Genomic DNA, 115,098 nt, shown 5'->3' with positions numbered 1-115,098 from the left:
CTGGGCGCGGCTCCGGAAGACGCGGTGGAGCACGCGGCGCGCTGAGACACACCTCCAGGCTGGAGCAGGACGGCTCCAGCCCCTGGAATCCCAGCAGGCTCAGGCCTCGTGGCCGTTGCGCCACGTGAGCCGGTAGGTGACGCCTTCGTCGGTGAAGGCGCGCACCTGCACCTCGGCATGCGGCGCTCCCACGGCGCGCAGTCCCGCGCGTAGCGCGCCTTGCGTGAAGTAGCGGATGGCCCCGGCCTCGTTCATCCACAGGTCCACTTCGGTGGGGGACACGTCGTCCAGGCGTGTCTCCGTGTAGTTGTTCCCGGAGCGGAACATCTGCCGGGCCCGGCTCACGCACCGGCGGGGGCCCAGGAGCTGAATCACACCGAAGGCCGCGCGGCCCAGCACCGTCTCCCGGTAGCCGTCCACCATGCGCTCACCCAGCAGCGCGTAGCCCACGTCGTCGGGCACGTCCGGGTGCAGCTCGCGCGCGGCCACGCGCACGGCGAAGCACCATGTTTCAAAGGCGTAGGCGGGCTGCAGCTTGCGCTCCAGGTCCACGCCCACCTCCCGCAGCCGCTCGCGGAGCACAGGGGTGACGCGGGCACCCAGTCCCCGCACGAAGAGACCCTCCAAGGTGTGCTCGAAGACGAGCTTCTCCGGCATGTTCAGCAGTGTACCCTTCCTCCGCTAGGATGTGCGGCGAGGGGGTAGGAATTCCATGGGTCTGCAACGAGAGCTCGCCATCCTGGCCATGAAAGCCACGCCGCTGCCGGGGAAGAAGAACTTCCTGGCGGAGGCCGGTATCGCCACACCGGTGCCCGCCATCCGCGGGTCGATTGGCGCGGTGGCGCATGAACCCTTCATGGCCTTCGACACCAAGCGGCTGATGGACCTGCTGGTGGCCTTCACCATCGGAGACTTCCCGGAGCGGGCCGGTTGCTCCAACTACTTCAACCCGCACAGCCCCTGGTACAACGTCTTCTACGGTGCCTACGGCATCCGCTCGTACAAGCGGGATGGCAGCCCGTGGGGATTCACCCGCGACGGCCGCCCGGACCTGGACGAGATGCTGGAGATTCCGCGGCTCGACTACAACTTCCTCACGGCCGGAGAGCTGGGCTGCCCCGCCTCGAAGATGTGCTTCGAGGTGCTGGACGTGCGCCAGGGCCGTGAAGGCCCGTGGCACATGGCGGAGGTGAGCTGCATCATCCCCAGCGGACTGCACCGGGTGCAGGACGCGCAGGCGCCGGACCTCACGTACTACGCCGTGTTCGGCGTGCCAGAAGAGGACTACCTCGTGGGCGGCCGGGAGAGCTACGAGCCGGTCCGCATGCGCGGGCGAATGTACTTCCGCCCGGTGGCCGAGCGCCTCACGCTCGTCTGGGGCGGACTCTGCCCGGACACGCCCGACGGACAGCGGCTGATGGGCGCCATCGTGGATGCGATGGCGCCGCTGTACGCGGGGGGATGAACGCCCCCCGCGCCTGTGGACCTCAGGCCGCCTGACCGGGCCTGGGCTCCACCTGGTGCGGCGGCGCGGCGGCATCATCGCGCCGACGGCCGCGCTTGAAGCCCAGGCGCTCCATGCCGGCGAACACCACCGGCACCACCAGCAGCGTGAGGAAGGTGGAGGTGATGACGCCACCAATCACGGAGATGGCCATGGGTGCGCGGAACTCCGAACCCGTGCCCGTGCCCACCGCCGTGGGCACCATGGCGATGGCCATGGCCGCGCTCGTCATCAGGATGGGCCGCAGCCGGCGTGGGCCCGCCTTGAGCAGCGCTTCGTCCACCGTGTCACCTTCCCGCAGGTTCTGAAGCGCGCCGTCGATGAGCAGAATCGCGTTCTTCGTCACCAGGCCCATCAGCAGGATGATGCCAATCATGGCGCCCATGGACAGGTGGAAGCCTGTCACCACCAGTCCCAGCAGCGCGCCCACCAGGGCCAGTGGCAGCGACACCATGATGGTGAGCGGGTGCTTGTAGGACTCGAACTGGCTGGCGAGCACCATGTAGATGAAGATGAAGGCCAGACCGAACGCCGCGCCGAAGGCGTCGTTCTGCTCGTCCAGGTTCTTCATCTGCCCGTCGTAGATGAGCGCGTAGCCCGGTGGCAGCGGCTGGGCCGCCACGCGCGCCTTCAGCTCCCGGGCGATGTCGCCCAGCGCCGCGCCCGGGCCCAACTGCGAGTACACGGCGATTTGCCGCTCGCGGTTCTCATGCTCGATGAGGCTGGGGCCGTTCTTCATCTCCACCCGGGCCACGTCCGTCAGCGGGCGCAGGCCGCTGGGCGTGTACACCTCCAGTTGGCGCACGCGCTCCGGCGTGGCGCGGTCCTTCTCCGACAGGCGCACGCGGATGTCCGTCTCGGTGATGCCCTCGCGCAGCTTCGCCACCACGTCACCGCCAATGGCCAGCCGCAACTGCGTGGCCAGCGCGCCCGCGTGCAGGTCCACGTCGCTGGCGCGCGCGCGGTCGATGAGCACCTGCATCTCCGGCTTGGGCGGGTTGGACTCCACGCGCACGTCGGCGGTGCCCGGCAGCTCGCGGAGGATGCCCGCGACGCGCTCGGCCGCCTCGTTGACGCGCACCAGGTCCGGTCCGGTGATGCGCACCATGATGGGGTAGTAGTCGCCCATGCCCTCCAGGATGGGCGGGTCGCTCAGGTTCACCCGCGTGCCCACCAGCCCTGGCTCCAGCAGGGCGCGCGCGTCCTCCTTCAGCACCTGGATGCCCTTGGTGCGCGCGTCCTTGCCCACCGTCAGCACGCGCATGCGGGACTTGTTCACATCGCCGTCCTTGCCGACGATGGAGTAAACGTCCGTCACCTCCGGAAGCTGGCGCAGCAGCGCCTCCGCGTCGGCGGTGCGGGCCTCCGTCTCCCGGATGCTCGCCGAGTCCGGCAGCGTCAGGTCCACGAAGAACTGCGAGCGGTCCTCCGCGGGCATGAACTCCATGCCCAGGCGGCTGGCGCCTCCGAAGGACACCACCAGCAGCACCAACGTGAGGCCCACCGTCGTCCACTTGTGCGCCAGCACCCAGCGGAGGATGGACTCGTAGACGCGCTCGGTGCCGTCCAGGAAGCGGCGCAGCGCCGCGGCCACCGCGTTCTCCTGGCGGACCTCGCCCGGCACGCGCCGCTTCGCCAGCCGCGCCGACATCATCGGGTCCAGCGTGAAGGAGATGAACAGGGAAATCAGCACCGCCACGGAGATGGTGATGCCGAACTGCCGGAAGAACTGGCCGACGATGCCAGGCATGAAGGCCACCGGCACGAACACCGCCACCAGCGACAGCGTGGTGGCGAGCACCGCCAGGCCCACGTCCTTGGTGCCGTTGGACGCGGCGCTCTCCGGGTCTTCCCCCTTCTCCAGCCGGTGGGTAATCGCCTCGCGAACCACCACCGCGTCGTCGATGAGCAGACCGATGGCCAGCGACAGGCCTAGCAGCGTCATCTGGTTGAGCGTGTAGTCCAGCACGTACATCACGAAGAAGGTGCCCAGCACGGAGGTGGGCAGCGCCAGCGCCGAGATGAAGGTGCCGCGCACGTCCAGCAGGAAGATGAGGATGATGAGCACCGCCATCGCGCCACCGAAGATGAGCGCCACCCAGACCTCGTGCGCGTTCTCCTGGATGATGTCCGACTGGTTGATGAGCAGCGTGGCCTGGAAGCCATGCCCCACCACCGAGCCCATCTGCGCCATCACCTTCCGCACCGCCTCGCTCACCGCGACGGTGTTGGAGCCCGGCTGCTTGACGATTTCCAGGATGACGGCGTCCTGCCCGTTGAGCCGCGCCAGGGTGCGCCGCTCCGCCACGCCGTCCGTCACGCTGGCGATTTCGCCCAGCCGCACCTGCGCGCCCGTCGCGCTGCGCGCCACCGGCAGGTCGCGGATTTCATCCACGTTCTGGAACTGCCCCAGCGAGCGCACCGTCATCTCGGAGGCGCCCAGTTGGAGCCGGCCCGCGGGCAGGTCCAGGTTCTCCGACGCCACGCGCTGGGCGATGCCCAGCGGGGACACGCCCGCCGCGCGCGCCTTGTCCAAATCGATGTCGATTTGCACCTCGCGCGTATCTCCTCCCGTGACGCGCACCTCGGCGGCGCCTTCCAACTGCGCGAGTGCGGGCTTCACGCGGTCGTCGATGAGCCGGCGCAGCTCCTGCGAGGGCAGCTCCGCGGAGACGGCGTAGGTGAGGATGGGCGTGGCCCCCAGGTCCACGCGGCCGATGACGGGCGCGTCCGCGTCCTGAGGCAGGCGGCTGACGATGCCGGCGACCTTGTCGCGCACGTCCTGCACCGCGCGGTCCAGCGGGGCGGTCATCTTGAACTGCACCACCACGATGCCCACGTTCTCCCGGCTGTAGGAGTGAATCTTGTCCACGCCGCTGATGCCAGCGACGGCGTCTTCGATGGGCTTGATGACCTGCGTTTCGATTTCGCCCGGACCCGCCCCTTTGTAGACGGTGTTGATGACCACCACCGGGAAGGACACGTCCGGATAGAGGTCGGTGCCCAGGCGGCCCAGGCCCATGAGGCCGAGCACGACGAGGCACAGCGACAACATCGCGGTGAAGACGGGCCTGCGGATGGAGACGTCGCTGAGCAGCATGGGGAGGGCTCCCTACTTCACGGAGACGCGGGCGCCCTGCGACAGGCCCGGAGTGGGGTGGTCAACGACGGAGTCGAGCGGCGAGGACGCCAGCACCACCACCTCGCCCTGCTCGCGCCGCTCCAACACCCGCACGTCCACGCGGCGCACCTGACCGGACGCCACCACCCAGACATGGTCCCCATTGAGGGCCGACAACGCGGTGCCCGGCAGCACCTGGGCGTCCTGCGCCTGCCCCAGTGAAAGCACGGCCCGCGCCAGCGTGTGCGCCACGAAGCGGCCATCCGCGTTGGGGACGGCCAGCTCCACCGGAATGCGGCGCGTGGCGGGGTCCGCGGAGGGAAGGATGGTGCGCACCACCGCCTCGTCCGAGGACACGCGCGCGCCCACCGACTCCACGCGCACCTTGGCGCCGGGCTCCAGCTGCGAGCGCAGGGCCTCCGACACCGTCGTCTTCAAGAGCAGCGTGTCCAGGCGCTCCAGGTTGAACAGCGGCGTGCCCGGCGCCACCGTCGCGCCCGTCTGCTCCGGTGCGTCGATGATGGTGCCGTCGAAGGGCGCCCGCAGGTCGTGCCGGCGGCGGGACGCGCGCGCCTGGGCCAGCTGCGCCTTGGCGGCCATCCACTGCGCCTGCGCCTGCGCCGCATTGGCGCTGGCGGTGCGGTGGGCCACCTCGCTCACCCCGCCCTGCTGCTGGAGCTTCTCGTTGCGGGCGGCCACGTCGGCGGCCATGGTGGAGGCGGCCTCCGCGGCGGCCACCGCGGCCTCGGCCTGGGCCACCTGTGCGTCGGCGATCTCCGGGTCCAGCTGCGCCAGCACGTCGCCCTTCTTCACCCCCTGCCCCTTCTTCACCCGGACGACCGACAGGCGGCCCCCCACCTCGAAGCCCACCATCAATCCCTGCGCGGGAAACAGCGTCCCCGTCACCGACTCGCTCGGCGCGGCCCGCACCGTCCGCGCGGAGACGACCTTCACCGTGGGCACCACCTCCTGCGCCGGACCCTTGGCGGGCGGCGACGACGAGGCATCCGCCTTCTGGCATGCGGTCAGCGACAGCACGGCGGTGGCCATGCCCGCCGCGGCGAACACGCGGACAGCGGACGGCTTCAGGTTGGGTTTCACGAGCGTTTCCTCGGGGTCTTTCGGGGTTTCTCCGCGGCGGCCCGGGGCCGGCGCGCAACACGCTTGGACGGGGCGGGCAACGCCGGACGGGTGCCCTCCTGGCACAGCCGCTGGAGCGTGTTCGCCCACGCGTTCAGGTCCGGCTTCTCATCCAGCCGCGCCATCTGCGTGGAGAGCAGCAGGAAGGACCCGACGATGATGGAGGCGAAGATTCGCGCGTCCAACTCCGGGTCCATGGCGCCAGCCTCCTGCAGCCGCCGGAAGTCGTGGGAGATGCGCTCCACCTGGGCATCCGTCACGCGCCACAGCAGGGATTCGAACTCCGTGCCCTGGCTGCCGCTGGTGAGGACCAGGGACACGTCCCGGAACTCCCACACCCAGTCCAGGGCCTCCAGGTCGTGCTCTTTCTCCAGTTGGAGGAACCGCAGGTAGCGCTCGCTGCGCTCGATGCGGTCCTGCGCTCCCGGGATGCCGTGCGTCTGGAAGAAGCCCTCCATGCGCGCCATGCGACGCCCGTTCATCTCCATCAGCCCGGACTCGAACGCGCCCACCACCTCCCCGAACAGCGCCTCCTTGGACGGAAAGTGCAGGTAGAAGGCGCCCTTGGACAGCCCGCACGCGGCGGTGATGTCCTCGATGCGCGCGCCCTTCAGCCCCCGGCGAGCGAACTCCCGCCGGGCCGCGGACACCAGCGCACTCCGAGCGTGAGGGTCGGCGGGACGGGCCATGCTGGCCGGATTCCTAACCCGCCGGTCATTAACCACGCAAGGTTTCTGAACACCGGGTCAGTAACCCAGGAGCTGCGACTGTGGGTGCGTTCCGCCGCTCAGGTCCGCGTCAGCGCGGTGCACAGCGGGCACGCCGAGGGCCCGTGGGGGACATCGCGGCGGTGCAGGTCCAGCACGGCGCGGGAGATGTCCGCCAGCTCCCGGCGCACCTCCCGCCGGGCACCCTTTACCCGGGCGATGCGCATGTCGTCGTAGCTCGTGGTCTGATGTCGCATCCACGCGATGACGGCGGCCTCGGCGCGGCGCTCCAGGGGGATGCGCTCCGTGCGGGCCACGGTGCCGCTGCCCACGGGGGTGGCATGGGCCGCGACGAGCACCGCCATGCGCTTGGCGTGCGGCAGCCACGCCGGGGAGAAGGCGAGGAAGCGCAGCACGGCGTTGGCGAAGTCGACCTCGTAGGCCTCCTGCTCGCGGGCGCGGCGCTCGCGTCCTGCGGCCAGCTTCTTCTCGTAGGCGGGGGTGGCGCGCTCGGCCTCGAGGGCGGCGCGGGCGTGGAGGATGTGCGCTTCCGGCGCCCACACGCCCCGGGAGAAGAGCTTGCGGCCCACCTTCTCCGCCACGGTCCAGGAGGGCCCCGCCGCCTTCACGCGGCGGGTGAGCCCGGCGTCACCGGGGGGAAGCAGGGCCCAGCCGTCCGGCACGGTGAGCACGCGGCCATCCGGCGCGCGCACGCGGCGAGGGTCCGAAGTCGGCGCGAAGGTCAGGGATTCAGGCATGGTGAAGTCCGAGGTCGGGGGCGGCCACATAGCATGGGTGCCTCCAACCCTGGTAAATGGCCCCCTCGCGTCGGCGGTTGCCTGGCGCGGGAGGTCCTCAACGCGTGGGAAGTGCCGGCATGTCCCTCCTCAGGCTCACGTTCCTCGGTACATCCGCCGCGCAGCCCACGCTGCACCGGAACCTGTCCGGACTCGCGGTGAAGGCGCACTCGGACCTGCTGCTCTTCGACTGCGGCGAGGGCAGCCAGCGGCAGATGGTGCGCTACGGCACCGGCTTCACCGTGGACGCGGTGTTCTTCACGCATTTCCACGCGGACCACTACCTGGGCATCATCGGCTTCCTGCGCACGCTGGGCATGACGGGGCGCTCCGAGCCCATCCACCTGTACGGCCCGCCCTCCGCGAAGCGCCTGCTCCACCAGGCCGTCCACCTGGGCGTGGAGTCCATGTCCTTCCCAGTGGAGATTCACGAACTGAAGGACGGTGACGTGGTGCCACGCAAGGGCTACGCGGTCCACGCGGTGGGCGTGGACCACCGCATCAACGCCCTGGGCTACGCGCTGGTGGAGGACGACCGGCCCGGGCGCTTCAACCTGGACGTGGCGCGCTCACTGGGCGTGCCAGAGGGCCCCAGCTTCGGAAAGCTCCAGCGGGGCGAGCCGGTGACGCTGGAGGACGGGCGGACGGTGAAGCCGGAGGACGTGCTCGGCGCGCCACGCCCGGGGCGCCGGCTGGTCATCTCCGGGGACACGCGCCCGTGCCCGGCGCTGGTGAAGGCCGCGAAGGACGCGGACCTGCTGGTCCACGAGTCCACCTTCTCCGACGACGAACAGGAGCGGGCCGTGGAGACCCGGCACTCCACCGCGCGGGAAGCGGCGCGTGTGGCGCGCGAGGCGGGAGCACGGCGGCTGGTGCTCACCCACCTCTCCAGCCGGCACGACACCGACCCCTCGAAGCTGCTCACGCAGGCGCGTGAGGAGTACCAGGGGCCGGTGGAGGTGGCCTTCGACGGGTTCACCGTCGAATTGCCACTCCGGGACTGAGGCTACTGAATCTTCTCGGACTCGGCGCGCAGGGCCGACGCGGACTCGGCGTCCACGCGCTGGACCAGCTCCCACTCCAGCGCCTCGTCCCGGGTGATGTTGCCGCCGTCGGCGCGCACGGCGGGCTCGGAGACGTCAGGCGCGCGGCCGGAGGTGTTGGCGGCGCCCGCGGACTGCGTGACGAGCTGCCGGGTGAACTCCACCGAGGACTGGCCCGGGCCCTTCTCGATGCCGCGCACCAGGTAACGCACCTGGGTGGTGCCCAGCGACGACGGGGCACCCTGCATCAACCACTCGGTGGTGGCCTCGAAGCCGCTCTGGCCCGTCTTGAAGGAGTAGCCCTTCTCCTTCAGCAGGGCGAGCGCCTGCGGATACACCTCCGCCACGGGCTTGCGGTAGACGTGGTTGCGCGCCTTCTCCAGCAGGAAGGCTTCGCGGCGGCGGCCGGCGCAACCAGTGGTGGTGAGGGACAGCGCAGCGACCACGAGGAGCGCGGCGGCGCCGCGCGACAGCATCGACAGGTTCATTTCTCAGGACTCCACGGGAGTGTGAGGCGGCTCAACATCCCTCAACCTTCTTCCCACCGCCAAGTCTCCCCGGGGATGGTTTCCCTGGGCAAGCATCCCACCCGCTCCGTCCGTATGGGTGCCCATGCGTCCAGCGCCGCACATCCAGGCCCCCTCCGCCGCCGCCCCCGGCCAGGGGAACGCGCATGATGGGGCCCCCACATGATTCCCATCAGCGACGACAACCCCACCCTCCGCACTCCCGTCGTGACGTACCTGCTGCTCGGCACCATCGGCTTCGTCTGGGTCTTCATCCAGGGCGCGGGCCTGGACGCCTACCGGCTGGCCGCCAGCGTCTGCAACCTGGGCATGGTGCCCGGCGAGCTGACGGGCAAGGCGGCGCTGGGACTCCCCGTTCCCCTGGGAGATGGGCTGGCGTGCGTGGTGGACAACGAGCCCATCAATCTCCTCACCCCCATCACCTCCATGTTCCTGCACGGCGGCTGGGGACACCTGTTGGGCAACTGCCTCTTCTTCTGGGTCTTCGGCAACAACGTCGAGGACAGCATGGGCCGCCTGCGCTTCGTGGTGTTCTACCTGCTGTGCGGACTGGCCGCGGCGGCGGCGCACCTGCTGGTGGACCCGGGCTCGCCGGTGCCCACGGTGGGCGCGTCCGGCGCCATCTCCGGCGTCATGGGCGCGTACCTGCTGCTCTATCCACGGGTGCGGGTGAACATGCTGTTCATCATCGTCATCTTCATCCGCGTCTTCCCCGTGCCCGCGTGGGCGGTGCTGCTGTGGTGGTTCGGCGTGCAGCTCTTCAGCGGCCTGCCCCAGCTCAACACGGTCAGCGCGGAGGCGTCCGGCGGCGTCGCCTTCTGGGCGCACATCGGTGGCTTCGTGGCGGGCATGGCGCTCATCAAGCTGTTCCAGAACACGCGCTACACGAACCAGCGCACGTCGATGCGCCACCGGCTCCATCCCAACCATCCGTGATGGGGCTCTGACTTTTTCCGCATCTGTGAATTGCCAGACTTCGGGAACCACTGCGTATCCAGGCTGCTGGGGCCAGACACCTGAAGGAAGCGCAGATGCGGATGAGCAAGACGAAGCGACAGACGCTGGGGCTGACGATGGGCGCGGTGCTCGCGCTCACGGCCTGCGGTACGGAGCCCATGGAGCCGTCGCAGACGCCCGTGGAGACGGACGCGGTGGAGAGCGTGGACGCGCAGGCGGCGGACGCGAAGCCGGTGGACATCATCGCGCTGGAGAAGCAGCTGCAGGAGACCGGCCTGGCGCCGCCGGCGCAGTGCAATGACCCATCCTGTGAGGGCGGCGGTGGTGGCGGTGAGCCCGACCCCGACTGGCCCTACTACACGCTGTTCTGGCGGGCGAACCTGCTGTCCCTGAAGTGCATCACCACGTCGGACATCGACGGCAACGACGAGGCCTGGCTGGAGGCAGAGGTCACCGGCGACAATCAGTCCGAGGTCATCTGGAACGACGATTACATGACGCCGAACAAGCGGGTGGAGTGGAGCCCCCTGAACTCCTATCCGCCGCCGCTGCAGTTCACGACGCAAACGGTGGGCGCGGGCGGCAAGCTGGTGGCGCTCTGGGACAAGAGCATGCACATCTTCGATGTGCAGGAGCAGATTGGCTGGACCACGCTGCGTGGCCAGACGGGCACCTTCACCTCGATTCTCGAAGGCCACGGCGGCAAGTACGAGCTGACCTACCAGGTGGAGTCCACGGGCTGCTCGCCGCGCTCGCAGCCCTGCCCCACCAACCTGTAACCGTGCAGTGACGTCAACACGCCTGGAGGGGGACGCCCATGCTTGGCCTCCCCTTCCAGGTGCGCCAGAGTGTCGCGCCGGACGCGCCAGGAATTGGCGCGGGCTTCCAGACAGGTGCCAGACATGACGCTACGACGACTCGGTGGTGGACTCCTCGGGGCGGTACTCCTTCTGACAAGCCTTTCGGGCTGCACCCGGCGCGTGCCGCCCGTGGATGACAACCCGGTCCCCGTGCCGGAGCCCACCGCCACCACGACGGTGTACGTGGCCGAGCGCATCCGGACGCTGGACCCGGCGAAGCCCCAGGTGCAGGCGCTCGCGGTGAAGGACGGCAAGGTGCTGGCCACCGGCACCAGGGACGAGGTGCTCGCCGCCGCCGGCAAGGACGCGCGCGTGGTGGACCTGGGCGGCGCCACGGTGGTGCCGGGCCTCACCGACGCGCACGGGCACCTGGCGGGCCTGGGCCGCGGCCTGGTGACGGTGGACCTGCAGGGCGTGGACACCAAGGAGGAGGCCCTGGAGCGGCTTACCTTGGCGCCCTCCTCCGCGTTCCAGGGCGAGTGGCTGCTGGGCCGCGGCTGGGACCAGAACGACTGGCCGGAGAAGACCTTCCCGTCGCGCGCCGACCTGGACAAGCGCTTTCCCTTGCGGCCGGTGGCGCTGAGCCGCGTGGACGGACACGCGCTGTGGGTCAACGGCGAGGCGCTGCGCCGCGCGGGCATCACCCGTGACACGAAGGACCCGGCGGGCGGGCGCATCCTCCGGGGTGAGGGCGGAGAGCCCACCGGCATCCTGGTGGACAACGCCATGGAGCTGGTGGAGTCCGTGCTGCCCCCCGCCACGGACGCGCAGCACGCGGCGCAGTTGACCGCGGCGCTCCAGCGCGGCGCGCAAGTGGGCCTCACCGGTGTCCACGACGCGGGCATGGACCTGCGCACCTTCCGCCTGCTCCAGCGCTGGGACAAGGAAGGCAAGCTGCCGCTGCGCGTCTACGCCATGGCGGATGGACAGACGGGCGACCGGGAGACGTACCTGAAGGACGGCCCCTATGAGGGGCGCATGCTCACGATGCGCGCGGTGAAGCTCACCCTGGATGGCGCGCTGGGCAGCCGGGGCGCGGCGCTGCACCAGGACTACAGCGACGAACCCGGGCACCGCGGCCTGCTGCTGCTGTCCCCCGAGGAGTACGAAGCGCGCGTGCGTGCCTTCATGGCGCGGGGCTTCCAGGTGTGCACGCATGCGATTGGAGACCGGGCCAACACGGTGGTGCTGGACGTGCTCGCGCGCGCGGCCGAGGCCACCGGCACGCTCCAGTCCGGCCGGCACCGCGTGGAGCACGCGCAAATCATGCGCCCCGAGGATATCGAACGGCTGGGCCGCAGCGGCTTCGTCGCAAGCGTGCAGCCCACGCACGCCACGAGCGACATGCCGTGGGCGGAGGCCCGCGTGGGAGCGGAGCGCATCCGCGGGGCCTACGCGTGGCAGCGGCTGAAGGCGTCCGGCGCGGTGCTGGCGCTGGGCAGCGACTTCCCCGTGGAGCGGCCCAACGTGCTGGCGGGCCTGTACGCGGCGCGCACGCGCCAGGACCTCCGGGGCCTGCCGGAAGGCGGCTGGTACGGGGAGCAGCGGCTGAGCGGACAGGAGGCGCTGGAGGGCTTCACCGTGGGCGCGGCGCACGCGTCCTTCGCCGAAGCCCGGCGTGGCCGGCTCCAGCCCGGCATGGACGCGGACTTCGTGGCCCTGTCAGTGGACCCGGTGGACGGGCCCGTCACCGCGCTGCCCGGCGCCGAGGTGCGGCTGACGGTGGTGGCCGGCGTGGAGGTCTACCGCGCCTTCCAGCGCTGAGCGCTCAGGACAGTCGGGGAATCCAGGGCGCAACGTGGCTGTCGCGGGGAATTGGCGTGTACTGCTATTTCCGCCGTGTCGTGGAGTGCTCTAGCATACGGCTTTGCCGCAACCCTCCTGTGAGCCAAGGCCGGCTCACAGGTTGGAGCGGGGGGTATCGCAAGCGTGACAGCCTCATTGTCCGGAGTGAATTACAAGGGCTTCACCGTCCAGAACCTGCTGGCCTACGTGCACGAGCGCTTCGGCGAGGACACCGCGCGTACGGCCGTGGAGTCGCTGCTTCCCGAGCTGCAACCCCACGCGGACCCGCGCACGACGCTGGCGGTGGGCTGGGTGCCGGTGGAGACGTACTTCGGCATCATCCAGCACGTGGTGGACCGGCACTTCGACGGGAAGCCGGAGGGGGCCCACACGGTGGGCTACGAAGTCACCCTGCGAGACATCCACTCCATCTTCAAGATGGTGCTGCGCTTCACCACGCCCAACATGGTGCTGGGGATGGCGCGGCGCATGTGGCGCTCCTACTGCGACCAGGGGGAGCTGCTGCACCAGGAGGAGAACGGCACGGGCATGCTGCTGCTGCGCCAGTTCACCTACCAGACGCCGGTGGCCCTCCATGAGATGGCGGGGGGCTTCAGGGCGTACCTGGAATGCTCCAGCGCCAAGAATCCGCGCGTGGAAATCGTCGCGCCGGACAAGGACGGGACGCTGCGCTGGCGCATCGTCTCCGGGTAGCGAAGGCTGCCCGGTGCGGTCCGGGCAGCCCACCGCGGATTACAGGTCCGCCGTGTAGCTGAGCGCCTGGATGCGGCGGTTGAGCGCCTTCTGCGCCTCCTGCCGCTGCTTCGCCAGCTTCTCCAACTCGCTGGCAATGGCCTCCAGGCGGTCCTCCTGCTCGTTGAGCTTGGACACGAAGCGGTCCGCCAGCTCGCGTTGCGACGCCCCGCTCTTCAGCGACTCGATGTTGGAGCGGATGCGCTCCTGGTCCCGGAAGAGCTGGTTGCGCTCCTCCTGCAGGCGCTGCTCGTCCTTTGCCAGCGCATCCACCTGCTCGCGCTGCGTGACGACCTCCTTCAACGCACCCGCCATCTTCTCGTCAACGAAGCGCTGCGACACGAAGTAGGAGACCTGGTCCAGCCCCATGCTGGAGATGAGGTACTGGCGCTGCCCCCGTGTGCGCTCGGTGACGGTGAGCGAGTCCTGCCCCCCCGCGGCCAGCTCCCGCTTGAAGCGCCAGAAGCCGTCCGTCGTCTCCGCGGGCTCCGGAGCGTCCTTGGCCAGCTCCCAGCCCTGGCGCGGGTGCTCCACGAACAGCACCTGCGCCCGCTGCCCCTTGTTGCGCGACAGGTACGTCGTGCGCCGCACGTGGAAGTACTCCGCCACCAGCATCCCGGAGTTCACCGCCACGCGGAACACCGGCCCGTCCTCCGTGTGGTCCTCAATCGACACCACGCAACCGAGCTCCACCGCGTAGGGTACGAAGCGCCGGTCATTCGGCTTCATCGTGTCGAGCATCGCCTCGCCCACGTAGCGCTCGTCCTCCGACACCGTCACCGGGCCGCCTTCCAGCGTAAGCCCCGTGGTGTTCTTCAGCTCGATGCACGCCATGGGGTTCTTCTCACGCGTGGCCCGGTTGTAGAGGAGCACCCGCTTGCCCTCGAAGGGCTTGTGCAGGATGGGCACCAGCGCGCTCTGGTTGCGGTGCACCGTCACCGGCCGGTCCACGCCGTACTCGAAGAGGTCCCCCACCTCCTTCGTGAGCGTCGTCACCGCGGCGCTCGTCTCCATGGCCTCGCGCCGGCTCGGGCCTCCACGGCCAGGGCCGCCCACCATGGCCTTCTCCGCCCGAGCGCGGCGCGGCGCGGCCATGGGGGCCGCGGCGGGCATGGCGGACATCATCGGCGCGGCCATCTCCTTATCCATCATCATGTCCCCGGCGCTGCCGAAGCTCTCCTCCGGAATCACCGGCGCGGCGGCGGCCTCCGTCGTCACCTCCACCACCGGCCGCTTCATGTACCGGGGGTTGTAGAGGTCATGCACGAAGGACACCGGCAGCCCGGCGATGAGCGACAGCTTCACGTCCACCCAGTCCTCGTCCCCGGTGTTGTCCACCAGCGCCCAGCCCTGGAGCAGCGGCGGCTCGCCCTCATCCAGGAGGATGCGGTAGCTCGTCTTCCACACCGGTGACTCCACCACGTAGCTGACGAACAGCTCGCGCTCGCCCTGGCCCGAGGTGAGGATGGCCATCCGCTTGGAGTCCTTCTTGTACGAGGACAGCACCGTGGCCAGGTAGAACTCCAAATCCTTGCGCACCGCCTCGTCCAGGAACTCCAGCTCGGACACGTCCAGGATGTCGAAGGTCCGCAGCGAGGCGCCTACCAGCAGCGACAGGAACGGGCGCATCAGGGTCGTCTCGCCGGCCGCCACCGCCAGCGAGTCCAGGCCGATGATGGAGCCCTCCACCTGCGCGCCGCCCACGCGCACCCGCACGCGCGCGCCCTTGATCTGCCCCAGCAGCGCCGTGAGGCTGCCATCCTCCGGGATGCGGATGGTGGCCTCCGCCAGGAGCTGCTCCAGCGGCTTCGTGGAGTCGTAGCTCACCGCGGACACCGAGCCGCCCGACAAGTCGAGCACCGTCAGCGACTTCAGCACGTCGTTCATGTCACGCGCCTTGAAGTCCAGGTGGAGCGTGTCGTTGCCACTCACCTTTCCCCGGCGCTCGAAGTAGCCGACGCCATGCTTGTAGAGGACGACACGACGAATGCGCAGGTTCGTGGTCATGGGACGCGGAACTCCAGAAAGTTGAGGGCGGGCCAGCACCCCGGTGTATCAAGGTCGGACAGGGGTGACGCAATGCCCCCCACCGCCGAGGTTGCCCGAATGCGAAAGCCTGTCGCCTCCTCCCTGTCCCGCTCCGCGATGCTGTGCGCGGCCCTGGCCCTTGGCACGAGCTGCAAGAGCGTGGAGCCCCACATCACACCCTCCGAGGGCACCACCGCTCCGCCGGAAGTTTCCACCCAGGAGCCCGTGACGGAGACGAAGTCGGAGACCGAGACGGAGACGCCAACGCGGCGCGGCAACTCGCCCTGGCTGCAGGCTCGCGTGGGCGACCGCGTGGCGTATTCCTTCTCCGCCAACCGCAAGGCCATGGGCCGGCAGCAGCCCGGCACCGTGCCAGAGGCCGCGGTGGCCGGCGTGGTGACGCTGGAGGTCGTGGCGGTGGAGCTGCCCTGGGTCTGGGTGACGCTCTACTTCACCGAGGATGGCGGCGCGCCGTCGCGGCGGCCGATGCTGGCGCGGCCGCTGGTGGTGCCCGTGCGAGCGGATGAGTCGCGTGCGCTGGAGGCCCCCCGCGAGGGTAAACAGAGCACCGAGCAGCTCACCGCCGCGGGCCGCCACTGGGAAGCGAAGCGCTACCTCAACGACAAGCGGGCGTTCGACGGCCCCCTGGAGAACCGCCTCTACGCGGCGACGCCGGGCCCGCTGTACCTCACCAATGGCCTGCTCGACGCGAGCATCACGCTGGCGGGCTTCGCCATGGGCGGCGGCTCACAGCTCACCCTGGTGGAGACGCGCCAGGGACAGGAGGGTGGCACCGGCTTGCCTCCGACGCTCGCCCGCCCTTGGGGGCCGGGCACCTGGTTCGACATGCGGATGGAGACGGAAGGCACCACGTCCGTGCTGCGCACCTGCCAGGCCGCGGAGCGAGGCTTCATCCTGCGCCAGCAGGTGACGCCGCCCACCTCGGGAGCGGCGTGCCCGGACTTCGCCCAGGCGGAAGCCGTGCCACTGGAGGAGGCGGTGCTCGCGCGCATCTGGGAGTCACTGGACGCACGGCAATGGCCCCCTGCCCCCGAGGGCGCCGCCCCGGCGAAGCGCGAAACGCTGACGGTGGGCACGCACCGCGTGCCGGTGCTCCAGTTCGAGACCGCGCAACCCCAGGCGAACAACGTCCGCGTCCAGGCCTACGCCGCCGACCCCTGGGAGGATGCGCTAGCGGGGCTGGCCCACGAGGCCCGCTTCCAGCCGCTGCTCGACCACGTCACGCCCGGTGGTGGCGGCACGCAGCTCACGGCCTGGGGCGTGTGGGTGCCGGGCGTCGCGCCGTAGGCGCCTTGTGTCCAGGCACGCGCGCGCTCGTCGAACAGCGCGCGCGTGCTCCGGATTCCTTTCGCGCCGGCCGCTGACATGGCCCACCCGGTCACGAGGAGGGCCAGCGACGCACGAGGCGCGGGAGCGAGCAGTGACGTGTTCGACATCGCGGCACGGCATCAACTCTTGCGCGCCCCCCGTGAACACATCCCGTGCGACTAGCCAGCGACAGAGACCTTCACGTCGATGTTGCCGCGCGTGGCCTTCGAGTACGGGCACACCTCGTGGGCCGCCGCCATCAGCTTCTGGGCCTCGTCATTGGGGATTCCCGGCAGGATTCCCTGGAGTTCCACCGCGAGCCCGAAGCCGCCGTCCGGCGTCTTGCCGATGGTGACCGTGGCGCGCACGCCCGCGTCGTTGCCCAGGTTCTTCCCCTGCATGCGCGCCACCAGCCGCAGCGCACTCTCGAAGCAGGCGGAGTAACCCGCCGCGAAGAGCTGCTCCGGGTTGGTGACGGCGCCGCCCGCGCCCCCCAGCTCCTTGGGCATGGCCAGGGGCAGGTCCAGGACGCCGTCCTCCGACTTCACGCGGCCGTTGCGGCCACCGTGGGCGGTAGCGGAGGTGCTGTACAGCGGAGAGAGAGCGACGGGAGCCATGGTGTTCTCCTTGAGCATTACTTCGCGGAATCATCGTGGGACTGCGAAAGCACTTCGAAAAGGCGCTGGACGTCGCGGCGCAGGCGGGTCGCTTCCTCCAGCGTCAGCCCCAACTTGCAGGCCATCGCTTCGGGAATGGACATGGCCTTGCGGCGCAGGGTCCTCCCTTCGGACGTCAGGTAGATGCGCACCGAGCGCGCGTCCTCCGCGCTCCGCTCCCGCCGCACCAGGCCCTGGGACTCCATCCGCTTGAGCAGCGGCGTGAGCGTCCCCGAGTCCAGGTACAGCCGCTCCCCCATCCCCTTCACCGTCTCCCCGTCCGTCTCCCACAGCACCAACAACACCAGGTACTGCGGGTACGTCAGGCCCAGCCGTGACAGCAGCGGCGCATACGCCTGCGTCATCGCCCGGGCCGCCGCGTAGAGCGGGAAGCAGATTTGCCGGTCCAGGCTGAGCGGGTCATCCATCGACATGGGAAATAAGTAGGGCGCAATTCAATTGCGCGCAATCAATTCAGACACGAAAAAGCTCCCGGCACCTGGGCACCGGGAGCTCTTCACTGCGTCATCTCAGGACCGGCTCAGCGCCCGGCGACCGTGGTGTCGTCCTCGAGCGTGGCCTTGGCGGCGGCGACGGCGGCCTCGATGTCCAGCTTGCCGCTGGTGCTCACCTTGCCCTTGAGGTCGGAGTCCACCTCGACCGTCTGGACCAGCAGGTCACGCACCTGCGCGGCCGTCAGGTTGGGGTTTTCGGCGAACATCAGCGCCGCGGCGCCCGCCACCGTCGGGGTGGCCATGGAGGTGCCGCTCATCTCCTCCCAGCGGCCGCCCGGGACGGTGCTCAGCACGTCCTCGCCCACCGCGGCCAGCTCCACGACCTTGTCCCCGTAGGAGGAGAAGTCCGCGAGCTTGTCGTTCTTCTTGTCCATGGACGCCACGGTGATGACGTTGGGCAGGTCGATGTTGGCGGGCATGTCCGCCACGTCGTTCAGGTTGCTGCCGTAGCCGTTCGCCGTGGCCGCGACCAGGAGGATGTCCGCGTCAGCCAGCTTCTGCACCGCGTCCGTCCAGCGCTTCACGGAGGCCGCGTCACGGTACTCGTTGCCGAAGCTCGCGTTGACGGCGCGGATGTTCACGCCGTGCTCGGTCTTCATCTTCACCATGTAGTCGACGCCGCGCTCGAAGTTCGTGAGCAGGTCCGCGCCGTTGTACAGGCCGCCCAGGCTCATGATCTTCGCCTTGCCCGCGGCGACGCCGGTGTTGCCCTCGCCGTTGTCCTCGGCGGCGATGATGCCGGCCACGTGCGTGCCGTGGTCCGTGCCGCTGCCGCGCATCACGTCGCCGCTGTTGTAGCCGACGTTGTAGCCGTAGATGTCGTCCTTGACGCCGTTGCCGTCGTTATCGATGCCGTCACCCGCGACCTCGTTCGGGTTGACCCACATCGCGTCATCCAGGTCGGAGTGTTTGAAGTCCACGCCACCGTCGAACACGGCGATGACCGGCGGGCCGGAGAGCTGGGGCTTCGGCTCCTCGATGGGGCCCGTGCCCGTCGTCTGGCCGGCGGCGTCCAGGCTCCAGCTCTTCAGGGTGCCGGTGTCGCGGCGCGCCTTGTCCTCGACGGAGAGCGTCCAGGTGCCCTTGGTGGACTCGCCCTTGAAGGCGGCCAGGTCGAAGCTGCCCTTGATGTCGTCCGCGCTGCCGCCCTTGCGGTTGTGGAGGGTCTCCGTCTTGCCGGAGGGGCTGGTCAGCTTGACGACCAGGTCACCCTTGAAGGTGTGCGCCAGGTCCAGGTTCAGCTTCAGCGAGTCCAGCTTCACGTCCTGGTCGAAGGACACGGTGGACGTCGTCGTCTGGAGGTCGTTCACCTTCGCGTTGGGCGTGGCGGACGCCGTCAGCGTCACGGGCGCGCGGGCCGCGCTCGCCGCGAAGGGACGGACGGCGACGTGGCCGGAGCCGAAGGTGAAGGCCGAGGCCGGCAGCGCCGACGGGGTGCCCTGGGGCAGGCCCGTGGGGCGGTCCACGAAGTTGCCCTTCGGGCGGTCCACGAAGTTGGAGCCCCGCGCGCCACCCGTGGGCGCCGAGTCGAAGCCATCCTTCGCCGTCTGGACCGGCGCCTTCTCCACGGGCCTGGCCGCAGCGGCCGGCTTGGCCGTGTCACCGGCGCGGGTGGACTGCGACACGGGCGACTTCGGCTTGCGAGAGATTTCCATGGTGGGGGAGCTCCGTGGGGGGCAGAAAAAAACGCCGATAAATGATTGTCGCATTGTGTCGGACAAAGTTTCCAGCGATCAGCCCGAGGCGGCGTCAGCGCCTCCCCCCGGCCGGCATGCTACATGCCGCGACGCGGCCCGACGCCCCAGGGACGGAGCCAGGAGAGAGGACGGGAGGTCAGGAATGCCAAGGACGGTCACCGCCACGCGCTACGTGACGCCACTGCGGGAGGGCGGCTCGCTGCCGGCCATCATCGAGGCGGACGACGCGGGGCTCTACGTCGTGAAGTTCCGGGGCGCCGGACAGGGCGCCAAGGCGCTCGTCGCCGAGCTCATCGCCGGAGAGCTGGCCCGGGAGCTGGGCCTGCGGGTGCCGGAGCTCGTCCTGGTGGAGCTGGACCCCGCCCTGGGACGCAACGAGCCGGACTCCGAGATTCGCGAGCTGCTCAAGGCCAGCGCGGGCCTCAACCTGGCGCTGGACTACCTTCCGGCGTCGGTGACGTTCGACCCGGTGGCGGACCCCGCGCCCACCGCGGCGGAGGCGTCCGGCATCGTCGCCTTCGACGCGTACATCACCAACGTGGACCGGACCCCACGCAACCCCAACATGCTGACCTGGCACCGGAAGCTGTGGCTCATCGACCACGGGGCCTCGCTGTACTTCCACCATTCGTGGGACGACTGGGAGGCGCGCAGCCAGGGCCGCTTCGCGCCCATCAAGGACCACGTGCTGCTGCCGTGGGCCACGGCGCTGACGGAGGCCGGCAAGCACCTGGGCGAGCGCATCACCCGGGAGGTGGTGGAGCGCATTGTCGGGTCCATTCCGGAGGCGTGGCTCACGAGCACCGAGTCCCCCTTCCCCACCGCCGAGGCGCACCGCGCCGCCTACGCCACCTGGCTGCTGCGCCGGCTGGAAGCCGTGCCCGCGTTCATCGAGGAGGCGGACCGTGCCCGCGCCCAGCTCGTTTGATTACGCCATCATCCGCGTCGTCCCGCGCGTGGAGCGCGAGGAGTTCATCAACGCGGGCGTCGTCCTCTTCTGCGCCACCCAGCGCTTCCTGGGCGTGCGCGTGGAGCCGGACGAAGCGCGGTTGAAGGCGCTGTGGCCCGACGTGGACGTGGACGTGATTCGCGGCCACCTGGAGAGCTTCCGCCGCGTGTGCGAGGGCGGGAAGGGCTCGGGGCCCATTGGCCAGCTGTCCCAGAAGGAGCGCTGGCACTGGGTGGTGGCGCCGCGCAGCACCATCATCCAGACGGGGCCGGTGCACTCCGGCCTGTGCACCGAGCCCCAGGCGGCGCTGGAGCACCTGCTGGACACGGTGGTGCGAATGAAGCGCGCTACTCCGTCACCCGGCGGCCGGTGAAGCGGACGGCGGAGGCGCAGCCGGAGGCTAGCATGGAGCCGTTGACGGGGTCCCGCTCGACGTGCTCGTTGCGGACCCAGACCGTGCCCTGGATGGCGTCATCCAGGTCCTTGTTGTGGATGGCGATGCGGAAGGCGTGCTCGTTGCCCAGGGCGGACAGCTTGTGCTCCTCATCCAGGCGCGTCTGGATGTGGATGAACTGATAGCCGCCGTCCGCGCCCACCGAGCCCATGAGCACGTCCGGCTCGCCGTCGCCGTTGATGACGTAGGCGTTGTTCGGCGTCTGGAAGTCGATGTCGGGGACCTCGAGGAACATCGAGTCCATCTCCCCGCGGCGAATCGTCCAGCGCTGCTGCGCGTCCAGGCCGACCGCGGGGCCCTGGGCGGGTTCGACCAACTCGCTGCACTCCGTCGGCACCTGGGCAAGCGTCTCCGCGTCCAGCGTCACGTCGTAGGTGTACGTGTCGTCCTCGCCGCATCCCGTGAGCGCCATCACCACGGCGGCCATGGCGCCCCACTGGTCTCCACGCATCGGTCTCCGCTCCTTCCGTCACAGGGCTCGCGCCACGGCGACACGAGCGGAGCAGCCTACTCCTTCACGCGCTTGCCCGTGAAAGGGATGGTCACGACGCATTCCGCCTCATCCCAATCGGCTGCCGGAGGCGCGACCAGATGCTCACTTCTGAACCACAGATGGCCGTGGATGGTGTCGTCCAGGTGCTTGTTCGTGATGACGATGCTGAACGCCTGGTAGGCCCCCCACTCAAACCCGAAGTTCGTCACCTTGGTTTGCACGAACTGAAAACCACCGTCCGCGCCGACTGAGCCGTGGAAGATGTCCGGCTCGTCGTCCGCGTCCACGTTGTACCCAGTGATACCCGGAGCCCGAATGTTGAGATCGGGCATCTCAAGCGTCATCGAATCCATCTCCCCGCGCTGAAGGCGCCACTGTTGCTGGGCCTCGATTCCAGTCGCCGGGCCGTCTCCTTCAAATTGTGCTTTGAGCTGGCCCGAGCACTCGTTCGGGACGTTGCTCAGCGCCGCCGCATCCAGCGACATGTCATACACATACGTGTCGTCCTCGCCGCACCCGATGAGCCCCATCATGGATGCGATTGCCACACCCCACGTGTATCCCCGCATGAACAGCCCTCCTTCGGTTACACCGCTGATGCCCCGTCACGGGTCGCCGGGCGCCCCCCGCGAGCCCGGAACCCTCAGCAGAAAACCACAGGGTGGCTGGAACCCAGCTTCAGTCGTTGCCTGGTGAAGAGCATCTTGGCGCGGTGTCCTCGGCTCCCCGCACGAGCAGTACGGCCGGGCAGGCAGGCCCTAGGAGTGTCAGGTGCCTGACGCCATCCCAAGCCGGAGCGCCTGGCGGTTAGTAGTTTCCTCCCGAGGCCCACTGGAGGGGGCCAGCGCGCTGCCCATGAGCCCATCCCCGCTGCGAATCGTCACCTACAACGTCCGCTACTTCGGCCACATGCTCCGCGGCCTGGCGAGCACCGTGGGCCCCAAGCGGCGCGTCGCCGCGGCGTTGGCGTCGCTGGACCCGCTGCCGGATGTCGTCTGCCTGCAAGAGGTGGAGACGTCCTCGCTGCGCAGCAACATCGCCGACCGGCCCAAGCAGCCGGGCGAGACACAGCTCACCGCCTTCATGGGCCGGATGGTGGAGACGTTCGACAGGCTGGGCCGGGAGATGCCCTACGAGGCCTTCTACTTCCGCGCCCACCACTACAAGCTCCGCGAGGTGTCCCTCTACACCACCGGGCTGGCGGTGCTGGTGAACACGCGCAAGCTGGAGGTGGCCACGCACAACGTGGGCGCCCCCCAGGCCATCACCCACCACCACGTCCAACGGCTCAAGGACCGGAAGCAGAGCCGCATCTGCGCGCACATGCGCCTGCTGCGCCGCGAGGACAGGCACCCCTTCCACATCTTCAACACCCACCTCAGCCTGCCCACGCCCTTCGCCCGTGAGTTCTGGGCCACGCGAGACAAGATGGGCGGCGGCATCAACCAACTCCACGAGGCGCGCAAGCTGACGGAGTTCATGCAAGGGCTCACCGGCGACGAGCCCTACATCGTGTGCGGAGACTTCAACTCGCCGCCCGCGTCGCCCGTGTACCGCTACCTCACCACCGATGGCCGGCTCACCTGCGCGCAGGCCGCCGTGGGACAGATTGACCCGAACGTGTCGCGCGGCTTTCCCACCGCCGGCTTCATGCACATGCGGATGCATCTGGACCACGTGTTCTCCGGCGCGGGCGTGCGCTGGCTCGACACGCAGGAGACGTCGCCTTTCGGGGACCTCCGCAGCCGCTTCCACGGGCTGTCCGACCACATGCCCATCGTCGCGCGCTTCGCCCTGGACAGCGGCAAGACGCTCATCACGCCTCCACCGACGTCGCTGCTGCTGTAGCCACGCGGGCTCACGCCCCTCCGGACAACGCTCGCTCCACCTCTTCCCACGCGTCCAGAATCTCCCGCGTGCGCAGCTCGGCGAGCGCGTGGAACTCCGGCGCCAGGTGCGCCACCTTGTCCGGGTGGTACTGCACCACCAGCGCCCGGAAGGCCTTGCGCGCCTCATCCAGGGGCGTCCCGGGCGCGATGCCCAGCACCGTCCACGGGTCCCTCCTCGGCGGCGCGGGCGGCGGCACGCGCGTACCCCGGGGGGGCGTGGCCTCATCGTCCCAGCCGGCCCGCTCTCGCGTCCCCGTGGCGCGGGCGTGCGCGCCACCGCTCGCGGGCCGTGGGGGTGAGCGGGGCGCGGGCTCCGCGCGGCGACGTCCTGGCCGCTGGGCCGGGTCCGGCGGGGACACTCGAGGGGTGAGCTTGCTCAGGGCTTCTTGCAGGAACCAGAGGTCCTCGAACGGCGTGCCCTGCTTGCGCACCACCGCCGCGGGCCAGCCGTCCCGCAGCAGCAGGTAGCCCGTGGACGCCGCGTAGGCGTCATCCCGGCTGCCGGGGTGGAGCCGGTCGCCCAGGTCCCCCAGCGGGTCTCTCCACATGCCATCCGTGGTGCCCTCGTCGGCCACCAGAACCTGCGACAGCACGTCGCCATGGAGCCGCTCCAGCGTGGCGAAGGGCTCGCGCGACTCCGGAGGACGCATGGCCGCGCCGTGCCGGACCCCTGTCACCAGCAACAACCCACGGGTCGAATCCACCCGGGCGAAGAGCTGCTCACGCACCTGTCTGTCGGAGAAGAAGAGAACCCACTGCACGGTGGTCAGAGACTACCCGGTCGACGCCGTTCCGCGTGTGTTCAGGTGCATGTCATGAACGCCCCAGTGGGGAGGGGCGCGACCCTGGCGTCATCTTCAGGACTTCGTCGATACACGACGCTCCTCGGCCCCCAGGTGCACTCCTCCTCGACGGTGACGCGAGCTTGCGAAAGAGTCCCCGGTGCCCATGCGCTGCTGCCACCGTCACGCCTCCGAGTCCGTCCCCTCCGGCCCCCGCCCCTTCTCCCTTCCTGGCGCCACCGAGCACTACGCCGCCGAGCGGCCGGTCCGCGCCGAGCACGTCCGCATCGAGGTCGACCTCGATTTCGACACCCACCGCATCACCGGCCTGTGCACCACGCGCGTCTCCGCCGTCCGTCCAGTCCACACCCTCACCTTCGACGCGGTGGACCTCGACGTGTCCGACGTCCAGGTAGACGGCCGCGCCGCCCGCTTCTCCAACTCCGGCGCCCACGTCCGCGTGGAGCTGTCCGCGCCGCTCGCCGCCGGGCAGGCCTGTGAGGTGGCCATTCGCTACACGGCCCGGCCTCGCCGCGGCCTCTACTTCTGGGCGCCCGACGCCGCCTATCCGCACCGTCCCCGCCAGGCCTGGACGCAGGGCCAGGACATCGACGCGCGTGCCTGGTTCCCCTGCCTGGACACGCCCGCCCAGAAGGCCACGTCCGAGGTCATCGCCACCTTCCCCGAGGCGATGACGTCCCTGTCCAACGGCACACTGGAAAGCGACCGCGTCCACGACGGCCGCCGCACCCAGCACTACCGGATGGCGCAGCCGCACGCGCCGTACCTCGTCACGCTCGTGGTGGGTGAATTCGAAGAGGCCACCGACACGGCTGGCACGGTGCCCCTGCGCTACCTCTTCCCCAAGGGCCGCAAGGAGGACGCCCTGCGCTGCGTGCGCCGTACCCCGGAGATGGTGCGCGTCTTCCAGGAAGTCACCGGCGAGCCCTACCCCTGGAGCAGCTACGCCCAGGTCTTCGTCACCGAGTTCATCCTGGGCGGCATGGAGAACACCTCCGCCACCAGCCTCACCGACACCGTCCTCCACGACGCGCGCGCCCAACCGGACTACAACGCCGAGCCGCTCATCTCGCACGAGCTGGCCCACCAGTGGTTCGGGGACTTGCTCACCTGCCGTGACTGGCCCCATGGCTGGCTCAACGAGGGCTTCGCCACCTGGTTCGAGATGCTCTGGAAGGAGCGCGCCGACGGGCAAGACGAGGCCGACCAGCACCGGCTGGTGGACCTGGAGGCCTACCTGAGCGAGGCGCGTGAGCGCTACGCCCGCCCCATTGTCGCGCGGCGCTTCCACGCGCCCATGGATGTCTTCGACCGGCACCTCTACGAGAAGGGCGGCCTGGTCCTCCACGAGCTGCGCCGCCGGCTGGGCGATGACCTGTTCTTCAAGGGCCTGCGCCACTACGTCGCGCGACACCGCCACGGCTCCGTGGAGACGGTGGACCTGGCCCGCGCGTTCGAGGACGCCACGGGCCACAACCTGGACGCCTTCTTCGACCAGTACGTCTTCGCGCCCGGCCACCCCGAGCTGAAGGTCGACGTCCGCTACGACGCCGAGGAAGCGCGGCTGCGCCTCCAGGTGCGCCAGACGCAGTCCACGGCGGACGGCGTGCCCCTCTTCCGGCTGCCGCTGGATGTGGCGCTCACCGTGGACGGCCGCGACACCGTCCACCGGCTGGAGGTGACGGACGCGGAGCACGCGTTCCACCTGCCCTGCCCCAGCGCGCCCTCGCAGGTGCGGGTGGACCCTCGGCGCGGGGTGCTCGGCACGCTGACGGTGGACAAGTCCGCGGGCCTTTGGATGGAGGAACTGCGTGCCGCGCCGGAGATGCGCGCCCGCACCGAAGCCGCCGTGGCCCTGGGTCGCGACGGCAGCCCCCGCGCCGTGGACGCGCTGGGCACGGCGCTGGAGGACGCGCGGCTGTTCTGGGGCACTCGCGCCGCGTGCGCGAAGTCCCTGGGCCGCATCCGTACCCCTGATTCCCGCGCGCGCCTCCTGGACGCGCTGTCCACCGAGCATCCCCGCGTGCGCCGCGCCGTGGTGGCTTCGCTGGGCGAGTTCCGCCGCGACGCGGAGGTGACAGCCCGCCTGCGCGCCCTGGTGAACGGCGGTGACACCAGCTACTTCGTGGAGGCGGAGGCCGCCCGCAGCTATGGCCGCGTGCGCGCGCCGGACGCGTTGGGCGTCCTGGAGGCCGTGAGCACCCGGCCCTCGTACCAGGATGTCGTCGCCGTGGGCGCGGTGGATGGGCTCGCCGAGTCTCAAGACCCCGCCGCCTTCTCGGTGGTGCTGGCGCGCACCGCCTATGGCCACGCGGCCCCGCTGCGCCGCGCCGCCACGCTCGCGGTGGCGAAGCTGGCGGAGGTCGCGGGTCGCAAGCGCGAGGCCGTGGACCTGCTCGCGGAGCTGCTCCGCGACCCGCTCTTCCGCGTGCGCATGGGCGTCTTCGAGGCCGCGCGCACGCTGGGGGATTCACGCCTGGTGCCCGCGCTGGAGCAGACGCCACTGCTGGATGCCGTCGCCCGGCGCGCGGCGCGGGAGACGGTGCGCTTCCTGCGCGAAGGTGAACCGCAGGCCCGCGAGGTGGCATCGCTGCGCGAAGAGGTGGACCGCCTCAAGGAGGAGACACGGGCCTTGCGCGAGCGGTTGGAGGGGCTCTCCCTGAAGCCACCCGAACCGCCGCGTCCACCGCGCGGGGGCGCGAAGCCGGCGCGAAAGCAGGTCACGGCGCGCACGAAGACAGCCGCACGCAAGGCCGGTGGCCGGAAACGCAAGGCCACGCGCCGCTAGACAGTGGCCCGCCCGCTCGCCTGCACGTCGAACCTGGCGTCCGCACGCCGACCATCGATGTTGAAGGCGCGGGCTGTGCCTCCAATGCCTACTTGTATGGAAAGGGACACGCCCTCCGCATTTCGCGTCGAGGCGTTTCGAGCTCCCATGTCCCGGGACGCTGGCAACGACGACCAGCGGGTTTCCGAGGAGAGCATGGCCTCAGGCATCGACGAACTCAGCGCGTGGCTGGACGCCGCCGTGGACCCTTTCGTGGCCTGCGACGCCGGTGAGAACGTCTGCTTTCTCAACGCCGCCGCGGAGCGCCTGCTGGGATGGACGCGAGAGGAGCTCATCGGCCAGCCGGCGTCCCGGCTCTTTCCCCAGCGGCTGCACCGCCACGAAGGCGAGAGCCTGCTGCGCCACCTGCTCTCCCGGCGAGCCGCGCTCGGAGGGCGAGCGACCCGGGTGCTCGCGCGTCGCAAGGACGGCGCGGAAATCATGGTGGAGCTGACGGTGGGCGCCTCCGGCAAAGGCCGGGATGAGCGCATCGTCCTCAACTTCCGCCGCCTGCACGAGGTCGTCGACACCCTGGCCGAGCCCGTGGAGCGCACGCTGCACGGACTCGAGTCGGAGAGCGTTCCTGGCGACGCGCTCTTCCGGACCGTCGTGGAGCACGCGCCCATGGGAATCATCTACTTCGACCGGAGCGCCATCGTCATCGCGTGCAACGAGCTGTTCGTGAGCATCATCGGCTCGCCCAAGCGCTTGTTGGTGGGCCTCAACCTCCTGTCGCTCCGGGATGAGGGCATCCTCCACTGCGTCCGGGAGACGCTGGCGGGACATACCTGCGACTACGAAGGCGAGTACCGCGCCATCACCTCAGGCAGGAAGACGCCGGTCCACGTGCGCTTCGCCCCCTGCTTCAACGCGGCCGGACAGGTGGAGGGCGGCATTGGCATCGTCGAGGACATCTCCGAGCGCCGCCGCGCGGAGCGCGAGCGCGAGCGCCTGTACCGTGAAGCCCAGGAGGCCATCCGCGTGCGCGACGACTTCCTGTCCATCGCCTCGCACGAGCTGAAGACCCCCCTCACCCCGCTGAGCCTCCGGCTGGCCACGCTGGAGCGCCGGCTGGCGCGTGGCGAGCTCGTGGAGTCCTCCACCTTGCGTCAGGCGCGCCTGTACCTCTTGCGCATCACCAGCCTCATCAACGACTTGCTGGACTCCTCACGCATCGAGGCGGGACGGCTGGCCCTTCACCGGGAGGCCACCCGGCTGGAAGGGCTGGTGGAGCACGTCCTCCACGAGCTCGAGCCCCAGCGCGGCAACCACACCGTGCGGTTCGACGCGCCCGAGCAGCCCGTGCAGGTGAACGTGGACCCCTTCCGGATGGAGCAGGTGCTCGCCAATCTGGTGGAGAACGCGTTCAAGTACAGCCCGAATGGAGGCACCGTGCGCGTGAGCTTGCGCCAGCGCGGCGGGCTGGCGCTCCTGTCTGTCTCCGACGAAGGCATCGGCATTCCTCCGGACCAGCAGAAGCTGCTCTTCGACCGGTACTTCCGGGCGCGCAACGCCTCCGCCCATTCCTTCGGCGGACTGGGGCTGGGGCTCTACATCAGCCGGGACATCGTCGAGCGCCACGGCGGGCGCATCTGGGTGGAGAGCGAGCCAGGCCATGGCTCCACCTTCCACGTCGCCCTGCCGTTGATGGCCGGCGCTCCCGCGCAGCCGAACGTCGAGGAACCCGGACAGCTCATCCACTGAAACTCCGCCACCCCGCATTCCGCAAAAATGACAGGGGTGGGTGTCTTCCATTGGCCAAGAGGCGGGGGGAAGCGCCTGGATTCGCACGCTTCCGACGCTGGCATGGCGGCTGCTCTATCGAAAGGCGGAGGATGCACTTCGAGGGAGGATGACCATGACGACCGACACGCCTGCTTGGACTCGTGACAATGAAGGCTGGCTCGTCCGCGTGAAGGTGGGCGGACGCATCCAGGAGGTGCGGTGCACCACGGAGAGTCAGGCCCGCTACTTCGCCACCGTGTTGGCGATGAACCCGCCCAAGCCGTCGAAGCTGCGCAACTAGGGTGGCTCAGGGGTTGAGGCGGACGATTTCGGCGTTGAGCACGTTGGCGAAGCCCACCCAGCCCAGGTACGGCACCGCCATCCAGGCCGCGGGGCGGTCCACATCCTTGGTGACGGCGACATACGCCGTCACGCTGGCCAGCAGCGCCAGGTTGTCCGCCAGGGCGCGGCGCGGTTGGTGTCTGCCGAAGAAGAGCCAGGACCAGGCGGCGTTGCATCCCATCTGGATGCCCCACCAAGCCAGGGCCTGGGAGCGGGCCGCGCCCGCGGGCGCCGTCCATACACGCCAACCCGACAGGGCGATGAGGCCATACAGCACCGTCCATACCGGGCCGAAGACCTTCGGTGGCGGCTGGAACGAGGGCTTGCGCAGACGCCGGTACCAGCGCGTGTCCGCCGAGCTGACGCGAGCGCCCAGCGCCGCCGCGCCAAACGTCAGGGCGCCGAAGACGCCCAGCGCCACCACGGACTCCTTGCGCAGCGTGGGGTTCAGCGCCGTGCGCCGCACCGGGTCAGGCACGTTTCGTGTCGTCGGCTCCAGCGTCCAGTCCATCCGCGTCCTCCCTTGGCGGAGCACCCGCCAGTGTCGGGTGGAAGGTGGTACCGGCGCCTCCCTGCCGCCACCCCGGCTGGCGCCGGTGTACAAGGCGGCTTCCCCTCGTTGACGATGAGGCGTCTCATGGCGAGCGCAGAGGAAATCCTGAGCTTCTGGTTCGGGCAGCCACGTGAGCGGTGGTTCCTGCGGGACGAAGCCTTCGATGATGAATGCCGGCGCCGCTTCCTGCCCGCCGTCGAGCGCGCCGCCGAGGGCGAGCTGGACGACTGGCGGGACGAGCCTCGCAGCTGCGTGGCCCTGCTCCTGCTGTTGGACCAGTTCCCGCGCAATCTCTTCCGCGGCACGCCCCAGGCCTTCGCCTCGGACGCGCGGGCGCGCGAGGTGGCCCGGCACGGATTGGCGCGAGGCCTGGACATGGCCCTGCCGCCGCTGTGGCGGTGGTTCATGTACCTGCCCTTCGAGCACAGCGAGTCCGTCAACGACCAGCGGCTGTCAGTGGCCCTCTTCGAGGTGCTCGCGCTGTATCACTCGGACAGCCGGGAAGCGCTCGACTATGCCCGGCAACACCGGGACGTCATCCAGCGCTTCGGCCGCTTCCCGCATCGCAACGTGACGCTGGGACGTCCGACGACTCCGGAGGAATCCGTCTTCCTCCAGGAGCCGGGCTCATCGTTCTGAGCGTCACACCCGCGGCTGCGTGCCCGCGCGCTCTTCGCGGGCGGGCGCCCCGCGCGCCTCCACGCTCACGCCCGCGGCCAGCCAACCACGCACCCAGAGGAGGTGCTGCACCTCCGAATCCAGCGCGAGCTGGAAGCGGTCCGCCAGCGTGTCATGGCCCAGGTCGCGGGCCAGCTCGATGAGCATCTCCCAGCCAGCGTTGTCCGCCAGCTCCGCCACCAGCAGCGCTTCCAATGACTGGCGCAGGTTGGCTCGCGGGTCCGCGATGAGCAGCGGGAGCCCCTGGGACACCACCGCCGCGACGTCCGCGCTGGGCGTCATCGCCGTGGGGTCGGCGCCCAGTGACTTCAGGGCCTCGGTGAGCATGAGGAAGTGGGACAGCTCGTCGTTGTAGATTTTCTCCAGGCCCTCACGCGTGGGCCCACCTTCCCAGCTGCCGTAGACGTCGAACTTGGCGAGCGCGCCCTCGTAGAGCCGGGTGCCGCTGCGCTCGAAGGCCAGCCGCTCTCCCAGCTTGTCGATGAAGACGGTGGGCTTGGAGCCCTTGAGCGCGTCCACCGCCGTCTTCGCCACGCCCTTGAGGCTGACTGGCGGCGGAACGCTGCCCAGGCCTTCGGATTCCCGCGCGTAGATTTGCCGGACCTGGAGGAGGAGCGAGCCGTCTCCCAGGTGGCTGGGCTGATGCTTCTCCGCTTCCTGGGTGATGTCCGCGCTGTCGATGGGCGAGGTGGCCACGCCCGTCCGGTTGCGCCCCATGTCGCTGGTGGTCGTCTTCATGTCAGTGAACCTTCTTTCCCTCGAACGTGGAGCCCATGCGCGGCGTGCGCGCGGCGAGCTCCGTGCCCGGAATCCATTTGTAGCCAGCGGCCACTGTCTCGGACGGGGAGCCGTCGGAGTTGAGCTGGTCGCGCCAGATGTACGAGCGGTGGTCGCGCGGCAGGTCCGCCAGCCGCACGTAGTCCTGTCCGTTGGAGGCCATGTCCTCCTCTTGATTCAGTGTCTTGCGAACGAAGTCGCGGTGTTCCTTGAAGCCGATGGGCTCCGGCAGCGTGCTGGGGAGCACCTCCGCCGCGTCACGCTTCTCCACGTTCTGGAAGATTTCCTTCACGTAGTGGAGCTGTCCCAGCTCGTAGTCCAGGAAGCGCTGCCATATCTCCTTGATGCGCGAGTTCTTCTCGAAGGCCACGCACGAGTAGAAGTTGTAGACCTCGCAGGCCTCGTGCATCAGCCACTTCTCCAGCATGGACTCGTCCGGGTCCAGCAACGACTCGTACATGGAGGTGTGCTGCTCCTCGATGGAGGCAATCTCCGCGTAGAGCTGGCGGGCCACCGGGTCACTGAAGAACGGGCCGACCGTCATGTAGTAGTCGTGCGTCTGGTTCTCCGCCGCGGTGATGCTCATCGCGTGGAGCTTCGTCAGCGGGTGCGCCGTGCGCTTGTTGTAGGGACGGCGCAGGTCATCCAGCGGATGGCGATGCTCCACGGAGGTAGGCCGTCCAGGGATGATGTCCGTGTACGACTGGGTGATGTTGTTGGGGTCCTTCCCCTCCAGCCGGTCGTAGAGCGCGGAATAGCGATACAGGTGGTCGAAGTCCTCGAGCAGACCGAACCGGTACGTCTGGGCCAGGTAGGGGTCGGGCTCGCGCAGGGCCACGCTGGCCGTCACCTCGATGGCGACCTGTTCAAAGCCCAGGGTGGTCTCCAGCGGCGACTGGTCCGCGGGGTTGAGCCAGTTGATGAGCGTCTGTTCGTACTGCTCCACGCGGCGAATCAACGCCAGCGGCTCCCGCAGCTCGCGGTTCATGCGCGCGAAGGCATGCTTGGTCCGCAGTGCGTCCGCCATGATGCCGTTCATGTAGATGACGCACACGCGGGTGAAGGCGTCATCATCCAGCTTGCTGTAGGGGCGCCGCACCAGGTCCTTCCAGGTGAAGACCTGCTTGTCGAGCGGGACGCCTTTTTCTTGGAGGATATCCAGGGCCACGTCTGACTCCTTGAAAGCGAAAATCCGTGCCGAACTGAGTGCAAAGGTCCGGACGGCACCGACATGTGGCAAACGGTCCACGGGTTTCCGGAAGGGTGACGTCAGAGGCGCCAGCGGCCCGCCTGGGTGCCTGCTGGGGCCCCCTCTGAAATCTCGGGTTTCTCCGTGAGTACACGGCCGATACACCCAGCCATGCGAGGTGACTGCCCACGCCCCTGCTGCTGGGGTAGTGTCCACCCCAGCACGCTTCGCAAGAGGGGGACGTGGCAGGCGAGCGCTGGAAGACGGTCCGTTCTCGGTGGCAGAACCACTGGCGGCTGATGCTGGGCGTGGCGGTGCTGGCCACCACGCTGGCCGCCGTCTGCCTTCACTTCGACGCGAGGCTGGGCGGCCTGCTGGAGGAAGCGGAGCGCTCCGCGTACGACACCGTCGTCACGCGCTTCACCGCGCGGCGCGAGGTGTCATCCCAGGTGGTGCTGGTCACCATCGACCAGCCAAGCCTGGAGCGCATCCGCGCCAACGAACAGTACGCGCTCAACTTCGGAAGCTGGCCCTACAGCCGCAACCTCTGGGCGCGCGTGGTGGAACAGCTGGAAGCCGAGGGTGCTCGGGCCATCGTGTTCGACGCCGTCATGGACGAGCGCGGCACGGACGAGTCCATGGACCTGGCCTTCGCGCAGGTGCTCCAGGAGACGTCCATCCCCTTCTACCTGGGGGTCTCCACCCACGCGAACGCGCCGCTGCTGCCCCCCGCTGACTTCAGCGCGGCGGTGGTGGTGGACAGCCCCACTCAGGAGGAGGACACCTTCCCGGAGGAAGCCGGCGCGGAGACGTTCGAGGACGGCGCCCTGGAGGCGGTCCTTCCCTCCGCTTCTCCCGAGCAGCTTGCCCGGGCCATCGCGTTTCCGGTGCGCGCGAACGGCCGGACGCTGCCCGCGCTGGATTACGCGACGTCCTCGGGGGAGCGGCTCCCCAGCCACCCGGTGCCGCCCATTCCCGTGCTGGTGGGCGCGGTGGATGGCTTCGGGCTGGTGGAGCCGGAGTCGGACGCCGACGGCTTCATGCGCCGCACGCGCTTCGTCTATTCGGATGGTCCCAATGCCTTCGCGACGCTGCCGGTGCGCGTGGCCGCGGGCCTTCTGGGCGCCAGCGCCATCGAGTTCTCCGGGCGCACGCTGCGCCTGGGCTCGCGCACCTACGCCGTGGATGCGGATGGCAGCGCTGGCATCGACTTCGGCGGGCAGTTGCATGACCGCTTCACCAGCGTTCCACTCATCTCCGTGCTCGACGCGTGGGTGCACCGGGGCCAGGGCCAACCCACGGGGCTGCCGCCGGACGTCTTCCGCGGCAAGGTGGTCATCATTGGCGGCAACGCGGTGGGCCTCAACGACGTCAAGGCCACGTCCTTCTCGTCGCATGAGCCCGGCGTGGTGAAACAGGCGGCGGTGCTGGACACGCTCCTGGGCAACGGCCGCTTCATCACCCGCGCGCCGCTGGGGGTGAGTCTGGCGCTCGTCTTCGCGGTGGCCTTCGTGTCGGTGGTGCTGCTGATGACGACGCGCTGGACGCCGCTGGAGATTGCGTGGCCGCTGGGGCTCTACGCCGGCATGAGCTGGGTGACGGGCCCCGCCCTTGGACTGACGAACACCTACGTGCTCACCGCCCTGCCCGCGCTGGCGGGCGTGCTGGCCAGCGTCAGCGCGGTGGCCTTCAACCACCTGGTGGCCAACGAAGAGGCGGCCTTCATCCGGCAGGCCTTCAGCCGCTTCATGGAGCCCAAGCTGGTGGAGCAGATGATTGCCCAGCGCGAGCTGCCTCGGCTGGATGGGGAGAATGTCGAAATCACCGCCTTCTTCAGCGACATCCGAGGCTTCTCCACCTTCAGCGAGCGCTTCAAGGACGACCCGCGCAACCTGGTGCGCCTGCTCAATACGTATCTGACGCGGGTGAGCGCGGCGCTGCTGAAGGAAGGTGGGTGCCTGGACAAGTACATCGGTGACGCTGTGGTGTGTCTCTTCGGCGCGCCGATGCGACAGACGGACCACGCGCTGCGCGGCTGCAAGGGCGCGCTCGCGGCGAAGGCGGCGGTGGACCGGCTGCGCGACGAGTTCCGCGCCCAGGGGCTACCGGACATGTACACACGCATCGGCGTCAACACCGCGGTCAACTTCGTGGGCAACTTCGGCAGCGAGCAGCTCTTCAGCTACACCGCGATTGGCGACGGGATGAACTTGGCCGCGCGGCTGGAGGGCGCGAACAAGGCCTATGGCTCCGTCATCATGATTGGCCCGCGCACGTACGAACTGGCGCGCGAGCACATCGAGGTGCGGGAGCTGGACCGGGTGCGCGTGGCGGGCAAGACGGAGGCCGTCACCGTGTACGAATTGCTCGCGCTCAAGGGCGGGCTGGACGCGCGCAAGCGGGAGACAGTGGAGCGATATCACGCGGCGCTGGCGCTCTACCGCGCGGCGCGGTTCGAGGAAGCAGCAGCGGTGCTGAATGCGCGCCGCGCGGAGGACCCGGAGGACGGGCCCACGCAGGCGTTGCTGGAGCGCTGTCAACGATATGTGAAGGCGCCGCCGCAGGACTTCGACGGCGTGGCGAACCTGGACAAGTGAGCGGTGAGGAAAGGAGTCGGGGAGACATGGGGATGAAGACGCGGGTGGCGTGGACCACCGCCCTGCTGGCGCTGGCGATTCCGGCGGGGGCGTCGGCCGTGAAGGTCGGCGAGCCGCTGTACGTGAAGGCGAAGAACACGCGCGTGCAGGCGAGCCCGTCCGGCTCGGACAACGCCGTGGCGGTGCTCCAGCCCGGAGAGCGGGTGACGTGGGGCGGCGCGGATGCGAAGCACAAGCAGTGGCACCGGGTGACCACGGCCACCGGCAAGAAGGGTTTCGTGTTCCAGACGAACCTGTCCACCACGCCGCCCAACATGGAGCTGGTGACGCAAGGGAATGGCACCCAGCAGGTGGACCCGAAGAAGTTCGTCGCCAGTGGCGCCGCGGTGAAGGCGCTCAGCCCCGGCGCGGAGCAGTACGGCAAGGACAAGGGCGGCGACCACGGCAAGGCCGTGCGGGACATCCAGGCGCTGGAGACGCTGGCGAAGTCGGTGTCCACGGCGGACATCGCCGCGCACGTGACGGCGGCGGGGCTCTTCCCCGTGGTGGGCGCCAGCGACACGGTCGCGAAGGCCGGAACGAACAAGCGGAGCGGCAACCGATGATGCGAACGGGCTGGAAGGTGCTCGCGTTGGTGGGTCTGGGCGCGCTGTCGGCGTCCTGCAAGGGCTTCAATGCTTCCTCGCTCACCCGGGGTGAGAACCTCCTGGGGAAGCTGAGCGCCGCGTCCGCGGAAGCCAAGACGTGCAAGAAGCTGCGCGCCGCTCCCAGCGTACAGGAGGAGTACGCCCTGGGCGGCGCGCTGGCCATCAACTTCGTGCGGCGGGGTGGCGGGCTGCTGCTGGACGGCCCCAACGACGCGCTCCACCGCTACGTCAACGTCGTGGGGAAGAACCTGGCGGCGCAATCCGCGCGGCCCACGCTCGAGTGGACCTTCGGCGTGCTCCAGGACACGTCCCAGTTCAACGCGATGTCCGCGCCCGGTGGCTACGTCTTCGTCACCCGGAAGCTGCTCCAGGGACTGGAGAACGAAGGACAGCTGGCCGGCGTGCTGGCGCACGAAATCGCCCACGTCACGCTCAAGCACGCCATCCACCAGTACGGCGACGCGAAGGTGAAGACGTGCGAGCTGGTCACCTACGGCGAGGCCGTGCTCTCCCCCACCGCGGTGAAGGTGCTCTCCGCGGGCCGCAATGGCGACGGGACGCTGGATTTGGACCAGGACCCGGGCCTGCTGGGCCACCTGAGCGAGAAGACCATCGACCTCATCGACAAGGGGAACGCCAAGGAGCAGGAGCTGGAGGCGGACCGGATCGCCGTCGAGCTGATGCTCTCCGCGGGCTACACGCCGGACGACTACCTCGCCCTGCTGGCCAAGACGAAGGACGGGGGCAGCACCTTCGCCAACCACCCGGGGAAGGACGAGCGCCGGCGCAACATCCTCGCGCACGTCCAGGCACTGAAACAGCCGGCTGGCGCCTTCAGTGGACTGGCCACCGAAGGACTCCGCTCGCCGCCGCTCAGCCCCGCCTTCGCCGCCGTGCGCGGTGGAAACAACGCACGCGGCGTGGCGAAGGACGGGAAGTAGCCGGGCGGCTTCAGCGCACCGTGGCCTGACTCAGGGCCCGGTGCACCGACTCCAGGGCCTTGCGCGCCTCGAGCAGTTCGGCGCGCTCGGCGGTGAGCGAGGCCACCTGCTGGGCCAGCACGTCGCGCTCTCCCTGGAGCGCCTCCACCGCGCGCTGGAGCGACATGGACTCGTCCTTGGCGGACTCCAGCTCTCCGGCGAGCCGCTCCTCCTCGGCCAGACTGTCCACCAGGGACTGCTTGCCGCGGGCGACCTCTTCTTCCAGGGCCTCGCGCTCCTTGGCAGCGGCCTGAAGCGCCTGCCGCGTCTCCTGGAGCGACAGCAGCGCCTCGTCGCGCTCGCCCTCCAGCGCGGACAGCTCGCGCTCCAGGTCGGCCAGCAACTTCACCCGGCCCTCCATCTCCGAGGACAGGCGGCGCGCCTCGTCCATGCGCAGGCGGGCCTCTTCCGTGGCCTTCTCCGCCTGACGGCGCGACACCTCCAGGTCCTGCGTGAGGGAGAGGTTGAGCGCCTTCACCTTCACCAGCTCCGCCTGGAGGTGGGTGATGCGCTCCACGGCGCGCTGACCCGCCTCCGCCACGGTGGCGGGCAGCGGCTCCGGGCGCGGATTCTCCCGCACTGCCTTGAGCCGGGCCTTCAGTCGCTCACGGCGGGCCGAGGAGTCCTGCCCGTCCTCGCGCGGCGGGGCCGGCCGCTGCACCTCCACCTCGGTGGGCGGCGCTTCGACACGGGCCACCGGCTCTGCGACGGTGGCGGTGACGTGCGGCATGGACACGGGAGCCGAGGCCTGCGTCATGGGGTGCGCCTCCGGAGGAGGACTGACGGCGTCGAAGTGCAGCGCCGGAGGCGGCGCGGCGAAGGTGACGGGCTCGGCGTGCGGCTCGGTGTCGAGCAACGCCTCCGCCTCCGGCGGAGCCCCGTACGTCACGGGCACGTCGGCGACCGCCTCGGGCTCCTGCGGGGGCTCCTCGTAGACAGGCGCGTCGTCCGGCTCGCGCAGGGCGGCGTCCATCGCCTCGGCGGCGCTGGGGCGCGGGCTGCGGGCGCGCTCGATGCGGGCGCGCACCTCGGCGGAGAGGTCGGGGGCCTCGGCGACGGGCTCGGGGGCCACTTCGGCCTCGGGCTCGGGAGGCGTGGGCTCGACGGGGTCGACGAGGCCCGTCAGCGCGCCCAGGCGGAGGCGCGGCTTGGCGCGGGACACGTTCTGTTCAAAGGCTTTCTTCATGGTTCTCAGCCGGCCTGCTGGGTGCCCTTCGTCTGGGCGGCGGCTGCCGCGGCCACCAGCCGGGGCAGGATGTTGTCAATCATGGCCTGGATGTCGTTGGCCCCCTTGGACGAGGGGTCCGCGACGAACACCGGCCGCCCCTCGCTGGAGGCCTGCGCGAACTTGGTGCACTGCCGGATGATGGTGGGCAGCAGGAACTCCGGATAGTGCGTCTGGAGCGCCTCCAGCGCCTCCTTCGCCAGCTTGAAGGTGGCGTTGAAGGAGTTGACCACGATGAAGACGTGGTCGAGCACGTGGTTCAGGTCCTCCTCCAGGCTCTGCACCGTTTCGAACAGCAGCTTGAGGCCGTGGAAGGACAGGAAGTCCGCGAGCACGGGGACGAACAAGTCGTTCGCCGCCATCAGCGCGTTGAGGTTGAGCAGGCCGAAGGACGGCGGCGCGTCGAAGACGACGACGTCGTACTGGGCCTCCACGTCCTTGAGGGCGTTGCGCAGCTTGAACTCGCGGCCAGCCATGGGCATCAGCGCGAGGTCCACCGTGGACATGGTCAGGTTGGACGGGACGAAGTCCAGGTTGGGCAGCGAGGACTTCTGGATGACCTTGGCCAGGGGCGTCTTGCGGACGAGGACGTCCAGGAGCGTCTTCTCGAAGTCCTCGCCCTCGTAGCCCAGGCACTTGGTGGCGTGGCCCTGGCTGTCGAGGTCGATGAGGAGCACCGCGTAGCCCAGCTCCGCCAGGCGCCAGGCGTAGGACGTGGACAGCGACGTCTTGCCGGTGCCGCCCTTGAAGTTCAGGAAGAGCTGGCGGCGGTGGCCCACCCGCGCCGGGAAACGGTCGAGCGTGGTGCGCAGCTCCCAGATGTCGTCTGGCGTGTAGGCGTCCTTCCGCGATTCCTCCGGAATCTGCTTCGGGGACACGCCGAGCATCTCGGCGACCTGCTTGGAGCTGTACGTCGGCGCTTCCATGGACGACCCTTCGAAAGACGTGCGGGACGGCTACCTTGCCTCAAGCGGCGAAGTATTTGTGCCCCCTTCGAATCACCGCTCCCCGTGCGGACAACAGAGTGAGCGCCTCCTGGGCGAGCTCCGAGGGCGCCGAGAGCGCGACCGCCAGCTCGACGAGCGAGCGGCCTCGGACGGCGACGCGGACCTCGGCCAGCATCTGCGTGCAGAGGACTTCCACCGGTGACGCACTGGGGCGCACGGGGGCCGCCGGACGGGACGGCTCCGCGGCGGCAGCGGGAACACGCGGCGCGGGGGCGGCCTGCCCGGGCACCGCGCCCATGGCCACCAGGGCCGCTTGGACGGGGGACAGGCGAGCGGCCGGCGCACGCGGAGCCTGCGCGGGGCTGGATTGGCTTGGGGTGGCCTGCGGAGCTGGCGCGGGCGGACGCTGCACGGGAGCGGCGGCCTGTGGCGCGGGCGGACGCGGTGCGGAGGCGGCGGTCTGCGGAACCGACGCGGGCGGACGCTGCACCGGAGTGGCGGCCTGTGGCGTCGGCGCGGGCGGACGCTGCACGGGAGCGGCGGCCTGTGGCGTCGGCGCGGGCGTCGGCACCACCGGCGGTCCCACGGGGCCCGCTCGCCCCTGCACAGGCCCCACCGGACCAGCGCCCTGCGCAAGGCCCACGGTGACAGCCTGCCGATTCGCAGCCCCCACGGCGACGACCGCGTGAGCGGGCTGCTCGACCGCCGCCACCGGCGCCTGAACCACCGCGGCGACAGCCACTGCCGGCGCGACCGCCTGCACCGAAGCCACCATCGGACGAGGCTGCTCCAGCCGCGCCCGCACGGGCTTCACGGGCAACGTCGCCAGCCGGCGAATCTCCCGGCGGCGATGCGTCTCGTCCAGGTCCACCACCGCCGACACGTCCTGCCCCAGGATGCGCGACAGACTCTGCGCGGCGGCCTTGCGAACGCGCTGCTCGCGGTCACCCAAGGCGCCCAGCAGCAGCGTGCGTGCGTTCTCCCCAGCGCCGGCGCCGAGCGCCAGCGCGGCCAGCGCGCGCGCCTCCGGATCCGCGTCGTGGATGGCTTCCTCGCCCAGCCGCCGCGCCGTCTCCCCTTCCAGGCCCAGCGCCAGCAGCGACGCGCGTCGGCGCACCGAGCGGTCCGGGTCCTTCATTGCCTGCGCCAGATGCGGCGCCGCGTCCTTCGGCGCCAGCGTCAGGAGCGCCTTGAGCGCCGCGATGCGCACCTCCGGCACCGGCGACGCGAGCAGCGGCGACACCACCGACGCGCCCTCTTCCTGGCACAGCGACGCGAACGCCTGGAGCAGCGCCACCTGCGCCGTCGGATCCGTCTCCGCATGCAGCGCCGACGCCAGCGCGGGCGCGGCGGCCGGCTGTGACAGCGCCTTCAGGCGCTCCGCGGCACGCACCCGGGCCGCGCCATCCTGCGCGGACAGCTCGCGGATGGAGAACCCGAACAACGTCTCATCCGTCGGCCCGCCGAAACCCGCGTGCGTGGACAGCTCCGCGTGCTGCGCCGCGCTCACGCCCAACCGGCCCGCCTGCAGGAAGCGCTGCGCCTCACGCGCCACCGGAGACAGGCCGTCGTCCTCGACGACAGCGGCCACGGGCGGCTCGCTCACCGGCGCCGGCGTCACGGGGACACTGGCCGCCGTCTCACGCAGCGGCACCGGCGAGCGCCGCGTGGGGACCACCAGCCCGCGGGCCACCGGCCCCGCCTCACCGCGCAGCAGCACCTCGCTGCGAAGCTGGGAGATGAACGACGCCAGGTCGAGCCCCAGGTCGTCGTCCTCGTCGTCGCGCTCCTGGGCGGTGGCGCGGATGCGCCCCACGTCCAGCAGCTTGTCCATCATCTGGTTCCGCTCGCCGCGCAGGGCCTGGTTGAGCCGGGCCAGCTCCTCGCGTTCGGCCTGGAGCCGACCCACGCGGACCTCCAGCTCCGCGACCTCACGGCGCAGGCCCAGCTCGCGCTGGTGCGTCTCCGCGACCTCGCGCTTGAGGTGCTCCATCTCATCGCGCGTCGAAGCCAGCTCGCTGTGGAGCTGTTGGGCACGCGCCTCGAAGTAGACGATCTTTTCGAGTGCGCTCTTGAGCAGCGCGTCCGGACGCTCGTCGCTCACGACCTCAACAGCCTCCCCGCGAGGCGCGCGGCGCGGCCTGCGGATCCGAGTCACCGGGGGTTTGCACCGGATTCCCGGTACCTACCGGGGGGCCCACCCTACGTCAGACGTCCTCACTTCGTAAACCACGGAAACACCAGGGCTTTTTTCAGCGCGTCCCGGGCAGTCATTGACAACGCCGCGCAGGCCGAATTTTCGGCTTCCGCGCGCACGAGCGGGCCGCGCGAGAGACATCCGTCTCAAGGGGTTGAAGCGCTCGATTCCGGACGCTCCAGCAGGCCCTCCCGGAAGCCCCGGAATGTCAGACCCCACTCGTAATCTGTGTTCCACGAGGCAGCCAACGGCCGTCACTTCTCCCCGGAGCCTCTCCGCCTGGATGCGGGGGGACGAAGCCCTCTTTTCGACAGGTTTTCCGCACGCCATGGAACAACGACTGGCAACCCTCATTGGAAACGCGGTCCGCGCGGCGCGACAACGGCTGGAGCTGACCCAGGCCGACGTGGCCGAGCGCGTTGGCATCGCCACCGAGGTGTATGGCCGCCTGGAGCGCGGCCACATGCTCCCCAGCGTCCGCACGTTGCGCAAGCTGTGCCTGGTGCTCAACTGCTCGTCGGACGTGCTCTTGGGAATGGCGGGCGTGGAAGGCGCGCCCACGCTGGCGGAGGACCCGCCGGAATACCGTGAGCGTCCGGAAGTCCGCCGGCTGCTGCGCACGGTGCGCAAGCTGGACGCACCGCGTCTTCGCCTGTTGGGGCAGGTGGCGAACGCGCTCGAGACGTAGCGATACAGCGGCGACCCGGCCGGGGCGGTGAAGACCCTGGCTGGGACCTGAAGGGTGGTGAGGGGCCGGACGGATTGCGCCCTGGCGCAAGCGCTTGGCGCGTGGAGTGAAGCAGCCGCTGCTGGGGGGGCGTACTGAATGCTTCATGACCCCCGCCCGCCCCCCGCCCCCTTCAGCCGACCTGCCGCAGCTCGCGGTTCATGCGTTGTGGTGGGCGTGGTCCCCAGCCTTCATCTGGAGCTGGGACGCGCTTCCCTGGGTGGGGCGGCTGGCCATGTGCCTGCTGGGCTGGGCCATCTGCTTCTGGAACTACGCCGTCCTGCACAACCACATGCACGTGTCCATCGCCCGGCCTCCGCTGGCGCACTGGGTGGTGTCCCGTGCGCTGGGCATGGCGTGTGGGTTCCCCTACCGGGGCTACTTCATCCATCACTTCAACCACCACCGGTACGATGACGGCCCGGGCGACTGGGGCCGCCGCCGTCCCGGAGAGCGCGTCTTCCGCTACTGCCTGCGCTCGGCGCTGACGCCGTGGCTGTGGCCCTACGAGACGCTGGGCAAGGTCTGGCAGTCGGCGAAGAAGAAGAACCAGCGGCTGGAGCTGGCGGTGGATTTCCTGGTGGTGGACGGCGCGCTGCTGGCGCTCATCGTGTGGAAGCCCGCGCTGGGCCTGGCCTGGTGGGGGGTGCTGCTGGTGACGCAGTTCTGCATCCACTGGCTCAACCTGGCGGCCCACTTCGAAACGGACTCCGAGCAGAAGGACGCCCTGGGGACCACGTCCTATTCCGCCTTCTACAACCGGTGGTTCTTCAACGCGGGCTACCACCAAGCCCATCACCTGAAGCCGCAGGTGCCCTGGTACGAGCTTCCGGCCCTCACCGAGGAGCTCGCTCGGACGTCCAGGCTCCGTCCAGAGCTGACGACCGGGCTTTCCCCCATCAATCCGTTGTGGGTGGCACGGGTGGTGAAGCGCTATTCTGCCAAGCCGTGCGATCGGCAGACGGACTCGAAGATTACCTCCGGGACCCCCACGGCCGTTACCTAGTCGGGGAGGGCTTCCTCCACTGGTACGCCTCGGTGGACCTGTGCGGCTTCATCCTCTGGGGACGCCCCGGAGAGGCCGAGGTGCGCCGGCTCGTCCAGGTGCTGGACGTGGAGTTGTCCCCCGCCAAGCCGCATGCCTCGCTGGTGGACGCGCGCCGGCTGGAGGCCGCGGACCCCATGGCCTTTGCCGCCCTGGTCAAATACATGCAGCCCCGCGAGAAGGACTTCAGCACCTCCGTGCTGAAGCAGGCGCTGGTGCGGCCTGAAGGCGTGGTGGGCGCGGTGGTGGGCGGCTTCTACACGCTGCTGTCCGGGGCCTATCCCAGCCGGGCCTTCACCGCTCCCGACACCGCCCTTCAGTGGTTGGGGCAGCCAGAGGCCGAGGCCGCGGCGCTGCTGGCGGAGCTCAACGGACTGGTCGCGGAGGCCACCGGCCAGTCTCCCCTGCTGCGCGAGCTGCACCAGGTGATGCGGGGCCGGCTGCCGGAGGTGAATCTGTCGGACGTGGCCCGGGAGATGGGCATGTCCGAACGGACGCTGCAACGCCGGCTGAAGGAGGCCAGCACGTCCTTCCAGGCGGAGCTCAACGCGGTGCAGGTGCGCATGGCGCAGTCGCTGCTGCGCGAATCGAACATGAAGCTCACCGCGGTGGCGGTGGAGGTGGGCTGCGCCTCGCTCCAGCACTTCAGCAGCCTCTTCCGCAAGCTGGTGGGCGAGTCGCCCAGCGCGTGGCGGGACCGGCAGAAGCAGCCGCAGGGCGACGGCGCGCCACCACCCGCCGAGGCCCTGATGGAGGAAGCGCCCGGCAAGGGCCCCGTCGCGGGCACGTCCGAAGTCCCGGAGTAGTCACGCCCTGGAGCCGGGAAGCCGCTGGCTCCCAGCAATCCCTGCCAGTCACCACAGGCGCTCAACATTCCCAAACGTTGTCAGGCAGGACCGCGCGATTCAGCGGGTGACGCGCAAGTCATTGACACCTCGTGGGTGCGATACCTGGCACGCGGGACTCCGGGAGTTCCGACTCTCAGCGGACTTTCAGACTGATTCCCGCACTTCATGGCGATTTGACAATATTTATCCACAAACACTACAAAAACATAGAACGCGACGCCCACCCTGCCGGCGCTTCCACCGCTGGACTCGGAGCTGCCTCCCTTGACGCCCGGTCAATTACAGACAGCGCTGACGGACGCGATTCACCTGGCGCGGCAGGTGGACCTGCGCCGGTGCGAGCAGGAGGAGGCCCCGCGCCTCTTGCAGGAGTCCGTGCCGGCGCTTCGGAACGCCGTTCTCGCGGGGGCGCAGGCGATGGGCTCCGTTCGCGCCCATTACGAAGAGGATGAGGACCTGCCGGGCTTCGTGGCCGACATCCGGCGACAGCGCATCGCAGACCTGGCCTTCATGGCGCGCCTGGACCTGGGCGAACGGCTGGAGCGGCTGGGGGCGATGACGGCCTCCGAGGCGCCCTGGAACATCATCGCCAAGTGCAGCAGCGCCCGGCGCCGCCTCTTCAAGTGCGCCGCCGTGGTGGAGCGCGCGCTGTGCGCGCATGAGGGGCTGACGCCCCGGCTGGAAGGACTCCTCACCCAGGAGTTGGAGCGGTCGCTGAAGGTGCGTCAGGCCTACGTGCTGTTCCGCCGGGGGCTGCTCACGCGCGCGGAGCCCACGGCGCCGTGGCTGGCGCCCGTGCTGCGCCGGGCCGCGGTGTGCTTCTCCGAGCTGACGGGCCGGGAAATCTACGAGGACCTGCGCATCGAGGACCGCACCGAGCTGCGGCGGCTCCAGGCGGCGGTGCTGGACTGGCTGCGCGGGCAGGATGGCCATGACGCCGTGTCCGGCCGGAGGCTGTGGCAGGACATCGCGGTGTTCGCAGAGCTGCTCACACAGGTGAACCTCCGCCCCGAGCTGCGCGAGCACGACCAGGCGCTGCTGGTCTCACTCCTGCTCAGCCTGGAGCTGGACCCTTCGCTGAGCGCCGAGCGGCTGGCGGAGCTCGCCCATCCCCTGTTGGGCGTGGACGACATGCTGGACGACTGCATCGAGAATCCCACCGCCGTGGAGCGCGCGGAGTGGCGGGAGACACTGGAGCGGCTCGCCACGAACCTCCTGGGCGAACACGGCGCGATGCCTCCTCCCGAACAGGAGGCCCTGGCCGCCCCCCGCTGAAAGCCGTCCCCACTCGGCATTGAGAAAGGAGCGCAGCGCCGTGATTCAAGCCAGGGACCTGGGCGCCGGCTATGGCCCTCGCGCGGTGCTGGCGAAGCTCTCTTTTGATTTGCCCTGGCGGCGCGCCAGCGTGGTGCTGGGCCCGGGTGGCAGTGGCAAGAGCACCCTGCTGCGGGCCCTGGTCAACGACCGGCTCGGAGACGGCGCTGACTTCTGGGTGCGGGGCCAGCTCAGCCTTCCCGTATCGGCGCAGGCGGTGGTGCCCCAAGGCCGGCCCGCGGAGTCCCGCACACTGGGCGAGCTGCTCGGCCCCGATGCGCGCCAGACACTGGAGTCCGTGTGGGCCTGCGCTCCAGCGGCGGCGGTGCGGCTGGACCGCCTGCGCGAGCGGCCGGTGGCGCTGCTGCCCGAAGGGCTGTGGCGGCTGGCCCTGCTCACCGTCGCCATCGCCCACAAGGCGCCCCTGGTCCTCCTGGACGAGCCCGAAGTGGGACTGTCGGGAGACGGCATCCGCTGGTTGGCGCGGCGGCTGTTGATGCTACGGGCCGAGCGCACCGTGGTGCTCGTCACGCAGCACCTCCCGCTGGCGCGCATGGTCGCCGACCACGTGCTGCTCCTCGATGAGGGGATGCTCGTGGACCAGGCCTCGCCCCGGGACTTCTTCGACGAGCCCGGGCTCCGTCGCCACACCTGCTGACGGTTCAGCGCGACACGCCACACCGTTCCACGGCGCCGCAGCTCGAGCTGCGACTCCAACGCGGGAGGTGAGGTGGCGGAGAGGGTGGCCGGGCGCACCCTCCGCGCGGTGTGGCCAACCTAGCGCTTGGCGGCCTTCGCGCCCCGCTGGAGACGGCGCGCCTTGCCCAGACGAGGGGCATCCGCGCGAGGACGGCGCGGCGTGGGCGCTCGCTTGCCTGCGGGCAGAATGGGGTCGGGACACACCGCGCGGAGCTTGCACCCCTTGCACTCGGCCCCGCTCCACACCGCTTCGTAGAGCGCCGTCACCCGGTCGATGACGTCGAAGTCCTCGGTGACGAAGCCCAGCTCGAAGTTGCGCGCGGAGTCGCCCTTGGCGCCCAGTCCCGCGCCGGTGAGGTTGGCGCTGCCCAGGTATGCCCAGGCGCCATCCACCACCACCGCCTTGAAGTGCACGCGCGGACAGACCTTGAGCGACAAGCCCCCCGCCACCAGCCGCGCCTGCCGGTCGAAGGCGGCGCGAAAGGGCCGGCTGGGCAGCTCCGCGTGCAACAGCCGCAGCGCCACTCCACGCGCGGCGAGCGTGTCCAGCACGTCCACCAGCGGGACGAAACGGCCGCCGTGCTCCACGAACATCGCCTTCACGTTGGCCGTGGCCATCCACACCGACTCCCGGGCGTGGAGCAGCTTCTCCAACACCACCTCCCGGTACAGCGCGCTGCCCGACAGGAGCTCCGCCTCGATGGGACGCATGGGACACACTCCAGCACACACGCCCTCACCCCGCCACCTGGCGGACAAATGACCTTCAGTCACTTGACGAATGACCGTGGGTCATTCATCCATGAGCCATGGCCAGCACCTCAGCGACGAAGGCGAATCGGGCCCTGCCCCAGCGAGCTCGGAAGGACGAGGACAAGGAAGCGCGGCGGCAGCTCATCCTGGATGAGGCCCTGGCCCTGTATCAGTCGACGTCCTATGCCGAGGTGAAGATGGCGGACGTGGCCGGCCGGGCGATGCTGGCCAAGGGCACGGTGTTCCTCTACTTCCCCACCAAGGAGGCGCTGTTCCTGGCGCTGCTGGAGGACCTGCTCTTCGCGTGGTTCGCCCGGCTGGACGGGCTGCTCGTGGAGGACTCGTCGGCCTGGACGGGGCCCCGGCTGGCGCGCACGGTGGCCGAGTCGCTGGAGGGCGAGGTGGCCCTGACGCGGCTGCTCGCGCTGCTGCAGACGGTGCTGGAGCAGAACGTGACGGCCGAGCAGCTCCGCCCGTTCAAGGAGCGGCTGCTGGCGGCGCTGCTCCGCGCGGGCACATTGGTGGAGCAGCGGCTGCCCTTCCTCCATGCCGGAGAAGGCCCGCGCTTCTTCATCCACCTGCACGCGCTGGTGACGGGCCTGCGGCAGATGGCGGACGTGGCCCCGGTGGCGCGCGAGGTGCTGGAGGCACTGCCCCACCTGGCGCCGCTGCGCGTCGACTTCACCGCCGAGCTGACGACGGCCCTCACCACCCTTCTTCGCGGGCTGGAGTCCCGCTGAGCCTCCGTTCCCATCCTCTGGAGAACCCCATGCTCGAAGCAACGTCTCAAGCCAACACGCAGCCCACCGCGGACACCGAGCGCATCCGCGCGGTGTTCGAAGCCCAGCGCGCGCACCGCTGGACGATGTCTCGCACCACGGCCGCCGAACGCATCGCCCGGCTGAAGCGGCTGCGTGAAGCCATCATCGCCCGCCGCGCGGAGCTGGCGGACGCCATCCACGCGGACTTCCGCAAGCCCGCGGTGGAGGTGGAGCTGACGGAGCTGCACCCCACGCTGGAGGAGCTGAACCACACGGTGCGGCACCTCAAGTCGTGGATGAAGCCCATGCGGGTGGGCACGCCGATGCTGCTGGCGGGCTCGTCCAGCCACGTGCGCTACGAGGCGCGCGGCACGGTGCTGCTGCTGTCGCCGTGGAACTACCCCTTCAACCTGCTGGTGTCGCCGCTGGTGGCCGCCATCGCCGCGGGCAACACCGTCATCTGCAAGCCCAGCGAGAAGACGCCGCACACCTCGCGCTTCCTGGCGCAGTTGGTGAAGGACGTGTTTCCCGAGAGCGAGGTGGCGCTGTTCGAAGGCGGCGCGGAGACGGCCGAGGCGCTGCTGGAACTGCCCTTCGACCACATCTTCTTCACCGGCAACACGCGCATCGGCCGCAAGGTGATGGAGGCCGCGGCGAAGCACCTGGCCAGCGTGACGCTGGAGCTGGGTGGCAAGTCGCCCGTCATCGTCGATGAGACGGCGGACGTCGGCGCCGCGGCGGAGCGCCTGTGCTGGGGCAAGTTCGTCAACGGCGGCCAGACGTGCGTGGCGCCGGACTACGTGTTCGTGCACGCGTCGAAGGAGCGGGCGTTCCTGGACGCGCTCAAGGCGTCCATCACGCGCTTCTACGGCGGCACCGAGCAGGAGCGGCAGGCGAGCCCTGACCTGACGCGACTGGTGGACCCGGTGGCGTGGCGGCGGGTGAAGGACCTGCTCGAGCGCTCGGTGGCCGCGGGAGCGAAGGTGGAGGTGGGCGGGGAGACGGACGAGCCCTCGCGCTACATCGCGCCCACCGTGCTGTCCGGCGTGACGGCGGAGAGCCCGGTGATGGAGGGCGAGATTTTCGGACCGGTGCTGCCGGTGCTCACCTTCCAGTCCCGTGAAGAGGTCTACGCGCATATCCGCGCGGGTGGGAAGCCTTTGGCCCTCTACGTGTTCAGCCAGGACAAGCGGGCGGTGGAAGACATCTTCCAGAACACCACGTCGGGTGGCGCGGTGGTGAACAACGTGCTCGTCCACCTCGCGAACCCCAACCTCCCGTTCGGAGGGGTTGGTACCAGTGGCCTGGGGAACTACCACGGCCATTTCGGCTTCAAGACGTTCAGCCATGAGCGGGCAGTGATGGTTCAGTGGATGAAGTCGCTGGCTTCGGTGTTCTTCCCGCCGTATCGCGGGAAGGCGCAGGAATTGGCCTCCCGCGCGACCCGGCTGATGGAGTAGGCAACCCAGGCCGGGGCACCTCCGGAAGGAGCCGGGCGATGCGCGTGGTGAAGTTGGAAGAAGCACGGATGCCGGACGGTGTGCAGGAGGCGTTCGACCGCCTTCATGCGCATCGCTGGGAGGTGGCGCGCCGCGGCATGAAGGAACGGCTGGCCCGGCTGGAGCAGCTCAAGACGCTGCTCGTCGCCCGGCGCGAGGCCCTGGCCGAGGCGCTCCACGCCGACTTCCGCAAGCCGCGCGCGGAGGTGGAGGCCACCGAGGTCCTCCCCGTCCTGATGGAGTTGGCCGCCATCCAGAAGCACCTCAAGACGTGGATGAAGCCCCGGAAGGTCTCCACGCCCCTGCTGCTCACCGGCACGTCCAGCCTGGTGCAGTACGAGCCCCGGGGCGTGGTGCTGGTGATGGCCCCGTGGAACTACCCCTTCCACCTACTGGTGTCGCCGCTGGTCGCCGCGGTGGCCGCGGGCAACGCCGTCCTGTGCAAGCCCAGTGAGAAGACGCCCAACACGGCGCGCTTCATCGCGGAGCTGGTGAAGGATGTCTTCCCCCCAGAAGAGGTCGCGGTGGTGGAGGGAGGCCCGGAGGTGGGCGAGGCGCTGCTGCGGCTGCCCTTCGACCACTTCTTCTTCACCGGTGGGGCCCGCGTGGGCCGGCGGGTGATGGAGGCCGCGGCGAAGCACCTGGCCAGCGTGACGTTGGAGCTGGGCGGCAAGTCGCCCGTCATCGTCGATGAGACAGCGGATGTCACCGCCGCCGCCGAGCGCGTGGTGTGGGGCAAGTTCCTCAACGGCGGCCAGACGTGCATCGCCCCCGACCACGTCTGGGTCCACGCGTCGAAGGAAGAGGCCCTGCTGGAGGCGATGAAGGAGGCCCTGGAGCGCTTCTACGGCCGCACCGAGGAGGCGCGCCGCGCGAGCCTGGACCTGTGCCGCATGGTGGATGACGGCGCTTTCACGCGGGTGCGCCAGTTGATGGACCGCACCGTGGAGGCTGGCGCGCGCGTGGTGGTGGGCGGCGGCGTGGGCGCGGAGTCGCGTTACATCGCGCCCACGGTGCTCGCGGATGTGACACCGGACGCGCCCATCATGGCCGAGGAGATTTTCGGACCGGTGCTGCCGGTGCTGCGCTTCGAATCCCTGGACGAAGTGGTGTCGCACGTGCGCGAGGACGGCAAGCCCCTGGCGCTCTACGTGTTCAGCAACGACGAGGCCACAGTGGAGCGGCTGCTGCGGGAGACTCGCGCGGGCGGCACGTGCATCAACACGGTCGTGCTGCACAATGTGAATCCGAACCTGCCCTTCGGCGGCGTGGGCGCCAGCGGCGTGGGCGCGTATCACGGCGAGACGGGTTTCCGGACCTTCAGCCACGAGCGCGCGGTGCTGCGCCAGGGGCGTACGTCCCTGGTCCACCTGTTCTTCCCGCCCTTCACGGGCAAGGCGCAGAAGCTGGCGCGGCTGGCGGGGCGGTTGTTCGAATAGGCGTGAAATGAGAGATGCTCCGGTCCGTTATGCCTGAGACCTCTCTCGCGAAAGACGCCTGCTGGTGAGCCGCACATGACAGACCCGGGGTCGCCCTCCCCTCTGACGGTGGTCCCCGGTGGTGACGGGGGCTTCCTGTCGCGCCTGCCCACGGTGCTGCAACCGCACCGCAGCCTGCTCACCTACTACCTCGTCAGCGCGCTGCTGGCCGGGCCCGGCTTCCCCATCCTCGGGCTCATCCGCTACTTCAAGTACCAGACGCTGCGCTACACGCTGGACGACGAGGGCATCACCGTCCGCTGGGGCATCCTCTTCCGGCGGGAGGTGTCCCTCACCTACGCGCGCATCCAGGACATCCACCTGTCCAGCAACCTGGTGGAGCGCTGGCTGGGGCTGGCGCGCATCCAAATCCAGACGGCGAGCGGCAACTCTCAGGCGGAAATCACCATCGAAGGTGTGCCCGACTTCGGAGCCATGCGGGACTTCCTCTATTCGAAGATGCGGGGAAGCCGGGAGCGCGCAGTGCCCACGCAGGAGAGCGCACGCGCCATGCCCGCCAGCGACCATGACGCGCTGGCGGCCACGCTCCGCGAGATTGCCGAGGAGGTGCGCGCCCTGCGGCTCAGCCTGGACAGCGGCGCCACGCGGGAGAAGCAGGATGTCTGACACCGCGCCTGCCTGGCTCCTGCGCCTGCTGAAGGTGCCCCCCGCGCCGCACATCCCCGAAGGGGCGGCGGTTCGCGTGTTCCGCGCCGCCCCGGCCCATCGCCAGCTCCAGTTGCTCCGTTGGGGCCTGCGGCAGGCCGGCGTCGTGGTGGGCCTGATTTTCACCTGGGTGGCGGTGAAGAACCGGTTCGTCCCGCACCTGCCCTACGCGCATGCGGACACGGTCTTCTTCGTCTTCGAGATGTTCGCCTGGCTCGCGTTCGCCGTGCAGGCCCCCATCACCTTCCTGGTGGCGTGGCTCGACTACGAGTACCGCTGGTACATCCTCTCCGACCGCAGCCTGCGCATCCGGGAAGGGCTCGTCTCCATCCAGGAGAAGACGATGACCTTCGCCAACATCCAGCAGGTCTCCATCCGGCAGAACCCGCTCCAGCGGCTGTTCGGCATCGCCGACGTGAAGGTGGAGACGGCGGGCGGAGGCAGCAAGCGCGGCTCGCAGGACGCGGACGCCTCACACGCCGAAGGACTGCACGAGGCCCACTTCCGGGGCGTGGACAATCCGGAGGAGATTCGCGACGTCATCATGGCGCGGGTGCGCATGCACCGGGACGCCGGGCTGGGTGAGCCGCAGCATTCCGAGCCGGCGCTGCCCGCGCCAGTGGCCCCTTCAGCCGCGACGCTCGGCGCGGCAAAGGAGCTGCTGGGTGAGATGCGAGCGCTGCGAAGCGCACTGACGGCCCAGGGCCGCGTGGAGCCCTGAGCCGCCGTGAAGCGCGATGTGCCCGGCGGACGCCGAGCCCCTCGCGGTGCTTCAGCTCCGCAGACCGGGCGCTTCCTGGCCGGTGCGCGCGACGTACTCCGTGTAGCCGCCGCCGTACTGGTGGATGCCCTCGGGCGTCAGTTCCAGCACGCGGTTGGACAGCGCGGCCAGGAAGTGACGGTCGTGGGAGACGAACAGCATCGTCCCCTCGTAGCGGGAGAGCGCCGTAATCAGCATCTCCTTCGTGGCCATGTCCAGGTGGTTGGTGGGCTCGTCCAGCACCAGGAAATTCGGCGGGTCGAAGAGCATCTTCGCCATGACGAGCCGGGCCTTCTCACCACCGGACAGCACGCGGCACTTCTTCTCCACCTCGTCACCGGAGAAGCCGAAGCAGCCGGCCAGCGCCCGCAGCGAGCCCTGACCCGCGCGGGGGAAGGCGTCCTCCAGCGACTGGAACACCGTCCGCTCGCCATCCAGCAGGTCCATGGCGTGCTGCGCGAAGTAACCCATCTTCACGCTGCCACCCAGCGCCACGTTGCCCGTGTCCGGCTGCGTGGAGCCCGTCACCAGCTTCAGCAGCGTGGACTTGCCCGCGCCGTTGACGCCCATGACGGCCCAGCGCTCCATGCGGCGCACGAGGAAGTCCAGCCCCTCGTAGATGATGCGGCTGCCGTAGGCCTTGTGAACGCCCTTCAGGCTCACCACGTCGTCGCCCGAGCGCGGCGCCGGCTGGAACTCGAAGAGCACCGTCTGACGCCGCTTGGGCGGCTCCACGCGCTCAATCTTCTCCAGCTTCTTCACCCGGCTCTGCACCTGCGCGGCGTGCGAGGCGCGCGCCTTGAAGCGCTCGATGAACTTCAGCTCCTTGGCGAGCATGGCCTGCTGGCGCTCGAACTGCGCCTGCTGCTGCTTCTCGTTCATCGCCCGCTGCTGCTCGTAGAACTCGTAGTTGCCGGTGTACGTCGACAGCGAGCCGCCGTCGATCTCCACCACCTTGTTCACGATGCGGTTCATGAACTCGCGGTCGTGCGACGTCATCAGCAGCGCGCCGTCGTAGTTCTTGAGGAACTCCTCCAGCCAGATGAGGCTCTCGATGTCGAGATGGTTGCTCGGCTCGTCGAGCAGCATCGCGTCCGGGCGCATCAGGAGGATGCGGGCCAGCGCCACGCGCATCTTCCAACCACCCGACAGCGCGCCCACGTCGCCGTCCATCATCTCCTGGGTGAAGCCCAGGCCCGCGAGAATCTCCCGCGCGCGGCCTTCCAGCGCGTAGCCGCCCAGCTCCTCGAAGCGCCCCTGGACCAGGCCGTAGCGCTCCACGAGCTTGTCCATGTTGTCCGCCTGGTCCGGGTCGGCCATGGCGGCCTCCAGTTCCTTCAGCTCGGCGGCCACCGTGCTCACCGGGCCCGCGCCGTCCATCACCTCGGCGGCGGCGCTGCGGCCCTCCATCTCACCCACGTCCTGGCTGAAGTAGCCAATGGTGACGCCCCGGTCGACCGCGACCTGGCCCTCGTCGGGGTGCTCCTGACTGGTAATCATCCGGAACAGCGTCGTCTTGCCGGCCCCGTTGGGTCCGACGAGGCCCACCTTCTCCCCCTTATGGAGCGCCGCGGAGGCCTCAATGAAGAGAATCTGCTGGCCGTTCTGCTTGCTGATGTTGTCGAGACGAATCATGTGCGTGCGGGGGGCCCGGAAGCGGGTGCGGCGCCCTTATGCCACGTAGCCCGCCCCGGAAAGAATGTTCCGAACCCCTGGAAAGCGACTTCTCTTGCATGAGAGCCGACAGGCGGGGGAGCCCCCGGTCCCAGGCTGGAAGTGGGACCTGCCCCCACTCGGGCCGTGACATAGACTGCCGCGCCGTGCTGACCGTCGACGCCCACCCCTCCCTGAGCACCCTGGCCTTCACCACCACCTTCCCCAGCCCCCTGGGCGAGCTGCCCTCCCCGGAGTGGCTGGTGGCCCTGCTGAAGCCCGGCGCAACCGCCCCCCTGTCCAGCGACGACACCGTGCGCGGCGCCATCCGCGACATGCTCCGCCACGGCGGCTACAAGCCCACCGGGCGCGGCAAGCCCGCGTCGGAGTACCTGGTGCGTGCCTCGGGTGACGGCTCGCTGGGCGCCATCAACCTGGCCGTGGATGCCTGCAACGCGGTGTCCCTGCACAGCGGCCTGCCCATCAGCGTGGTGGACCTGGACCGGGCCACCGCCCCCTTCCGCGTGGGCGTGGCCCCGGAGGGCGCGCAGTACGTCTTCAACGCGTCCGGGCAGAGCATCGACCTGGCGGGCCTGCTGTGCCTCTTCGACGCGGAAGGCCCATGCGCCAACGCCGTCAAGGACGCGCAGCGCACCAAGACGAACGCGGACACCCGCCGCACCCTCACCGTGCTCTGGGGCGCCAAGGCCCTGGGCGAGCGGACCGCGCGCGCCTTCGACTGGTATCGGGAGCTGCTGGAGCGCGCGGGGGCCACGGTGGAGCGCCTGCCCTGAGCTGCACGGGAGCCCTTGAAACATGCCGGCCGACGGGGCAGACCCGGGCCATGGCGGGACGGAAATCCAGCAGGTGGGTGCTGCTGCTCGTGTGGCTTCATGCGGCGAGCGCGGCGGCGCAAATCGTCAACGTCCAGGCGCTGTTCGACGAGAACACGGGCCCGGGGCGTTCGGCGGCCGTGGACCTGGGCGCGGACTGGCGCACGGGTAGCACCGACCTCTTCAGCGTGCGCGGCGCCCTGCTGGGCCAGTGGCGCAGCGAGACGCATACCTGGCTGGCCGTCATCCGGGGGGAGTACGCCTTCGCCGCCGATGAGGTCATCGTCAGCAAGGTGATGGAGCACGTCCGCTACCGCTACGGATTCACGGAGCGGCTCTCCGGCGAGGTGTTCCTCCAACACGAGTTCGACAAGTTCCGCCGCATCCAGTTCCGGGCCCTGCTGGGCGCGGGGCCCCGGGTGAGGGTGCTGACCGACAAGAAGGCCACGCTGGTGGTGGGGCTCGCGCTGATGCTGGAGCACGAGCGCATCCGCCGGGATTCCGAACCGGATGCCGGGGAGTTCCGCACCGACCCGCGCCTGTCCAGCTACGTGCTGGGGCGGCTGGAGTTCATGGAGAACGTCTTCCTGGTGCAGACGCTCTACGCCCAGCCCCGCGTGACGAACCCCGCCGACATCCGCCTGCTCAACGACACCATCTTCGAGGTGAAGCCCAACCAGCGCCTCTCGGTGGGCATCGGCTTCAACCTCACCTTCGACAACTCTCCGCCCCTGGGCGTCCCCAAGCTCGACACCCAGCTGCGGACCTCGGTGGGCATCCGCCTGTAGCCGCCTTCGTCCCACGAAGGGTGTCACCCGGGCGACACGAGCCAGCCCTCGCCTGCCTCCCCGCCCATGCCGGGCAACGCCCCGGTTGTTGGCAACTGTCTTGCTACGGTGCCTCGCAGGGCAACAACAGGGTGGCGAGGCCGGCGATGACGGAACTGTACGTGGAGCGCGAGGACACGGTGGCGAAGGCAGTGACGCTCTTCCCCAAGGACACGGTGGTGAGGGCACTGTCACTGATGCAGCGGTATGGCCTGAGCCGGCTGCCGGTGGTGGACGACGTGCACGGCGAGCTCATCGGCGACGTGACGGCGGACGACCTCACCCGGGTCTGGCAGCACGCGCCGCTGGCCTGTATGTCGGAAATTCTTTCACTGAAATCCCTGCGGGTTGAAGACCTGGAGGACGCCACCCGTTGGGGGCCGCGCCTCACCCTGGTCTCCCCCCTGATGGACGTGTACCAGACCAGCAAACGCTGGGTGCAGTAGGCCGGAAGGTCCGAATCCCGACGGCGCTCAGCCGATGCCTGGTGTGAGCGCCTTCATCCACACCACCACGGCCGCGGCGCCGGCGTCCGGCACACCGACGGCGCGCGCACCCAGGTAGCTGGCGCGTCCCAGGCGTGGCTGCATCCGTGACGTCGCCTCCTCTCCCGCCTCGGCCGCGTGCACCGCCGAGGCCCAGGCCTCGCGAGCCCCCTGCCCGCCGCGCAACCCCTTCGCGAAGGCGTCGGCGGCGGGCCGGAGCGCATCGAGCATGGTGCGGTCCCCAGGCCGCGCGCCGCCCAGCTCCGATACGGCGGTGACGGCGAGGTCGAAGGCCTCGGCCCATGCGGCGGCATCCGCGGGCCCTTCCGCCAGCCTGCGCGCGGCGCGCAGCAGCGCCGTCGCATAGAAGGGCCCCGAGCTGCCGCCAATGCTGCGCCGCAGGGCATTGCCAATGGCCGTCAACGCGCGCGCGGGGCTCGTCCACGCGTCCTCCGGGAGGGCGCGAATCGCCTCGGCGCCACGCACCAGGCTGAGGCCCAGGTCACCGTCGCCCGCGGCGCTGTCGAGCGCGGTCAGCCGGGGCTCCGACTGCTCGAACGCGTCCGCCACCCGCAAGGCGGCCTTCCGGAAGCGGTCCATCCCGGGTTGCGGCGCCTCCGCCGGAAGCGATGCCGGAGACGCCGTGGACGAAGGCCGGTACACCCCCGGCTCCTTCGGCAGCCGACCCGCGCCGGGCCACGCGGGCGCATCCGCCGCCGCATCCAGGCGGGCCAGCCGCGCGTCGTCCACCTTCAGCAGGGACAACGAGCAGCCAGGCATCTCCAGCGCGGAGAGGAACGTCCCGCTCCACGCGCGCTCCACGCGGATGCCGCCCTGACGCAGAGCGGCCAGCGCGCGCCGGGCGACGATGGCCAGCTCCATGGGCGGCGTGCCGCCCAGTCCGTTGACGAGCAGCACCACCCGGTCTCCCGAGTTGATGCGCCGGTCCTCGACGATGGTGGTGAGCAGCGTGTCCACCAGGCTGTCCGCCGTCTGCATCGGCACGCGCCGCACGCCCTGCTCGCCGTGGATGCCCAGGCCCAGCTCGATTTCGTCCTCCTCCAGCGTGAAGCCCGGCTTGCCCGCCGCGGGCACGGTGCAGGGCCCCAGGGCCACGCCCATGGTGCCCAGCGCCTCCGCCGCCGCGGTGGCCTCGCGGAGGACGTCCTGGAGCGCCGCGCCCGCCGCGGCCGCCGCGCCCGCGACCTTGTGGACCAGCACCGTGCCAGCGATGCCCCGGCGCCGCGCGGGCTCCACCGTGTCGTGCAGGGACACGTCGTCCGCCACCACCACCGTCTCCACGGGGATGCCCTCGGCGCGCGCCAGCTCGGCGGCGAGCCCGAAGTTGAGCCGGTCCCCGGTGTAGTTCTTCACGACGAGCAGCGCGCCCGCGGGCCCCGCGACGGCGCGGATGGCGGCCAGCACGGCATCGGTGCTGGGCGAGGTGAAGACGTCACCGGCCACCGCCGCGTCCAGCATGCCCGCGCCCACGTAGCCCGCGTGCGCCGGCTCATGGCCGCTGCCGCCACCGGAGATGACAGCCACCTTGCGCGCGCGGACGTCGGAAGGCGTGTCGGCGCGGAGCACCACCGACTCCCCTTCCAGCAGCACCTGCCCCGGGGCGAGCGAGACCAACCCCTCCAGCATCTCCCGCACCACCGCGCGAGGCGCGTTGACCAGCTTCTTCATGAACGTGTCCTCTCTCAGACGCCGTTGAAGAAATCGACCGCGCCCGTCTCCAGCGAGTACTCGGCGCCGACGATGCGCATGCCGTCCTCGCGGCACAGACGCTCCAGCAGGCGGCTGCCATGGCGGAGAGTGTCGCAGGAGTTGCGGATGTTGGCGCGGACGGCTTCCTTCATCAGGAACTCCCAGTCCGCCTTCGGCCCGGCGGCGCTCACCACCGTCGTCACCGGCTCGAGGCAGCGCTCCACGATGTCGCGGATGTTCTCGGACGCCTCGCTCTTGCCCTCACGCACGTAGTCCAGCGTGGCCTGGATGGCGCCGCAGTGCGAATGCCCCATCACCACCGCCAGGCGCGTGCCGAACTTCGCCGCCGCGAACTCCACGCTGCCCACCAGCGACGGCGCGACGACGTTGCCCGCCACGCGGATGACGAACAGGTCTCCCAACCCCTGGTCGAAGATGTACTCCGACGGCGCGCGCGAGTCCGAACACGAGAGGATGATGGCGAAGGGACTCTGCCCCGCCACCAGCGCCTGCCGGGCGGAGCGGCCGAGCGGGTTCTCCATGTTGCGCGCGTTCAGGACGAACCGCTGATTGCCCTCCCGAAGGCGCGCAAGAGCATCCTGGGCGGAGATGGGTGGCGTCGAAGCGGTGGGCATTGCGCGGGTCCTCGAGGGTGGGTGAAGCGGAAAGGTGGCAACCCAACAGAGCGCTATACACCAGCCGGGTGACCAAGGAACGGGCTGTCCTCCTGCTTCGACGCGGGAGTTCAGCCGTCAGACACCCAGCTCATCACGGATGTGCTTCACGATGTCCGCTGGCGGCGGCGTCACGTCCACGCTGAGTGCGCGCGAGGGCAGCTCCATGGCCGCCATCTGACTCTCCAGCAGGGACGCGGGCATGAAGTGGCCCTGGCGCTGCGACATCCGGCGGGCGAGCACCTCATGCGGCGCGTGCAGGAACACCCACTTCACGTGTGCGGGGTCCAGCTCCTCCAGCAGCGTGCGGTAGGCCTGCTTGAGGCCGGAGAACGCCATCACCACGTCCTCGCCCTGCGCCAGCGCCCGGGCCACTTCATCGCGCAGCTTGCGCAGCCAGGGGGCGCGGTCCTCGTCCGTCAGCGGCGCGCCCGCGGCCATCTTCACCACGTTGGAGCGCGGGTGCAGGTCATCCGCGTCGACGAAGCGCCAGCCCAGCTCGGCCGCCAGGGTGCGGCCCACCGTCGTCTTCCCCGCTCCAGATACCCCCATGACGATGACGACCATTGATGCGACTCCTCCTGGTTCCGGGGCCCACTCCCCATCGTGGGGTGCCCAACGGCCTCACGCCACCCCATCCGAGGCGGAATGCCCACCGCATCACGTCCTGAAACGTCAGCCCTGGGGGGTATGCTTCATCCCATCGCCGCTCCGGATGCGGCACGGAGGGTCGGTCATGGCGGACATCGCGGACGGGGAGCAGGTCTCGGTTCAGGGCTCGGGTTCCAAGCCCTACATCCTCAAGAACACCGGCGGTGTGTATTCGTGTTCATGCCCCGCCTGGCGCAACCAGTCGGTGGCCATCGAGCGGCGCACCTGCAAGCACCTGCGCCGCGTGCGCGGAGACGCCGCGGAGGACGCGCGCATCGGCGGTGACGCATCCGGCGCTCCCGCGGCCCCTGCGCGTCCGACGAGGAGCACGTCGGCCAGCGACGACACCAAGGCCCCGCCCCTGCTGCTGGCCCAGTCGTGGGAGAACGACGTGGACCTCACCGGCTGGTGGATGAGCGAGAAGCTGGACGGCGTGCGCGCGTACTGGGACGGGAAGCAGTTCTGGTCACGGCTGGGCAACGCGTTCCTCGCGCCGGAGTGGTTCACCGCGGGGCTGCCGGACTTCCCGCTCGACGGTGAGCTGTTCGGCGGGCGCAAGCGCTTCCAGCGCACGGTGAGCATCGTCCGCCGGCAGGACCGCAGCGATGATTGGAAGGAGCTGGCCTTCGTCGCCTTCGACGCGCCCGGCGTGGAAGGCACCTTCGAGGCGCGGCTGGAGCGCTGCCGGCAGTGGATGGAGGAGACGAAGCCCGCGTATGCGCAGTGGCACGCCCACGCGCGCTGTGACGGCACGCCGCACCTGCGCGCGGAGCTGGCGCGCGTGGAGGCACTGGGTGGAGAGGGCCTCATGCTGCGCCAGCCCGGTTCGCGCTACGAGGCGGGCCGCTCCCACACGCTGCTCAAGGTGAAGAGCTTCAAGGACGACGAAGCGCGCGTGGTGGGACACGTGGCTGGCGCGGGCCGCCACAAGGGCCGCCTGGGCGCGCTGGAGGTGGAGCTGCGTAACGGCACGCGCTTCAGCGTGGGCACGGGCCTGTCAGACGCGGAGCGCGCATCGCCGCCACCCGTGGGTGCCATCATCACCTTCCGCTACCAGGAGCTGTCCAACGACGGCGTGCCACGCTTCCCGTCGTACGTGGGTGTGCGCGTCGACGCCGCCCCCTTCGCCGCGAGCTGAGGCCAGCCGTCCCACGGCAGGAGTCACCGGTCCGCTGGTCGACGGAGCGGCGCCGCATTGCCACCTGACAGACGGTGCGTGCCCGGGGTGATGCGCGCCCGGGCGCCGCCCTGGTGTCTGCTTCAGGGAACCATGCACTGCGAGCTCTGTCTGACCGAGCATCCCTACGATGTGGCGTGTGGCGGCGAGCCCTGGACGCAGGTGTATCTGTCCACGGGCGACGCGGAAGCCCCTCCCGCGGACCTCACGGGCCAGACGTTGGGGAGTTACCGGTTGGTCCGCCGGCTGGGCGCGGGAGGGATGGGCACCGTCTACCTGGGCGAGCAGACGCGCATTGGCGCACGGGTGGCGGTGAAGGTGCTGCACCCCCACCTGGGCCGGGACGAAAGCCTCCGCGCGCGTTTCTACGCGGAGGCGCGGACGGTCAACGTGGTGGGCCATCCGAACATCGTCCACATCTTCGACATCAACGAGGCGCCCGGCGGCATCCACTACTTCGTCATGGAGTACCTGGAAGGCGTGCCCATGTCGCACCTGCCCCGGCCCATGGTGCCCGCGACGTTGGTGTCGCTGCTGGCGCAGGCGTGTGACGCGCTGGACGCGGCGCACCGGTGCGGCGTGGTGCACCGGGACTTGAAGCCGGACAACCTCTTCGTGGTGCGGCACGCGGGCGAGCCGCCGTCGCTGCGCGTGCTGGACTTCGGCGTGGCCAAGGCGCGCCGTCCCCACCCGGGTGAGGATGAAACGGCGGCGGGCATCGTCCTGGGCACGCCGGCGTACATGGCGCCCGAGCAGTCCGCGGGCCAGCCGGTGGACGGACGCGCGGACATCTACGCGCTGGCGGTGACAGCCTACTACCTGTCCACGGGGCAGCTTCCCTTCGAGCGGGGACAGATGGTGGAGCTGGCGCTGGGCACGGGCCCGGTGGGCGCACCGCCGCCGCACCTGCTGGTGCCCGGGGTGCCGCCCGCATTGTCGGAGGTGCTGCTGCGCGCGCTGTCGCGCCGCTGCGAGGACCGCTACGCCACCGCGCTGGAGTTCAAGGAGGCCCTGCTGCTGGCCGCCGCCCAGCCGCTGGCGGACGCCCTGTCACCCCAGACGCCGCCGCCACGCAGCCACACGCCGGTGCCGTCCCTGGCGTGGCTGGACACTGAGGGCCCGGCGACGGAGCCCAACGCGCTCACCCCACCCCTGACGTGGGTGGCGCGGGTGCGGCGCCGCTCCGGCGCGGGCGACGTGGAGGTGCTGTGCACGGAGCTGAGCCGGGGCGGACTCTTCATGTGCTGCGCGGACCCCTTCCCGCGCCTGTTCAACCGGCTGGAGTTCACCCTGCTGCTGGCCGGCGAGCTGGTGGAGTGCGCGGGCGAGGTGGTGCGCCATGTGGACGCCGCCCAGGCGCAGACGTGGGGCATGTTGTCCACGGGCGTGGGCGTGCAGTTCATCAACCCATCCGCCCGGCTGTGCGAGCTCATCCGCCGCGTGCAGCCCCACCGGTTGACCACGCCCGCGTCCACGTTGATGCGCGCGGAGGTGGTGCTGTGACGCGGGCCGCGCGTCACTTCACCGTGAAGGTCCGTGAGGCACCGGAGTAGGGCCGCACGTTGCCGTCCCAGCCCGACTTCCAGTTGCCTTCGTGGACGAGCCGGTACGTGCCCGGCACCGTGTCGTCGGGGATGTCCCACGTCACGGTGACGTGGGAGCACGCCAACGTGGGCACGCAGTTCTCGCGCCGCCACTGGTAGCGCGTGGCCGGATCCGCGTCGGTGGCCACGTCCGTCCAGGTGCCGTCCGGCTCGCGCCGCTGCACGCGTAGGAAGGTGCCCTCCAGGCGCAGGTCATTCTTGGGATGCCCGCCCCAAAAGGTGGCGCTCGCCGTGTCGCCGCGCGAGTACGTGGGCCGCGCGTCGGTGACGACCTCGCCGAAGTCCACCCACAAGAGCTTGTCGTCGAACACCACGCCGGGTTGCAGGCTGAGCTGCTCCTTGCGCAAATCCCTGGGCGTGGGCCCGGGAGGCACACCGGCGCCGTCTCGCAACGACGTGGCCAGCAGGTGGAAGTTCTGCTGGAGGGCCGCGAGCGTCCACGGGCCGAAGTGCGTGGAAGCACCTTCGTAGTCCTGGCGCGCGTACTCCTCGCGGGTGGTCACGTAGCCCGAATAGGCATTGGACAGGCCCGCGATGACGACGTCCGTCACGCCCGCGGGCGCCAGCGCCGTCTCCACGGTGTCGCGCAGGCGGCGTCCGGCCATGGTCGTCAGCTCGAAGGGCACCGCCACCAGCGCCAGGTTGCCGATGGTGACCAGTTGCAGAGGCAGCACCTCCGGCGTCCACGGGAAGGGCCGCATGCTGCCCATCTCCAGGACGATGGGCTTCTCCGCCTGACACGGCGTGGTGGTGAGCGAGCAACTGAACTGCCCCCAGGCATTCTGGCCGGCGGCGCAGGTGACGCCCTCCACGCCGACGCCCGGCCCGTCCTCCGCCCCTGCCAGCATGGACACACCGATGGCGGCCGGACAGGTGGCTCGCGGCGTGCCGTCCGCGAAGGCTGGCGCCACGTCCACCGCGTCCATCTTCACGTAGACGTGCCGGTAGTCCACGCCGCCCGTGAGCGGCGTCTTCGCCTCCGCCCACAGCTTCGCGGCGAAGTCGTACTGCTTGCGGCCGGAGAGGTCCGTGTCCTCGAAGTCATTGGCCCCGCCGCCGTGGGTGCCTCCCAGGATGTTGGGCGTCACGTCGCCCTCGTTCGCGTTGGCGAAGGCCGCGACGAACGTGTCCCCGGCCCCCTGCGCCTGCTCGGCGAGGTACGAGGCCAGGCCCTTGTTGTCGCCACTGATGAGCGTGTTGCCGTTGCCCATGGACGTGGCGTGCACCGCGAACCAGTTGATGAGCCCCACGTCGGTGCCATCCGCGCGGGTGAGGCGCAGCAGCGTCATCCGCGTGTCCACGTCGTGCGCGTAGCGGGCGCGCTCCTCGGCCGGGTTGAGCAGGTAGGCCTTGGGGGAGCGGTTGCGGCTGGCGCCGAACAACTCCCCCGACGACAGGCGCAGCGTGCCCTCGGCGAGCCGCTCATGCGCCCGGACGATGGAGGCGACGATGCCGGAGACGATGGCCTCGAAGTTCTGCGGCGAGAAGCCCAGCGTGGTGAGGTTGTAGAGGGTGTAGTGCGAATAGCCCCCGGGCCCGGAGTGGGTGTGGGTGGCGCTCAGCAGCACGTTGTCGTCGGTGTACAGGTCGCCATAACGCGCGCGCAGCCGCTCCACGACCTGCTGCTTCACCGCCTGGAACACCATGCCCAGGTCCGCGCTGACGAAGGCCACCCGCTTGCCGTTGCAGGGCGAGGCGATGACGAACGCGCGCGAGCGAAGCCGCTGGTGGATGCCGGTGGTCTGCTGCTCCAGCATGCCGTAGCCCATCATCCCCACCTCGGCGGCGGGGCCGGTGATGTCGGCGCTGCCCGCGCCCAGCAGGAAGTCCCGCGCGTCCTCGCACGCGCCCGTCAGGCCGGACGCGGAGGACTCCGGATGCGGGGAGGTCCGCCAGGGCTGGCTGGCCGCCTGGGCGCCCGTCGCGAGCACGAGCGAGAGCGCCAGCAGATGCCGGACGAAGTGGGTGCGCATGGCCTGCCTCCAAGGCGCCAGGGGACATCCCCCGGGGTGGAAGTGGATAACGCTTCAGGGCGGGCGTGCAGTACCGGAAGAACGAGCCGTCGAGGGGGCTACAGTCCGCGCGAGGGCCGGAGGTGACACCGGCCGTCTCAGCGCTCACGCGCCCGGCCGGTTCGCCGGGGCCTTGGGCGGCGCGGCGCTGAGCGCCACGCGGAAGGTGGTGCCGGCCCCCACCGACGACTCCACGGAGATGTGGCCGCCGAGCGCCGTCACAATCGTGTCACAGATGGACAGCCCCAGGCCGGTGCCCAGGCCGGAGGACTTGGTGGTGAAGAAGGGGTCGAAGATGCGGCGCAGGTGCTCCGGGGGGATGCCCTGGCCCGTGTCGCTCACCACCACCATCACCCGGCCGCCCACCTCCGTGCGGGTGGTGAGGCGGATTTCGTTCGCCTCCGAATCGCCCTCGTCGATGGCGTGCGCGGCGTTGATGAGGAGGTTGAGGAACACCTGGAACAGCTTGCCCTCGTTGCCACGGACGAGCGGCACCTCTCCGTAGTCCTTCACCAGCCGGGCGCGGGCGCGCACCACGCTGGCGGCCATCTGCGTCACGGATTCGAGCACCGCGTGGACGTCCACCGACTCTTCCTTGCCGTCCTCCACGCGGGAGAAGACGCGCAGTTGGCGGACAATCTGGCGCATGCGCTCGGCGCCCTCGCGGGCGTCGTCGAGCACCTGCCGCAGCTCCACCATGTCCTCCGGGGAGAGCATCCGTGGACGCACGCCGCCCACGGCGCTGTGGAGGAAGTCCAGGTTGGACAGCACGTAGGCCAGGGGGTTGTTCAGCTCGTGGGCGATGCCGGCGGCCAGCAGGCCCATGGAGGCCATGCGGTCGGTCAGCATGAGCTGCGCCTGGGTGCGCTTGCGCTCGGTGAAGTCGCGCGCCACGGTGATGCGCGCGGGCGAGCCGTCCAGCACCACGGCCAGCGTCACCAGGTCCGCCACCACCACCTCGCCGTCGCTCCGCACCAGCGGCATCTCCACCACGCGCGCCGCGCTCTTGCCCTCCAGCGCCTGGCTCAGGTGGAGCTGCGCGGCCCCCCGGTCCTCGGGGCGGACCAGGTCCAGCATGTGGCGGCCCACCAGCTCCGAGGCGTCGCGGAAGCCCAGGTACTGCACCAGCGCCGGGTTGACGGAGAGCAGCACGCCGTCGCCCACGTGCACCAGCACCGGGTCCGGGAAGGCCTCGATGAGCAGGTGGACGCCGGCCTCGGTGCGCCGCAGCGTCGTCTCCGTGCGCATGCGCAGCGCGTTGGCCGAGCGCTGCTCCAGCGCCAGGGACAGCGCGCCCGCCGCGCCCGACAGCAGGTTCACCTCGATGGGGCCCCAGGACTCGGGTTCGCGGCAGTTGTCGAAGCCGATGACGCCGAAGAGCTGCCCGTGGACGTGCATGGGCAGCAGCAGCACGGAGCGGACGCCCTGCGCCTCCAGCATGGGCGCCAGCAGCTCCGAGAAGTCGCGCGGCTGGCCCTGCACCGGCTCGCCGCGCTGCAGCTTTTCGGACTGGTGGGGCCGCAGGGCCGCGTCGAAGGGCAGGCCGTGCATGTTGGGGTCCTCCAGGTTGGGAGGAATCCCCGGCGCGCACCACTCCGCGCGCTGCGACGCCAGCAGCGTGCCGTCGTCGGCGAAGTGCATCTCGAAGACGTAGACGCGGCTGGCGGCGGACACGTGGCCCAGCGGCTCGACGACGGCGCCGTACAGGTCGTCCGGCAAGTCGTGCCCCATCATCCGCCGCTGCACCTGCACCATGGCGTCCAGGTAGCGCTCACGGGTGGTGACGGCCTCCTCCGCGGTGCGCCGCGACGTCACGTCCAGGAGCGTCCCCATCACCTCGCCCGGCACGGTGGCCAGGGCCCGGGCGGACAGCTCCACCCAGCGGACGCCATGGCCGCCGCCCGTGTCCACGCGCACTTCCTGGCGCGAAACGGGGGTGCCGGGCGTGTACGCCAATAACGCCTGGGCGCGCTCGCGGTCCTCCGGGTGGATGGCCTCCAGGAGCGCGCGGCCCCGCCACGCGGACACGGACGTCCCGGTGAGCCGCTCCCAGGCACCGCCCAGCACCGTGAGCCGCCCCTGCGCGTCGAGCTGGAACACCACCTCGTGCAGCAGCTCGGACAGGTGCCGGAAGCGCTCGGACTCCACGTGGCTCCCGGCGTGTGATGCCTGCGACTTCATGGGAGGGAGCAGGTCACACGCCATGTCGGCGGGAGCCGTCCCTGAAGCCTTCCCGGGAGCGTCCATGACCGCCGCGTCCCGTTGCTCGTCTGCCACGTGCTGGCCTCCCTAGCGCCTCATCGGGGAGGGGCTGGAGCCCAGACAGCACCTACGGCTGCCGGGAACGATTCCAGACCCTGCGGTTCCCCTCCCGTGGCGACGTCGACCCGAAGCATATTGGGTCTCAATAACTGGAAGTCAATGAATGCGGGAGAAGTTCACGCTCCGTCTTCGGGCTCCCATCCACCCGGAGCACCTGAGCGGGGCCGCTGCCGCCGGTCGCCTACGACGCGGGCCGGCACGCCCGCGACAATGGCCCACGCCGGCACATCCCGGGTGACGACGGCCCCCATGGCCACCACGGCGTGGTCCCCCACGGAGACACCGTCCGTGATGCCGGCATTGGCCCCCACCCACACGTCCGCGCCGATGACGAGCCCCCGCGACGTGACGGGTTGCTCGCGCACGGGCCGGTCCGGGGCAATGCCGTGGTCGAAGGCGTAGAGGGTCGCCCCGGTGGCGATGCGGGTGCCCTCGCCGATGCGGATGCCCGCGGCGCCGCCGTCCAGGCTCGCCCGGGCGTTGATGCTCACCCGGGGCCCGAGTGTCACGGGGCCGTGGAGGAAGACATCCGCGGCGATGCTGCACCCGGGGCCGATGGAGACGGTGCGTCCGGGCTCGGCGAAGATGCGCGCCTCCGGGGCGATGAAGCACCCCTCCGCGATTTCCACCGTCTCCAGTTCGCGCAGCAGCGCCTGCACCTCGCGCTGCCAGGCGTCCGCCCATTCGCGGTGGCGGGGCTTGAGGACGAAGTAGAGCCACGGCATCCAGGAAAGCCGGCGCTTGTGCTGCTCACGGCGAAGCGCGTCCAGGTCCACGCCCCTCCCCTATCATGCTCCAGTGGCCAGCCGGGTGGGTTCCCAGGTGAAGCGGCAGCGCTCGCGCTCCCGGGCAATGGCCTCCACGTCTCCGGCCTCGGGCTCCAGGCGCGACACCATGTCGCTCGCCTCCCATGCGTAGGGCTGACCGTTGAGCAGGACGTGGCCGTCCACCACCGACTGGGAGACCTCCAGGAGGGGCAGCCGCTCCAGGTCGCGCAGCAGCGCCTCGAAGCGCCCCTGCCGCGCCGGGTCGAGGAAGCGGAAGCGCGAGCGCGCCAGCGCCGCCAGGTGGAACCACATGGGACGGAAGGCCACGCCCGCCAGGACGAGGCGCCGGGCCATCACGAGCAGCATCTCCGTCGCCTCGCGCGCCAGGCCCAGGCCCGGCACGTCCTGGCCGGGGAGCCGCGAGCGCCCCTCTCTGAAGCGGGCGCGCGGGTGGCGCAGGCTGAGCCAGTTGACGAAGAGGAAGGGCTCCCCCGCCAGCACGCGGCGCTCCACGACACAGTCCACCAGTTGGTGCTCCTGGCCCGCGGCGCAGCCGTGCACCTCCATCCGGTCCCCCTCTCCCACGGAGCTCACTTCCACGCGCAGCCGGCTGTAGCCGAGCCGCTCCACGTAGGAGAGGATTCCGTAGCGGAAGAAGGCGTACTCGAGCGCCTGCGCCGTGTAGTAGCCGAGGATGCGCGGCGGGCGCTGGCCGCCGCTCAGGCCGAGGGCGCCCTCCAGGTCCTCCTGGGTGATGGGCTCGTCCAGCGGCGTCGCGCCCTCGCGCGTCAGTGAGCGGGCGATGCGCCGATACCGCGCGCTCAGCGGGTCATAACGCGCCCTGATGCGGCGACGGCCCTGACCCGCGAGGACGAGCACGGTGCCCGCGAACACCTTCCACGCGTCGCGGTGGTAGCCCCCGCCTGGAAGCCAGACGCTGGGGATGCCACGCAGGGCGCGCGCCAGGGCCCGGTCCCTGCGACGGGCGCCGTCCAGGGACAGGCCCACGCGGCCGAAGCGGTCTCCCGCGAGCACGTCGCTGCCCGCGATGACGAAGGCCACGTCCGGCCGGGGCATGCGCTCCAGGAGTCCGTCGAGCAGGGCCAGGTACGTCCTGTCGTCCGTGTCCTCGGGGACGCGCGTCTCATCCACTTCGGGCGACAACGCGCCCCAGTCGCTGCCGGACAGCGAGCCAATCCAGGCCCGCTTCTGTCCCGCCAGACACTCCGCCGTGCCATCCGGCGGGTGGGCATCCAGGTCGAGCACCACGGCCTGTCCATCGAAGCCGTCCGCGTGGAGGGCGGCGAGCGCTATCGCGATGTCATTCACCGCGCAGAAACCGCCGCCGCGCGCCGGACCGGCGTGGTGGAAGCCGCCCGCCATGTTCACCACCGGGCCCTTGCGCGCCACCGCGAGCCGCGCCGCGCCCAGCGTGCCGCCGCACACCCGCCGCAGGTTGGACAGCAGCGCGTCCACCGGCACGTCGGCGGGGTCGGTGGCGAAGATGCGCGCCAGCGTCTCCGGCTGGCCGAGCGACTCCAGGTAGGCGGCGTCATGCACGCGCGCCAGCTCGGCGAGGCTCACCGGCTGCGGGTGGTGCACGTCCTGGGTGCGCAGCGCGCGGGCCTCCAGGAGATACCAGGTGGTGAAGTCCACGCCGCGCGGCTCGATGCCCGCGGAGGACTCGATGCCGGTGAGGGGCAGTCGGTAGGACTCGTCGTAGAAGGCGGGCACCGGCGCGCCGCCCCAGCTCCATCGCGACAGCCAGTCCCGCAGGCTCATGGGCCCATGTCTCTCACGGCGCCCAGTCTGGGACCAGGGTCCCGCAGGACGCCCAGGCACCCCGGCCCCGTGGAGCTTCGCGCAGTGAACGGCGCCATGGGGTGGACGGCATGACGCGGCCCGCCGCGCTTCACTCCACCGGGCGCCGGGCCTCCGCGCGCAGCGCAGGGCTCCGCCGGCGGAGCGTCCGCGCACAGACCGCCATGAGCAGCGCCCACGCCAGTCCGGCCACCCAGCCGCCCAACACGTCCGTGGGGTAGTGCACCCCCAGGTAGACGCGCGTCAGCCCCACGAGGAACGACAGCAGCAGCGCCACGGTGAGGACGTAGACCTTGAGTCGCTTGCGCTCGGCGAGCTGAGCCAGCAGCGCGCCCAGCGTGAGGTACACGGTGGCCGACAGCATGGCGTGCCCGCTGGGGAAGCTCTGGCTGACCACCTCGGTGAGGTGCGGCACCACGGACGGCCGAGGCCGGGCGAAGAACTGCTTCAGCAAGACATTGAGGCCCGTGCCCCCCAGCGTCGCGCCCAGCACGAGCAGCAGCGTCCGGTAGCGCCTCACCAGCAGGAGGAAGCCACACACCGCCAGGGTGGCGAGCGTCAGCACGGGAACGCCCCCCAGCGCCGTCACGTCCTCCGCCGTGCGCCGCAGCCACCAGGGCCCGCGAGGCTGCGCCGGGTCCTCGGGGTTGCGCAACGCCAACAGCATGCGTTCATCGAGCTGCTGCGTCTCGCCCTCGGCCACCTCGTCCGACAGGGCGATGAAGCCCAGGCAGCAGACCAGCAACAGCAACAGCAGCCCCAATGGCCGCGTCACCGTCACGTCCCATCCCGACATCCACTGCCAGAGCCTCCGCCACATGGCGGTGACTGTATGCACTCCGGCGTCCGGCGGGACGTCTCCCGCGCGGAACGTTGGCTATCCGGGAAGACGGATGCGGTCGCTGCCCGCGCTGCCGAAGGCCGCGCCGAGGACGCAGAAGAAGTGCAGGACGAGGCCCGGGATGAAGAAGAACCAGTAGCCGGCCCCCACCATCAGGAACCACAGGACGGCGCGCAGGAACTGGCCCTTGTAGAGCTGTCCCAGGCCGGGAATGACCAAGGACAGCACCCCGGCGATGAGGAAGTTGAAGCGGCGCTCGCGGATGATGTCAGCCATGGCAGTCTCCAGTCCTGGCCCCCATATAAAGGAGGGGCCGGGGCCGCGAAAGCCCTGGAGTGAACGGCTGGACGCTCGGGCCACGAGCGGCACGGTCTCCCCGCGCCTGGCTGCTATCACAGGGCCCCAAGGAGGCACTTCCATGGCCATTTCCACCATCGACCCGGCGACCGGCAAGACGCTGCGCACCTTCACGCCCCTCTCCGCCGAGGAGCTGGAGGCGAAGCTCCAGACCGCCGCCGACACGTTCCGCGCCTACCGCGAGACGACCTTCGCCGACCGCGTCACCTGGCTGCGGCGCGCGGCCGACCTGCTGGAGGCCGAGGCCGACCGCTACGGCCGCATCATGACGCAGGAGATGGGCAAGCCCTTCGACGCCGCCAGGGCCGAGGCGAAGAAGTGCGCCACGGCCTGCCGCTACTACGTGGACAAGGGCGAGTCCCTCCTGCGCGACAGGCTCGTCGACATGGGCACCGGCCGCGCCTTCGTGCGCTACCAGCCCCTGGGGCCCGTGCTGGCCATCATGCCGTGGAACTTCCCCTTCTGGCAGGTGGTCCGCTTCGCCGCGCCCGCGCTGATGGCGGGGAACGTGGGCCTGCTCAAGCACGCCCACAACGTGCCCCAGTGCGCCCTGGCCCTGGAGGAACTCTTCCTTCAGGCGGGCTTCCCACGCGGCGCCTTCCAGACGCTGCTCATCGAGACAGCCGACGTCAATCGCGTCATCGAGGACCGCCGCGTGCGCGCGGTGACGCTCACCGGCAGCGAGGGCGCGGGCCGGGCCGTGGGCGCCGCCGCGGGCAAGGCCATCAAGAAGGTGGTGCTGGAGCTGGGCGGCAGTGACCCGTTCATCGTCATGCCCAGCGCGGACATGGAGAAGGCGGTGGAGACGGCGGTGTCCGCGCGCCTCATCAACAACGGCCAGTCCTGCATCGCCGCCAAGCGCTTCATCGTCGCCGACGCCATCTACCCCGAGTTCGAGCGTCGCTTCGTGGAGCGGATGAAGCGCGTCACGGTGGGCGACCCCATGGATGCGAAGACGGACCTGGGTCCCCTGGCGACGCGCGGCATCCTCGACGGGCTCCATGCCCAGGTGGAGGCCAGCGTGAAGGCCGGCGCGAGGCTGCTCCTGGGCGGCAAGCCCCTGGAGGGTCCGGGGAACTTCTACCCGGCCACCGTCCTGGCCGAGCCCCCGCCCCAGGCCCCCGCCTTCCACGACGAGCTCTTCGGCCCCGTGGCCACGCTGCTGCGCGCGCGTGACGTGGACCACGCCCTGGAGTTGGCCAACGCGACGCCGTTCGGCCTGGGCGCCAGCGTGTGGACGCAAGACGAAGCCGAGCAGCGGCGCTTCATCGACGGCATCGACGCGGGCATGGTGTTCGTCAACGCGCTGGTGGCGTCGGACGCCAGGCTTCCGTTTGGCGGCGTGAAGCACTCCGGCCACGGGCGCGAGCTGGCGGACGTGGGCATCCACGAGTTCGTCAACATCAAGTCCGTCCGCATCGCCGCGGCGGAGGAGACGAAGCAGCAGCCTCCGCCTCGCGCCGCCATCAGCGAGTAGACGGCCCTACAGCGGAACGGCCGGGGCGTGGCCTCACCGCGCCCCACTCGCATGAGCTGCCCCTGACGGAAGCGCAGCTCCGCGCAAGCGCACCGTTTTGCATGATATGCAACAGTTGCATGGATATCTTCCGTCTCGCGGATACGGTTGAGTTGAACAACGCATGGCTTGTCGGCCTGAGCGTGACCCTGATGCTGCTCGCGCTCTGGGCCCTTCTGGTGGCCTCCAGTGCGCTGCTGTACCAGGGCATCCGGCTGGTGGGCCTGAAGGTGCTGGAGCAGGCGGCAGACGCCCTTCGCAAGCGCGCCCGGCTGAGCGCCGCCCTCTTGTCCTTCGTGGTGGTGGTCGCCGGCATCGCGGTGCTGGGCTTCTCCCTGTGGGCGAAGAAGGACCTGGCCCCCCACTTCAATGCCTTGCTTGGGGGGGTGACGGCGGAAGGGCTGGCGAGCGTGGGGCGCGGAGCCGGGCTGCTGGTGCTGTTGATGGCGGCCTTCCTGGTGCTGGAACGCGCGGCGAGCCAGCTCCTGGTGCGGCTCGAACGCAGGTTGAACGAATGGCAGTTGCCCCCGGAGCAAAGGGCACATGCCCAGAAGGCGATGGAGCAGGGGCCCGGCTTCATCAAACTGCTGCTGGCCTACTTCGCGGTGGGCCTGGCGCTCGCCTCGCTGCAACTCCCGGCCGTGCTCGACTGGCTCATTGGCACCACCCTCTTCGTGCTGCTGGCCATCAGCGGCGGGCGGCTGGCGGTGTCCCTGCTGCACCTGGCGTCAGAGCGGCTGGTCGGGACCTGGGCGGCGAAGAGCACGGCCGCGAAGTACGAGGAGTACTTCCTGGCCCTCGGCCGGCTGCTCCCGGTGGGGCAGAAGAGCCTGGAGGCCATCGTCTACATCTCGGTGGCGACGCTCGTCATCCGCCGGTTCCAGGGCCTGGAGTTCTTTGCGCCATACGGGCCGGTGCTCATCCGCGTCATCGCCCTGTTCTTCGCCGCCAGCGTCGTCGTGGAGTTCGTCCGGCTGCTCATCGCGCGGGCATTCAAGGTGGACGGCCCCAACCTGGATGACGCGACCCGGCGGCGCAACACCTTCGTCGCCCTCATCCAGAGCGCCTCCAAATACCTGGTCTACTTCCTGGTGGGGATGATGGCGCTCAGCGACATTGGCGTGGACCCTACCCCCATCCTCGCTGGCGCCGGCATCGTCGGCCTCACCGTGGGCCTGGGCTCGCAGGCCATCGTCACGGACATGGTCAACGGCGTCTTCCTGCTCTTCGAAGACCAGATATTGAACGGCGACTACATCCGCATCAACGATACAGAGGGCGTGGTGGAGGAGATAACGCCTCGCATCACCCGCATTCGCGACCGCTTCGGGCGCCTTCACATCCTCCGCAATGGCGAGGTCAAGAATGTCATCAACTACAGCCGCGGCTGGACGCTGGCCGTCGTGGACATGGCCGTTGCCTACGAAAGCGACCTGAAGAAGGTGATGGATGTGATTCGCCAGGTGTGCGAGCAGGTGCCCATGCTGTCGCAGGGGAAGGTGTCCGAAATCCCCAAGCTTCTGGGTATCGAGAGCATGGACGAGAGCTGGATGACCATGCGCATCGAAGCCAAGGTGCAGCCAGGGACACACTTCGACGTGAAGCGGCTTCTCAACCGGCTGCTGATCGAGACCTTCACTGCCAATGGCCTGGAAATCCCCTACCCCAAGGGGGTGGAATACGAGGGGGGCCCGTTGCTTCCCGCCACCTCCGAGGCACCGCAGGAGGAGCCCCAGGCGCTCGCCGCCTCACACCGGTAACGATAGCGGTGCCTCCCCAGGATTCGAGTTGCTTCGTCTTCAGCCGCAATCCCTCTCACCCCTTGGAGTCCGTCCCATGAAGAAGGCTTTCCTCATCGCCCTGTCCCTGTCCCTGCCCGCGTTCGCCTCGTCCGACTTCGATTCGGAGGACCTGTCGGTGGACGTGGACCCGGAGGAACTCGTGAGCCAGGAGGCCGCCGACGCCAGCCGGCCGCCGCTGCTCCAGTTCTGCTGGAACCTCCACTACACGTCGTGCTCCGGCCCGGGTACGACGCAGCAGTGTACGGATGGCATCTGGTCCGACTACGTCTGCACCTGCCGCACCCTGGGCACGCGCAACGTCTGGGTCTGCCCCGAGGTCCGCTGAGCGCCGGGGGCGAGGACTGGGCCTGATATTCTCGCCCCGCTCGCAGTCCATCTTCACACCTGATTCTCGCATCCGGCACGGGTCCATCCGCGCGGCAATGCGCATGGCCTGCGTCGCCACCGTGGCGCCCCCTGAAGACAAGTCACCGTTCACCGGTTGGTGCCAGATTGAAGGGACTCGCGTGGCGCGCTGGAATTCCTGACGGACACACTGCGCACGTACCGCCGGGGCCGACCGTCCCCCCTCGCCAACCGCGAACCGCGTCCCACGTGGACGCGCCGGACAGCCCCGGGCGTGGCCCACGCCCCAGCGCCAGGCTTCTACCGCGTCCGCGTCTGGCCACCACCGCCGGGCGCGGCGTGGACCTCCTCCAGCGCCTGCGTCACCGCTTCCACTTCCGCACCGAGCTGCTCCACGCTCTGTCGCAGCCCCAGCCCGGCGATGTCCTCTCCCACAGTGTCCGCCGAGCGCACCCGCAGCACCTGCGCGTAGAGGCTCTCCAGGGTGTAGTAGAGGCGCATGTGCTCCGCCTCGAGCCGCGCCGCCGCGGTGGCCAGCTCCGCGCGCTGACGCCGCTGAGACTCCAGCGCGGCCAGCGCTCCGGCCAGCCGCTCCCGCACCACCGCGTCCTCTTCCGAAGCCACCCGCGCGGCCAGCGCGTCCCGCTCGGCGTCCAGTCGCTGGGCCTCATCCGGTGGCGCCAGCGCTCGCAGCTCCCGCTCACGGCGCACCAGCGCATGACACCCCTGCCGCAGTGCCTCCACCGTGCGCTCCGGCGCATGGACCAGCTCGCGCAGCACCGCGGGCCCGTCGCGCAGGGCCTCCATCAACCGGGCGCAGAGGGCGTCCACCTTCGCCACCCGGGCGTCCGCCTCCCCCTCCGAGGCACCCACGGGCGTTGGCGTCCGCACGTCGCGCTCGCGGCCCTCGTCACGCCGGGGACGCTCCAGGTGCTTCAACGAAGCCAGGAAGAAGCCCAGGGCCACGAAGACCAGCCACCACAGCCGGCGGGGCTGCGCCAGGGCCATCAACACACACGTTATCGACGCGGCGACGTAGGCGGCGCCCCGCGCGGGGTTGCGAGAGCGGTTGGACAGCACCTCCCGTTCGGCGCGGCGGGCGGCGCGCTTCGCCTCCCGCCGCCACTGCTTCTCCCACTTCCTGCGAATCTTCCGGGGCGGCATCTGCCCGGTGCGGCGCACCCAGGCCTCCACCGCCGCGTCCTCACGCGCACGGCCCTCCGAAAGCGCGTCTTCCAACCTGAGCAGGCGTTCATGTTGGAGACGGGAAGGTGGGGAAACCGGAGGTTGAGGACGTCCGCGAGGCACGGGGTGACGATAACGACGACACGTCCCCGCTGGGAGGGAATGCGCGCCATTCGTCGCCTGCTGCATATGCACGGTGCAACAAACGGAAATGCTCAACCGTTTGCATTCGCCCTGGGAAACTCCGTAGAGAATGTGCGCTGGCCGGGGGCGAAAAAGGGGGCAGGTGCCGTGGAGTTACCGGAGGCGAAGGGGGAGAGCGCCGGGTGGGAACCCGAGACCATCCGCGCCCTGCGAGGTGAGCAGAGCCGCGCGGCGTTTGCCCGCCTGCTGGGCGTCACCCCTCTCACCGTCTACCGCTGGGAGCTGCCGAGCGAAGCCCCTCAGGCCCGCCGTCCGCGTGGCCGCGTGGCCTTGGCGCTCCGCCAGCTCGCCGCGCGAGGCGAGGCCCCCACGCCCGTCGTCTCCGCGTCCCAGCGGCAGGAGCTGCATCCCGAGGAGCTGGCGCGCATCCTCCCCAGCGTCACCCACCTGACGCGGGCCGAGTGGCGAGCCGCCGAAGAGGAGCTGCTGTCACTGCTGGCCTCGGGCCTGCTGCGCACCCCGGGCGCGCGGGCCATGGCCGCGGTGGGACTGGCGTATCTCCAGCGCTGGGGCCGCGAGGACAGCCGGGGCGCCTTCACCACGCTGCTGCCCCACCTGGCGTTCGCGGACGCCGGCATCTTTCCCGAAGAGGTGGAGCTGCGCGTGCTCGCCATGGCGGCCAACCTCTACGCGTCACCGGACGGGAAGCTGTTCGACGCGAACAAGTCCGCCGCGTACGTGGCGCGCGCGGAGGCGCTGCTGGCCAACCACGACGACCCGGAGGTGCGCTGCCAGCTGCGCATGGCCGAGGTCGCCTGCGGCTTCTACCTGGGCGAGGCGGAGCGCATCACCCACGGGTCCGGACGGCTGGAGGATGCGCTCGAGCGGGTGAAGGACCCGGCCCTGCGACTGCTCGCCGAGGACGCCTGCGCCCACGAGGCGGCCCTGCGCGGCGAGGCCACCCTGGCCACGCGCCGCTTCCGCGAGGTGGCGCAGGGCGCGGCGCGGATGGGCTACGCCTTCCTGGAGGCGCGCAACCTGGCCTTCCTGGCCCAGCGCCGGCTGGACGAGGCCTGCGAGCCATCCGAGGCGCTCCAGTTGGTGCGCCGCGCGCGGGAGGCCGCGTATGGCGGGCGCATGGTCCGCGGCTTCTCCTTCATCTTCGCCGCGCGCGCGGAGGCCGAGGCCCTGCTGCGGCTGGCGCGCTTCGCGGAAGCCGAGGCCGTGCTGGATGAAGCGGACGCGGTGGTGGAGGAGCTGCGCTGGACGCCGCTGTACCTGACGGTGACGCGCGCGCGGCTGTACCTGCTCAGTGGCCAGTCCACGGGCCTGCGCAAGCTGGCGCGGCACCTGGCGGCCTACGACGGCACCATCCAGCGGGCCCTCACCGGGGCCTATGCCCAGTTCGCGGAGTCGCTGGGCGACCTCGCCGAGGGCAACGCGCATCGCGCTGCGGAGGGCTTCGCCGCGGCCGGCCAGCGCACCATGGAGCTGGGCGGCTGGCCCTACCTCCGCCGCGAATGTCTGCTGTACGAGACGTATGCGCGCGTCTACGCATGCCAGCGAGACGAGGGCCTGGTGCTGCTGCGGCGGGCGCGCGCCTTCCTGGAGCGCATGCCGTCCGCCTGGCACTCCGCCCTGCTCCACCGCTTCGAGGCCCTGCTGCACGTCCTGGACGGGCGCACCGCCGAAGCCCGGTCGCTGCTGGAGGCCGCGCTGGGCACCTTCAGCCTCACCGGCGACCTGTGCATGTCCGTCTACACGCGCCACCTGCTGGCGCTGTTGGCGCGGATGGAGGGCGACCCCGCCGCCGGCGAGCTGCTGGCCGCCAGTGAGGCGGAGCTGCGCCGCGTGGGCATGGTGGTGCACCAGCAACACTTCGTGCACCACGTCGCCCGCGAGCCCCACGCCACCGCCCGCGAAGCCGAGGGCGCTCCCCGCCTGGGCGCGGAGGCCCTGGTGGTGCCCTTCGAGCGGCTGTCGGTGCGCGGCATGGGCGCGCCCCTCATCCAGCGCGAGCTGCTGGCCGTGGTGGAGGGGCTCTTCCCCCACGGCGCGCCCCGGCTGGAGGAGCTGGACTCGCAGGGCCGGGCCACGCCGCTGGGCGGCGACACCTCCGTGCCCGCCACCGAGGCCGTGGAGTTCGGGGACGGCTGTGGCCGGCGGCTCCGCCTGGGCGTCGCGGGTCACCTGCCCCCGGACGGCCGCGCGCTGCTGACGGCGCTGTCCCGGCTGGGCGGCTTCGCGCTGGAGGTCGCCACCCTGCGCGGCTTCGCCCAGGTGGACGTGCCCGCGCTCGTCAGTGAGAACACGGACGAGCGGGACGCGGACGTGCCGGGCTTCATCGCCGCCTCGTCCGCCATGCGGCGGCTGCGCTCGGAGCTGGCGAGCCTGTCCTCCAGCCGCGCCACCGTCATCGTCACCGGCGAGTCCGGCTCCGGCAAGGAGGTGGTGGCGCGGGCGCTGCACGCCTTGTCCACGCGCTCGCAGCGGCCCTACGTGGCCTTCAACTGCGCCGCGGTGCCCCGGGACCTCTTTGAAGGGCAGCTCTTCGGCTACCGGCGCGGCGCGTACACCGGCGCGGCCACGGACCACCCCGGCGTCATCCGCGCCGCGCACGGCGGCACCCTCTTCCTGGACGAGATTGGCGAGCTCCCCCTGGAGGTGCAGCCCAAGCTGCTGCGCTTCCTGGAGAACGGCGAAGTCTTCCCGCTGGGAGAGATGCGGCCGGTGGAGGTGGACGTCCGGGTGGTGGCGGCCACGCACCGGGATTTGGGCCAGCTCGTGCGGGAGGGCCGCTTCCGCGAGGACCTCTACTACCGCCTCCAGGTGGTGCCGGTGCGCGTGCCCCCGCTGCGCGAGCGGCGCGAGGACGTGGTGGCGCTGGCCCGGCACTTCGTCCGGCAGCTCACGCCCGAGGGCATGGAGCCGCCGCAACTGGGGCCGGATGCCATCGCCGCGCTGATGTCACACCCGTGGCCCGGCAACGTGCGCGAGCTGCGCAACGTGATTGAGCGGTCCATGGCCTACGGGCCGTTCCCCGCGGTGCTGGGCGCGGAGCAGATGCGCATCGCGGGCTGAAGCCAGAGGAGTGGCCTCAGCCCGCGATGCGCTCCACCCTGTTTCCCCACACCCCTGTGGGAAGCGGCTCCAGAGGTGCGTGCGTCCACGCCTCTGGAAGAACACACCCACGGGTCGAAGAGGGGGGAAACTCCAACCCGGGGTGCCGAGGCCACCGAAGCGGCCTCATGCGAAAGATGTGTGTCTCCAGCGCCCACCGCGGCACCGGATGCACTGTGGGGGTGTTAAGCACCCGGCGTGCCAGTGCCCGGGAGGCGGATTGACTCAAATGGAAATCATCCGCGCGCCCGGACAGGGGGCGGACATATCCAATGGATGCAGGACAGCATCCATCTGAATCATTCCGGATACACTGGATGTCCAGCCGGCCCGACAGCCGAGCAGCCGCGCTGATGGCCGGGGTGAGCACCCAAGGGCCGTGTGGGACAGCAGCGAGGGGTGGAAGTGGGTTAAGGGGAGCGTGATGACCCACGCTGCCTCGTCCCGCCGGTTCCAGGCCTTCAGCCTGGGGGTGCTTGCCTTCACGCTGGTCGTGATTCTGTGGGGTGCCTTCGTGCGCGCCACGGGCTCGGGTGCCGGCTGTGGAGACCACTGGCCGGTGTGCAACGGCGAGGTCATCCCCCGGGCCCCCAGCGTCCAGACGCTCATCGAATACACGCACCGGCTGACGAGCGGCCTGGCGATGATTCTGGCGGTGGCGCTCTACGTCTGGGCCCGGAAGGGGCACGCCAAGGGCCACCCGGTGCGGAGCGCGGCGGCCTGGGCCCTGTTCTTCATGATGACGGAGGCGCTCGTCGGCGCGGGCATCGTGCTGCTGAAGTACGTGGCGGACAACGCCTCCGTGGGCCGCGCCCTGTGGATGGGCGTGCACCTGGTGAACACCTTCCTGCTGGTGGGCGCGCAGACGCTGGTCATCTGGTTCTCCCGGGGACGCGCCCCCCTTAGCCTGCGGGGACAGGGGCTGCCGGGCGCGCTGATGGGCCTGAGCATCCTGGGGCTGCTGGTGCTGGGCGTGAGTGGCGCGATCGCGGCGCTGGGGGACACCCTGTTCCCGTCCACCACGCTGGCGGAGGGCTTCCGCCAGGATATTTCGGAGACGGCGCACATCCTCATCAAGCTGCGGGTGCTGCACCCGCTGCTGGCGGTGAGCGTGGGCGCGTTCCTGGTGCTGGCGTCGCGGTGGGTGGCGCGGGTGCGGCCGTCGGAGGACGTGCGACGCGCGGCGTCCGCCATCACCGTGCTCTACGCGGTGCAACTGGGCGCGGGCGTCACCAACCTGCTGCTGCTGGCGCCGGTGTGGATGCAGTTGGTGCACCTGCTGCTGGCGGACTTCGTGTGGATGGCGGCGGTGGTGCTGTGCGCGGCGGGCCTGGCGGCGGATGCGCCCCGGGTGGTGGCTGAAGCCTCGCCTGCGTCGAGCGCCGAGCCGGTCTGACGGCGTTCGTCGTTATCGGACGCACGGGCGTGAGCGCCCCGCCCCGAAGTACTCATCCAGGGTGATACGCGCAGGGTGACGAGCCCGATACATGTGGCAGTCATGTCCAATCGGAACACCCGTCTTTCCCTTGCGTACGCGCTCGCGGCACTTGCACTGGGATGCTCCAGCAGCGCCACTGGCATTTCCAGCCGTCGCGACATGGCCCCTCACGACGCGTACGCTCAAGCCGCCTGTCTGGACAGCGCGACATGTTGCATTCAGCGATTCGGCCCGGATGCGTGTGGCCTCTCCGCCACCGAGGCCGCTGTGCTCATGGCGGGCTCGCAGGTCGCGGCGGAGGCCGACGCGCCGGACGTCGATGACGCCCACAACACCAACCTGCCCGAGTGGAAGCGCCGCTGCATCGCGACCTACGCCGAGTGCAAGGACGACGACTGGCAGGGCTCCTGCTACGGCTGCTTCCGCTACTGCGAGGGCCAGCAGGAATGGCCCATCAACAAGTGCCGCCCCCGCCGGGGCAAGAGGTAACAGGGCATGGCGGATGAACTTGAGTGGGAGCCCATACGAGCCCTCGCGCGGCGCGTGCGGGACGGTGAACGCCTGACGCTCACGGCGGAGGTGAGGGAAATGCTGGAACGCACCGCGCCGGAGGTAGGTATCGGCAAAGCCGACGCGGCAGCAGCCCTTGCCACGGCCGAAAAGTCCGAGGCCCTTCTGCTGGAATGCGCGCGCCGCATCAAGGAAGGCTCCGACCGCATTGTCGACGCGCTTTACCGTGCCAAGCGCCACCGAAAGGCCGGTGACTTCGACAGCGCCCGCCAGGAAATGCGGGAGGTGCTCGCCATCGAAGTGGTGCCACTCTATCGCGAGATAGCAGAAGGCCAGCTCGAAGACATGGCAGAGGAGCCATGACGACGACAGGAGCACGACAGTTGCCGTGCGTCAGCTCTCGTTACGGTTCGTCGTGAGCATCCAGAGTGCGGCCTTCGACGCGCGGATGGGCTGGCGTCTGGACGATGACCTTCGCGCCTTCTCCCTTTCAGCGACTGTCTCGAGCGTGCCCTCGCGAGCGGCAACCGATTCTTCTGGCTCGACGAGCAAGACTAACGCGTCGAACGCACCGCCGTGCCCAGCCGCAGCCCCCGGGGCACCACCACACGCTCCACGGCGTCGAACAGGCCACTGGCGAGCAGTGCCAGCGCGGCCGCGGGGACCGCGCCCTCCAAGATGAGCCGCACGTCATCCAACCGGATGCCCGTGAGAATCGGCTGACCGTAGCCCCCTGCCCCCACCAGCGCGCCCAGCGTGGCGGTGCCCACGTTGATGACCGCGGCCGTCTGGATGCCCGCGAGGATGGACGGCGCCGCCATGGGCAATTCGATGCGCCACAGCCGCGCCAGCGCAGGCAGGCCCAGCGCCTCCGCGGACTCGCGAACCTCGGGTGGGATTCCGGCCAACCCCGCCGCTGTGTTCCGGACAATGGGCAACAGGCTGTAGAGGAACAACGCGGCAATCGCCGGACGTGAGCCGATTCCCAGCAGCGGAATCATCACCACCAGCAGCGCCAGCGACGGCACCGTCTGGATGACACCCGTCAGTCCCAGCACACCGCGCCCCAGCCGAGGCCGCCGCGCGGCCAGCACGCCCAAGGGCACCGCGAGCGCCATCGCCGCCAGCAGCGACACACCCACCAGGAACAGGTGCTCACGCGTCCGCTTCCACACGCGAGAAGCCAGCCCGTCCCCGCGCACCTCCGAAGTGACTCCCAGCGCCGTGGCGAGGAAACCCGACGCCACGCGGCCTTCCGACACGCGCTCCAGCCGGGCCCGCGCGTTGAGCTTCACCATGTCCTCCTCGGACACGCGGCCTTCCAGACGCAGCATCGCGGCCAGGGCCTCGGGCGCCCGCGCCTCCAGGTCGTCGCGATACAGCAGCACCGCGTCATACGCGGGGAAGTGGCGCAGGTCGTCCTCCAGCACACGCAACCCATAGGCCTCAATCTCCGCATCAGTGGAGTACAGGTCCGTGAGCTGGAGCGACCCGCTCTCCATGCCTCGGTACGCCAAATCATGGTCCAGCCCGCGCACGTCCCGCTGCGGCAGCCGGTAGCTGTCTCGCAAGGCGGGCCAGCCATCCGCGCGGTCCATGAACTCGTTGCTGAAACCGAAACGCAGCGAAGGATGGGCACGCAAATCAGAGATGCGGCGAATGCCCAGCCGCTCGGCCTCCGCTTCCTTCATGCCCAGCGCATACGTGTTGTTGAAGCCCAGCGGCTCGCTCATCCGAAGCCCAGACTCAGCCAAGGCCGCACGCAGCGCCGCGTCGTCCGGCAGGTCGCGCCCGGACAGCAACTCCTGTCGCAACGTGCCCGTGTACTCGGGGTACACGTCGAGCTCGCCCCGGCGCAGCGCCTCCCAGAGCACGGCGGTACCGCCCAGCTCCCGCCGGTGCGTGACCCGCGCGCCGGTGCTCCGCGCGAGCTGCGTCACCGCTTCACCCAAGATGACGGACTCGGTGAACTTCTTGGAGCCCACGCGCACCTGGGGCACGCCGTCCCCAGACGAGGACGCCCCGCCACACGCCCCCACGAGCAGCAACACCAGGAGCCACCCTCTCACGCCGCGCCTCCCAGCCCACCGCCAGGCAGAGGCCGCTGCGCCTGGATGAACCGGGTGACGAAGTCATCCGTCGGCCGCGCCTCCAAATCCGCGAGCCGTCCCTGCTGCACCACGCGTCCCTCTCGCATGAGCAGGATGCTGTCCCCCAGGAAGCCCGCCTCCGCCAGGTCATGCGTCACCAGCACCACCGTCTTGCGCAGCCGGGCGAAGATGCCGCGCAGGTCACCTTGCAGCTCGTGACGGACCAGCGGATCCAACGCACCCAGGGGCTCGTCCAGCAGCAACACGTCCGGGTCTAACATCAACGCGCGCATCAGCGCCACCCGCTGACGCTGACCACCGGAGAGCTGCGAGGGATAGCGCGCCAGCGCGTCCGTGGGAAAGCGCGTCAACTCCACCAGAACATCCAGCCGATCGCGCGTCTTCGCCGCGGGCCAGCGCAGGTGGCTCGCCATCAGGGTGACGTTCTCCTCGCCCGTGAGATGCGGAAAGAGGCCGCCCCCCTGGAGCGCGTACCCCACGCGATGGCGCACCGCGAGCAGCGCATCCCCTCCCGTGGGCAGCGGCTTGCCATCGAAGAGGACACGCCCGGTGTCACACGGCAGCAACCCGTTGAGCAGGCGCAGCAGCGTGGACTTGCCACAGCCGCTCGGTCCCAGCAGCACCGTGGTGCGTCCTGTCGGCAGGCTCAAGCTGAGCGGATGCAAGGCCTGCGTGGCCCCGTAGCATTTGGAGACGTCCTGGAGCTCGTACACGAGATGTCGTCCTTCGCTGCATCAAGGCAGGGTGAACGCGCCGTTGCAGACGGCGGGATACGGCGACTCAGAGGCCCGGTGACTGCACGCAGCGAAGAGCGCCCGGTCCTCCCACGTCACGGCCGCGGCCCACACGAGCAGCGGCCCCTCGGAAGACGGCACCGTGAAGCGCGCGCATCGCGTGTCCAGGTTCTCCAGTCGGCAGGGCACTTCCTCGACGGGCCCCGCTCCCGGCAGCGCGTCCACCAACTCCGCCACGCTCTGCGAGCGCCAGCGCTCCGTCACCTGGGATTGGGCCGGTTCGTAGAGGCTCCACAACAGCGATGCCCCCTCGCAGCGAATGCGTCCCGCGCGCGCAGTGGACGCGGCGAGCTGACATCCATCCGGCACGGCCAGGGCCCGCCAGGGCAGGCGCGGCGGAACGAGCAGCGCCTCGCGTCCCAGCGTCTCGCCCTCGGGGCTGCCATTCGAGGCAAGGGACTCGAGCAACTCCAGGCAGCGCGCCAGCAAGGGCCGCACGGGCGCCTGGACCACGCACCCGAGCTGCCGCACCCGCCCCAGTGTCCCGGTGACAGCGGATGCATACCCGGCGGCGCGACAGTCCTCCGCCTCACACGCTTCGACACGGACCGAAGGCCACGGACTTCCCGCCAGCGGCAGCGCTTCCTCCACCACCGTGGCACCGGGCCCCAACCGTTCGGTGATTCGAGCCTGAGCCTCCGTCAGTGCCTGCTCGGGCGTCAGGTCCTCCCGCTCGGTCAGCCACACCGTCACGCCATCACAGCGGTACAGCCGCGAGTCGGCCCGGTCCGGCACCGGCGCGCACCCCTCGAACAAGGCGCGGGCTTCGGGGAGGAAGGGGCCCACGGGCGTCGCGCCCTCGGGGGCCACGGGCGACACACGAGGCGCGGGCGCGGCGCACGAGCACAGGGCCCCGGCCAGGTACACCCACAGCAGCCTCGCGGTGGTCCTCATGCCGCCGGAGTTAGGCGCCCCCTCTGCGTCACGTCAACCCGGCAGGCCGGGCGAATGGATGGCGCGTTCACTCGAATGACTCTTTCAGCCCTTGAGCCCGCTGCAGATGACGGTCCGCGAGGTTGCCCGTCCTGTCGAGCATGAGGGTGAACGCCCCATCGTTCTTGTACGTCGTCTTCGCCTGCTTCACGAGCCGCAGGCCTTCCTCCTGGTCCTCGATGACGCGCTTCAGGAAGGCCTCGTCGAAGTCCTGGCCCTGCGCCTTGCGGAGCACGTCCAGGTGCTGCTGGGCATACGCCACGGCCTGCTCCAGGCGGGCGTCCGCGCGCTGCATGGGCAGACTCGGCCCCGGGATGAGGCCCCCGTCCTTGCTCCCCGAGCCGCCAATCCCCGGGGTGGTCCGGGGCTGCGTGAGGTCCGCCACCACCATGTCCATGGACGGCGAGCTTCCCCACGCCTTCAAGTCCTGGAGGTGCCGACGGTGGTCCTCCACCAGCCGCAACGCGAACTGCCGCACCTGCGGGTTGGCCGACTTCTCCAACGCCAGGTTGCCCGCCGCGATGGTCTTCGCGTCGAAGAGGGCGAGCTGTGCCAGGAGCAGGTCCCGCGCTGACAAGACGTTTCGCGTCTGCCCCGCCTGGGGCGCCTCCGCCCGGGCGGTGAGCCCCAGCAGGGGGCCGGTGCCCCACAGGGCCGCAAGGACCGCCACGCCGCCTGCTCTGCCAAGCCTTCCAGTCATGTCCACCTCCCGACGAAGCGATGTCCGAAGGTGGGTGCCGCGTGGCGCCCACGGCAAACACGGCCTGCCCGGCGGGGCCTCCCCATGGGGCCCCGTGAACACGAGACTCAGTCCTGGCGCTTGGCCGCTACCACGACGTTGGCGCCAGCGGGCCCGGACAGCGGCACCACGCCGAGCGTGACGGCGGCGCCATCCTGGACGTTCGCGTGGGTCGCCTCGGCGCGCAGCATCGGCAGGCCATGCGGCTGCTTCTGGAGGAACGCGATGAGCTTCTCACGAACCATGCAGCGCAAGTCCCACGCCTTGCCCGAATCCGGCGCGCTCACCAGCGCGCGCAGCTTGATGGTGCGCTCGGTGCACTCCGTCACCTGAAGGCCTGCCACCTTGCCGTCCCACAGGCCCACGCCGTCCGTCTCGCAGATGCGCCGCAGCTCGGCGCGAACCGCTGGCACGTCCGTGCGGAAGTCCACGAACACCTCCGCGGTGCCCATGATGTCCGGCGACACCTTGCTCCAGTTCTGGAAGGGCTTGTCGAGGAAGTGGCTCATCGGCACCACCAGCCGGCGCAAATCCCACACCTTCACGACGATGTACGTGAGCGTGATTTCCTCCACCCAGCCCCACTCGCCCTCCACGATGACGGTGTCGCCAATGCGCACCGGCTGGGTGATGGAGAGCTGGATGCCCGCCAGCAGGGTGGAGATGGACTTCTGCGCGGCGAGGCCCAGCACCAGGCCGGCGATGCCCGCGGAGGCCAGCAGCGACACACCCACGTTGCGCACCGCCTCGAACTGGAGCAGCAGCAGCGAGCCCGCCACCAGCACCACGGTGCACTCGATGACCCGGCGCATGACAGCCAACTGCGTGCGCAGCCCGCGCACGCGCGCCACGTCCTGGCTCTCCGTGCCCACGCGGTGCTCCAGGAAGCCCGCCGCCAGCTTCACGAAGCGCATGAGGAACCACGCCAGCGACGCGATGACGAGCGAGCGCGCCACCAGGTCCACCAGGTGCTGCGCGGGCGGAGGCAACAGCAGCATCCGCGTGCCGGAAGCCACCACCAGCGCCGCCACCGGGTGCCGCAAGGGCCCCTTCCCCGCCGACACCAACTGGTCGTCCCACCCCGACTGCGTGATGCCCGTCGCCCGCGAGCCCACCCGCAGCGCCACCGCCTCCACCAGCCGGCCCGCCAGCCACGCCGCCACCAGCAGCACACCCAGGCCCAGCCACTGCCACAGCTCCAGCACCCACACCGGCCGCACGAAGAGCAGCGGCGGCAGCTTCTCCAGCACGGGCGAGCCGTACACGGCGAAGAGCGTGTCGATGGCGCGCACCGTGTCCTCGCTGAAGACCCAGACGGCCCCCTCCGGGCGCTCCATGCGCTGCAGGCGGATGTCCACCGCGCCGCGCGGCAGCGGAATCTGCCCCAGCGAGTCGTAGACGGGGTCGGCCGGGTCACCTTCCGGTTTCTGGCTGATGTTCGAGTAGTCCAGCCACAGCATCCGGTCCATCACGAAGACCAGCCGCCGCGCCAGCCGCAGCCCCTCTTCCGCCTGCTGCTCCGGAGGCAGGTGGGACAGAGACAGATAGTGGGGCGCGCGCGCCGCGTCCCGCGCATGGGCCGCGTCCAGGAAGCCCGCCGTTGTCGCCATGGGCGTGCGGCGATCCACATCCACTGGGGGCTCGCCCAGCCCTCCATTCAGCGCGAACCCCGGCAGGGGCAGCAGCAACATCAGGAGCAGGGCGAAGCCACGGCGCATGTCGTTTCCTTCGAAGTCTGGAGGAGAATGATTTGAACACCAACAATCACGAACGACACGGGCTGTCCAGGCCCCACGTCACGGCGCGTCACGGCGGAGTGCCCGTCGGGCGGGCGGGCGGACCCGCGCTGCTACGCTGGGCGCCATGGCGAGGATTCTCATGGCGGCCCACCCCACGGCGGGTCACACCAACGCACTGCGCGCCATTGGTGGGCGCTTGCGTGAGCTCGGCCACGACCTGGCCATCGCAACGGTCGTGGCGCCGGCGCGCTTTCCCGGCCTGATGCCAGAGCCGCTGCGCTTCGCCGCCCAGCTTCCGGAAGCCCTGCGCCAGGACGGACTCAGGCTGGTGCCACTGCGCCCTTCTCCGGCCGCGCTCTGGTACGGCGCGCGCATCACCCGGGCCCGGGGGCTCGACGAGTTGGGGTGGGCGCTCCGGCTGTTCACCACCGGCATGGAGGGGCATGCACGGCGCATCGCCGAGGAAATCGAAGCCTCGGGGACTGACGTCGTGCTGGCCGACTACCTCATGCCCGCGGCCCTGCTCGCGGCCCTGAGGACGCGGCGTCCCTATGTGGCGCTGTATCATTCCGCCCTTCCCTTCCCCGTGGAGGGCGCGGCGCCTTTTGGGAGTGGGCTCGAGGACGACGCCCCCCGCGATGCCGCATGGACCCAGGCCGAGCAACGAGGGCTCGCGCTGCTGCGCTGGTTCGATGCGCGTGTCGCCCGTGCCGCGAAGAACCTACGCGTCCCCTTGAAGACGAACGGCCTGCTCGCGGCGCCCATCTCCGACGACCTCAACCTGATGGCGACGACCCCGGCGCTGGAGCCCGGCCTCGAGCCGCTGCCCGGCCCGGTGAAGATGACCGGCCCGTGCCTGCCCCGGCCCGCGCCCGCGAGCCTGGATGACCCCGCGCTCACCGCCATCCGGCCCGGCCGCACGCACGTCTACGTGTCACTGGGCACGGTGTTCAACGACCAGCCGCACGTCTTCCACGCCATCCTGGACGGGCTGGCGCGGCACGACGTGGACGTGGTGGTCAGCGCGGGCGCCAGCTTCGAACGGCTCCAGGCTCGCGCGGGCCCGCGCACGCAGGTGTTCCGCCGCGTTCCCCAGGTGCCCCTGCTTCAGAAGGTGGACCTGGTGGTGACGCACGGTGGGAACAACACCGTGCAGGAATCACTCGCGGCCGGGCGGCCCATGGTCGTCGTGCCCTTCGGCGGCGACCAGCTCGCGAACGCGCGGCGCGTGGAGCGGCTGGGCGTGGGCCGCGCCGTGCTGCCATCCGCGCTGAGCGCCGACGCCATCGCCCACGCGCTCACCCAGGTGTCCCAGCCAGAAATGGCCACCAAGGCCCGCGCCCTGGCCGCGACGCTGGAGGGTGTGGACGGGACCGAACGCGCGGCCCAGGCCGTGCTGCGGCTCCTCACGACATGACACGGGGCGGAGCGTCCCCCTCCGCGCGCTCCGCCCCGCATCCGTCCCCGCTCGCCTCAGGGCGTGCAGGCGCCGTGCGTCACGCTGGTGCACGGGTCGCTGGCGCCACACCGCGTCCAGCGCGCGCAGCGAAGCGCGTTGTAGTCCTCGAACGCCTGCACACTCGTGGTGCGCCGGCCCTGGCTCTGCGACTCCAGGCACAGCTCGTAGTCGGTGATGGGCGTGTTGGGGATTTCATAGACAGTCTCATCCGCCGCCAGCATCCCGCTGGCACTGGCACACTGCAGCGCGTTCGCGGGCGAGCTCGCGCGGACCTCCACCACGCGCCGGGCGCACAGGTTCGTGTCCTGGATGCCCACCGAGTACACCGTGCCATTCGGGTCGCAGGTGTGCGCCGCCACAGACTGGCAGCTCCCGCTGACACACACGGCATTCGCACGGCAGAACTGGCTGTTCCCCGACGAGACGCAGCACGCCTCGCCCACTTCGCCGCAGTTGCGGCAGCGCTCGCCCGCGGCCTCCATGACACACGTCAACGTGCCACTGCAGGACGTGGTGCCCGCATTGACGCAGCAAGCGCCGCCTTCGTTGCCACACGGCTCACACGTGCCGCTGCGGCAGACCAGCCCGGCGTTGCAGCTGGCGGAGTCCGTCCTGCAGGCACAGCCGTTGGTTCCATACTGGCTGGGGGAACACGACGATGAGCTGCTCTGGCAACCGCCGCAGCCCGCCAGGAGGGCCATGAACACCATCATCAGCCCCCGAAGAAGGGGAAGGTTCGATTTCACGAGGAAGGTCCTTGTTTGTGGAAGTGTGGAAGTCGTGCTGGCCGGAATGCGGCTCACGGGCTCAGCACCAGGTGGACGCGCTGCCCCTGTCCATCCAGGGCCTGCACCAGCACGCTGAAGTCGTCGGCGAGCGCGAGCGCCCTCAGGACGCGGTAGCCGGCCTTCTTCAACTCCTCCGGCAGCACCTCATCCAACCGCGTGGCCGTCTTCCCGTCGGGTGAGGCGAGGAAGGGCACCTGCGTCTTGCCGTCCTCGGCGGTGGCGGTCCCCAGCACCCAGCCTCCGTCGTTGATGGCCACGGCCTTCGCGGACACGGCGCCCTTGGGCATCGGCAGCCACCGGGCCTCCTCCTGCCGCGACCAGACGAAAGGACGAGGGCGCTTGTCCGAATCGAGCGCGGTGCCCACGAACACCCCCACGTCGTTCAGCGCGGTGACCTCGGACTCGTTGTCCAGCAGCACCTGCACCTCCTTGCCGTAGACGCGCGCGGCGCGGAGCCCCTTCTCCGTCTCCAGCGTCACCGCCACCTCCCCCAGCGCGTTGAAGAGGACGCGGCTCGGGAGCAGCTCGGACAGGCCGGGGTGCCGCGCGGGCCCCACCTCGTCCACGCGGTAGATGCTCTTGCCGTCGTTCGGGTCACGCACCAGCAGCGTGCCGTGTGCGTTGGCCGTCACGGCCTCCCAGCCTTCCAGCCACTGCTCCGCGCCCGCCTTCACGTCCTCCGAACGGAGCAGGAACGCGTTGGGGCCCTTGGAGGTGTATGCCGTTCCGAAGATGTCCCCCGTCGAGTTGACGCCCGCCACGCGCACCTGCTCCGCGCCGAGCACCTCGTTCAGCCAGTACGCCTCGCCCTTGCCCGTCAGCAGGACGTCCGACTCCGCCTCCTTGTACCGGGCAATCACCGCCCCACCGTTGAGCAGCTGCACGGGGGCGTAGAGCGAATCGATGAGGTACCAGCGCACGAAGGGGAAGACATGTACGAGGCACGAGCGCACGCCCACCTTCACGCTCTTCCGGACGCCGCCCGACGCGCCGTAGACGACGGTGGGCCCCGTCCAGTAGGGCGGCAGGCGCAGCGTGAAGCGCGCGGAGCGCTGGCCCTCGGGGACGCGCACGGGCAGCACGCCCACGCTCGCGTCCACGCTCATCAGGTCCACCAGGATGCCGCCGGTGGGCGCGGGGCTGCTGAGCACCACGTCGCCGGACAGCTCGCTGGGCCCCGAGGACGGGCAACGGCTGCTGGGGGTGACGACCGCCATCGACGACAGCCGGGGGCGCGGGACGCCGCCATACGCGACGAACTGCTTCACCTGGACGTCCTCCGTGAAGTCGATGTCGAAGATGAAGGTCTTGTAGCCGCTCACCTTCGCGCTGGAGCCAGGCGCAAGGGTCAGCTCCACGTTGTGGGGGCAGGCGGCGCTGTCACAGAAGGGGTCATCCGAACCACGCACCTGCCGGGCGTAGGCCTTGAGCGTCCCCCGCACCCGCGTCACGTAGGTGGAGTCCCCCAGGTTGTAGCGGCTGGGCAAGGTGTCATCGAAGGTCCAGGTGATGACGTTCCCGGAGCGCGAGCCATACATGTGCAGCACCAGGTCCGAGTTGAGACCGAACTGCCGCGCCGGCACGTTGAGGTTCAGCGTGTTCGCCGCCTTCGGCAGCAGCCAGTAGCCGGTGGCGTAGTCATTGCCTTTCACGCGGATGCGCGCGGCGTTGAGCCGGATGTTCGTGCCGCGCCACACGTCGTCCACGACGTCCGCGTGGGCGGCCTGCGCCAGGAAGAAGCCAAGCAGGGCCAGGGGCAACAGCCCGTTGAGACTGCGTTTCATGAGGACCTCGACTGCGGTGGGTGGGTTGAAGCGAAGGGGCTCAGCCGCCACGGCTGGCCGAGGCCTGGGCCATCAGCGCCATGACGCGGGCCCGGGTGGCGGGCTGCTGGCCGGGACGGACCGAGAGGGCCTGGAGCATCCGGAGGACGGCGGTACTGTCGTCCATGCGGGGGGTGAGGACGTTGAGCAGCGCGGCCTCGGCCCCCGGCGCCAACTGCCCCGCCACGACCCAGCCGCTCAGGCGCTCCAGCTCGGGTGCGCCCAGGGTGCGCGCATTCAGCGCGTCCAGCAGCGCGCCTTGCACGGCACGCGCTGGCTCGGACATCAGCGCGTCCAGCAACATGCGCGTGGCGGCCTCCTGGGGCGCAGTGCGCAGGGCCCCTGCGGCGGCGGAGCGCACCTCGGGCGCCTCGTCACGCAAGTGGGACGACGCCAGGTCCATGACGCGCTCCGTGCCGCTGTTGCCCAGCGCGCGCAGGGAGTGCTCCCGCGACTCGGCGTTGTCCGCGCGTGCCAGGGCGTCCTCCAGCGGGCGCAGGAACTCGGCCACCTCGGGGCTGCCCGCGGGCAGGCGGGAGACGACGGCGCCCAGGGCGTAGGCGGACGCGCGCTCGGCGCCGACGTCACCGGCGGTCCGAGCCTCCGTGTTCATCCGCGCCAGCAGCCGGCCCGTCTCGGGCTCCGGCTCGCGGAGGAGGCCCGCGCGCTGCACCATCAGCCCGTGCGCGCCGGCATGCTCGCGGGCCTCCGTGGAGACAATCAGCTCGCGCAGCGTGGCCTGGGCCTCGGCGTGCCCCGCGCCGGCCAGCAGGTCCAGCATCAGCTCGCGCATCGCGGGAGACCTGCCCTTCTGGAGGAACAGTTGCCCCAGCTCACCGGCCCGGTGGGGCTCCAGCTCGAGCGCGGCGATGGCCCGCCGCGCGAAGGTGCCCAGCTCGGGGATGGCGCCGGGGTCGGTGGCGGACGCCAGCACCTGGAGCGCCGCGTCCACCGTCATGCCGTCGGCCTGGCTGGTCGTCAGCGCCAGTTCCTCATCGCCCTCGAAAGCCACCTGCGACGGCGCACGGACAATGGGCTTGTCCTCCGTGGCCGGCGGCAGCGGCTTCTGCTGACGCGTGGAGAACGCGAGGCGCAGGCGGACGCGCCGCGACATCAGCGAGCGGCCATCGGTGTGCGTGGCATCCAGGATTTCGTCGTGGGACACCCCGGCCAGGAAGCCCTCCGGGTCCCGGTCGAAGTGCGTGAGGGAGCTCAGCGTCTGCCGGAAGGCTGGCGCGGTGGCGGCGGCCCGCAGGGACTGGTAGCGCGCGCGGCGGCGCGTCAGGCGCGCGTCCTCGCCGTCGAACTGGAAGCGCGCCTCCACCTCGCCCGTCTGCGTGGACTCGACGGCGCTCCACTCGGCGGCGTCGCGCAGCTCCGTGGGGAACAACTCCGCCGCCAGCGTCTGCGCGACCTGGCGGAACAGGGGCGGCTCCGCGTCGGAGAACCGGACGGCCACGAGCGCGCCCCGGGCGTCTAGCTCCAGCCACGCCGAAGCCGTCTGAGGCAGGTGCGCCTGCACGGCCGCGGCGTCGGGGAAGAGCGCTTGGCCGGAGAGCGTCGCGTCGTGCCGGTCCAGCCGCTTCACCGCCAGCCGCACGCGCGCACCCTTCGCGCGGACCTCCAGGGCCTGGAGCGTCAGCTCACCCTCCAGGCTCAGCGTGCCGTCCATCGTCTGGGGCGCCTCCCCCTGCTGCGGAACGGGGAGCGCCACGCGCTGCAGGTCGTTCCAGACGAAGTGGTACGTGCGCTCCTCCCCCACGGTCCACCGGTAGAGCGGCAGCCGGGAGGCGCTCACGGGCGCGGCGGCCACCACGGCTTCCGGCGCGGCGTGATGGAAGTAGGACCAGACGGGCACCGCGCCCACGAACAGCAGGGTGGTGGTCAGCGCGGCCGTGCGGACGGCGAGCCTCGAGCGACGCATGAAGGACTCCAGACAATGAGGGAGAAGCGCCGCCGCGGTGGCGGATGGGCACACCGCGGCGGCGAGGGGCCCCGGCTCGCGACAGGCACGAGCCAGGGGGTGCGACGGACTAGTAGACGCGGACCAGCGGCAGCGACTTGGACTCGTTGTAGATGTTCCAGGTGTTGCCGAAGCCGCTCCAGCTCACGATGGTCGTCTCGCCCTTCAGGAAGAGCAGCTCACCGAAGAGCTTGATGCTGCCGTCCAGGAAGCGCAGCTCGATGTCGAGCTTCGACGACGCCCGCAGGAACAGCGTGTTCGGATTCGTCGGGTGCGAGGGCGAGCTCAGGTAGAGGCCGATGTCGCCATAGAGCGGCACGTTGACGCGGGCGATGACCAGCTCGCCCCTCACGCCCACCTGGAGGCCCGGAACCCCGATGCCCACGGACGCGAAGCCCTTGACCGAGGCGAACGGGGTGATGGTCCCGTACAGGTCCACGCCCAGCAGGTCTTCGGAGCAGTTGCGCGTGACGGCGCCACCAATGTTCATCTTCACGCCCGTCTCCGCGGACAGGCCGCCCTGCACGGTGACGGGGACGAACACGACGACGAAGGTCGTGGAGGCCTTCGCGGCGTCACTGTCGAAGACAGGCTTGCCCTCATAGAAGGTGAAGCGCAGCGGGTAGTGCTTGTCGTGGCTGTAGAGGGAGGTGCCCAGCACGCGCGCATCCAGCTTGAGGCGGATGCCATTGCCTTCCGTGCCCGCCTCGCCGCTCACGTGCACCATCTCGTGCCGGGTGGGACCGAACACGTTCGCATAGGCGTTGAACTCGCCGTAGAGCCGCACGTCGCTGTCACACCAGGCGCCCAGGGACTTGTTGCGCAGGCCCGAGCCCGGCTGGACGTACTCCCAGCCGGCCACGTAGTCGTAGCCACCACCGAAGGTGTCGCCGCCCGCGTAGCCGCTGTCGCTGGCCTCTCCCCCGTGCCGCACCGCGCCCGTGGACGGGTTCGTCGGCACGTTCAGCCCGTGGATGTGGGCGCCGTAGATGGCGATGTACTGCGCCAGCAACGACGAGGAGAGCGTGTAGTCCTTCCGGTCCAGGCCCTTCACCTCGAGCTTGTCCGCGTTGCGCACGAAGCTCTCCGGACCGAAGTCGTTGCCGGTCAGGAAGAGGCACGCCTGCAGGTCGGCCTCGCGGCGCGGGGCCATGGCGGCCTCCAGCATCGTCTTGTAGCGGCGGGGGCTCCAGTCACACACCGTGGGGCCCTGGGTGTCGAGGCAGCCGTCCTTCTGCGCCTTGACCAGCGACTCCTCGATGGCCTGGTCCAACCCGTACAGCCGCTCCGCGGTCAGCTTGTCCAGCTCCGCCGTCTGGTGGTCGCGCGAGCGGAGGACCTTCGAGGCCTGCGCCCACTCCGCGTAGACGGCGTCGCGCTGACGCAGCAGCGCGGTGAACGACTCCTGCTCCACCTGATAGTGGTTGAGCACGTCATCCGCGATGTGGCTGAACTGCTCGGCCTGCTTCTGGTGCCAATCGTCCGACGGAGCGACCCAGCTGCGCGCCTCCAGGTTGTTGGCCAGCTTCGCCGCCTCGGACTTGAAGACGTAGCCGTCGGTGCCCTTCGGATAGCGGCCGGGCGTGAAGTGGAAGTACGCGTTCTTCGCCGCGCGCTGCCCGTCCCAGATGGGCGCCAGCTTCTCCTGGTCCCGGCTGTAGAGCACGCGATGCGCGATGCCTTCCTTGCCGAAGGCACCGTTGAAGAAGGCGCGGTAGTCATCGCCGTACCGGCCCGCCTGCCGCTCGAAGCGGCTGAAGTCGAGGTACTTCTCGTCAACGAACTCCTGGCAGGACGTCACCTGAGTGCCGTCCTTCTCCCAGCTCTGAATCCGAGACAGGTAGGCCTGCTCCTCCTTCGTCAGGTTCTCCAGGCCCTTGCGGTAGAGAATCTGCCCCTTGAGCACCTGCCCCATGATGCTCTGGTCCATGCCCTGGAAGCGCGTGTACTTCGGGACGTGGGGCGCGTAGGCCACCGTGTCCACCCCGCCCCCCAGCTCCTCGGGCAGCAACGCCACGCGCTTGGGAGCAGCCTCCCAACCGGCCTTCCACTCCGACTCCACGACCCCCTGGCAGTACGCGTCGTGGACGCTGCCGCAGCTGCTGGCGCGGTAGTCGGCGTCCACGCACTGCTGCAACGTGGGCTTGGGACAGTCCTGCGCGAAGCTCGCGGGCGCGGCCAGCACCGTCGCGGACAAGCCCGCCCAACGCAACTGGCGGCGTAGCTGTTTCGTGTGTTTCCGCTGATTCATGTAACGCGTCGTCCTTGTTGAGGGACCGGCTCCGGGCTCGGCCCGGCGGAGGCCCAGAGCACGGCGCGTGCCGGAGGCGCTCCACCCGCGCTCCAGAGGGAGGCCACGGGGAACGCGAGGACACGCGAGCAACAAGGGGAGGCGAGGTGTTGTCTGCGAAGCTACGGGCGCGGGTGGCGGCAGGGCCACCCGCGCCCTCACGTCAAAGCGGTGCTACTGGATGGAGTAGGCCACCGTGCCGCTGCAGCTCCCGCTGGAGTAGCAGCCAACGCGCATCTGGTACGTGCCCGCCGCGGGCGCGGTGAAGGACACGTAGGACAGCAGGCTGCAGGAGTCGTCGTTGGCCGCCACCTGGGTGTTCGTCGCCGTGTTGTACAGGCGCAGGTAGGTGTCGCCCGTGCCCGTGGCCTGCGGCAGCGTGCAGGTGCCGAAGGACAGCGTCTGGCCAGCCGCCAGCGTCACGCTGACGTTGGTGGTGTTCTGCTGCGCGCTGTTGGTGTTGGTCGCGTTGAAGGTGAAGGTCTTGACCGGCGGGGGCGGGGGCGGCTCGGTGGTGCCGCACAGGCGCATGCTGCCCGCGACGGCGCAGTACGCGTCGATGGCGGGACGCACGTAGGTGATGGACTCGCCACCGCAGCCCGTGTCGGTGCACTGATTCACGACGTTGCAGCCGCCCTGGCTGACGTAGTCCGTCACGCCCCGGACCAGGATGCCGGCCACGGTGACGTTGTTGTTCTCGTACACGCCCGAGCCCGAGTTGCCACCGAAGGTGTCGGTGTTGGCGACGAAGTAGTCCAGCGTGCCGGCGCGGGCGTCTCGCACCCAGCCGCCGTCGTCAATCTTGAACGGGATGCCGCTGCCGGAACCAATCACGGACACGCCCGTGTTCAGCGGCAGGGCGGTGTTGCCCGGACGGATGGGCGCCGGCTCGAAGCGCGGCGTGGCGGGACGGTCCAGCCGGACGACGGCGAAGTCCAGGTTGCGGCCGCCCACCGTGCCCTGCTGCCGCGCGACGATGGACTGGCAGGAGAAGATGTCGGCCGTGGTCACCGTCTGCAGTGTCGTCGCCGACGTGCGATAGAAGTTGAAGACGAAGCGCGTGTTGGCGCAGGCGGACGCGCTGGTGATGCAGTGCCCCGCGGTGAGCACCAGGTCATCATCGATGAGCGTCCCCGAGCAGAAGGCCGACGTCGGGTCATTCAGGAAGCGCTGCGTGGAGCAGAGGTTGTAGGCGCTCTGCAGCGTGCTGCCATTGAAGGTGACGTTGTTGGGATTGGAGGCGTTGAAGTCCGACGGATTCATCAGCGCCACGGTGGACTTCTCGGCCCGGGTCCGCAGCACGGACGCCGGATAGGCATAGACGTCCGTGCGGTTGTCGGGGCCATAGACGACGGGATGCTCCTGCGAACCCGTCTCGGGGGACTTCTCACCGGAGGGCTCTCCTTCGGGCGCCGGGCCGCAGGCCGCGACAGAGAGGGTACACAGCAGCGCGCCGAACAGCTTTCTGCGAGAGGCGGTACGGGTGATGCGCATGGGCGACCACTCCTAACGATGAGGGCCCGCCGGGAAGGACGGGCAACGCCACTCTACGCCCGGCCCTGACACAATTTCATGCAATTCAGTTTTAAACTGTTTAACCAGATAGACGCATCAAAATTTTCTTGTCTATCTTCACTGTCCGTATGCGTCATCGAGTATCACGTCGCTGGCCGAACCCGCCGCCTTGGCGGCTTCGACATCCAAGCCCTCGCCATGGCCCCGGCCACGGCCCTCGAACATCAGTGATTCGCCATTGAATGACGCGGTGCGAGGGCACGACGGCAGCTTCAAACCGGAGCGCAGCAAGTCACACGGCACCGAGCGCGCGGTGTCGAACGTCGCGTCGCCATCCGTCTCCGCGCGCAGGTAGTGCACCCGCCCCGCCTTGAAGTGCAGCGACACCAGCCCGCGCCCCAACAGGCGCTCCACCTCCGCACGGGGCCGCGCCTGCCGCCAGGGCTCCTCTCCGCCCTGGGAGAAGGTCAGCCACTTGCGCCACTTCAGCGGCGCCAGTCCCAGGGCCTTCGCGTCCTCGGACCGCACGCGCACGGTGCCGCGGAAGGCCTGACAGTGTGTGGTGTCACAGACGGGGCGCCCCGGGTGACGGCTGTGGCCATGTTGCTCGTTGTGGGCCACCACCCGCGCCAACGCCACGCGAGCCTCGCCCGTCAGCGTCACGTCCTCGGCGGACACCACGCCCGCCGCGTATTGCAGGCGCGTGGTGCGGAAGACGAAGTCGGAGCCGCGCCGCGCCTTCATGGCGCTGGGGGTGGTGGGAACGCCCGGCGGCGGCCGGTACGGCGGCGGCTCGGAGGTGATGAAGACGCCCGCGTAGTCACGGCCCTCGCCGGGGCCACCGGGAAAGCGCACGCGCCAGGGCGCGCCCAGACACACGGCCGCGCCACGCTGGGTGAGGGATGCCAGGGGTGCCCAGGTCTCCGCGCCCGCGCGCGGCACACCCTCCACCAGCGCGAAACCCGCGCCGGAGCACCGCGCCTCGACGTCCCCCGGTGGAAGCAGCCCCAGCACCTGCACGCGCGCGGCCTCCAGGCCCGCCTGCTTGCGCGCGCGCGCCAGCGCCTTGGGCACTTCGTCCGCGAACTGGCGGGGCATGGCGCCGGGCCGCACCACCACCGCCACCAGGTCCGGGTCCACGGCGGCAATCCAACCGAACTGGGGACGGCTCGCCGCGTCGCGCACGGTGCCCGTCTTGGTCGCCACGCCCACCAGTGACTTCGACGCGGGCAACTCCGCCAGCGTGCCGCGCGCGGCATTGTCCGCCAGCAGCGCCACCACATCCGGCCGAGCCTCCGCCAGCAGCCGGTACGCCTGCGCCACGCCCCAGGGCGACACGGCCAGCGTGGAGCGAAGCCCCGTCGCCTCCGCCATGTCCTCCGGCAGGCCCGTCAGTCCCACCGATGCCAGCACCGGCCCCCACGCGCCGAAGGCCCGGGGCGCCGAACCCCGCGCCTCCCAGTCCAGGTAGTAGCCGTTGCACGAACGCAGCAGCGCGGTGCGCGCGTCCACCTTCGCCGGCAACCCCGCGCCGCAGACCCACTCTGGTACGCCCGGGCGCGGTGGCAGCGTCGGGTGCTCCGCGCCCGCCGCGTACAGGAAGGGCTTGAGCACCGAGCCGTACGGCAGCGCGCGCCGCACGTCCCCCTCCGACAGCAACACCTCTCCCGAATGGCGGCTCACCACCACCATCGCGGGCCGGGCCTCGCGCACGCCCACGCCCGCCAGCTCGTCGATGGACAGCGGCGACGCCCACCGCGCGCCGTCCTGGCACTGCCGAAGCCTGCGCGACAGCGCCGGCGGAAAGCCCGGGGACTCGTTCAGCAGCCGCGCCAGCGCGCGGCGGGCCCTGGGCGTGTCCACCTCCGGCGCCCCGGCCAGCACCGACGCCGCGCGGGACAACGACAGATAGGGCCCCTCCTTCCACGAGGGCAGCTCGCCACTCACCGCCACGGAGAAGGCTTCGTGGAAGAGGCGGTCCTCGCTGGACTGGGGACACGCCCACCACAGGAACTGATGCGCCAGCTCGTGCCGGAGCGCCAGCCGCAGCCGCTCATCCAGCACGCCCGGCGTGTTCTGCCGAAGCTCCACCAGCCCCGGGCGCCCCTGGCCGTTGCGCTGGGGCGTCAGCGCCGCGCCCTTCTGGAGGACGATGGACGCCGGGGGCTTCGCCGGCGCGCCTCCGGCCTCCTGGACGTAGCGCGCCTCCAGCGCCGTCCATGCAGCCTCGGCCTCGCGGCGCAGCCCGGCCTCGGGTGTCACGTCGCCGCGAGTGACGAAGGTGGGGGTGGCCGCTAGCAGCACGGCCACCGTGACGGCCAACCCCATGGACTACAGGTCGCCCAGGTGCTTCTTGGAGGGCACCACCTTCAGCGAGTCCGCGGCCGTCCGCCCGTGGATGCTGGCGGCGTACATGTCCTCGATGTGCGCGGGCGGCGCGGAGAAGGTGCCGGCGAACTGCGCGCGCAGCACGTAGCCCACGGTGCGCGGGCTGTCGCTCCACCACGCCGGCTCCTCGAAGAAGAACGTCGCCCGCTCCGGGTTGAGCACGCGGCGCTTGAGCGCCTCGGGCACCAGCGGCAGCGAGTGCGGTGGCCCACGGAAGGCCTTGTCCTCCTGGAGCGGCACGAAGCCCGCGGGCACCGCGTCCTCCACCACGTAGTACGCCGAGCGCACGCGGTTGTCGCCGCGCGCGTCCACCGTCAGCTCCACGTAAACCTCCTCGCCCTGGGACACGGTGTCGCCCGCACCCAGCCGCACCTTCCCGCCCTCGCGCAGCACGTAGTAGGCGCGCTGGATGGACATGCCCTCCGCCTTCGGCTGCACGGCGGACAGCGGCGTGCGCGTGGTGGCGCGCAGCGTGGCCACGCCGTCGAAGCCGCCCACGTCCACGGTGCGCGTGCCCGGCGCCAGCACCGCCACCAGGCCCAGGCCGCGCGGGGCGAACTTCACCGGCGTCTTCACGCCCTTCACCTCCGGCGCCTTCATGCCCTGCATCGCCTTCGCGTCGCGCTCCAGCAGCCACAGCGAGTGCAGCAGCGTGGTGCTCCGGTCGAAGGTGGACAGGTCAGGCTCGGACAGCAGCTCCAGGATGCGGCGGCGCGCGCGGGTGATGTCCAACGTGCCGAACGAGGCCGCATGCGCGGCGATGGCCGTCATGCCCACGCGCCGCAGCGGGAAGCGGAAGAAGGCCTCCGACTGCTCCAGCGACTGGCCCGGCGTGAGGGCGGCCAGCGTGGCGTAGCCCTGCGCGCTGCGCGCGACCAGCGCGTTGATTTGAGTCTGGAGCGCGGGCTCCTTGATGACGTCGGCCTTCTCCGCGGCCAGCACCGCCAGGGCCAGCGGGTACAGGTCCCCGCCCTCCGCGCCCTGCACCAGCGCCCGCACGCGCGCGGCCTGCTTGGAGCCCTCCAGCCGCGCCAGCACGTAGGCGCGCGTGGCGTCGTACTCGGGCGGCAGGCCCTCCTGCGCCTCCAGCCAGCGGGCGCTCTCCACCAGGCGCGGGTCGGCGCGGTCCACCAGCCCCGCCTCGGCCGCGTAGGCCAGACCATCCAGCGCGATGAGCGTCTGCGGCAGGCTCGGCGTCTCATAGCCACCGAACCAGGTGAAGCCGCCCCCCTTCACCGACATGTCGAGGATGCGCGCGGTGCCCTGCACGGAGCGGCTGCGCGCCTCCGCCAGCAGCGCCTGCGTGTCCGTGTCCAGCTTCGCCAGCGCGCCCGCCTTCTGCAGCACCTGGTACACCGCCACGTTGGGCACGGTGGTGGACACCAACTGCTCCAGGCAGCCGTAGGGGTACGTGAGCAGCTCGCGCACGTTGGACAGCGCCGCGTCGACGATGGACGGCTGGAGCACCAGCTCCACGCGCGTCAGCGTCGCTTCCTGAGGCGCGGGCACCTCCAGCGCGCCGCCGCCCCAGGCGCTCACCTTCACCTCATCCTCCACCGCCGCCGGGCCCACGTCGAAGCGCTTGAGGTCCTTCAGCGAGTCCTTGCCGCCCGCCACGTTCACGGTGAGCTGCGCGGCGCCCGTGGACGCGGCCTTCAGCGTCAGCGGCACCACCTGCTCACCGCCCTTCGCCAGCTCCACCTTGTGCTCGAACTGGTCCGCCTTCAGCGCGCCCAGCGACGCCAGCTTCACGTCCAGCAACTGGCTGGCCGGCGACTTCTCCCCCGCCGACAGGCGCACCGAGGCGACCGCCTCGTCGCCTTCACGGAGGAACTGCGGCAGCGCGGCGTAGAGGTTGAGGCCGCCGCGCGTGGCGAACTCGGAGGTGCCCTCGCCGAAGCGGCCGGAGGTGTCCGCCGCCACCGCCGTCACCACCCACAGCGTCTGGTTGGAGGGCAGCGTGAAGCGCACCGTGGCGCGGCCATCCCGGTCCGTCACCACCGCCGGGTCCCAGTGCGCGGTGTCGCGATCCAGGTCCTTCGTCTGGCGGCTGGGCGGCTTGATGGAGGCGAAGGCGTGGTCCGGCAGCCCCGCCATCTTCCGCGCCAGCGCCTCGCCGTAGCCGTAGCCCTGGAACTCCGACGAGAAGAAGTTGGACACGTTGTTGCGCGCCGGCGGGTAGAAGAAGTCCAGCACCTTGGGCCGGAACTCGCTCTGGATGGCGTAGACGGCCTTGTCCACCACGCCCACGGAGAGCTGCGCCACCACGCCGCGGCCCTCGTGGTCCACCACGCGCACGTCGATGCTCTGCTCGGTGAGCGGCGTGGCCTCGGCGCGGCGGGGCTGCAGCTCCACCGTGAGGGTGCGCTCGCGCGGAATCACCCGGAAGGCCACCGTGCGCTCCTCCCAGCGGCCCGTGGCCGTGGGGTACGCGACGGACGCGTACACCGCGCTGCCGAAGCGCTTCTCCACGTTGAAGCTGTGCACCAGCGTGCGGCCCGTCAGCTCCACCACCTGCGTGTCGTAGAGCGACGCGCCCGACAGCGTCACCCACACCGGGCCCGCGTCACGGCCGCCCGAGCCCCAGCTTTCCGGCATCAGCGCCACCAGCTTCGCGGTGTCGCCCGGCGCCAGCGTCCCGGACAGCGAGGCCAGCGTCAGGTTGGGCACACGCGCCACCGGCTCGTCCGCGCCGCCGATGACGAGCAGCGACTCCTCGCCCTGCCACGTCTCCCCGTTCCTGTCCTTCACCACCACGCGCGCCAGCACGGTGCCCACGTCCGAGGTGGGGACCTTCTCACGGTGCGTGCCATCCGCCGCCGTGGAGAAGGAGCGCTTGCCCAGGCTCTTCTCCGCGCCATCCGCCTTGCGCAGCACGAACTCCACCTCGCCCTGCGTCACGCCGTAGGGCTTGCCCGACAGCGTGGTGGCGCGAATCGCCAGCGTCGCGTCGCCGCTCTTGGCCACCACCGCGTCGGAGTAGCGCGCCAGGCCCAGCACCTCCACCTTCGACAGGAAGAAGGCGGACGTGGCGTTGGCGAAGGTCTCCTGGTCATCACGCGCGCGCACGGTGAGCGAGTACCGGTACGGCAGCCGCTCCTCGCCCGCGGCCAGCGCCGGCACGGCCACCTCGATTTCAGCCTCGCCGTTGGCGTCGAAGGCGCTGGCGCTGGACCACGGGTCCTCATACGCGCCGCGCGCCTCCACGGAGGAGTACAGCCGCTCCGGCACGCTCAGCTTGCCCTCCGTGGTGGAGGCGCTGCCGTACGTCACGTCGCTGCCCTGGCCGCCCTTGCCCGCGTCATCCACCCAGGCGGGCGCGTCCAGCAGGCTGCGGTAGAGGAACACCTCGTACTTCGTGGCGTCGGGCGTACCACCGGCATAGCGGCGGGCGCGCACCTTCGCGCGCAGCGTCTGGCCGGGCACCACGGTCTCCGACGCGGGCTCCATCTCCAGGTAGAACGTCGGCTTCACGTAGTCCTGCACGCGGGCCTCGCCCTGGTGCGGGTGCCCGTCCACCTCCGCCTCCACGCGCAGCACGCCGGTGCCCAGGTCCTCCGGCACCTTCAGCGTGCCGTGGAAGGCGCCGAACTCGTCCACCGAGGCGCGCGTGGTGAGCGCGCGGCCCTCCTGCGAGACGAGCTTCACCTGCACCTGGCGCTTCTTCGGCGTGAAGAGGCGCGCCAGGAAGGTGTCCGGCTGCCGCACCACGCCGCGGAACTTCACCTCGTGGCCCGGCTTGTAGATGGGCCGGTCGCTGTAGATGAACACGTCTGGCGCCACCGCCAGCGCGGAGTAGAAGTCCGTGTCGACGATGGCCGTGTCCCCACCCGCCGTCGCCGTGGCGATGACGCGCGGCTCCGACACCTCCAGCGTCACCTCGCCCTTCGCGTTCGTCTTCCCCACCGGGCCCTTGCCCTTGGGCAGGTACACCTGCACCTCGGCGCCCTCGCGCGGCTTCTGGTCCCGGCCCGCCACGCGCACCAGCACCTGGCCATCCGTCTGCTTGAGCTGCACCGTCAAGTCACTGACGACCAGCACCACCTGTCCCTCCACGCGGCCCTGCACCAACTGGAGCACGTAGGTGCCCGCGGGCAGCGGCGCCAGCGTGACGCGGCGCTCCTGGAAGCCGCTGGGGCCACTGGCGTTGAAGCCGGGGACGTTGAAGTCCCGCTCGGCGCCGCCCAGGTCCAGGTTCAGCCACTGGCTGCGCGTCACCGTGAAGCCGGGCGGCACGCCCACCAGGCGCTCCGGTCCCTCGGCCACCTTCGCCAGCGGCTCGCCCGAGCCCGACGCTTGCGGCGCACGGGGCAGCACCTCTCCCACCTCGTCGCGGAAGGCGGGGCTCAGCGCGTCGAGCAGGAACATGCCCGGCGTGCGGACCGCGTTGAAGCCGCGGCTGAGCGCGCGGCCCGGGTTCTTCAGCGTGGGCGGCGTCTGGTACGCGCGACGCAAATCTCCCTGTGCGCGGATGAAGGCGTCCAGGTTCTCCGGCTTGAGGACGCGCAGCTCGACGGGGCCCTTGTCCTCGAAGGCGACGTCCACCGCCACCGGCTCCTGGGTGCCATAGGAGCGCGGGACGGTGATGTAGAGCGGCTTGGCCAGGGCCACGCCGGACAGCATGAGCGCGGACAGAGCCGCCAGTCGGATGAGGCACTTCATGACCCGAAACCTCCAGGAACCAGCGAATCGCCCTGCACGGTGCCGCGCAGGCCCAGGTACGGCAGCGACTCCAGGTCGCTCCGCGCCGCTTCGATTTCCGGGGGCGCCGCGCTCGGCATGGGCGCGTTGCGGCTGACCCGGAACTCGGACAGGTAACCATCCATGGTGAGCCCGCTGAGCAGCCGGCCCGTGTTCACCCCGAAGGCCACCGAGGTGGGCGCGCGCAGCCCCGCCACCACCGGGCCCGCGGCGTTGAGCATGTTGGGCTGCTGACCCGCGCACGCCTTGCGCAGGCGCTCCAGCTCCGCGTCGTTGGACGCCAGCACCACATGGTTGCAGTGGGTGCCGCGCACCAGCCGGTTGTAGCCACCGGAGAACAGGCCCTCCAGCGCGGCCGCGTCGTCGGTGCGGCCCCACAGCACGGCCAGCTCCACGGGCAGCTTCGCATCACCGCGCGGCGTCCACACCAGCGCCACCTGACGCGTGCGCGTGGGGCCCTTGCCGCCGCCCTTCTCCCAGTATGCCTTGAGCGTCGCGGGGTCCAACGACTCCGGCAGCTTGAGCTGGAAGGCCAGCAGCACCGGCGTGTCCTCCGGCACCAGCTTCAGCAGGTCGTCGGACAGGGGCGCGGCGTCCAGGCGCGCGGGGCCGTCCAGCAGCTCGCCCGCGATGCCCCGGCCCACCAGCCGTCCCGCCTCCACGCCGAACTGGAGCCGCGTGCCCGGGGCCAACCCCACCACGCTCGACAAGAGCTGCACCTCACGGCCATAGGCCTCCGGGTCGTAGCCCAGCTCCACGTCCACGCCGTCCTTCGCCTTCAGCGCCGGCAGCTCCGCGCACAGGCCGTGGAGCACCGCCACCGGGTGGCGCGCGAGCACCAGCCTGTCTTTGAGCCGGCCCGCCCACAGCGTCTGCTCCGCCACCAGCCAGCGCTTCATCTCGAAGGTGCCTTCCGAGCCGCCACCCGGGCAGTGCGGCGCCGTCATGCCACCGCGGCTGGCCACGCCGTCCAGCGCCTCGTACGCGGACGTCGCGGCGCGGCCCGGATTGGGAAGGATGAAGGCCGGCGTGCTGGAGCGCGCGTCACCGGCGAACCACGTCACGCGGAAGGGCGCGTCCAGCAACTGCCCCGCGAAGAGGTCCAGCACCGCGCCCTTGAAGCCCGCCCGGAGGTCCTCGCCGGTGGAGCCGAAGAAGGCGGCCCACGCACCGACGAAGCCCTGGCCCAGCGGCTTCTGGAGCTGGTCGCGCAGCCACGCGTTGGCTGCCAGCGCATCCCGCACCTTGCCCGGGTGGTGCACGTCCACCCAGAGCGCGGAAGGCGCGGCCGTGCCGGGCACCTCCAGCGCCGTCATCGCGGGCTCGGGCATGCCTTCCACGCCGGCGCCCGCGCTGGGCGGGCCCTTGCGCTCGCCACCGAGCAGGTTCGTGACCGTGCCACCGCCGTCGCCGGACTGCCCGCTGCGCCGGCCCAGGAAGAAGGCTCCGGCCACGGCGCCGCCCACGAGGACGGTCACCACGCCGATGAGCAGCGCCTTGGGCGGGCCACTCTTGGGAGATGTCATGACATCCACTCCTTGAAACGGAAGAAGCCGAGGAAGGAAGCGTTCTGCGGCACCGGGCGCCACTCCAGCGGCGCCTCGGTGACCAGGTGGTGGAGGACGCCGGTGCGCACCGCGGCGCCCTTCTCCCCCGGGTGGTAGACGACGCGCGCGGGCGCATGGGCCCGGTCCTCCGGGCGCACCACCAGCATCAGATGGAAGATGGGGCCCGCGTCCTGCTCCTGGCGAAAGGCGAGCACGTCGCCGGTGCGCAGCGACTCGCGGGTGGCGTCGTCACGGCCCAGGAACTGGAAGCTCTGCTGGAGCAGCACCTCCGCGTCCGCGAAGTCGGACGGGCGGCCCCGGCCGTCACGCCACAGCGGCGTGGACAGGCGCTCCGCGGCGACCTGCTTGTACGCGGAACGGAAGGCGAAGCGGATGAGGCCCGCGCAGTCACGCTGGTCCGGATGCCACGCGGCGTCCTGCTTGCGGACCTGGGCCAGCGCCACGCGCGCCACCACCCGTCGGAGCAGCACGTCGCGCGTCTCGGGCGTCGTGGGTGCCTCCGCGTCGTGCGACTTCGCCTCCGACGCCGACGCAGCCGGCGCATGCGGCGATGCCCCAGCCGCCGCGGGCGGAGCGGCCGCGCGCGACGGCGCAAGAGCCGATTCGGACGCCGACACGAGCGGCCGCACCCCGACCGTTCCGCTCGCCAGAGGCGCGGGCGCATGGAGCAGCAGGAGCACGGGAAGGACGCGGCGCATGGACGTGGAGACCCCGGACGACGGAGACGTCAGTACTCGCCTTCGCCGCCGCCATCCCCATTGGACTGGAGCGCCTTGAGGGCCTCATCCAGGTTCTTCGGCCACGCGGCGTGCTTCGGACGCGGATCCTGCGAGGGCACGAACACCTCGGCCTGCCCATCCCCGAGCATGTTCACCCAGGCCAGCACGCGGGTGGTGCCCGGCGTGGCCAGGGGGATGCGCACCATGCGGCGAATCTCGTTCGGCGTGCCTTCGAAGAGCGACAGGTTCAGCGTGGCCACGGTGTGGGCCTTGTCGCCGCTGGGCCAGTAGTTGGTGGCCACCAGGTACACGCCCTTGGGCGGCGAGCGGTGGATGTAGAGGTACGGGCCATACGCGGGCTGGTCGAAGTCACCGCCCTGCGAGTTGAGGAAGAAGGTGCCACCGGAGGGGCTCGCGGTGTCGGCCCAGTACACGTGCGCCATCTTCCGCACGTCCAGGGTGCCGTCCTTGGTGCTGGCGTCGGTGGGCTCGTACAGGTGCAGGTCGGTGTAGACGCCGTCGGTGTCGCTGGTGAGCACCACCTTGAAGGGCACCGGCGGAATCTGCGCGTAGCTGGTGGCCTGCGTGCGCGCGGTGCCGGCCTGGTTGGTGGCCATCACCGTGACGACGTTCTTGCCGCTGGCGGCGGGGAACTTGCGGCTGAAGCGCCCGCGGTACGTGCGCATCAGGTAGCGGTCGCCGTTGATGGACACCACCACCGGGTCAATGGTGGTGTCGCTGACGGTGCCCTCGATGAGCATCATCCGGTCCACCGTCCATCCACCCGACGGCGCGGACAGGGTGACGACAGGGAGCGTCTTGCCCTTGCCAATGGGCACGCCCTGTTGACGGGGATTGGATGCGGGCGTCTGCGCCAGCAGCACGGCGAGGAGGACAGGCAGCATCACGCGTCCTTGATGAAAGGAGGTCCGCGAGCGTTCGCGGGCGGACAGACTGCGGCAGCAGTACCCTCCTTTTCAAGTCGCCTGCCAGCCTCTCGGGCGGCCCTTCCCTGGCAAGTTGTGCCGAACCTGTGGGCGGCGAGCCACGCCTGGCTGCCTGCCCGTGTGGCGGCGGCCACACTTTCCCCGCTTTCGCGAGGCGCCGCACGCGGTGGGAACCCAGACCCACCGCGTGGCGGCAATCCCTCAGGACGCCGTCGGGAGCTGCGCCTCGGCTGCTGCCGGCGCGGCCTGCGCTTCCTTCTTCTCCTCGTCCGCTTCCTCCGCCTTCTCCCCAGCGCCACTGCTGGCGCCCGCCGGCTTGCCCGCACCCGGGGCTCCCGGAGGAGGCGTCCGCTTGGCGGCGGTGGCGGCCTGACGAACCAGCTCGCGGGCCTTCTGCGCCACCTTCGGCGTGGGCGCGAGGATCATGAACATCAGACGCCCTTCCATCCGGGGCATCTGCTCCACGACGGCCACGTCCTTCAGGTCCTTGGCCACGTCGTCGAGGATGGCCGTGCCCTGCTCCTTGTGCGTGATTTCACGCCCACGGAACTGGATGACGACCTTCGCCTTGTTCCCGTCCTCGATGAACCGGCGGGTATTTCGGACCTTGAACTCGTAGTCGTGCTCTTCCGTCTTCGGACGGAGCTTCACTTCCTTGAGCAGGACCGTGACCTGGGCACGCTTCGCTTCCGAGGCCTTCTTCTTCTCCTCGTACTTGAACTTGCCGTAGTCCATGATCTTGCAGACCGGAGGACTGGCCATGGGGCTGATTTCAACGAGGTCCAGCCCCTCGGTCCGGGCACGGTCCAGGGCCGCCTCGAGAGGCATGACCCCGAGCTGGCTACCGTCAGACCCGACGACGCGGACCTCACGGGCACGGATGCGACGATTGGTTCTCTGGTCGCGGCTCCCGCCGCGGCTGCTTCTCTGTTCGCGAATGATGGTGACTCTCCTCCGAATTGGGTTTCAGGCCTGCCCCCCCAAAGGTGTGGCAGGCAGGTCCGCGACAACAAGGGACCGTACACATATGTGAAGCGCCCCGCCCTGCTTGGGAACCACGCCTGGCAGTGTAACCCGCGGGCGCAGGAGTACATCCCAGTGCCCGCTCGCCCGGCAGGAAGGGGAGCCCTGGGTGAACTTTCCTCTTTGGGAGACGGTAACGCCAGAGATAACGCCCGACCCGCCCACCTGCCGTGGAACCATGCCCCCAATGTACCCCCCAGGGACCACCTGAGGGTGACACCCCTGCTCGACCCGGGGGGCTGGGAATTGCCGGGTGGGAAACAAACGGGCGTGGACGGAACGTTTCTTCCAGCCCGGACCCGGAGTCACGGCAGGAGGCCCACGCCCCGCTCCGCCCACTCGCTTCCCGGGGCGGCGCGCAGGTCGTCCACTGGCGGAGGGGGGCGGCGCTCGCCCGGAACACGGCGGATGTGCGAAACCCGGGGGATGAAGCGTCACGCCCCGGCTACGGAACGCAATCGCGAGCCCCTGCTCGCTGTCCTCCGCGAAGTCCTCCCGGCCTCCGGCAGGGTACTGGAGGTGGCCAGCGGCACCGGCCAGCACGCGGCGTGGTTCGCCCGAGCGCTCCCCCACCTCGTCTGGCAGCCCACCGACGTGGACGCGGAGTCGCTGGAGAGCATCGAGGCGTGGCGCACCGAGGAAGGCCCGCCCAACCTGCTGCCGCCGCGCCGGCTCGACGCGAGCGCGGAGTCCTGGCCGGAGACGGCCGCGGACGTCATCCTCAACGTGAACATGATTCACATCGCCCCCTGGACGGCCTGCCAGGGCTTGATGCGGGGCGCGGGCCGGGCGCTGCCTCCCGGCGGGCTGCTCGTCCTGTATGGCCCCTACTTCGTCGAGGGCCGCGAGACGGCCCCCAGCAACCTGGAGTTCGACGCCTCCCTCCGCGCCAGGAACCCGGCGTGGGGCGTGAGGTCGCTGGAGGCCGTCACCGCCGAGGCCGCTCTGCATGGCCTGGAGCGCGAGCGCGTGGTGGACATGCCCAGCAACAACCTCACCGTGGTCTTCCGCAAACCCCGTCCTCCGGTGTCCCCGCCCTGAAGGCCGCCCGACACCGCGCCGGCTGAGTGCGGACCGCCGCACACGCCCGCGGCCCTGGAGCCCTTCACGCCCGACACGCGCGCCACTACCCCCATCCCGAGGCGAGACGCGGGCGGGAGAGGGGGGAACACCATGCCGGACGCACCAGCGAAGGCCCGCCCGCCAGAGGGTGTTCTGTTCGCCTCGGCCTTCCGTGGCCACGAGACAGAGGCCGGAAGCCGTCAACGCACGCTGATGCTGGTCCTGGCCGTCATCGGTCTGCACGCCGCGGCGCTCATCGGCGCGGCCTCTTTCTGGCACGGCACGCCGCGACGGCTCGACGGCGAAACCACCCGGGGAGAAGTCCTCGTGCTCCGCCTGACCGCCCTGCCACCTTCGGCCCCGGTGGGGGACGTCACCGGGCCAGCCCCCGCGCCTCTTCGGTCCCGGACCGCGCGCAGGCCTCGCCCCTCGCGCGCCCCCTCACCGTCGCGCCCCGTCGCGGCACCGCGCGCCTCCGAGCTCGCGGAGCCGCTGTCCGTCGGGCGCCCCGCCGGCATCCCAGCCCATGACCGTGACAGCCTGGCGGGCCGCGCCGTGGCGGGCATCACCCAGCGCGCCCTGGGGCCCGGCTTCCCGGGGTTGCTCGTGGAGCCGCCACCCGCCACGGCCCCCGACAACCGCGAGGACATGGCCCGGCGCTACTTCGAACAGATGTTCCGCGACCGCTTCGAGGACGTTCCCTACCCCCACGAGGCGCGGATGGCGGGCATCGAAGGGTCCTTGGTGCTGCGCATCTCCGTGGGCGTGCAGGGCCAGTTGGTGGCCCTGGGGGTGCTGGGCCCCTGCCCCCACCCCCTCCTGTGCGAAGCCGCGCAGGAGGCGGTGCGACATGCCGCGCCCTTTCCACCGCCACCGCCGGCGCTCGGCGACCGGGTTACCGTCGAGCTGCCCTTCAACTACCACCTGGAATGAGCACGCGTTCGAAGCGGCACTAGCCGGCGCGCATCCACCCTTCGCGCTCCAGCAGTCCGGCCACGCGGGCGGCCAGCTCGTCGCGGATGCGGTGGACCAGGACGTCCGACTTGTCCTTGGGGTCTTCCAGCGGCCAGTCCTCGCGCTGGAGCCCCGGCACCTGGGGACAGGCCTCGCCACATCCCAGGGTGATGAGCCATTGCGCGTCCTGGGTCAGGTCGTCCGTGAGCAGGCGGGGCTTCACGTCGTGCAGGTCGATGCCGATGTCCCGCATGGCCGCGAGCACTTCGGGATGCACCTTGTCGCCAGGCTGCGTCCCCGCGGAGACGGCGCGCGCCTTCTGGGGGTCTACCATCACATTGAAGAACGCCTCCGCCATCAGCGAGCGGCCAGCGTTGCGTACACAGGCGAAGATGACCTTGTTCATCAGACGTCCAACTCCATTCCTCACAGGTTCACGCGCCCCTCCCCGCGCGAAGTGACTTTCGGCATGTTCAATGGCTTGCATATCTCACGGAGGGCTGGCCGCAAAGGGAGAGGCCGGGCGGATGGAAGGCCACACACGCCTACCTTTGGCGGGCGCAATCCATTGCGCATGTGAAAAACGCCTGCAACTGCAACGCGGCGCACAATCCGGGTGCGCACGCCCGCGCGGAGGCAGGCATGCATCGGTTGACTCCGCCATGCGGAGCGTGCCGCCCTGGATGTGAATTGTCTTCTGGGCCGTGGTGCTGGTGTTGCTGGCGGTGGACCCGGCCGAGCAGTCCGGCAACACGGGCTCCCACGGGAACGCCAGGCAACCACCGGCGACACAAGCGGGCTACGACAAGTCCTTCATCGTCAAGCTCGACACAGGGGCTGCGGCGTCCCGGCCCGGCGCCCCCGTGAAACGGGAGGCCTGAGCCGGGAACGCCCCTGATACGGCGGAACGGCTACTCCAGGCCCGCGGCCTGACCGTCGGCGCCGGCACCGCCCAGCACGAAGCCGTCGAAGGCCACGTTGGCCATCAGCTCCACGCGCTCCTTGTGCTTCTTCAGCAGCTCCACGTTGGCGGTGGCCGCCTTCTTGGATGCCTCGGACAGCGGCTGCTCCTCGTTCGCGCCGGGCTCCTCAATCGCGTCCAGCGTCTCCTGGAGCTGCGCCCGGGCCTCCTCCAACTGCGCGCGCTCCTCGTCGGCGAGCGAGCCGTCCGCCAGCCGCTTGTCGACCTCGGCCAGCTGCGTCACCATCATCTTCCGGCCCTGCTCCGCCGCGGCGCCAAGCTGGTCCAGGCTGTCGGCCACCATGGAGGCGTAGACGGTGGTGGTGATGCTCTGGAACTCGGCGGGGGACATCCCCTGCGCCTTGAGGCCGGCGATGTACGCCTTGCGCACGTCCGCCATCAGCCCCATGAACAGGCCCGCGGCGTCCACGGCCGCGTTGAAGCCCGGCTTCTCGTCACCGTCGCCCGCGTGCTGGGCCTCGAACTCCTTGGACTTCGCCTCGAAGGCCTTGAAGGCCGGCAGCGCCGACTCGCGCACCGTCAGGTAGGCCAGCAGCCGCTGCTCGTCCAACGGCAACACCTGCCCCTCCGGGGGCGCCTTGAATGAATTGCTGGCGTTGAGCTGTGTCAGCTCCTGCTCCTGGGCCTGTATCGTCTGCATGGCTTCGATGCTGCCGCCGAACTTGTTCTTGGCCCAGATGCCACCCGCCAGCATCAAGCCGATGCCCGCCAGGATGAAGACACCGCAGCCGATGCCCAGTCCGATGAGGACCTTCTTCATGAAACCCTCCAGGGAAAACGTGTCACCACGGACCCAGTGCTAGCCGGGCTGGGCCCCCTGGAGCAAGCGTCACGGTGTCACGGAGCGTCGACGTCCGGGCGAGCAGGCGACATGGGCTGGCGGGGCAGGCGGGCCTGGAACGTGGTTCCCTCCTGCTCCGTGGAGTGGACGCGGACCACGCCGCCGTGGGCATCCACGATGTGCTTCACGATGAAGAGGCCCAGCCCCAGTCCGCCACCCCGGGCGCCCTTGCGCTCCGGGCGCTTCATCGGCTCGAACATGCGGGCCCGGAGCTCCGGCTCAATGGGCCCGCCTGCGTTGTGGACGGTCAGCAGCACGTCGTCGCGCAGCCCATGCGTGCGGATGCGCACCGGGCAGTGCTCCGGGCTGTAGCTGAGCGCGTTGTTGACCAGGTTGGTGATGACCTGGGCCAGCCGGTCCGCGTCCCACAGCCCGTAGCCGTCTCCCCGGCACTCCAGCTTCAGCGTCCGCTCCGGGCGGGTGAGCCGGACCTCCTCCACCACTTGCCGGGTCAGCTCGTGCAGGTCCAGCCACTGGGGCTCAATGGGAATGCCACCGCCCAGCCGGGCCTGCGTGAAGTCGAGCAAATCCCTCAGCATGCGCGTGGCGCGCTCCGCGCTGGAGAGGATGCGGCCCAGGCCCTTGCGCAGCCGCTCATCCAGGCCTTCCCGCCGCAGCAGCGCGGTGGCGGACATGCTGATGGCGGCCAGGGGGTTGCGCAGGTCATGGCTGACGATGCCGATGAGGAGCTGCTCGAACTCCGCGCGCTGCTTCGCCTCCAGCTCCGTGGCCCGCCGCTCGGTGATGTCCTGCATGGCGCCCACCATGCGCACCGCGTGGCCCTCGGCGTCCCGGACCACCTGCCCCCGGTCGGCGACCACGGCCCAGGTGCCATCCCCGCGCAGGAAGCGGTACTCGTCCGCCCAATGGCTCGCGCCCTGGTCGATGACGGCCTGCATGTCCCGGGCAATCCGCTCGCGGTCCTCCGGATGGATGTGCTCCGTCCACCATGCGAGGTCCCGCGGCGGGGCGCGCGAGGCCAGCCGGAACTGGACGGCGGCCAGCTCACTCCACTCGATGGTCCCCGCGTCCAGGTCCCAGTCGTAGATGACGTCGCTGGTCGCCAGCGTGGCCAGCCGGTAGCGCATCTCCGACTGGCGCAGAACCTCCTCGGCGCGCCGCCGCTCGCTGATGTCCAGCGACACGCCCGCCACGCTCACCACGCTGCCGTCGGGCCCGATGACGGGGGAGACGCCCGTCATGAAATAGGAGCCCGCCATCTCCACCTCCAGGGTGAAGGACTGGCCCTCCTGGGCGCGCAGCGTGGCGGCCACGAGGTCCGGCCGGTCGCGGTACACGTCGAACGCGGAGCGTCCCACGTAGGCGCCTCGCTCCAACCCCAGCGCGCTCAGCCGCTCGCCCTCGAAGAGGGTGATGATGCCCTGCGCGTCCGTGGCCCAGAGGATGACGGGCAACTGGGTGACGATGCGGCGCAGGTGCTCGCGGGCCTCGTCCCGCTCGCGCTCCAGCCGCTTCGCCTCGGTGAAGTCGGTGGAGAAGCCACACACGCCAACGACACGCCCTTGCGCGTCCGGCAGGGGGAACTTGAGGGTCTGGAAGACGTGCAGCCCGTCGAGGAGCGGCACGTGCTCATCAATGGTGAGTTGCTGGCCGGAGTCCAGCACCTGCCGGTCATTGCCGGTGAAGGTGCTGGCGACCTCCTCGGAGAACAGGTCGAAGTCGGTGCGCCCCATCACATCGCGCCGGAGCTTGCCGGAGGCCCTCTCGAAACCGTGGTTCACGTAGAGGTACCGGCCCGCCGTGTCCTTGGCGTAGATGAGCGTCGGCGCGTGGTCGAGCAGCCCGTGCAGCCAGGCCCCCGTCGCCCGCGCGGTGCGCTCGTCCTCCAGGGACGACTGGCCCACCGCCTCCACCAGCCCCGCGTCGAGCACCTGGGTCAGCGCGCGCAGCCCCGCGAGCTCGGGGACCCAGCCCACGCATTCCAGGCTCTCGAGGATGGCCTCGCGCAGCGCGCCATATTCGAGCACCAGCGAGCTGATGCCGAAGCCGGCCAGGTAGCGCTCACGTCCATACTCACGGCCCAGGGTGCGAGCCTCCGCCAGCCGCGCCGCCATGGAGGGGGTTCGGAGCAGCGCCCCGAGCCGCCCCACGAGCTTGTGGAGGGCCCCCGCCTCCGCGATTGCCAGGGGCGCGAGCGCTCCGAGCGCGGCGCCCACCCCCGCCATCAGGCGCCGGGTGATGTCCTCCCGCAGGACATCCAAGACGTCCGGCAGCGAGAGCGTCGGCGTGACGCTTGGGCTCATGCGCGCGCCTTCATGGTCGATGATTGCCCTGGCATGTCCTCACCAGCCCCCCAACCAGGAACGCCCGCCCTCTCCATGCGGGCCGCGCGTGGCTGTTATCATTGGGATACATCCCATCCCCCGGCGGGACTGCCCGTCTCCGAGTCGGGCTCGGATGATGCCTCGCGGGAGAGACAGCCACGGCGGAGCCTCGTCCGACAGGTGGCTCACCGCTGACAGGGGACGGGCGCGCAGGCCCCCCAGACACCGCGCCTCGCCAGCCGGGCCTGCGCCTCCAGTGCCTGGAACTCCGCGCGTCTCGAACGACCCGCGGGAGGAACGTGGAGCACGCAGGCATGGCCTCTCTCCACCAACAGCGTGTTCACCTCGCGTTCCTCCACGGACACGTAGGCGAGGAGCCGGCCGAAGCGGTCCTCGCACGCCTCGCCATAGGTCAGCGTGACCTGCCTGCCCTCGACGAGGCCCCGGTTGAAGGCATGCGCCTCCGGACCGAAGCAGTCACCGCCCGCGCCCGTGCGCTCCGGTGCATCCGCGAGCAGGTAGCGAACACGCTCGCCGCTCTCCAGGACGACCGTGTCCCCGTCCAAGACCTCCGCCACCCGTCCTGAAGCGGGGCCGCAAGAGACCTCCGCTTCACCCCCGCCACAGGCCGCCAGCAAACAGGCCAACGCACCTTTCATCAAAGCGCGCATGCGCGGTTCACCCCTCCCGGCGTGCCTCGGTCTCCCCGGCCATAACGGGCCGACTCGGGGGCGGGACAGAAGCTCCCGGGCCAGTCATTGCGTTGAGGGTCACTGCGCCCGGGGTCGAGCTGTGAGGACACACCTGGGATGGCCGCGCCGGTCCACGACACGGCGTCGAGCACGCGCCCTTTCAGCGAGAGCTCGAGCTTCCGGCTGCCCGTTGTATTCGCCAGGTTGAAGTTGAAGGTGCCGAGCACCGCGGGCAGCCCGCCATTGAGGGACGCATCCTCACTGCGCGCCAGGACCGCGCGGCCTCCTGCCTTCACGGCCAGACACAGCGCCGAGTCGAACGTCGAGCGGCCTCCGCTCTCGTTGGACAGCGACACTCCATTGAGGTCCACGTCGCGCAGCGCGAGCACCTCCACCCACTCCCCCGTGGCATCCGCTACCGCCTGTGGGTCCGCCATGAATTCGGTGAGGACGAGCGAGCCCCCATCGGGCCCCCTGCGCGCACGCGTCCTTCCGGTGGTCCGGTCAATACATCCGTCCTCGAGCGTCCCGGCATCCACGCCGCCATCGGAGGTTCCACCGTCGCCAACGCCGCCCGGCGTGCCCCCGTCTCCCTCACAGACACGATTCCCACGACCGGGCGTCCCCATGTTGCCGCGCGAGCCATAGGCGGCCGTGGCTGCGCACCATGCGGAGGGCGCGTCATTCTGGACAGCATCCGCGAGCGGTGCGGACACCTGCGTGGCCACGCCATCCACCGCCAGACCGTAATCGACCGCGTCGAGCACCACGCCCCCGGCCTTCACCTGCAACCGGCCGCCCGCGTTGCGCAGGTCCATGTTGAACGTCGCCATGGGCGGAGGAAGCCCTCCGTTGAGGGTGGCATCCGTGCGACGGGCCAGCACCGCGTACTCCCCCGCCGAGAGCGACAGGCAACCCTCCGCCTTCACCGTCGCCTCACCCGCCTCAGCGACCAGCGTCACGCCGTTGAGGTCCACGGGGGCCGTGGCTCGCAGCTCCACCCACTCACCCAACGTGTCGTCGCCACGCGGATTGACCATGAACTCAGTGATGACCAGCTCTCCAGGCGCCGGAAGCAGGACAGGCCTCACCGCATCGGCGCCCGCGGGCCTGCACGTCGCCACCACCACGCCCGCGTCCTCGGGGACACCCGCGTCACCCACGGGGCCACAAGGTGCGTTCGCGGCGCCAGGACTCCCCTGGAACGTCCCGCCGGCACCGGCGTCAGGCGAGTCACACCAGCGAGACAGGTCGTCGTTCCCCGCCATGTCCGGCACCAGGCGGCCGTCGTAGATGCGCGACGCCCCGCTCTTCGCGGGCGCGGAGAGCGGGACCTCGTCCAGGACCCGCTCACCGCACCGGATGCCCAGCCGTCCGCCCGAGTTCCCCAACGCCCCCAGCCCGTCGCCATAGGCGTGGTCCACGTGCGCGGGCACCGGCCCGTCGCGCACGTCGCCCAGCACCAGGTAGTCTCCCGCCGCCACCGTCATCTCCTCAAGGACGGCATAGGCTGTCTCCTGCGAGCCATCCGCGCGGGACGCGTAGAGCGTCAGCCCATACAGGTCCACGGGGCCGCGCGTGGGGTTGTGCAGCTCCACGTACTCCTGACCCGTGTCCGTCCCCACCGGGTCGTTGAGGTATTCGGTGATGGCGACATCACCGGGCAACAACCCCGCACACGCCGCGTCCACGTCTTCGTCCAGGGACGTGCCCCCACACGCCCACGCGCCCGCCAACCCCAGCAACC

Annotated in this window: 96 protein-coding genes (1 of these 96 only partly in view); 44 read left to right on the top strand and 52 right to left on the bottom strand. The window is 70.3% G+C overall.

Translation table 11 applies throughout. The features are described from left to right. A protein-coding gene (locus tag FL344_RS06210) for a hypothetical protein (protein ID WP_186817974.1) crosses the window boundary here: on the top strand, window positions 1-45 show its 3' end. 384 nt of this gene lie to the left of the window's left edge; only the last 45 of its 429 coding nucleotides appear in the window; the start codon falls outside the window, past its left edge; it ends in the stop codon at window positions 43-45. 54 nt (window positions 46-99) lie between these two features. Here the strand turns inward: FL344_RS06210 and FL344_RS06205 are convergent, their stop codons facing one another. After that, window positions 100-657: a DUF2378 family protein gene (locus tag FL344_RS06205; RefSeq protein ID WP_141591779.1), complete on the bottom strand. Its 558-nt coding sequence runs from the start codon at window positions 655-657 to the stop codon at window positions 100-102. 55 nt (window positions 658-712) lie between these two features. On the opposite strand from FL344_RS06205, the gene FL344_RS06200 reads away from it, so the two are divergent. Continuing rightward, on the top strand, window positions 713-1,465 hold the full coding sequence (locus FL344_RS06200) for a hypothetical protein (protein WP_141617870.1): 753 nt from the start codon (window positions 713-715) through the stop codon (window positions 1,463-1,465). 22 nt (window positions 1,466-1,487) lie between these two features. Here the strand turns inward: FL344_RS06200 and FL344_RS06195 are convergent, their stop codons facing one another. The 4 genes from FL344_RS06195 to FL344_RS06180 all read right to left on the bottom strand — a co-directional run bounded on the left by FL344_RS06195 (window position 1,488) and on the right by FL344_RS06180 (window position 7,230). After that, the gene (locus tag FL344_RS06195; RefSeq protein ID WP_141617869.1) at window positions 1,488-4,604 is read right to left on the bottom strand and encodes an efflux RND transporter permease subunit; all 3,117 of its coding nucleotides are present in this window, start codon (window positions 4,602-4,604) and stop codon (window positions 1,488-1,490) included. Between the two features lie 12 nt (window positions 4,605-4,616). Then, on the bottom strand, window positions 4,617-5,726 hold the full coding sequence (locus tag FL344_RS06190; RefSeq protein ID WP_141617868.1) for an efflux RND transporter periplasmic adaptor subunit: 1,110 nt from the start codon (window positions 5,724-5,726) through the stop codon (window positions 4,617-4,619). After that, on the bottom strand, window positions 5,723-6,454 hold the full coding sequence (locus FL344_RS06185) for a TetR/AcrR family transcriptional regulator (RefSeq protein WP_228558118.1): 732 nt from the start codon (window positions 6,452-6,454) through the stop codon (window positions 5,723-5,725). The genes FL344_RS06190 and FL344_RS06185 overlap by 4 nt, the downstream gene beginning before the upstream one ends. A gap of 98 nt (window positions 6,455-6,552) precedes the next feature. After that, window positions 6,553-7,230 carry a DUF2293 domain-containing protein gene (locus tag FL344_RS06180; protein ID WP_194863011.1) on the bottom strand — a complete coding sequence of 226 codons (678 nt, stop codon included), beginning with the start codon at window positions 7,228-7,230 and terminating at the stop codon, window positions 6,553-6,555. Between the two features lie 119 nt (window positions 7,231-7,349). Here FL344_RS06180 and rnz point away from each other — a divergent pair, with 119 nt between their 5' ends. Further along, entirely contained in the window at window positions 7,350-8,273 is a 924-nt protein-coding gene (gene rnz / locus FL344_RS06175) for a ribonuclease Z (protein ID WP_011550794.1), read from the top strand. 2 nt (window positions 8,274-8,275) lie between these two features. On the opposite strand, the gene FL344_RS06170 is transcribed toward rnz, so the two are convergent. Next, on the bottom strand, window positions 8,276-8,800 hold the full coding sequence (locus FL344_RS06170) for a hypothetical protein (RefSeq protein WP_141591773.1): 525 nt from the start codon (window positions 8,798-8,800) through the stop codon (window positions 8,276-8,278). A 201-nt stretch (window positions 8,801-9,001) separates the two neighbouring features. On the opposite strand from FL344_RS06170, the gene FL344_RS06165 reads away from it, so the two are divergent. The 4 genes from FL344_RS06165 to FL344_RS06150 all read left to right on the top strand — a co-directional run bounded on the left by FL344_RS06165 (window position 9,002) and on the right by FL344_RS06150 (window position 13,155). Further along, window positions 9,002-9,775: a rhomboid family intramembrane serine protease gene (locus FL344_RS06165; RefSeq protein ID WP_090486063.1), complete on the top strand. Its 774-nt coding sequence runs from the start codon at window positions 9,002-9,004 to the stop codon at window positions 9,773-9,775. Between the two features lie 101 nt (window positions 9,776-9,876). Beyond that, entirely contained in the window at window positions 9,877-10,575 is a 699-nt protein-coding gene (locus tag FL344_RS06160) for a hypothetical protein (RefSeq protein ID WP_228564819.1), read from the top strand. A 42-nt stretch (window positions 10,576-10,617) separates the two neighbouring features. Beyond that, window positions 10,618-12,420 carry an amidohydrolase gene (locus FL344_RS06155; protein WP_141591771.1) on the top strand — a complete coding sequence of 601 codons (1,803 nt, stop codon included), beginning with the start codon at window positions 10,618-10,620 and terminating at the stop codon, window positions 12,418-12,420. A 186-nt stretch (window positions 12,421-12,606) separates the two neighbouring features. Beyond that, window positions 12,607-13,155: a hypothetical protein gene (locus FL344_RS06150; protein WP_225888964.1), complete on the top strand. Its 549-nt coding sequence runs from the start codon at window positions 12,607-12,609 to the stop codon at window positions 13,153-13,155. A gap of 39 nt (window positions 13,156-13,194) precedes the next feature. Here FL344_RS06150 and FL344_RS06145 read toward each other — a convergent pair whose 3' ends face one another. Further along, window positions 13,195-15,201 (bottom strand): hypothetical protein, encoded by a 2,007-nt coding sequence (locus FL344_RS06145; protein WP_194863010.1) that lies wholly within the window; start codon window positions 15,199-15,201, stop codon window positions 13,195-13,197. A gap of 99 nt (window positions 15,202-15,300) precedes the next feature. On the opposite strand from FL344_RS06145, the gene FL344_RS06140 reads away from it, so the two are divergent. Next, entirely contained in the window at window positions 15,301-16,530 is a 1,230-nt protein-coding gene (locus FL344_RS06140; RefSeq protein WP_228564818.1) for a DUF6068 family protein, read from the top strand. A 200-nt stretch (window positions 16,531-16,730) separates the two neighbouring features. On the opposite strand, the gene FL344_RS06135 is transcribed toward FL344_RS06140, so the two are convergent. The 3 genes from FL344_RS06135 to FL344_RS06125 form a co-directional block, all read right to left on the bottom strand. Then, a complete protein-coding gene (locus FL344_RS06135; protein ID WP_141591767.1) occupies window positions 16,731-17,168 on the bottom strand; it encodes an organic hydroperoxide resistance protein in 438 nt (145 codons plus the stop codon). A 17-nt stretch (window positions 17,169-17,185) separates the two neighbouring features. Next, on the bottom strand, window positions 17,186-17,635 hold the full coding sequence (locus FL344_RS06130) for a MarR family winged helix-turn-helix transcriptional regulator (protein ID WP_305021746.1): 450 nt from the start codon (window positions 17,633-17,635) through the stop codon (window positions 17,186-17,188). Window positions 17,636-17,748: 113 nt separating this feature from the next. Beyond that, window positions 17,749-19,377: a S8 family serine peptidase gene (locus FL344_RS06125; RefSeq protein ID WP_141617862.1), complete on the bottom strand. Its 1,629-nt coding sequence runs from the start codon at window positions 19,375-19,377 to the stop codon at window positions 17,749-17,751. Between the two features lie 184 nt (window positions 19,378-19,561). Between FL344_RS06125 and FL344_RS06120 the strand changes: the two genes are divergently transcribed. Both FL344_RS06120 and FL344_RS06115 read left to right on the top strand, forming a co-directional pair. After that, window positions 19,562-20,347, top strand: a complete 786-nt coding sequence (locus tag FL344_RS06120) for a HipA family kinase (RefSeq protein ID WP_141617861.1) — start codon at window positions 19,562-19,564, stop codon at window positions 20,345-20,347. After that, window positions 20,325-20,741: a DUF3037 domain-containing protein gene (locus FL344_RS06115; protein WP_141591764.1), complete on the top strand. Its 417-nt coding sequence runs from the start codon at window positions 20,325-20,327 to the stop codon at window positions 20,739-20,741. The genes FL344_RS06120 and FL344_RS06115 overlap by 23 nt, the downstream gene beginning before the upstream one ends. Here FL344_RS06115 and FL344_RS06110 read toward each other — a convergent pair. Then, entirely contained in the window at window positions 20,716-21,273 is a 558-nt protein-coding gene (locus FL344_RS06110; RefSeq protein WP_141617860.1) for a hypothetical protein, read from the bottom strand. The two genes, FL344_RS06115 and FL344_RS06110, sit on opposite strands and share 26 nt — an antisense overlap. Before the next feature lie 56 nt (window positions 21,274-21,329). Then, window positions 21,330-21,848, bottom strand: coding sequence for a hypothetical protein (locus tag FL344_RS06105; protein WP_228564817.1), 519 nt, complete (start codon window positions 21,846-21,848; stop codon window positions 21,330-21,332). Between the two features lie 322 nt (window positions 21,849-22,170). On the opposite strand from FL344_RS06105, the gene FL344_RS06100 reads away from it, so the two are divergent. After that, on the top strand, window positions 22,171-23,163 hold the full coding sequence (locus FL344_RS06100) for an endonuclease/exonuclease/phosphatase family protein (protein ID WP_141591761.1): 993 nt from the start codon (window positions 22,171-22,173) through the stop codon (window positions 23,161-23,163). Between the two features lie 10 nt (window positions 23,164-23,173). On the opposite strand, the gene FL344_RS06095 is transcribed toward FL344_RS06100, so the two are convergent. Further along, window positions 23,174-23,965, bottom strand: coding sequence for a J domain-containing protein (locus FL344_RS06095; protein WP_141617858.1), 792 nt, complete (start codon window positions 23,963-23,965; stop codon window positions 23,174-23,176). 187 nt (window positions 23,966-24,152) lie between these two features. Here FL344_RS06095 and FL344_RS06090 point away from each other — a divergent pair, with 187 nt between their 5' ends. The 3 genes from FL344_RS06090 to FL344_RS38420 all read left to right on the top strand — a co-directional run bounded on the left by FL344_RS06090 (window position 24,153) and on the right by FL344_RS38420 (window position 28,860). Beyond that, window positions 24,153-26,795: a M1 family aminopeptidase gene (locus FL344_RS06090; protein WP_228564816.1), complete on the top strand. Its 2,643-nt coding sequence runs from the start codon at window positions 24,153-24,155 to the stop codon at window positions 26,793-26,795. Between the two features lie 147 nt (window positions 26,796-26,942). Continuing rightward, complete coding sequence (locus FL344_RS06085) at window positions 26,943-28,538, top strand: ATP-binding protein (protein WP_141617856.1); 1,596 nt, start codon at window positions 26,943-26,945, stop codon at window positions 28,536-28,538. Window positions 28,539-28,692: 154 nt separating this feature from the next. Next, entirely contained in the window at window positions 28,693-28,860 is a 168-nt protein-coding gene (locus FL344_RS38420; RefSeq protein WP_162295036.1) for a hypothetical protein, read from the top strand. A 6-nt stretch (window positions 28,861-28,866) separates the two neighbouring features. On the opposite strand, the gene FL344_RS06080 is transcribed toward FL344_RS38420, so the two are convergent. Further along, on the bottom strand, window positions 28,867-29,436 hold the full coding sequence (locus tag FL344_RS06080) for a TspO/MBR family protein (protein WP_141617855.1): 570 nt from the start codon (window positions 29,434-29,436) through the stop codon (window positions 28,867-28,869). Window positions 29,437-29,538: 102 nt separating this feature from the next. Between FL344_RS06080 and FL344_RS06075 the strand changes: the two genes are divergently transcribed. Beyond that, the gene (locus FL344_RS06075) at window positions 29,539-30,093 is read left to right on the top strand and encodes a DUF924 family protein (RefSeq protein ID WP_141591756.1); all 555 of its coding nucleotides are present in this window, start codon (window positions 29,539-29,541) and stop codon (window positions 30,091-30,093) included. A 3-nt stretch (window positions 30,094-30,096) separates the two neighbouring features. Here FL344_RS06075 and FL344_RS06070 read toward each other — a convergent pair whose 3' ends face one another. Beyond that, a complete protein-coding gene (locus tag FL344_RS06070; RefSeq protein WP_141591755.1) occupies window positions 30,097-30,870 on the bottom strand; it encodes a ferritin-like domain-containing protein in 774 nt (257 codons plus the stop codon). A 1-nt stretch (window position 30,871) separates the two neighbouring features. Further along, window positions 30,872-32,077, bottom strand: a complete 1,206-nt coding sequence (locus FL344_RS06065) for a hypothetical protein (protein ID WP_141591754.1) — start codon at window positions 32,075-32,077, stop codon at window positions 30,872-30,874. Window positions 32,078-32,340: 263 nt separating this feature from the next. Here FL344_RS06065 and FL344_RS06060 point away from each other — a divergent pair, with 263 nt between their 5' ends. From FL344_RS06060 to FL344_RS06050, 3 genes are read left to right on the top strand one after another with little or no spacing between them, the layout of a single operon-like run. Then, on the top strand, window positions 32,341-34,695 hold the full coding sequence (locus FL344_RS06060) for a CHASE2 domain-containing protein (RefSeq protein ID WP_141617854.1): 2,355 nt from the start codon (window positions 32,341-32,343) through the stop codon (window positions 34,693-34,695). 26 nt (window positions 34,696-34,721) lie between these two features. Further along, window positions 34,722-35,300: an SH3 domain-containing protein gene (locus tag FL344_RS06055; protein ID WP_194863009.1), complete on the top strand. Its 579-nt coding sequence runs from the start codon at window positions 34,722-34,724 to the stop codon at window positions 35,298-35,300. After that, window positions 35,297-36,283, top strand: coding sequence for a M48 family metalloprotease (locus tag FL344_RS06050; RefSeq protein WP_141591751.1), 987 nt, complete (start codon window positions 35,297-35,299; stop codon window positions 36,281-36,283). The genes FL344_RS06055 and FL344_RS06050 overlap by 4 nt, the downstream gene beginning before the upstream one ends. A 10-nt stretch (window positions 36,284-36,293) precedes the next feature. Here the strand turns inward: FL344_RS06050 and FL344_RS06045 are convergent, their stop codons facing one another. The 3 genes from FL344_RS06045 to FL344_RS06035 are packed head-to-tail and all read right to left on the bottom strand — an operon-like array spanning window position 36,294 to window position 40,598. After that, window positions 36,294-37,508: an extensin-like protein gene (locus tag FL344_RS06045; RefSeq protein ID WP_141617852.1), complete on the bottom strand. Its 1,215-nt coding sequence runs from the start codon at window positions 37,506-37,508 to the stop codon at window positions 36,294-36,296. A 5-nt stretch (window positions 37,509-37,513) separates the two neighbouring features. After that, window positions 37,514-38,473 carry a ParA family protein gene (locus FL344_RS06040; protein WP_141617851.1) on the bottom strand — a complete coding sequence of 320 codons (960 nt, stop codon included), beginning with the start codon at window positions 38,471-38,473 and terminating at the stop codon, window positions 37,514-37,516. Window positions 38,474-38,513: 40 nt separating this feature from the next. Then, window positions 38,514-40,598: a HEAT repeat domain-containing protein gene (locus tag FL344_RS06035; protein WP_228564815.1), complete on the bottom strand. Its 2,085-nt coding sequence runs from the start codon at window positions 40,596-40,598 to the stop codon at window positions 38,514-38,516. A gap of 421 nt (window positions 40,599-41,019) precedes the next feature. On the opposite strand from FL344_RS06035, the gene FL344_RS06030 reads away from it, so the two are divergent. The 5 genes from FL344_RS06030 to FL344_RS06010 all read left to right on the top strand — a co-directional run bounded on the left by FL344_RS06030 (window position 41,020) and on the right by FL344_RS06010 (window position 45,283). Continuing rightward, window positions 41,020-41,379, top strand: a complete 360-nt coding sequence (locus FL344_RS06030; RefSeq protein WP_026114223.1) for a helix-turn-helix transcriptional regulator — start codon at window positions 41,020-41,022, stop codon at window positions 41,377-41,379. A 145-nt stretch (window positions 41,380-41,524) separates the two neighbouring features. Continuing rightward, window positions 41,525-42,424, top strand: coding sequence for a fatty acid desaturase (locus FL344_RS06025; RefSeq protein ID WP_194863008.1), 900 nt, complete (start codon window positions 41,525-41,527; stop codon window positions 42,422-42,424). Between the two features lie 80 nt (window positions 42,425-42,504). Continuing rightward, window positions 42,505-43,269 carry a helix-turn-helix transcriptional regulator gene (locus tag FL344_RS06020; protein ID WP_194863012.1) on the top strand — a complete coding sequence of 255 codons (765 nt, stop codon included), beginning with the start codon at window positions 42,505-42,507 and terminating at the stop codon, window positions 43,267-43,269. A gap of 306 nt (window positions 43,270-43,575) precedes the next feature. Next, the gene (locus tag FL344_RS06015; protein ID WP_141617848.1) at window positions 43,576-44,586 is read left to right on the top strand and encodes a hypothetical protein; all 1,011 of its coding nucleotides are present in this window, start codon (window positions 43,576-43,578) and stop codon (window positions 44,584-44,586) included. 40 nt (window positions 44,587-44,626) lie between these two features. After that, complete coding sequence (locus tag FL344_RS06010) at window positions 44,627-45,283, top strand: ABC transporter ATP-binding protein (protein WP_194863007.1); 657 nt, start codon at window positions 44,627-44,629, stop codon at window positions 45,281-45,283. Window positions 45,284-45,402: 119 nt separating this feature from the next. Here the strand turns inward: FL344_RS06010 and FL344_RS06005 are convergent, their stop codons facing one another. Beyond that, window positions 45,403-46,035 (bottom strand): phospholipase D-like domain-containing protein, encoded by a 633-nt coding sequence (locus FL344_RS06005; RefSeq protein WP_141617846.1) that lies wholly within the window; start codon window positions 46,033-46,035, stop codon window positions 45,403-45,405. Window positions 46,036-46,133: 98 nt separating this feature from the next. On the opposite strand from FL344_RS06005, the gene FL344_RS06000 reads away from it, so the two are divergent. The 5 genes from FL344_RS06000 to FL344_RS05980 all read left to right on the top strand — a co-directional run bounded on the left by FL344_RS06000 (window position 46,134) and on the right by FL344_RS05980 (window position 51,202). Beyond that, a complete protein-coding gene (locus FL344_RS06000) occupies window positions 46,134-46,817 on the top strand; it encodes a TetR/AcrR family transcriptional regulator (RefSeq protein ID WP_141617845.1) in 684 nt (227 codons plus the stop codon). A 29-nt stretch (window positions 46,818-46,846) separates the two neighbouring features. Further along, window positions 46,847-48,298, top strand: coding sequence for an aldehyde dehydrogenase family protein (locus FL344_RS05995; protein ID WP_141617844.1), 1,452 nt, complete (start codon window positions 46,847-46,849; stop codon window positions 48,296-48,298). A gap of 38 nt (window positions 48,299-48,336) precedes the next feature. After that, the gene (locus tag FL344_RS05990; RefSeq protein ID WP_141617843.1) at window positions 48,337-49,776 is read left to right on the top strand and encodes an aldehyde dehydrogenase family protein; all 1,440 of its coding nucleotides are present in this window, start codon (window positions 48,337-48,339) and stop codon (window positions 49,774-49,776) included. 75 nt (window positions 49,777-49,851) lie between these two features. Next, complete coding sequence (locus tag FL344_RS05985) at window positions 49,852-50,442, top strand: PH domain-containing protein (RefSeq protein WP_141617842.1); 591 nt, start codon at window positions 49,852-49,854, stop codon at window positions 50,440-50,442. Further along, window positions 50,435-51,202 (top strand): PH domain-containing protein, encoded by a 768-nt coding sequence (locus FL344_RS05980; protein WP_141617841.1) that lies wholly within the window; start codon window positions 50,435-50,437, stop codon window positions 51,200-51,202. The genes FL344_RS05985 and FL344_RS05980 overlap by 8 nt, the downstream gene beginning before the upstream one ends. A gap of 51 nt (window positions 51,203-51,253) precedes the next feature. Here the strand turns inward: FL344_RS05980 and FL344_RS05975 are convergent, their stop codons facing one another. Further along, complete coding sequence (locus FL344_RS05975; protein ID WP_141617840.1) at window positions 51,254-52,876, bottom strand: ABC-F family ATP-binding cassette domain-containing protein; 1,623 nt, start codon at window positions 52,874-52,876, stop codon at window positions 51,254-51,256. A gap of 185 nt (window positions 52,877-53,061) precedes the next feature. Here FL344_RS05975 and FL344_RS05970 point away from each other — a divergent pair, with 185 nt between their 5' ends. From FL344_RS05970 to FL344_RS05960, 3 genes are all read left to right on the top strand, one after another. Continuing rightward, window positions 53,062-53,688: a phenylalanine--tRNA ligase beta subunit-related protein gene (locus FL344_RS05970; RefSeq protein ID WP_141591607.1), complete on the top strand. Its 627-nt coding sequence runs from the start codon at window positions 53,062-53,064 to the stop codon at window positions 53,686-53,688. A gap of 50 nt (window positions 53,689-53,738) precedes the next feature. Continuing rightward, window positions 53,739-54,515, top strand: a complete 777-nt coding sequence (locus tag FL344_RS05965; RefSeq protein WP_141617839.1) for a YdiY family protein — start codon at window positions 53,739-53,741, stop codon at window positions 54,513-54,515. A 146-nt stretch (window positions 54,516-54,661) separates the two neighbouring features. Then, window positions 54,662-55,000: a CBS domain-containing protein gene (locus FL344_RS05960; protein WP_186817966.1), complete on the top strand. Its 339-nt coding sequence runs from the start codon at window positions 54,662-54,664 to the stop codon at window positions 54,998-55,000. Window positions 55,001-55,027: 27 nt separating this feature from the next. Here FL344_RS05960 and FL344_RS05955 read toward each other — a convergent pair whose 3' ends face one another. From FL344_RS05955 to FL344_RS05945, 3 genes are all read right to left on the bottom strand, one after another. Next, a complete protein-coding gene (locus FL344_RS05955; RefSeq protein WP_141617838.1) occupies window positions 55,028-56,728 on the bottom strand; it encodes a dihydroxyacetone kinase family protein in 1,701 nt (566 codons plus the stop codon). A gap of 14 nt (window positions 56,729-56,742) precedes the next feature. Then, window positions 56,743-57,384, bottom strand: coding sequence for a carbonic anhydrase (locus FL344_RS05950; RefSeq protein WP_141591611.1), 642 nt, complete (start codon window positions 57,382-57,384; stop codon window positions 56,743-56,745). Between the two features lie 117 nt (window positions 57,385-57,501). Next, window positions 57,502-57,990, bottom strand: a complete 489-nt coding sequence (locus FL344_RS05945; protein WP_141617837.1) for a gluconokinase — start codon at window positions 57,988-57,990, stop codon at window positions 57,502-57,504. A 169-nt stretch (window positions 57,991-58,159) separates the two neighbouring features. Here FL344_RS05945 and FL344_RS05940 point away from each other — a divergent pair, with 169 nt between their 5' ends. Together FL344_RS05940 and FL344_RS05935 are read left to right on the top strand one after the other, a co-directional pair. Next, a complete protein-coding gene (locus FL344_RS05940) occupies window positions 58,160-59,212 on the top strand; it encodes a DNA ligase (protein ID WP_194863006.1) in 1,053 nt (350 codons plus the stop codon). A 132-nt stretch (window positions 59,213-59,344) separates the two neighbouring features. Then, window positions 59,345-60,754, top strand: coding sequence for a serine/threonine-protein kinase (locus tag FL344_RS05935; protein WP_141591614.1), 1,410 nt, complete (start codon window positions 59,345-59,347; stop codon window positions 60,752-60,754). 13 nt (window positions 60,755-60,767) lie between these two features. Here FL344_RS05935 and FL344_RS05930 read toward each other — a convergent pair whose 3' ends face one another. The 6 genes from FL344_RS05930 to FL344_RS05905 form a co-directional block, all read right to left on the bottom strand. After that, complete coding sequence (locus FL344_RS05930; protein WP_141617835.1) at window positions 60,768-62,828, bottom strand: neutral/alkaline ceramidase; 2,061 nt, start codon at window positions 62,826-62,828, stop codon at window positions 60,768-60,770. 144 nt (window positions 62,829-62,972) lie between these two features. Further along, complete coding sequence (locus FL344_RS05925; protein ID WP_141617834.1) at window positions 62,973-65,144, bottom strand: ATP-binding protein; 2,172 nt, start codon at window positions 65,142-65,144, stop codon at window positions 62,973-62,975. A 161-nt stretch (window positions 65,145-65,305) separates the two neighbouring features. Then, on the bottom strand, window positions 65,306-65,965 hold the full coding sequence (locus FL344_RS05920) for an acyltransferase (protein ID WP_141617833.1): 660 nt from the start codon (window positions 65,963-65,965) through the stop codon (window positions 65,306-65,308). 12 nt (window positions 65,966-65,977) lie between these two features. After that, entirely contained in the window at window positions 65,978-67,738 is a 1,761-nt protein-coding gene (locus FL344_RS05915) for a histone deacetylase (protein ID WP_141617832.1), read from the bottom strand. Window positions 67,739-67,868: 130 nt separating this feature from the next. Continuing rightward, a complete protein-coding gene (locus FL344_RS05910) occupies window positions 67,869-68,597 on the bottom strand; it encodes a phosphatase PAP2 family protein (protein ID WP_194863005.1) in 729 nt (242 codons plus the stop codon). A 57-nt stretch (window positions 68,598-68,654) separates the two neighbouring features. After that, the gene (locus FL344_RS05905; RefSeq protein ID WP_141591620.1) at window positions 68,655-68,894 is read right to left on the bottom strand and encodes a hypothetical protein; all 240 of its coding nucleotides are present in this window, start codon (window positions 68,892-68,894) and stop codon (window positions 68,655-68,657) included. Between the two features lie 142 nt (window positions 68,895-69,036). On the opposite strand from FL344_RS05905, the gene FL344_RS05900 reads away from it, so the two are divergent. The 3 genes from FL344_RS05900 to FL344_RS05890 all read left to right on the top strand — a co-directional run bounded on the left by FL344_RS05900 (window position 69,037) and on the right by FL344_RS05890 (window position 72,618). Next, window positions 69,037-70,452 (top strand): NAD-dependent succinate-semialdehyde dehydrogenase, encoded by a 1,416-nt coding sequence (locus FL344_RS05900; RefSeq protein ID WP_141617830.1) that lies wholly within the window; start codon window positions 69,037-69,039, stop codon window positions 70,450-70,452. A 119-nt stretch (window positions 70,453-70,571) separates the two neighbouring features. Beyond that, entirely contained in the window at window positions 70,572-72,251 is a 1,680-nt protein-coding gene (locus FL344_RS05895) for a mechanosensitive ion channel family protein (protein ID WP_228564813.1), read from the top strand. 76 nt (window positions 72,252-72,327) lie between these two features. Next, a complete protein-coding gene (locus FL344_RS05890) occupies window positions 72,328-72,618 on the top strand; it encodes a hypothetical protein (RefSeq protein WP_225909723.1) in 291 nt (96 codons plus the stop codon). Between the two features lie 320 nt (window positions 72,619-72,938). Here FL344_RS05890 and FL344_RS05885 read toward each other — a convergent pair whose 3' ends face one another. Then, window positions 72,939-74,018: a hypothetical protein gene (locus FL344_RS05885; RefSeq protein ID WP_141617829.1), complete on the bottom strand. Its 1,080-nt coding sequence runs from the start codon at window positions 74,016-74,018 to the stop codon at window positions 72,939-72,941. A 96-nt stretch (window positions 74,019-74,114) separates the two neighbouring features. Here FL344_RS05885 and FL344_RS05880 point away from each other — a divergent pair, with 96 nt between their 5' ends. From FL344_RS05880 to FL344_RS05865, 4 genes are all read left to right on the top strand, one after another. Next, window positions 74,115-77,048: a sigma-54 dependent transcriptional regulator gene (locus tag FL344_RS05880; RefSeq protein WP_141617828.1), complete on the top strand. Its 2,934-nt coding sequence runs from the start codon at window positions 74,115-74,117 to the stop codon at window positions 77,046-77,048. Window positions 77,049-77,511: 463 nt separating this feature from the next. Continuing rightward, window positions 77,512-78,483 (top strand): COX15/CtaA family protein, encoded by a 972-nt coding sequence (locus tag FL344_RS05875; RefSeq protein WP_141591625.1) that lies wholly within the window; start codon window positions 77,512-77,514, stop codon window positions 78,481-78,483. A gap of 201 nt (window positions 78,484-78,684) precedes the next feature. Continuing rightward, a complete protein-coding gene (locus FL344_RS05870) occupies window positions 78,685-79,014 on the top strand; it encodes a hypothetical protein (RefSeq protein ID WP_228564811.1) in 330 nt (109 codons plus the stop codon). A 6-nt stretch (window positions 79,015-79,020) separates the two neighbouring features. Next, the gene (locus tag FL344_RS05865; protein WP_141617826.1) at window positions 79,021-79,398 is read left to right on the top strand and encodes a DUSAM domain-containing protein; all 378 of its coding nucleotides are present in this window, start codon (window positions 79,021-79,023) and stop codon (window positions 79,396-79,398) included. Window positions 79,399-79,589: 191 nt separating this feature from the next. On the opposite strand, the gene FL344_RS05860 is transcribed toward FL344_RS05865, so the two are convergent. The 5 genes from FL344_RS05860 to FL344_RS05840 form a co-directional block, all read right to left on the bottom strand. Further along, a complete protein-coding gene (locus tag FL344_RS05860; RefSeq protein ID WP_141617825.1) occupies window positions 79,590-81,104 on the bottom strand; it encodes a glycine betaine ABC transporter substrate-binding protein in 1,515 nt (504 codons plus the stop codon). Further along, entirely contained in the window at window positions 81,101-81,859 is a 759-nt protein-coding gene (locus FL344_RS05855; protein ID WP_141617824.1) for an ATP-binding cassette domain-containing protein, read from the bottom strand. The genes FL344_RS05860 and FL344_RS05855 overlap by 4 nt, the downstream gene beginning before the upstream one ends. A 21-nt stretch (window positions 81,860-81,880) precedes the next feature. Further along, complete coding sequence (locus FL344_RS05850) at window positions 81,881-82,834, bottom strand: hypothetical protein (protein ID WP_194863004.1); 954 nt, start codon at window positions 82,832-82,834, stop codon at window positions 81,881-81,883. Window positions 82,835-82,901: 67 nt separating this feature from the next. Next, a complete protein-coding gene (locus FL344_RS05845; protein WP_228564810.1) occupies window positions 82,902-83,573 on the bottom strand; it encodes a DUF4142 domain-containing protein in 672 nt (223 codons plus the stop codon). A gap of 107 nt (window positions 83,574-83,680) precedes the next feature. After that, entirely contained in the window at window positions 83,681-85,330 is a 1,650-nt protein-coding gene (locus tag FL344_RS05840) for a mechanosensitive ion channel family protein (RefSeq protein WP_141617822.1), read from the bottom strand. A gap of 145 nt (window positions 85,331-85,475) precedes the next feature. Here FL344_RS05840 and FL344_RS05835 point away from each other — a divergent pair, with 145 nt between their 5' ends. After that, window positions 85,476-86,768, top strand: a complete 1,293-nt coding sequence (locus FL344_RS05835; protein WP_228564809.1) for a glycosyltransferase — start codon at window positions 85,476-85,478, stop codon at window positions 86,766-86,768. Window positions 86,769-86,824: 56 nt separating this feature from the next. Here the strand turns inward: FL344_RS05835 and FL344_RS05830 are convergent, their stop codons facing one another. The 11 genes from FL344_RS05830 to infC all read right to left on the bottom strand — a co-directional run bounded on the left by FL344_RS05830 (window position 86,825) and on the right by infC (window position 106,454). Then, window positions 86,825-87,556 carry a hypothetical protein gene (locus tag FL344_RS05830; protein ID WP_225888492.1) on the bottom strand — a complete coding sequence of 244 codons (732 nt, stop codon included), beginning with the start codon at window positions 87,554-87,556 and terminating at the stop codon, window positions 86,825-86,827. 53 nt (window positions 87,557-87,609) lie between these two features. Next, a complete protein-coding gene (locus FL344_RS05825; RefSeq protein ID WP_141617819.1) occupies window positions 87,610-89,382 on the bottom strand; it encodes a hypothetical protein in 1,773 nt (590 codons plus the stop codon). A gap of 40 nt (window positions 89,383-89,422) precedes the next feature. Then, a complete protein-coding gene (locus tag FL344_RS05820) occupies window positions 89,423-91,345 on the bottom strand; it encodes a HEAT repeat domain-containing protein (RefSeq protein WP_141617818.1) in 1,923 nt (640 codons plus the stop codon). A 109-nt stretch (window positions 91,346-91,454) separates the two neighbouring features. Next, the gene (locus FL344_RS05815; RefSeq protein ID WP_228564808.1) at window positions 91,455-93,635 is read right to left on the bottom strand and encodes a hypothetical protein; all 2,181 of its coding nucleotides are present in this window, start codon (window positions 93,633-93,635) and stop codon (window positions 91,455-91,457) included. A 213-nt stretch (window positions 93,636-93,848) separates the two neighbouring features. Next, on the bottom strand, window positions 93,849-95,168 hold the full coding sequence (locus FL344_RS05810) for a trypsin-like serine protease (protein ID WP_141617816.1): 1,320 nt from the start codon (window positions 95,166-95,168) through the stop codon (window positions 93,849-93,851). A gap of 138 nt (window positions 95,169-95,306) precedes the next feature. Continuing rightward, a complete protein-coding gene (locus tag FL344_RS05805; RefSeq protein WP_141617815.1) occupies window positions 95,307-97,517 on the bottom strand; it encodes a SpoIID/LytB domain-containing protein in 2,211 nt (736 codons plus the stop codon). Window positions 97,518-97,520: 3 nt separating this feature from the next. Further along, on the bottom strand, window positions 97,521-102,239 hold the full coding sequence (locus FL344_RS05800; protein ID WP_141617814.1) for an MG2 domain-containing protein: 4,719 nt from the start codon (window positions 102,237-102,239) through the stop codon (window positions 97,521-97,523). After that, entirely contained in the window at window positions 102,236-103,804 is a 1,569-nt protein-coding gene (locus tag FL344_RS05795; RefSeq protein ID WP_194863003.1) for a hypothetical protein, read from the bottom strand. The genes FL344_RS05800 and FL344_RS05795 overlap by 4 nt, the downstream gene beginning before the upstream one ends. Beyond that, the gene (locus FL344_RS05790; RefSeq protein ID WP_141617812.1) at window positions 103,801-104,544 is read right to left on the bottom strand and encodes a DUF1175 family protein; all 744 of its coding nucleotides are present in this window, start codon (window positions 104,542-104,544) and stop codon (window positions 103,801-103,803) included. The genes FL344_RS05795 and FL344_RS05790 overlap by 4 nt, the downstream gene beginning before the upstream one ends. A 29-nt stretch (window positions 104,545-104,573) precedes the next feature. Beyond that, window positions 104,574-105,470: a DUF2135 domain-containing protein gene (locus FL344_RS05785; RefSeq protein ID WP_141617811.1), complete on the bottom strand. Its 897-nt coding sequence runs from the start codon at window positions 105,468-105,470 to the stop codon at window positions 104,574-104,576. A 243-nt stretch (window positions 105,471-105,713) separates the two neighbouring features. Beyond that, window positions 105,714-106,454, bottom strand: coding sequence for a translation initiation factor IF-3 (gene infC, locus FL344_RS05780; RefSeq protein WP_141591641.1), 741 nt, complete (start codon window positions 106,452-106,454; stop codon window positions 105,714-105,716). A gap of 507 nt (window positions 106,455-106,961) precedes the next feature. Between infC and FL344_RS05775 the strand changes: the two genes are divergently transcribed. After that, the gene (locus tag FL344_RS05775) at window positions 106,962-107,576 is read left to right on the top strand and encodes a DUF938 domain-containing protein (protein WP_141591642.1); all 615 of its coding nucleotides are present in this window, start codon (window positions 106,962-106,964) and stop codon (window positions 107,574-107,576) included. A 132-nt stretch (window positions 107,577-107,708) separates the two neighbouring features. Next, on the top strand, window positions 107,709-108,530 hold the full coding sequence (locus tag FL344_RS05770) for a TonB family protein (RefSeq protein WP_141617810.1): 822 nt from the start codon (window positions 107,709-107,711) through the stop codon (window positions 108,528-108,530). A 19-nt stretch (window positions 108,531-108,549) separates the two neighbouring features. On the opposite strand, the gene FL344_RS05765 is transcribed toward FL344_RS05770, so the two are convergent. Further along, window positions 108,550-108,957: a low molecular weight phosphatase family protein gene (locus FL344_RS05765; RefSeq protein WP_011550706.1), complete on the bottom strand. Its 408-nt coding sequence runs from the start codon at window positions 108,955-108,957 to the stop codon at window positions 108,550-108,552. A 298-nt stretch (window positions 108,958-109,255) separates the two neighbouring features. On the opposite strand from FL344_RS05765, the gene FL344_RS05760 reads away from it, so the two are divergent. Then, a complete protein-coding gene (locus tag FL344_RS05760) occupies window positions 109,256-109,432 on the top strand; it encodes a hypothetical protein (protein WP_228564807.1) in 177 nt (58 codons plus the stop codon). A 30-nt stretch (window positions 109,433-109,462) separates the two neighbouring features. Here FL344_RS05760 and FL344_RS05755 read toward each other — a convergent pair whose 3' ends face one another. The 4 genes from FL344_RS05755 to FL344_RS05740 form a co-directional block, all read right to left on the bottom strand. Further along, the gene (locus tag FL344_RS05755) at window positions 109,463-110,293 is read right to left on the bottom strand and encodes a hypothetical protein (RefSeq protein WP_141591644.1); all 831 of its coding nucleotides are present in this window, start codon (window positions 110,291-110,293) and stop codon (window positions 109,463-109,465) included. Window positions 110,294-110,370: 77 nt separating this feature from the next. Further along, a complete protein-coding gene (locus tag FL344_RS05750) occupies window positions 110,371-112,638 on the bottom strand; it encodes a PAS domain-containing sensor histidine kinase (RefSeq protein WP_141617809.1) in 2,268 nt (755 codons plus the stop codon). 206 nt (window positions 112,639-112,844) lie between these two features. Further along, complete coding sequence (locus FL344_RS05745; RefSeq protein ID WP_228564806.1) at window positions 112,845-113,237, bottom strand: thermonuclease family protein; 393 nt, start codon at window positions 113,235-113,237, stop codon at window positions 112,845-112,847. 80 nt (window positions 113,238-113,317) lie between these two features. Beyond that, window positions 113,318-115,096: a lamin tail domain-containing protein gene (locus FL344_RS05740; RefSeq protein WP_141617808.1), complete on the bottom strand. Its 1,779-nt coding sequence runs from the start codon at window positions 115,094-115,096 to the stop codon at window positions 113,318-113,320. Window positions 115,097-115,098 lie beyond the last annotated feature (2 nt).

The organism is Myxococcus sp. AB036A, assembly GCF_006547355.1.
Taxonomy (GTDB): domain Bacteria; phylum Myxococcota; class Myxococcia; order Myxococcales; family Myxococcaceae; genus Myxococcus; species Myxococcus virescens.
Note: the sequence above shows the minus strand (reverse complement) of the source record. Positions and strands in the feature narration are given on the sequence as shown.

Excerpts from the sequence above, each read along its gene's own strand:
- FL344_RS06205 (WP_141591779.1), bottom strand. The coding sequence starts at position 657 with ATGCCGGAGAAGCTCGTCTTCGAGCACACCTTGGAGGGTCTCTTCGTG.
- FL344_RS06200 (WP_141617870.1), top strand. The coding sequence starts at position 713 with ATGGGTCTGCAACGAGAGCTCGCCATCCTGGCCATGAAAGCCACGCCG.
- FL344_RS06195 (WP_141617869.1), bottom strand. The coding sequence starts at position 4,604 with ATGCTGCTCAGCGACGTCTCCATCCGCAGGCCCGTCTTCACCGCGATG.
- FL344_RS06185 (WP_228558118.1), bottom strand. The coding sequence starts at position 6,454 with ATGGCCCGTCCCGCCGACCCTCACGCTCGGAGTGCGCTGGTGTCCGCG.
- FL344_RS06180 (WP_194863011.1), bottom strand. The coding sequence starts at position 7,230 with ATGCCTGAATCCCTGACCTTCGCGCCGACTTCGGACCCTCGCCGCGTG.
- rnz (WP_011550794.1), top strand. The coding sequence starts at position 7,350 with ATGTCCCTCCTCAGGCTCACGTTCCTCGGTACATCCGCCGCGCAGCCC.
- FL344_RS06170 (WP_141591773.1), bottom strand. The coding sequence starts at position 8,800 with ATGAACCTGTCGATGCTGTCGCGCGGCGCCGCCGCGCTCCTCGTGGTC.
- FL344_RS06165 (WP_090486063.1), top strand. The coding sequence starts at position 9,002 with ATGATTCCCATCAGCGACGACAACCCCACCCTCCGCACTCCCGTCGTG.
- FL344_RS06160 (WP_228564819.1), top strand. The coding sequence starts at position 9,877 with ATGAGCAAGACGAAGCGACAGACGCTGGGGCTGACGATGGGCGCGGTG.
- FL344_RS06145 (WP_194863010.1), bottom strand. The coding sequence starts at position 15,201 with ATGACCACGAACCTGCGCATTCGTCGTGTCGTCCTCTACAAGCATGGC.
- FL344_RS06140 (WP_228564818.1), top strand. The coding sequence starts at position 15,301 with ATGCGAAAGCCTGTCGCCTCCTCCCTGTCCCGCTCCGCGATGCTGTGC.
- FL344_RS06135 (WP_141591767.1), bottom strand. The coding sequence starts at position 17,168 with ATGGCTCCCGTCGCTCTCTCTCCGCTGTACAGCACCTCCGCTACCGCC.
- FL344_RS06130 (WP_305021746.1), bottom strand. The coding sequence starts at position 17,635 with ATGGATGACCCGCTCAGCCTGGACCGGCAAATCTGCTTCCCGCTCTAC.
- FL344_RS06125 (WP_141617862.1), bottom strand. The coding sequence starts at position 19,377 with ATGGAAATCTCTCGCAAGCCGAAGTCGCCCGTGTCGCAGTCCACCCGC.
- FL344_RS06120 (WP_141617861.1), top strand. The coding sequence starts at position 19,562 with ATGCCAAGGACGGTCACCGCCACGCGCTACGTGACGCCACTGCGGGAG.
- FL344_RS06110 (WP_141617860.1), bottom strand. The coding sequence starts at position 21,273 with ATGCGTGGAGACCAGTGGGGCGCCATGGCCGCCGTGGTGATGGCGCTC.
- FL344_RS06105 (WP_228564817.1), bottom strand. The coding sequence starts at position 21,848 with ATGATGGGGCTCATCGGGTGCGGCGAGGACGACACGTATGTGTATGAC.
- FL344_RS06100 (WP_141591761.1), top strand. The coding sequence starts at position 22,171 with ATGAGCCCATCCCCGCTGCGAATCGTCACCTACAACGTCCGCTACTTC.
- FL344_RS06090 (WP_228564816.1), top strand. The coding sequence starts at position 24,153 with ATGCGCTGCTGCCACCGTCACGCCTCCGAGTCCGTCCCCTCCGGCCCC.
- FL344_RS06085 (WP_141617856.1), top strand. The coding sequence starts at position 26,943 with ATGTCCCGGGACGCTGGCAACGACGACCAGCGGGTTTCCGAGGAGAGC.
- FL344_RS38420 (WP_162295036.1), top strand. The coding sequence starts at position 28,693 with ATGACGACCGACACGCCTGCTTGGACTCGTGACAATGAAGGCTGGCTC.
- FL344_RS06075 (WP_141591756.1), top strand. The coding sequence starts at position 29,539 with ATGGCGAGCGCAGAGGAAATCCTGAGCTTCTGGTTCGGGCAGCCACGT.
- FL344_RS06070 (WP_141591755.1), bottom strand. The coding sequence starts at position 30,870 with ATGAAGACGACCACCAGCGACATGGGGCGCAACCGGACGGGCGTGGCC.
- FL344_RS06055 (WP_194863009.1), top strand. The coding sequence starts at position 34,722 with ATGGGGATGAAGACGCGGGTGGCGTGGACCACCGCCCTGCTGGCGCTG.
- FL344_RS06050 (WP_141591751.1), top strand. The coding sequence starts at position 35,297 with ATGATGCGAACGGGCTGGAAGGTGCTCGCGTTGGTGGGTCTGGGCGCG.
- FL344_RS06045 (WP_141617852.1), bottom strand. The coding sequence starts at position 37,508 with ATGAAGAAAGCCTTTGAACAGAACGTGTCCCGCGCCAAGCCGCGCCTC.
- FL344_RS06040 (WP_141617851.1), bottom strand. The coding sequence starts at position 38,473 with ATGGAAGCGCCGACGTACAGCTCCAAGCAGGTCGCCGAGATGCTCGGC.
- FL344_RS06030 (WP_026114223.1), top strand. The coding sequence starts at position 41,020 with ATGGAACAACGACTGGCAACCCTCATTGGAAACGCGGTCCGCGCGGCG.
- FL344_RS06025 (WP_194863008.1), top strand. The coding sequence starts at position 41,525 with ATGACCCCCGCCCGCCCCCCGCCCCCTTCAGCCGACCTGCCGCAGCTC.
- FL344_RS06005 (WP_141617846.1), bottom strand. The coding sequence starts at position 46,035 with ATGCGTCCCATCGAGGCGGAGCTCCTGTCGGGCAGCGCGCTGTACCGG.
- FL344_RS06000 (WP_141617845.1), top strand. The coding sequence starts at position 46,134 with ATGGCCAGCACCTCAGCGACGAAGGCGAATCGGGCCCTGCCCCAGCGA.
- FL344_RS05995 (WP_141617844.1), top strand. The coding sequence starts at position 46,847 with ATGCTCGAAGCAACGTCTCAAGCCAACACGCAGCCCACCGCGGACACC.
- FL344_RS05990 (WP_141617843.1), top strand. The coding sequence starts at position 48,337 with ATGCGCGTGGTGAAGTTGGAAGAAGCACGGATGCCGGACGGTGTGCAG.
- FL344_RS05985 (WP_141617842.1), top strand. The coding sequence starts at position 49,852 with ATGACAGACCCGGGGTCGCCCTCCCCTCTGACGGTGGTCCCCGGTGGT.
- FL344_RS05980 (WP_141617841.1), top strand. The coding sequence starts at position 50,435 with ATGTCTGACACCGCGCCTGCCTGGCTCCTGCGCCTGCTGAAGGTGCCC.
- FL344_RS05975 (WP_141617840.1), bottom strand. The coding sequence starts at position 52,876 with ATGATTCGTCTCGACAACATCAGCAAGCAGAACGGCCAGCAGATTCTC.
- FL344_RS05965 (WP_141617839.1), top strand. The coding sequence starts at position 53,739 with ATGGCGGGACGGAAATCCAGCAGGTGGGTGCTGCTGCTCGTGTGGCTT.
- FL344_RS05960 (WP_186817966.1), top strand. The coding sequence starts at position 54,662 with ATGACGGAACTGTACGTGGAGCGCGAGGACACGGTGGCGAAGGCAGTG.
- FL344_RS05955 (WP_141617838.1), bottom strand. The coding sequence starts at position 56,728 with ATGAAGAAGCTGGTCAACGCGCCTCGCGCGGTGGTGCGGGAGATGCTG.
- FL344_RS05950 (WP_141591611.1), bottom strand. The coding sequence starts at position 57,384 with ATGCCCACCGCTTCGACGCCACCCATCTCCGCCCAGGATGCTCTTGCG.
- FL344_RS05945 (WP_141617837.1), bottom strand. The coding sequence starts at position 57,990 with ATGGTCGTCATCGTCATGGGGGTATCTGGAGCGGGGAAGACGACGGTG.
- FL344_RS05940 (WP_194863006.1), top strand. The coding sequence starts at position 58,160 with ATGGCGGACATCGCGGACGGGGAGCAGGTCTCGGTTCAGGGCTCGGGT.
- FL344_RS05935 (WP_141591614.1), top strand. The coding sequence starts at position 59,345 with ATGCACTGCGAGCTCTGTCTGACCGAGCATCCCTACGATGTGGCGTGT.
- FL344_RS05930 (WP_141617835.1), bottom strand. The coding sequence starts at position 62,828 with ATGCGCACCCACTTCGTCCGGCATCTGCTGGCGCTCTCGCTCGTGCTC.
- FL344_RS05915 (WP_141617832.1), bottom strand. The coding sequence starts at position 67,738 with ATGAGCCTGCGGGACTGGCTGTCGCGATGGAGCTGGGGCGGCGCGCCG.
- FL344_RS05910 (WP_194863005.1), bottom strand. The coding sequence starts at position 68,597 with ATGTGGCGGAGGCTCTGGCAGTGGATGTCGGGATGGGACGTGACGGTG.
- FL344_RS05905 (WP_141591620.1), bottom strand. The coding sequence starts at position 68,894 with ATGGCTGACATCATCCGCGAGCGCCGCTTCAACTTCCTCATCGCCGGG.
- FL344_RS05900 (WP_141617830.1), top strand. The coding sequence starts at position 69,037 with ATGGCCATTTCCACCATCGACCCGGCGACCGGCAAGACGCTGCGCACC.
- FL344_RS05895 (WP_228564813.1), top strand. The coding sequence starts at position 70,572 with ATGGATATCTTCCGTCTCGCGGATACGGTTGAGTTGAACAACGCATGG.
- FL344_RS05890 (WP_225909723.1), top strand. The coding sequence starts at position 72,328 with ATGAAGAAGGCTTTCCTCATCGCCCTGTCCCTGTCCCTGCCCGCGTTC.
- FL344_RS05875 (WP_141591625.1), top strand. The coding sequence starts at position 77,512 with ATGACCCACGCTGCCTCGTCCCGCCGGTTCCAGGCCTTCAGCCTGGGG.
- FL344_RS05870 (WP_228564811.1), top strand. The coding sequence starts at position 78,685 with ATGGCCCCTCACGACGCGTACGCTCAAGCCGCCTGTCTGGACAGCGCG.
- FL344_RS05865 (WP_141617826.1), top strand. The coding sequence starts at position 79,021 with ATGGCGGATGAACTTGAGTGGGAGCCCATACGAGCCCTCGCGCGGCGC.
- FL344_RS05850 (WP_194863004.1), bottom strand. The coding sequence starts at position 82,834 with ATGAGGACCACCGCGAGGCTGCTGTGGGTGTACCTGGCCGGGGCCCTG.
- FL344_RS05845 (WP_228564810.1), bottom strand. The coding sequence starts at position 83,573 with ATGACTGGAAGGCTTGGCAGAGCAGGCGGCGTGGCGGTCCTTGCGGCC.
- FL344_RS05840 (WP_141617822.1), bottom strand. The coding sequence starts at position 85,330 with ATGCGCCGTGGCTTCGCCCTGCTCCTGATGTTGCTGCTGCCCCTGCCG.
- FL344_RS05835 (WP_228564809.1), top strand. The coding sequence starts at position 85,476 with ATGGCGAGGATTCTCATGGCGGCCCACCCCACGGCGGGTCACACCAAC.
- FL344_RS05825 (WP_141617819.1), bottom strand. The coding sequence starts at position 89,382 with ATGAAACGCAGTCTCAACGGGCTGTTGCCCCTGGCCCTGCTTGGCTTC.
- FL344_RS05820 (WP_141617818.1), bottom strand. The coding sequence starts at position 91,345 with ATGCGTCGCTCGAGGCTCGCCGTCCGCACGGCCGCGCTGACCACCACC.
- FL344_RS05815 (WP_228564808.1), bottom strand. The coding sequence starts at position 93,635 with ATGAATCAGCGGAAACACACGAAACAGCTACGCCGCCAGTTGCGTTGG.
- FL344_RS05810 (WP_141617816.1), bottom strand. The coding sequence starts at position 95,168 with ATGCGCATCACCCGTACCGCCTCTCGCAGAAAGCTGTTCGGCGCGCTG.
- FL344_RS05805 (WP_141617815.1), bottom strand. The coding sequence starts at position 97,517 with ATGGGGTTGGCCGTCACGGTGGCCGTGCTGCTAGCGGCCACCCCCACC.
- FL344_RS05800 (WP_141617814.1), bottom strand. The coding sequence starts at position 102,239 with ATGAAGTGCCTCATCCGACTGGCGGCTCTGTCCGCGCTCATGCTGTCC.
- FL344_RS05795 (WP_194863003.1), bottom strand. The coding sequence starts at position 103,804 with ATGACATCTCCCAAGAGTGGCCCGCCCAAGGCGCTGCTCATCGGCGTG.
- FL344_RS05790 (WP_141617812.1), bottom strand. The coding sequence starts at position 104,544 with ATGCGCCGCGTCCTTCCCGTGCTCCTGCTGCTCCATGCGCCCGCGCCT.
- FL344_RS05785 (WP_141617811.1), bottom strand. The coding sequence starts at position 105,470 with ATGCTGCCTGTCCTCCTCGCCGTGCTGCTGGCGCAGACGCCCGCATCC.
- FL344_RS05775 (WP_141591642.1), top strand. The coding sequence starts at position 106,962 with ATGAAGCGTCACGCCCCGGCTACGGAACGCAATCGCGAGCCCCTGCTC.
- FL344_RS05770 (WP_141617810.1), top strand. The coding sequence starts at position 107,709 with ATGCCGGACGCACCAGCGAAGGCCCGCCCGCCAGAGGGTGTTCTGTTC.
- FL344_RS05765 (WP_011550706.1), bottom strand. The coding sequence starts at position 108,957 with ATGAACAAGGTCATCTTCGCCTGTGTACGCAACGCTGGCCGCTCGCTG.
- FL344_RS05755 (WP_141591644.1), bottom strand. The coding sequence starts at position 110,293 with ATGAAGAAGGTCCTCATCGGACTGGGCATCGGCTGCGGTGTCTTCATC.
- FL344_RS05750 (WP_141617809.1), bottom strand. The coding sequence starts at position 112,638 with ATGAGCCCAAGCGTCACGCCGACGCTCTCGCTGCCGGACGTCTTGGAT.